Origin of the sequence: Bradyrhizobium septentrionale (assembly GCF_011516645.4) — a bacterium.
Classification (GTDB): Bacteria; Pseudomonadota; Alphaproteobacteria; order Rhizobiales; family Xanthobacteraceae; genus Bradyrhizobium; species Bradyrhizobium septentrionale.
In genome coordinates this window covers 1,806,314-1,919,755 of the sequence record NZ_CP088285.1, presented here as the reverse complement: position 1 = coordinate 1,919,755, position 113,442 = coordinate 1,806,314, and the positions used below count along the sequence as shown (strand labels likewise).

102 protein-coding genes, 11 pseudogenes and 2 riboswitches (1 of these 115 running past the window's edge) are annotated in these 113,442 nt (G+C 62.1%); of the genes and pseudogenes, 65 read left to right on the top strand and 48 right to left on the bottom strand.

Annotation, left to right across the window (positions count from 1 at the left end; all coding sequences use genetic code 11):
* Positions 1 to 53 precede the first annotated feature (53 nt).
* Positions 54 to 267, bottom strand: a riboswitch (cobalamin riboswitch).
* A gap of 681 nt (positions 268 to 948) precedes the next feature.
* A complete protein-coding gene (locus tag HAP48_RS11015) occupies positions 949 to 1,146 on the top strand; it encodes a hypothetical protein (protein WP_166071913.1) in 198 nt (65 codons plus the stop codon).
* A 200-nt stretch (positions 1,147 to 1,346) separates the two neighbouring features.
* Here HAP48_RS11015 and HAP48_RS51060 read toward each other — a convergent pair.
* The 3 genes and pseudogenes from HAP48_RS51060 to HAP48_RS11005 all read right to left on the bottom strand — a co-directional run.
* Positions 1,347 to 1,789, bottom strand: a pseudogene (locus tag HAP48_RS51060) (transposase); the annotation flags it as partial.
* Positions 1,790 to 1,849: 60 nt separating this feature from the next.
* Positions 1,850 to 2,008 (bottom strand): annotated as a pseudogene (locus HAP48_RS51055) (transposase); the annotation flags it as partial.
* 249 nt (positions 2,009 to 2,257) lie between these two features.
* Positions 2,258 to 3,592, bottom strand: coding sequence for an IS1182 family transposase (locus HAP48_RS11005; RefSeq protein WP_166213762.1), 1,335 nt, complete (start codon positions 3,590 to 3,592; stop codon positions 2,258 to 2,260).
* Positions 3,593 to 3,649: 57 nt separating this feature from the next.
* Between HAP48_RS11005 and HAP48_RS11000 the strand changes: the two are divergent.
* The 5 genes and pseudogenes from HAP48_RS11000 to HAP48_RS10980 form a co-directional block, all read left to right on the top strand.
* Positions 3,650 to 4,222 (top strand): annotated as a pseudogene (locus HAP48_RS11000) (cation diffusion facilitator family transporter); the annotation flags it as partial.
* 251 nt (positions 4,223 to 4,473) lie between these two features.
* Positions 4,474 to 4,797: a hypothetical protein gene (locus tag HAP48_RS10995; RefSeq protein WP_029079118.1), complete on the top strand. Its 324-nt coding sequence runs from the start codon at positions 4,474 to 4,476 to the stop codon at positions 4,795 to 4,797.
* A gap of 54 nt (positions 4,798 to 4,851) precedes the next feature.
* A complete protein-coding gene (gene ihpA, locus HAP48_RS10990; RefSeq protein ID WP_166213764.1) occupies positions 4,852 to 6,126 on the top strand; it encodes a divalent metal ion exporter subunit IhpA in 1,275 nt (424 codons plus the stop codon).
* Positions 6,123 to 7,100 (top strand): divalent metal ion exporter adaptor subunit IhpB, encoded by a 978-nt coding sequence (ihpB, locus tag HAP48_RS10985; protein WP_029079116.1) that lies wholly within the window; start codon positions 6,123 to 6,125, stop codon positions 7,098 to 7,100. The genes ihpA and ihpB overlap by 4 nt, the downstream gene beginning before the upstream one ends.
* A 30-nt stretch (positions 7,101 to 7,130) precedes the next feature.
* Entirely contained in the window at positions 7,131 to 10,310 is a 3,180-nt protein-coding gene (locus HAP48_RS10980) for an efflux RND transporter permease subunit (protein ID WP_166213765.1), read from the top strand.
* Positions 10,311 to 10,366: 56 nt separating this feature from the next.
* Here HAP48_RS10980 and HAP48_RS10975 read toward each other — a convergent pair whose 3' ends face one another.
* Together HAP48_RS10975 and HAP48_RS10970 are read right to left on the bottom strand one after the other, a co-directional pair.
* Positions 10,367 to 10,909, bottom strand: a complete 543-nt coding sequence (locus tag HAP48_RS10975; protein ID WP_166213766.1) for a hypothetical protein — start codon at positions 10,907 to 10,909, stop codon at positions 10,367 to 10,369.
* A gap of 3 nt (positions 10,910 to 10,912) precedes the next feature.
* Positions 10,913 to 11,914, bottom strand: coding sequence for an AAA family ATPase (locus HAP48_RS10970; RefSeq protein ID WP_029079114.1), 1,002 nt, complete (start codon positions 11,912 to 11,914; stop codon positions 10,913 to 10,915).
* A gap of 318 nt (positions 11,915 to 12,232) precedes the next feature.
* On the opposite strand from HAP48_RS10970, the gene HAP48_RS10965 reads away from it, so the two are divergent.
* The 5 genes from HAP48_RS10965 (at position 12,233) to HAP48_RS10945 (ending at position 19,099) form a co-directional block, all read left to right on the top strand.
* On the top strand, positions 12,233 to 14,662 hold the full coding sequence (locus HAP48_RS10965) for a type IA DNA topoisomerase (RefSeq protein ID WP_166213767.1): 2,430 nt from the start codon (positions 12,233 to 12,235) through the stop codon (positions 14,660 to 14,662).
* A 338-nt stretch (positions 14,663 to 15,000) separates the two neighbouring features.
* Positions 15,001 to 16,020: a tyrosine-type recombinase/integrase gene (locus HAP48_RS10960; protein ID WP_234622358.1), complete on the top strand. Its 1,020-nt coding sequence runs from the start codon at positions 15,001 to 15,003 to the stop codon at positions 16,018 to 16,020.
* Positions 16,017 to 16,916: a hypothetical protein gene (locus HAP48_RS10955; RefSeq protein ID WP_166213769.1), complete on the top strand. Its 900-nt coding sequence runs from the start codon at positions 16,017 to 16,019 to the stop codon at positions 16,914 to 16,916. Before HAP48_RS10960 ends, HAP48_RS10955 begins: the two co-directional genes overlap by 4 nt.
* A 140-nt stretch (positions 16,917 to 17,056) precedes the next feature.
* Entirely contained in the window at positions 17,057 to 17,287 is a 231-nt protein-coding gene (locus tag HAP48_RS10950; protein ID WP_166213770.1) for a hypothetical protein, read from the top strand.
* 111 nt (positions 17,288 to 17,398) lie between these two features.
* Positions 17,399 to 19,099 carry an ATP-binding protein gene (locus HAP48_RS10945; RefSeq protein WP_166213771.1) on the top strand — a complete coding sequence of 567 codons (1,701 nt, stop codon included), beginning with the start codon at positions 17,399 to 17,401 and terminating at the stop codon, positions 19,097 to 19,099.
* A gap of 541 nt (positions 19,100 to 19,640) precedes the next feature.
* On the opposite strand, the gene HAP48_RS10940 is transcribed toward HAP48_RS10945, so the two are convergent.
* Positions 19,641 to 20,120: a hypothetical protein gene (locus HAP48_RS10940; protein WP_166213772.1), complete on the bottom strand. Its 480-nt coding sequence runs from the start codon at positions 20,118 to 20,120 to the stop codon at positions 19,641 to 19,643.
* A 239-nt stretch (positions 20,121 to 20,359) separates the two neighbouring features.
* On the opposite strand from HAP48_RS10940, the gene HAP48_RS10935 reads away from it, so the two are divergent.
* Together HAP48_RS10935 and HAP48_RS10930 are read left to right on the top strand one after the other, a co-directional pair.
* Positions 20,360 to 20,809, top strand: coding sequence for a c-type cytochrome (locus tag HAP48_RS10935; protein ID WP_166213773.1), 450 nt, complete (start codon positions 20,360 to 20,362; stop codon positions 20,807 to 20,809).
* A 179-nt stretch (positions 20,810 to 20,988) separates the two neighbouring features.
* Positions 20,989 to 21,393, top strand: a complete 405-nt coding sequence (locus HAP48_RS10930; protein WP_224497013.1) for a hypothetical protein — start codon at positions 20,989 to 20,991, stop codon at positions 21,391 to 21,393.
* Positions 21,394 to 21,478: 85 nt separating this feature from the next.
* Here the strand turns inward: HAP48_RS10930 and HAP48_RS10925 are convergent, their stop codons facing one another.
* Positions 21,479 to 22,165 (bottom strand): CBS domain-containing protein, encoded by a 687-nt coding sequence (locus HAP48_RS10925; protein WP_224497012.1) that lies wholly within the window; start codon positions 22,163 to 22,165, stop codon positions 21,479 to 21,481.
* A 128-nt stretch (positions 22,166 to 22,293) separates the two neighbouring features.
* Here HAP48_RS10925 and HAP48_RS10920 point away from each other — a divergent pair, with 128 nt between their 5' ends.
* Both HAP48_RS10920 and HAP48_RS10915 read left to right on the top strand, forming a co-directional pair.
* Positions 22,294 to 22,758: a host attachment protein gene (locus tag HAP48_RS10920; protein WP_166213774.1), complete on the top strand. Its 465-nt coding sequence runs from the start codon at positions 22,294 to 22,296 to the stop codon at positions 22,756 to 22,758.
* Positions 22,759 to 22,993: 235 nt separating this feature from the next.
* Complete coding sequence (locus HAP48_RS10915) at positions 22,994 to 23,455, top strand: CBS domain-containing protein (RefSeq protein WP_166213775.1); 462 nt, start codon at positions 22,994 to 22,996, stop codon at positions 23,453 to 23,455.
* Positions 23,456 to 23,635: 180 nt separating this feature from the next.
* On the opposite strand, the gene HAP48_RS10910 is transcribed toward HAP48_RS10915, so the two are convergent.
* A complete protein-coding gene (locus HAP48_RS10910) occupies positions 23,636 to 24,472 on the bottom strand; it encodes a universal stress protein (protein WP_166213776.1) in 837 nt (278 codons plus the stop codon).
* A 250-nt stretch (positions 24,473 to 24,722) separates the two neighbouring features.
* Between HAP48_RS10910 and HAP48_RS10905 the strand changes: the two genes are divergently transcribed.
* Genes HAP48_RS10905 through HAP48_RS10895 form a run of 3 tightly spaced genes read left to right on the top strand, consistent with a single transcriptional unit; the run spans position 24,723 to position 27,308 of the window.
* A complete protein-coding gene (locus HAP48_RS10905) occupies positions 24,723 to 24,911 on the top strand; it encodes a hypothetical protein (RefSeq protein ID WP_166213777.1) in 189 nt (62 codons plus the stop codon).
* The gene (locus HAP48_RS10900; protein WP_166213778.1) at positions 24,904 to 25,923 is read left to right on the top strand and encodes an LOG family protein; all 1,020 of its coding nucleotides are present in this window, start codon (positions 24,904 to 24,906) and stop codon (positions 25,921 to 25,923) included. The genes HAP48_RS10905 and HAP48_RS10900 overlap by 8 nt, the downstream gene beginning before the upstream one ends.
* Complete coding sequence (locus HAP48_RS10895; RefSeq protein WP_166213779.1) at positions 25,920 to 27,308, top strand: MBL fold metallo-hydrolase RNA specificity domain-containing protein; 1,389 nt, start codon at positions 25,920 to 25,922, stop codon at positions 27,306 to 27,308. Before HAP48_RS10900 ends, HAP48_RS10895 begins: the two co-directional genes overlap by 4 nt.
* Positions 27,309 to 27,436: 128 nt before the next feature.
* Here the strand turns inward: HAP48_RS10895 and HAP48_RS10890 are convergent, their stop codons facing one another.
* The 3 genes and pseudogenes from HAP48_RS10890 to HAP48_RS10880 form a co-directional block, all read right to left on the bottom strand.
* Positions 27,437 to 28,642: a calcium-binding protein gene (locus HAP48_RS10890; RefSeq protein ID WP_166213780.1), complete on the bottom strand. Its 1,206-nt coding sequence runs from the start codon at positions 28,640 to 28,642 to the stop codon at positions 27,437 to 27,439.
* A 716-nt stretch (positions 28,643 to 29,358) separates the two neighbouring features.
* A pseudogene (locus tag HAP48_RS10885) lies at positions 29,359 to 29,832 on the bottom strand (CBS domain-containing protein); the annotation flags it as partial.
* Positions 29,833 to 29,845: 13 nt separating this feature from the next.
* A pseudogene (locus HAP48_RS10880) lies at positions 29,846 to 30,055 on the bottom strand (cation-transporting P-type ATPase); the annotation flags it as partial.
* 252 nt (positions 30,056 to 30,307) lie between these two features.
* On the opposite strand from HAP48_RS10880, the gene HAP48_RS10875 reads away from it, so the two are divergent.
* Entirely contained in the window at positions 30,308 to 30,472 is a 165-nt protein-coding gene (locus HAP48_RS10875; RefSeq protein ID WP_166213781.1) for a hypothetical protein, read from the top strand.
* Positions 30,473 to 30,665: 193 nt separating this feature from the next.
* On the top strand, positions 30,666 to 30,833 hold the full coding sequence (locus HAP48_RS10870) for a hypothetical protein (RefSeq protein WP_338028988.1): 168 nt from the start codon (positions 30,666 to 30,668) through the stop codon (positions 30,831 to 30,833).
* 48 nt (positions 30,834 to 30,881) lie between these two features.
* Here HAP48_RS10870 and HAP48_RS10865 read toward each other — a convergent pair whose 3' ends face one another.
* The gene (locus tag HAP48_RS10865; protein ID WP_166213782.1) at positions 30,882 to 31,640 is read right to left on the bottom strand and encodes a CBS domain-containing protein; all 759 of its coding nucleotides are present in this window, start codon (positions 31,638 to 31,640) and stop codon (positions 30,882 to 30,884) included.
* Positions 31,641 to 31,817: 177 nt separating this feature from the next.
* Here HAP48_RS10865 and opgC point away from each other — a divergent pair, with 177 nt between their 5' ends.
* A complete protein-coding gene (opgC, locus tag HAP48_RS49985) occupies positions 31,818 to 32,108 on the top strand; it encodes an OpgC domain-containing protein (protein ID WP_275949199.1) in 291 nt (96 codons plus the stop codon).
* Positions 32,023 to 33,012 (top strand): annotated as a pseudogene (locus HAP48_RS10860) (OpgC domain-containing protein). The gene opgC and the pseudogene HAP48_RS10860 overlap by 86 nt, the downstream one beginning before the upstream one ends.
* A 25-nt stretch (positions 33,013 to 33,037) precedes the next feature.
* Here HAP48_RS10860 and hemN read toward each other — a convergent pair.
* The 6 genes from hemN to HAP48_RS10830 all read right to left on the bottom strand — a co-directional run bounded on the left by hemN (position 33,038) and on the right by HAP48_RS10830 (position 37,461).
* Complete coding sequence (hemN, locus tag HAP48_RS10855) at positions 33,038 to 34,390, bottom strand: oxygen-independent coproporphyrinogen III oxidase (RefSeq protein WP_166213783.1); 1,353 nt, start codon at positions 34,388 to 34,390, stop codon at positions 33,038 to 33,040.
* 55 nt (positions 34,391 to 34,445) lie between these two features.
* Positions 34,446 to 35,123 (bottom strand): helix-turn-helix domain-containing protein, encoded by a 678-nt coding sequence (locus tag HAP48_RS10850; RefSeq protein WP_175612338.1) that lies wholly within the window; start codon positions 35,121 to 35,123, stop codon positions 34,446 to 34,448.
* A gap of 167 nt (positions 35,124 to 35,290) precedes the next feature.
* Complete coding sequence (locus tag HAP48_RS10845) at positions 35,291 to 35,449, bottom strand: hypothetical protein (RefSeq protein ID WP_166213784.1); 159 nt, start codon at positions 35,447 to 35,449, stop codon at positions 35,291 to 35,293.
* A 19-nt stretch (positions 35,450 to 35,468) separates the two neighbouring features.
* Complete coding sequence (locus HAP48_RS10840; RefSeq protein WP_166213785.1) at positions 35,469 to 36,191, bottom strand: CBS domain-containing protein; 723 nt, start codon at positions 36,189 to 36,191, stop codon at positions 35,469 to 35,471.
* A gap of 62 nt (positions 36,192 to 36,253) precedes the next feature.
* Positions 36,254 to 36,610 carry a c-type cytochrome gene (locus HAP48_RS10835; protein WP_420869861.1) on the bottom strand — a complete coding sequence of 119 codons (357 nt, stop codon included), beginning with the start codon at positions 36,608 to 36,610 and terminating at the stop codon, positions 36,254 to 36,256.
* A 14-nt stretch (positions 36,611 to 36,624) separates the two neighbouring features.
* The gene (locus HAP48_RS10830) at positions 36,625 to 37,461 is read right to left on the bottom strand and encodes a universal stress protein (RefSeq protein ID WP_166213786.1); all 837 of its coding nucleotides are present in this window, start codon (positions 37,459 to 37,461) and stop codon (positions 36,625 to 36,627) included.
* A gap of 163 nt (positions 37,462 to 37,624) precedes the next feature.
* Between HAP48_RS10830 and phbB the strand changes: the two are divergent.
* The 6 genes and pseudogenes from phbB to HAP48_RS10800 all read left to right on the top strand — a co-directional run.
* A pseudogene (phbB, locus tag HAP48_RS10825) lies at positions 37,625 to 38,340 on the top strand (acetoacetyl-CoA reductase); the annotation flags it as partial.
* 16 nt (positions 38,341 to 38,356) lie between these two features.
* The gene (locus HAP48_RS10820; protein WP_224497011.1) at positions 38,357 to 38,836 is read left to right on the top strand and encodes a CBS domain-containing protein; all 480 of its coding nucleotides are present in this window, start codon (positions 38,357 to 38,359) and stop codon (positions 38,834 to 38,836) included.
* Positions 38,833 to 39,309, top strand: a complete 477-nt coding sequence (locus HAP48_RS10815; RefSeq protein WP_175612339.1) for a hypothetical protein — start codon at positions 38,833 to 38,835, stop codon at positions 39,307 to 39,309. Before HAP48_RS10820 ends, HAP48_RS10815 begins: the two co-directional genes overlap by 4 nt.
* The gene (locus tag HAP48_RS10810; RefSeq protein ID WP_166213788.1) at positions 39,306 to 41,120 is read left to right on the top strand and encodes a PHA/PHB synthase family protein; all 1,815 of its coding nucleotides are present in this window, start codon (positions 39,306 to 39,308) and stop codon (positions 41,118 to 41,120) included. Before HAP48_RS10815 ends, HAP48_RS10810 begins: the two co-directional genes overlap by 4 nt.
* Before the next feature lie 163 nt (positions 41,121 to 41,283).
* Positions 41,284 to 41,451 (top strand): hypothetical protein, encoded by a 168-nt coding sequence (locus tag HAP48_RS10805; protein ID WP_166213789.1) that lies wholly within the window; start codon positions 41,284 to 41,286, stop codon positions 41,449 to 41,451.
* A complete protein-coding gene (locus HAP48_RS10800) occupies positions 41,448 to 43,991 on the top strand; it encodes a cation-translocating P-type ATPase (protein ID WP_234622357.1) in 2,544 nt (847 codons plus the stop codon). Before HAP48_RS10805 ends, HAP48_RS10800 begins: the two co-directional genes overlap by 4 nt.
* A gap of 151 nt (positions 43,992 to 44,142) precedes the next feature.
* Here the strand turns inward: HAP48_RS10800 and HAP48_RS10795 are convergent, their stop codons facing one another.
* The 5 genes and pseudogenes from HAP48_RS10795 to HAP48_RS10780 form a co-directional block, all read right to left on the bottom strand.
* Positions 44,143 to 44,388: a hypothetical protein gene (locus tag HAP48_RS10795; RefSeq protein ID WP_166216586.1), complete on the bottom strand. Its 246-nt coding sequence runs from the start codon at positions 44,386 to 44,388 to the stop codon at positions 44,143 to 44,145.
* A gap of 67 nt (positions 44,389 to 44,455) precedes the next feature.
* Complete coding sequence (locus HAP48_RS10790) at positions 44,456 to 44,779, bottom strand: P-loop nucleotide/nucleoside kinase family protein (protein WP_224497010.1); 324 nt, start codon at positions 44,777 to 44,779, stop codon at positions 44,456 to 44,458.
* A gap of 118 nt (positions 44,780 to 44,897) precedes the next feature.
* A pseudogene (locus HAP48_RS50455) lies at positions 44,898 to 44,948 on the bottom strand (hypothetical protein); the annotation flags it as partial.
* 70 nt (positions 44,949 to 45,018) lie between these two features.
* Entirely contained in the window at positions 45,019 to 46,026 is a 1,008-nt protein-coding gene (locus HAP48_RS10785) for a phosphotransferase (protein WP_224497009.1), read from the bottom strand.
* Positions 46,026 to 47,002: pseudogene (locus tag HAP48_RS10780) on the bottom strand (zinc-dependent alcohol dehydrogenase family protein). The gene HAP48_RS10785 and the pseudogene HAP48_RS10780 overlap by 1 nt, the downstream one beginning before the upstream one ends.
* A 157-nt stretch (positions 47,003 to 47,159) precedes the next feature.
* Here HAP48_RS10780 and HAP48_RS10775 point away from each other — a divergent pair.
* From HAP48_RS10775 to HAP48_RS10765, 3 genes are read left to right on the top strand one after another with little or no spacing between them, the layout of a single operon-like run.
* Positions 47,160 to 47,594, top strand: a complete 435-nt coding sequence (locus tag HAP48_RS10775) for an Hsp20/alpha crystallin family protein (protein WP_166213791.1) — start codon at positions 47,160 to 47,162, stop codon at positions 47,592 to 47,594.
* 59 nt (positions 47,595 to 47,653) lie between these two features.
* Positions 47,654 to 48,130 carry a CBS domain-containing protein gene (locus tag HAP48_RS10770; protein WP_166213792.1) on the top strand — a complete coding sequence of 159 codons (477 nt, stop codon included), beginning with the start codon at positions 47,654 to 47,656 and terminating at the stop codon, positions 48,128 to 48,130.
* Positions 48,112 to 50,865 (top strand): bifunctional acetate--CoA ligase family protein/GNAT family N-acetyltransferase, encoded by a 2,754-nt coding sequence (locus HAP48_RS10765; protein ID WP_166213793.1) that lies wholly within the window; start codon positions 48,112 to 48,114, stop codon positions 50,863 to 50,865. Before HAP48_RS10770 ends, HAP48_RS10765 begins: the two co-directional genes overlap by 19 nt.
* Here the strand turns inward: HAP48_RS10765 and HAP48_RS10760 are convergent.
* Positions 50,852 to 51,262 carry a hypothetical protein gene (locus HAP48_RS10760; RefSeq protein WP_166213794.1) on the bottom strand — a complete coding sequence of 137 codons (411 nt, stop codon included), beginning with the start codon at positions 51,260 to 51,262 and terminating at the stop codon, positions 50,852 to 50,854. The genes HAP48_RS10765 and HAP48_RS10760 overlap by 14 nt on opposite strands.
* Before the next feature lie 176 nt (positions 51,263 to 51,438).
* Between HAP48_RS10760 and HAP48_RS10755 the strand changes: the two genes are divergently transcribed.
* From HAP48_RS10755 to HAP48_RS10745, 3 genes are read left to right on the top strand one after another with little or no spacing between them, the layout of a single operon-like run.
* Positions 51,439 to 52,551: an MlaE family ABC transporter permease gene (locus HAP48_RS10755; protein WP_224497008.1), complete on the top strand. Its 1,113-nt coding sequence runs from the start codon at positions 51,439 to 51,441 to the stop codon at positions 52,549 to 52,551.
* 2 nt (positions 52,552 to 52,553) lie between these two features.
* Positions 52,554 to 53,291, top strand: a complete 738-nt coding sequence (locus HAP48_RS10750) for an ABC transporter ATP-binding protein (protein ID WP_166213795.1) — start codon at positions 52,554 to 52,556, stop codon at positions 53,289 to 53,291.
* A gap of 18 nt (positions 53,292 to 53,309) precedes the next feature.
* A complete protein-coding gene (locus tag HAP48_RS10745; RefSeq protein ID WP_166213796.1) occupies positions 53,310 to 54,419 on the top strand; it encodes an ABC-type transport auxiliary lipoprotein family protein in 1,110 nt (369 codons plus the stop codon).
* Between the two features lie 61 nt (positions 54,420 to 54,480).
* On the opposite strand, the pseudogene HAP48_RS10740 reads toward HAP48_RS10745, so the two are convergent.
* The 7 genes and pseudogenes from HAP48_RS10740 to HAP48_RS10710 all read right to left on the bottom strand — a co-directional run bounded on the left by HAP48_RS10740 (position 54,481) and on the right by HAP48_RS10710 (position 62,228).
* Positions 54,481 to 55,664 (bottom strand): annotated as a pseudogene (locus HAP48_RS10740) (acetate/propionate family kinase).
* Between the two features lie 28 nt (positions 55,665 to 55,692).
* Entirely contained in the window at positions 55,693 to 58,113 is a 2,421-nt protein-coding gene (locus tag HAP48_RS10735) for a phosphoketolase family protein (protein WP_166213797.1), read from the bottom strand.
* 499 nt (positions 58,114 to 58,612) lie between these two features.
* Positions 58,613 to 58,870 (bottom strand): hypothetical protein, encoded by a 258-nt coding sequence (locus HAP48_RS10730; RefSeq protein ID WP_166213798.1) that lies wholly within the window; start codon positions 58,868 to 58,870, stop codon positions 58,613 to 58,615.
* A gap of 102 nt (positions 58,871 to 58,972) precedes the next feature.
* The gene (gene fixJ, locus HAP48_RS10725) at positions 58,973 to 59,581 is read right to left on the bottom strand and encodes a response regulator FixJ (protein WP_166213799.1); all 609 of its coding nucleotides are present in this window, start codon (positions 59,579 to 59,581) and stop codon (positions 58,973 to 58,975) included.
* On the bottom strand, positions 59,578 to 61,008 hold the full coding sequence (locus HAP48_RS10720) for a PAS domain S-box protein (protein WP_166213800.1): 1,431 nt from the start codon (positions 61,006 to 61,008) through the stop codon (positions 59,578 to 59,580). The genes fixJ and HAP48_RS10720 overlap by 4 nt, the downstream gene beginning before the upstream one ends.
* 308 nt (positions 61,009 to 61,316) lie before the next feature.
* Complete coding sequence (locus HAP48_RS10715; RefSeq protein ID WP_166213801.1) at positions 61,317 to 61,673, bottom strand: hypothetical protein; 357 nt, start codon at positions 61,671 to 61,673, stop codon at positions 61,317 to 61,319.
* Between the two features lie 405 nt (positions 61,674 to 62,078).
* Entirely contained in the window at positions 62,079 to 62,228 is a 150-nt protein-coding gene (locus HAP48_RS10710; protein WP_166202914.1) for a hypothetical protein, read from the bottom strand.
* Between the two features lie 143 nt (positions 62,229 to 62,371).
* Between HAP48_RS10710 and HAP48_RS10705 the strand changes: the two genes are divergently transcribed.
* The 11 genes and pseudogenes from HAP48_RS10705 to ccoS all read left to right on the top strand — a co-directional run bounded on the left by HAP48_RS10705 (position 62,372) and on the right by ccoS (position 72,243).
* Complete coding sequence (locus HAP48_RS10705) at positions 62,372 to 63,121, top strand: CBS domain-containing protein (RefSeq protein ID WP_166213802.1); 750 nt, start codon at positions 62,372 to 62,374, stop codon at positions 63,119 to 63,121.
* Complete coding sequence (locus HAP48_RS10700; protein WP_166202916.1) at positions 63,118 to 63,327, top strand: hypothetical protein; 210 nt, start codon at positions 63,118 to 63,120, stop codon at positions 63,325 to 63,327. The genes HAP48_RS10705 and HAP48_RS10700 overlap by 4 nt, the downstream gene beginning before the upstream one ends.
* Positions 63,328 to 63,378: 51 nt before the next feature.
* Entirely contained in the window at positions 63,379 to 63,756 is a 378-nt protein-coding gene (locus HAP48_RS10695; protein WP_224497007.1) for a hypothetical protein, read from the top strand.
* 633 nt (positions 63,757 to 64,389) lie between these two features.
* Positions 64,390 to 66,008, top strand: a pseudogene (gene ccoN, locus HAP48_RS10690) (cytochrome-c oxidase, cbb3-type subunit I).
* An 8-nt stretch (positions 66,009 to 66,016) separates the two neighbouring features.
* Positions 66,017 to 66,751 (top strand): cytochrome-c oxidase, cbb3-type subunit II, encoded by a 735-nt coding sequence (ccoO, locus tag HAP48_RS10685; RefSeq protein ID WP_166213803.1) that lies wholly within the window; start codon positions 66,017 to 66,019, stop codon positions 66,749 to 66,751.
* A gap of 12 nt (positions 66,752 to 66,763) precedes the next feature.
* Positions 66,764 to 66,928, top strand: coding sequence for a cbb3-type cytochrome c oxidase subunit 3 (locus tag HAP48_RS10680; RefSeq protein WP_166213804.1), 165 nt, complete (start codon positions 66,764 to 66,766; stop codon positions 66,926 to 66,928).
* A gap of 5 nt (positions 66,929 to 66,933) precedes the next feature.
* Positions 66,934 to 67,806, top strand: coding sequence for a cytochrome-c oxidase, cbb3-type subunit III (gene ccoP, locus HAP48_RS10675; RefSeq protein ID WP_166213805.1), 873 nt, complete (start codon positions 66,934 to 66,936; stop codon positions 67,804 to 67,806).
* 98 nt (positions 67,807 to 67,904) lie between these two features.
* Positions 67,905 to 69,362, top strand: a complete 1,458-nt coding sequence (gene ccoG, locus HAP48_RS10670) for a cytochrome c oxidase accessory protein CcoG (RefSeq protein ID WP_166213806.1) — start codon at positions 67,905 to 67,907, stop codon at positions 69,360 to 69,362.
* Positions 69,363 to 69,377: 15 nt separating this feature from the next.
* Entirely contained in the window at positions 69,378 to 69,878 is a 501-nt protein-coding gene (locus HAP48_RS10665; protein WP_166213807.1) for a FixH family protein, read from the top strand.
* 11 nt (positions 69,879 to 69,889) lie between these two features.
* On the top strand, positions 69,890 to 72,076 hold the full coding sequence (locus tag HAP48_RS10660) for a heavy metal translocating P-type ATPase (RefSeq protein ID WP_166213808.1): 2,187 nt from the start codon (positions 69,890 to 69,892) through the stop codon (positions 72,074 to 72,076).
* Positions 72,076 to 72,243 carry a cbb3-type cytochrome oxidase assembly protein CcoS gene (ccoS, locus tag HAP48_RS10655; protein ID WP_166213809.1) on the top strand — a complete coding sequence of 56 codons (168 nt, stop codon included), beginning with the start codon at positions 72,076 to 72,078 and terminating at the stop codon, positions 72,241 to 72,243. Before HAP48_RS10660 ends, ccoS begins: the two co-directional genes overlap by 1 nt.
* A gap of 750 nt (positions 72,244 to 72,993) precedes the next feature.
* Here ccoS and HAP48_RS10650 read toward each other — a convergent pair.
* The 3 genes from HAP48_RS10650 to HAP48_RS10640 form a co-directional block, all read right to left on the bottom strand.
* Positions 72,994 to 73,347: a hypothetical protein gene (locus tag HAP48_RS10650; protein ID WP_166213810.1), complete on the bottom strand. Its 354-nt coding sequence runs from the start codon at positions 73,345 to 73,347 to the stop codon at positions 72,994 to 72,996.
* A 197-nt stretch (positions 73,348 to 73,544) separates the two neighbouring features.
* The gene (locus HAP48_RS10645; protein ID WP_166213811.1) at positions 73,545 to 74,708 is read right to left on the bottom strand and encodes a caspase family protein; all 1,164 of its coding nucleotides are present in this window, start codon (positions 74,706 to 74,708) and stop codon (positions 73,545 to 73,547) included.
* 76 nt (positions 74,709 to 74,784) lie between these two features.
* Positions 74,785 to 75,909, bottom strand: a complete 1,125-nt coding sequence (locus tag HAP48_RS10640) for a hypothetical protein (protein ID WP_166213812.1) — start codon at positions 75,907 to 75,909, stop codon at positions 74,785 to 74,787.
* A gap of 305 nt (positions 75,910 to 76,214) precedes the next feature.
* On the opposite strand from HAP48_RS10640, the gene glf reads away from it, so the two are divergent.
* From glf to HAP48_RS10620, 4 genes are all read left to right on the top strand, one after another.
* On the top strand, positions 76,215 to 77,423 hold the full coding sequence (gene glf, locus HAP48_RS10635) for a UDP-galactopyranose mutase (protein ID WP_166213813.1): 1,209 nt from the start codon (positions 76,215 to 76,217) through the stop codon (positions 77,421 to 77,423).
* 67 nt (positions 77,424 to 77,490) lie between these two features.
* Positions 77,491 to 78,759 carry a serine hydrolase domain-containing protein gene (locus tag HAP48_RS10630; protein WP_166213814.1) on the top strand — a complete coding sequence of 423 codons (1,269 nt, stop codon included), beginning with the start codon at positions 77,491 to 77,493 and terminating at the stop codon, positions 78,757 to 78,759.
* A 562-nt stretch (positions 78,760 to 79,321) separates the two neighbouring features.
* Positions 79,322 to 79,705: a hypothetical protein gene (locus tag HAP48_RS10625; protein ID WP_166213815.1), complete on the top strand. Its 384-nt coding sequence runs from the start codon at positions 79,322 to 79,324 to the stop codon at positions 79,703 to 79,705.
* Positions 79,706 to 79,912: 207 nt separating this feature from the next.
* Positions 79,913 to 80,590: a Crp/Fnr family transcriptional regulator gene (locus HAP48_RS10620; protein WP_029079813.1), complete on the top strand. Its 678-nt coding sequence runs from the start codon at positions 79,913 to 79,915 to the stop codon at positions 80,588 to 80,590.
* A 147-nt stretch (positions 80,591 to 80,737) separates the two neighbouring features.
* Here the strand turns inward: HAP48_RS10620 and HAP48_RS10615 are convergent, their stop codons facing one another.
* Complete coding sequence (locus HAP48_RS10615) at positions 80,738 to 81,025, bottom strand: hypothetical protein (protein ID WP_166213816.1); 288 nt, start codon at positions 81,023 to 81,025, stop codon at positions 80,738 to 80,740.
* Positions 81,026 to 81,482: 457 nt separating this feature from the next.
* Between HAP48_RS10615 and HAP48_RS10610 the strand changes: the two genes are divergently transcribed.
* Entirely contained in the window at positions 81,483 to 82,784 is a 1,302-nt protein-coding gene (locus tag HAP48_RS10610; RefSeq protein WP_166213817.1) for a PQQ-dependent sugar dehydrogenase, read from the top strand.
* 6 nt (positions 82,785 to 82,790) lie between these two features.
* On the opposite strand, the gene HAP48_RS10605 is transcribed toward HAP48_RS10610, so the two are convergent.
* The 4 genes from HAP48_RS10605 to HAP48_RS10590 all read right to left on the bottom strand — a co-directional run bounded on the left by HAP48_RS10605 (position 82,791) and on the right by HAP48_RS10590 (position 85,886).
* Complete coding sequence (locus tag HAP48_RS10605) at positions 82,791 to 83,240, bottom strand: tautomerase family protein (RefSeq protein WP_166213818.1); 450 nt, start codon at positions 83,238 to 83,240, stop codon at positions 82,791 to 82,793.
* A 247-nt stretch (positions 83,241 to 83,487) separates the two neighbouring features.
* Entirely contained in the window at positions 83,488 to 84,258 is a 771-nt protein-coding gene (locus tag HAP48_RS10600; RefSeq protein WP_166213819.1) for an SDR family oxidoreductase, read from the bottom strand.
* Positions 84,259 to 84,291: 33 nt separating this feature from the next.
* Positions 84,292 to 85,146: an alpha/beta fold hydrolase gene (locus HAP48_RS10595; RefSeq protein WP_166213820.1), complete on the bottom strand. Its 855-nt coding sequence runs from the start codon at positions 85,144 to 85,146 to the stop codon at positions 84,292 to 84,294.
* Between the two features lie 35 nt (positions 85,147 to 85,181).
* Positions 85,182 to 85,886, bottom strand: coding sequence for an alpha/beta fold hydrolase (locus HAP48_RS10590; RefSeq protein ID WP_166213821.1), 705 nt, complete (start codon positions 85,884 to 85,886; stop codon positions 85,182 to 85,184).
* Between the two features lie 163 nt (positions 85,887 to 86,049).
* On the opposite strand from HAP48_RS10590, the gene HAP48_RS10585 reads away from it, so the two are divergent.
* The 3 genes from HAP48_RS10585 (at position 86,050) to HAP48_RS10575 (ending at position 87,964) form a co-directional block, all read left to right on the top strand.
* Positions 86,050 to 86,652: a CGNR zinc finger domain-containing protein gene (locus tag HAP48_RS10585; protein ID WP_166216595.1), complete on the top strand. Its 603-nt coding sequence runs from the start codon at positions 86,050 to 86,052 to the stop codon at positions 86,650 to 86,652.
* A 90-nt stretch (positions 86,653 to 86,742) separates the two neighbouring features.
* Positions 86,743 to 87,426 carry a haloacid dehalogenase type II gene (locus HAP48_RS10580; RefSeq protein WP_166213822.1) on the top strand — a complete coding sequence of 228 codons (684 nt, stop codon included), beginning with the start codon at positions 86,743 to 86,745 and terminating at the stop codon, positions 87,424 to 87,426.
* A gap of 178 nt (positions 87,427 to 87,604) precedes the next feature.
* Positions 87,605 to 87,964 carry a hypothetical protein gene (locus tag HAP48_RS10575; protein WP_166213823.1) on the top strand — a complete coding sequence of 120 codons (360 nt, stop codon included), beginning with the start codon at positions 87,605 to 87,607 and terminating at the stop codon, positions 87,962 to 87,964.
* A gap of 781 nt (positions 87,965 to 88,745) precedes the next feature.
* Here the strand turns inward: HAP48_RS10575 and HAP48_RS10570 are convergent.
* The gene (locus HAP48_RS10570) at positions 88,746 to 90,239 is read right to left on the bottom strand and encodes a sensor domain-containing diguanylate cyclase (RefSeq protein WP_166213824.1); all 1,494 of its coding nucleotides are present in this window, start codon (positions 90,237 to 90,239) and stop codon (positions 88,746 to 88,748) included.
* 122 nt (positions 90,240 to 90,361) lie between these two features.
* On the opposite strand from HAP48_RS10570, the gene HAP48_RS10565 reads away from it, so the two are divergent.
* Positions 90,362 to 90,619: a DUF7662 domain-containing protein gene (locus HAP48_RS10565; RefSeq protein WP_166213825.1), complete on the top strand. Its 258-nt coding sequence runs from the start codon at positions 90,362 to 90,364 to the stop codon at positions 90,617 to 90,619.
* 215 nt (positions 90,620 to 90,834) lie between these two features.
* Here the strand turns inward: HAP48_RS10565 and HAP48_RS10560 are convergent, their stop codons facing one another.
* The 3 genes from HAP48_RS10560 to metG all read right to left on the bottom strand — a co-directional run bounded on the left by HAP48_RS10560 (position 90,835) and on the right by metG (position 96,579).
* Positions 90,835 to 93,711: an EAL domain-containing protein gene (locus HAP48_RS10560; RefSeq protein ID WP_166213826.1), complete on the bottom strand. Its 2,877-nt coding sequence runs from the start codon at positions 93,709 to 93,711 to the stop codon at positions 90,835 to 90,837.
* Positions 93,712 to 93,831: 120 nt separating this feature from the next.
* A complete protein-coding gene (locus tag HAP48_RS10555) occupies positions 93,832 to 94,830 on the bottom strand; it encodes an NAD(P)H-quinone oxidoreductase (RefSeq protein ID WP_166213827.1) in 999 nt (332 codons plus the stop codon).
* Between the two features lie 69 nt (positions 94,831 to 94,899).
* Positions 94,900 to 96,579, bottom strand: a complete 1,680-nt coding sequence (gene metG, locus HAP48_RS10550; protein WP_166213828.1) for a methionine--tRNA ligase — start codon at positions 96,577 to 96,579, stop codon at positions 94,900 to 94,902.
* Between the two features lie 271 nt (positions 96,580 to 96,850).
* On the opposite strand from metG, the gene HAP48_RS10545 reads away from it, so the two are divergent.
* Entirely contained in the window at positions 96,851 to 97,042 is a 192-nt protein-coding gene (locus tag HAP48_RS10545) for a DUF1192 domain-containing protein (RefSeq protein ID WP_166213829.1), read from the top strand.
* 512 nt (positions 97,043 to 97,554) lie between these two features.
* The gene (gene rcdA, locus HAP48_RS10540) at positions 97,555 to 98,067 is read left to right on the top strand and encodes a protease adaptor protein RcdA (protein WP_028333674.1); all 513 of its coding nucleotides are present in this window, start codon (positions 97,555 to 97,557) and stop codon (positions 98,065 to 98,067) included.
* 39 nt (positions 98,068 to 98,106) lie between these two features.
* On the opposite strand, the gene plsY is transcribed toward rcdA, so the two are convergent.
* Positions 98,107 to 98,778, bottom strand: a complete 672-nt coding sequence (gene plsY, locus HAP48_RS10535) for a glycerol-3-phosphate 1-O-acyltransferase PlsY (protein WP_166213830.1) — start codon at positions 98,776 to 98,778, stop codon at positions 98,107 to 98,109.
* 19 nt (positions 98,779 to 98,797) lie between these two features.
* Complete coding sequence (pdxR, locus tag HAP48_RS10530) at positions 98,798 to 100,306, bottom strand: MocR-like pyridoxine biosynthesis transcription factor PdxR (protein ID WP_166213831.1); 1,509 nt, start codon at positions 100,304 to 100,306, stop codon at positions 98,798 to 98,800.
* Positions 100,307 to 100,403: 97 nt separating this feature from the next.
* Between pdxR and HAP48_RS10525 the strand changes: the two genes are divergently transcribed.
* Together HAP48_RS10525 and HAP48_RS10520 are read left to right on the top strand one after the other, a co-directional pair.
* Entirely contained in the window at positions 100,404 to 101,030 is a 627-nt protein-coding gene (locus tag HAP48_RS10525; RefSeq protein ID WP_166213832.1) for an FMN-binding negative transcriptional regulator, read from the top strand.
* 110 nt (positions 101,031 to 101,140) lie between these two features.
* Positions 101,141 to 101,758: a LysE family translocator gene (locus tag HAP48_RS10520; protein ID WP_166213833.1), complete on the top strand. Its 618-nt coding sequence runs from the start codon at positions 101,141 to 101,143 to the stop codon at positions 101,756 to 101,758.
* An 8-nt stretch (positions 101,759 to 101,766) separates the two neighbouring features.
* Here HAP48_RS10520 and HAP48_RS10515 read toward each other — a convergent pair whose 3' ends face one another.
* Positions 101,767 to 102,087, bottom strand: a complete 321-nt coding sequence (locus HAP48_RS10515) for a DoxX family protein (protein ID WP_166213834.1) — start codon at positions 102,085 to 102,087, stop codon at positions 101,767 to 101,769.
* Position 102,088: 1 nt separating this feature from the next.
* On the bottom strand, positions 102,089 to 102,469 hold the full coding sequence (locus tag HAP48_RS10510) for a DUF4267 domain-containing protein (protein ID WP_166213835.1): 381 nt from the start codon (positions 102,467 to 102,469) through the stop codon (positions 102,089 to 102,091).
* Between the two features lie 128 nt (positions 102,470 to 102,597).
* On the opposite strand from HAP48_RS10510, the gene HAP48_RS10505 reads away from it, so the two are divergent.
* Positions 102,598 to 103,218, top strand: a complete 621-nt coding sequence (locus HAP48_RS10505; RefSeq protein ID WP_166213836.1) for a TetR/AcrR family transcriptional regulator — start codon at positions 102,598 to 102,600, stop codon at positions 103,216 to 103,218.
* Positions 103,219 to 104,282: 1,064 nt separating this feature from the next.
* On the opposite strand, the gene rpmE is transcribed toward HAP48_RS10505, so the two are convergent.
* Complete coding sequence (gene rpmE, locus HAP48_RS10500) at positions 104,283 to 104,510, bottom strand: 50S ribosomal protein L31 (RefSeq protein WP_016845230.1); 228 nt, start codon at positions 104,508 to 104,510, stop codon at positions 104,283 to 104,285.
* A gap of 197 nt (positions 104,511 to 104,707) precedes the next feature.
* Between rpmE and HAP48_RS10495 the strand changes: the two genes are divergently transcribed.
* From HAP48_RS10495 to HAP48_RS10470, 6 genes are all read left to right on the top strand, one after another.
* Positions 104,708 to 106,564, top strand: coding sequence for an ABC transporter ATP-binding protein/permease (locus HAP48_RS10495; RefSeq protein WP_420869860.1), 1,857 nt, complete (start codon positions 104,708 to 104,710; stop codon positions 106,562 to 106,564).
* 137 nt (positions 106,565 to 106,701) lie between these two features.
* Positions 106,702 to 107,097: a hypothetical protein gene (locus tag HAP48_RS10490; RefSeq protein WP_224497006.1), complete on the top strand. Its 396-nt coding sequence runs from the start codon at positions 106,702 to 106,704 to the stop codon at positions 107,095 to 107,097.
* Between the two features lie 209 nt (positions 107,098 to 107,306).
* Positions 107,307 to 108,797 (top strand): amidohydrolase family protein, encoded by a 1,491-nt coding sequence (locus HAP48_RS10485; protein ID WP_166213838.1) that lies wholly within the window; start codon positions 107,307 to 107,309, stop codon positions 108,795 to 108,797.
* A 1-nt stretch (position 108,798) separates the two neighbouring features.
* Positions 108,799 to 109,728: a CobW family GTP-binding protein gene (locus HAP48_RS10480; protein WP_175612340.1), complete on the top strand. Its 930-nt coding sequence runs from the start codon at positions 108,799 to 108,801 to the stop codon at positions 109,726 to 109,728.
* 229 nt (positions 109,729 to 109,957) lie between these two features.
* Positions 109,958 to 110,153: riboswitch (cobalamin riboswitch) on the top strand.
* Positions 110,154 to 110,259: 106 nt separating this feature from the next.
* A complete protein-coding gene (locus tag HAP48_RS10475; RefSeq protein ID WP_166213840.1) occupies positions 110,260 to 112,539 on the top strand; it encodes a TonB-dependent receptor in 2,280 nt (759 codons plus the stop codon).
* Between the two features lie 2 nt (positions 112,540 to 112,541).
* A protein-coding gene (locus HAP48_RS10470; RefSeq protein WP_166213841.1) for a cytochrome b family protein crosses the window boundary here: on the top strand, positions 112,542 to 113,442 show its 5' portion. Its footprint extends 605 nt past the window's final position; the window shows 901 of its 1,506 coding nt (coding positions 1-901); the start codon lies at positions 112,542 to 112,544; the stop codon falls past the right edge of the window.

Here is a 113,442-nt window from a genome sequence, read left to right as displayed (position 1 = left end):
GACGGGTCAAACGTCCCAGGCTGCAAGCGACGCACGGGGCACCCCGCCCGAGGACGTTCTATTCTGTCGCGGCAGGTCTCCTGGCTCGCGGGTCGCTGCGGCTGTCGGCCTTCCCGGTGCTGTCGCGGCCAGTGACCATTATGACAACCGCTCGCCGCTTACAGTTGCGGGGGCAGCCCCGGAATAGCCGTTACCGGCGCACCGGGTTCCCTCTTAGCTTCCATCCTACTAGATGCAGAATGGAAGACCGTGGCAGATCTACATACAGACGCCGCGCGTCGAGATTCGTCAAGGCTTGTGCCAGGGGAGTCGAGACGCAGGACGCCACGTCCGCTCCGGGTCCGGGCCCGCAACGCTCTGTTCGAGCAAATGCCCCCCCCTGCTTCGGCCCATTCCGTGAAAAGAGTGGCAGCATTTTGATTTCGATGCTCCGTCGCGATGACGGGTGCCTATGCGAGCCCGCGTTGGATAGGAATCCGTTCGGCGAAGGTTCTGGGCGATGCTGGCGAGGGATAATCTCATGACGCGCAACGTTTGGCTTGCAATTCAAAGCGGTCGAGAATGCGATCGAGCTGCGCCAGCAAGGTGTTGCTCTTCTTGTGGAACTGGCGTGAGGTGCGTCCCTGCCATGATCGTGCGATCTCGGTGGCTTGCCGCGCGCGCCAGATCGAGCACGATAGCTCCACAAATGCTTGTGGTACCACTGAGCCTTCAACGCGCAACAGTCGCCGTCGCGCTTGCTGACGTGGCCAAGTGTTTTGGCGCCATGATTTACCAGAGCTCCGATCGCAGTAATGACCTTGCCGGCACAGCGGTTGTCCTCACTTGCGTGGTCATGGATGAAGCCGCCAAGGGGGCTCGATCTTAGTCAGCTTTTCGCAAGCTGCCCCTGCTAGCATGAAGCGGATAGGTCATCTCGCGGCGACGCCGCTATCCGGGTGTTACGACATGAACGCAGCCGATATTAATGCAACAGCGCCGCAGGTTGGCGCCCCCTCCGATACCGCCGAGAGCGGCGGCGATGACACGCGTGCAGCGCTACTGCGCCGAGCATTCGAAAAGGCTCTCGTTTCCGTCGCCACGCAAGTCATAAGCGATTCCCAGTCGGATATGGATGAGGCCATGAGCGAGCTTGATGATGGGTGAGCCGATGCTCGGCGCCACATAGAGATACAGCCCGCGTGGTGATCGAATCGAAGACGTGCCAAGTGAGACTTGGCACATGCCACCAGTTAGATGCGCATTCAATGATCTCAGATCCGAGCTGCGAGCGGGTCCGCGAATCCGAATGCACCTGGATCTTTTTGGCAGCGGGCTGCTGCGATTTCCTTTTAACGTCCCTAGTCCTACTGCGTCACAAACGATGATCTGTCTAGTGGTCGAACTTGATCGCACAACAAGGACATCTCGACAGCGTTCGGACGAGCCCATGTTCGAGGCGCCGTCGCATCGTCGCGATCGAATTTGGAATGTGACGTTGGGTCCGCAGCGCCAAATCCGCGGGGTCTGTAATCTGCGGGAATGCGATCGAGCAGGATCGGCCGGGCGTGCCGAGTGCCTGAGGGGGAATCGTCTCCCGCTCGGAGATCACGAATCCGTAGGCTGCGATGCACATTGTTGCGTGATGATGAAAGCCGCGCCAGCCGCGTCCCTCGAAGTGGCCGAGCCCGACCTCCTGCTTGAGTTCCTGATAGTCGCGTTCGATGCGCCAGCGCAATTTAGCCGTCTCAACGAGAGTCCGGAATGCCACATCCTCCGGCAATGTCGAGAGCCAGTATTTGGTAGGCTGGTCCTCTGGAAATCCGGTATCGTCGATGATCCAGGCTTCGATGGGGCCCTGGCGTTCAATCGCCGGCAGGACCATCTCACGTACCTTGCCCAGCACCTTCTCATCCGACCAGGCGCCGCTGCCGACGAAATGCAGCAGCGATTGATGCTGGGCGGCCGTCCGTTCCGGAGCTGTCACCGCCGCCATCGGCTCCACGCTCTTGCGACCGCCACAGGCCATCAGGCCGACCCAATAGTCGCGCAGCGGCGCCTTCCGATCAGCATGACCGATGACACTGGCAAGCCCTTCCAAATACGTCGCAAATCGCTTCTCGCTCGTCTTGGTGCCACGCCCGCTCATGTCGGCCTCTCGACTGATGGTCCGTGCTTCATCCATCGCTGATTCTGGCCGGCGGTTTTGTGACTCAGTCAGACTAGGAGCCCGTCCAGATATGTTTTCGTGACGGGCATTTGTTGTAGAGTAGCAGGCTCAGGCTGCGTTTGCGAGGTTGAACAGCTTGAGGAGGTTATGGACGGTGCAGATCATTGTCCACTCGGCGCGCACTTTCTCGATGCCCCGCAACAGGAACTGGCGGAAGCCTCTTGCCTGTTTGATCTGTCCGAACACCGGCTCCGCCACTTGCTTTCGCAATCGGTAGGGTGTTTCGAAGCCGCCATCGTCGATCTTCTTTCGCATGGCCTGTGTCAGCGGGCCGCCGACTTTTCCGTTCGCTACTGTCGGGTGCTTGGCGCGTCCGGGCGCGACATAGCCATCGATGCTGCGTGTGTCGAGCGCTTCGAGATTGGCTTCGCTGCAGTAGCCGGAATCCGCTGAGGCCTGCCGCGGCTTGCGGCCAAGATTGCTCTCGATGGCCTCGATCAGGGGCACCAACTGGCCCTGATCGCTGCCGTGCTGGGTCAGTTCTTGCGCGACAATGATCTGGGCATGTGCATCGACGGCCGCCTGGGCATTATAGGCCTGAACGAAGCCATCCTTCGACTTCATGATGCGGCTTTCCGGATCGGTGAAGTTGCGTTGCGCCTTGGGATTGGGTTCCTCCGATGGCAGCGCCGCCGGTTTGCCCGGCTTCTTGCGGCCTTCGGCCTGGCGCTGCTGTTCCTTTTCGGCCTCGATGCGGCGCTCTTCCTCCGCCGCCAGTTTGGCGTCCGCTTCCAGCGCCGCCATCGCTTGCTGGATCTTCGCCAGCCGTTTCTGCTTGTCGACGGTCCAGTCCGGCAGTTCGTCGCTGTTGCCGAAAGTCTCATCCTCCGAGGCATCCGCCGCCTCGGCGGCCGCCAGCATGCGAGCGACCTCGGCCTTCAATTCCGCCTCGCGCTTCTTCATGCGCTCATAACTCATCGCCTTGTGTTTCGACGCGTTCGCCTTGATCTTCGTACCATCCAGCGCGACATGACCGAGCTTGACCAGCCCGGCCGTCTCGCACAACTTCAGAACCTGCACGAATAGCGCGCCGAGCGCCTTCAAATGTCGCTTGCGAAAGTCGCTGATCGTCCGAAAATCCGGCGCATCCAGCGCCACGATCATCACAAAATCGTTCCGCTCCCGGCAGGCCTTGGCAATCCGACGCGACGAATACAGCCCACTCGCATAGCTATGCAGCAGCAGCGCCACCATCATCCGCGGATCAAACGGCGGCTGCCCAAGCCCGCTCACATAGCTGCCCATGATCTCCCTGAGATCGAGGCTCTCCCGCACCAGATCAACCATAAACCGCGAGACATGGCCTTTCGGCACGAAGTCCTGCACATTCGGCGGCAGAAGCAGCGTCTGATCGATGTTCCAAGGCCGAAAATACTCGCTCATCGCCCAATGTTGAATCAGACCCGACCAGATTTGAACAGCGACTATCCAGACAAGCTCCTAGAGGCGCCTTGGGTGGGCCTTGCGGTGAACGGCGTGGCGGGTTTCATCAACGCTGGATGGTCATGGCTTTTGATCCGTCGAGGGCGGCAGCTTAGATCACCGGCTCTCGTCGCCGATGGGCGCCATCTTTTCACGGACGTGCTTTCTTCGGTTGGGGTGCTGGGTGGAGTAGGGATTGCGGCGATTTCCGGTTGGGCCGTTCTTGATCCTGCGCTGGCAGCGGCGGTTGCCTTGAATATTTTGTGGTCCGGCTGGGGTCTCATGTGGGAGTCGGTCAGCGGGTTAATGGATGAAGCAGTCGCACCCGAGACATTGGTACGAATTAGAGAGATCATTTTGGCCGAGGCGAAGGGCGCGATTGAAGCACATGATCTACGGACCCGACATGCCGGCCGCATGACGTTTGTTGACTTCCATCTTGTCGTCGACGGCAGCACCACTGTTTCAACCGCGCATGACATTTGCGATCGGCTTGAAAAGGCGATTAAGGAGGAAATTGGCGAATCGCTGATAACCATTCACGTTGAACCCGGCAACAAGGCTGAGCATTCTGGCGTCATGACCTTTTGAAGGTCCTCGCAAATGAAAATCGTTCGCACGTTCGAGTGAAATAATTCATATTGGAGTGTGGTCTCGCTTCGAAAGGGATGGCGTTGGTGTGGGATCGCTGCTAATCGTCGGCGTCCTCGTTATGCTGCAGCGCGGTCGACGCCATCGATTGCGCATGTTACTCTTAGACACCGACTTCGTGAGTCCCCCGCAAAGTGAAATCCAGATCGAGCCAGTTCAGAAATCTGCATCCGCGCAGCTCTGGCGCTGTCGTGGCATTTCTTATTGCGCTCGTCTGTCTTCTGGCGGGGGCGTTGCATCAGTTGCGCGATCTCCAAGTGAATGAGGCAATGGTTCGGCCGACCGCTGTGGAATCGTTGATCACAAACATCGGCTCCTCGGGAAAGATCGAGATATCCCGAGCAAACGTCGTCGCGGAGCATGACAAAGACGATAGTTTCTCCGTGAAAACGCTTGAGCAGATGTTTGTGTTGGCTCTCGTCAAGCCTCCATCGATTTTGCTTAGGGAGCCGCGGACTTCTCACCCGGACTCGCTGGCTGCGATCGAAACCCCTCCGCCAAGATACCTGACCTGACCACACTTCGCCGGGCTTTCGGGCCCGTATGTTGTCGTTCATCAGGTTGTCTCCATGTTGTTGATTCGTGCCGCCACGCGGTTCGCGTGCGCGTCGGTATTGCTTGTTGGCCCCTGGCTGACGGGCATGTCCCATTCCCAGTCGTTATCCCTTCAGACGGCGCTGCAGCGCGCGTTGGCCGCGAACCCTCGGCTGACCGCGGCGGAGCGCGACGTCGGCATCGCATCCGGCCAGAGTATCCAGGCCGGCGCGCTCATCAATCCGGAACTGTCGTACGAACAGGACAATTCCTTTGGTTCAGGTCGTTACCGCGGTACGCGATCGGCGGAGACGACACTGCAGATCAGTCAGCTCTTCGAACTGTTCGGCAAGCGTGATGCGCGCATCGCCGCTGGCAGAGCGGCGCTTGACACGGCCACCATCCAGCGCAAGGCGGTGCGGCTGGAAGTTCTCTCCGAAACGGCCATCGCATTCCTGGGCGTGCTCGGTATTCAACGTCGCATCCAAATCCTCGACGAGCACGTCACCGCTATCGACCGGCTGACGCCGTTGCTGCAGCGACGGGTCGACGCCGGCGCATCCTCGCCGGCCGAGACCGGCCGGGCTCAGGTCGCTTCCGATTTGGTGAAAGCCGACCGGGAGCGGGTCCGCGCAGTGCTCGCGAGTGCGCGCCGCGAACTCGCGGTGATCATGGGCGACACATCGCCCAAATACTCCGCCGTATCCGGAAGGCTTGAGGCAGTGGGACGGCCGTCGTCGTTCCAGTCTGTCGTCGCCGCGATCGACGCCAACCCTCAATTGGTGCGATGGACCGCGGTGTACGCGCAACGCAACGCTGAACTTCTGATGGCGCGCCTCAGGCCCTATCCGGACGTGCGGCTGAGCGCCGGCTGGCGGCATTTCAACGACGCCGGCGACGACGCCGTGCGCTTGGGCGTTTCGATCCCCATCCCGGTGTTCGACCAAAACCAGGGCTACGTCATCTCCGCCGAACAGAGCCTGGAGAAGACCCGTGCAGAACGAGAAGCAAACCGCGCCGCATTGATCGTTCTTGCCGGCCGCGCCTACGATTCGCTGCAGGGTGCGCAGCGCGAACTTGCGATCCTGCGCGATTCCACGATCCCGAAATCGCGCCAGGCGGCGGATGCAATCTTCGAAGGATATGCGCAAGGACGCTTCAGCCTGCTGGAGGTCCTCGACGCGCAGGCCAGCGTAGCGCAGGCGCGACTGCGAGAGCAGGAAGCGCAGCAAAACTTCCACATCGCCGTCGCCACTATTGAGGGGCTTGTCGGCAATCCATTCGCACTCGCGCGGGAGAGCGCACGATGAAAAAGACTTTTAGAATTTTGACCGTCGGCCTGTCGGTCGCCGTCTTCGGTTTTGTCGGATTCAAGGTGCTTTCGCCAGCCGCCAAGACTGGCTTGGCGAAGACGCCGGACCAAAGGACGAGGATGGCAGAGGGTCGTGCGGAGCCGGATGAGCACGGCGCGGACCGCGTCTTCATCAGTGACGCCAAATTGGCCGCGGGCGGCGTAGCCTTGGGCGCCGCGGGAAGTGCCGTGCTCAGCGAGACGCTGCACCTCAACGGCATGCTGCGGGCGAACCAGGAATCCGTCGTGCAGGTCACACCTCGGTTTCCTGGCGTCGTGCGCGACATCCGCAAGCGAATCGGCGACGCCGTGGTCAAGGGCGACCAACTCGCCTCGATCGAGAGCAACCAGAGTCTTACCGCATATGATCTCAAGGCGCCCATCAGCGGCACGATCATTGAGAGGCAAATATCGCTCGGCGAGTACGCATCCGAGCAGAAGCCGGCTTTCGTGGTCGCGGACCTGTCGACGATCTGGGTGGATCTTTCGGTGTACCGTCACGATTTCAAGCGCGTCCGTATCGGCGATGAAGTCCTGATTGATCCGGATGATGGTGGGGAGAATATAAAGGCGACGATCTCTTACGTCTCACCGGTCGGCGCGAGTGACACACAGACCGCCCTCGCGCGCGCCGTCCTCACCAATCCGGACGGCCGGCTCCGGCCGGGGCTGTTCGTGACGGCGCGACTCGTCTTGGCGAAACGCAATGCACCGGTAGCCGTCCGCGTCGGCGCGATCCAAACGCTCGAGAGCAAGACAATCGTGTTCGTGCGCGAAGGTGACAAGATCGAAGCCCGGCCGGTGCTGATCGGCGAGTCCGATGCTCAACATGCCGAGGTGAAATCAGGACTTTCCGAGGGCGAACGATACGTGGCCGAGAACAGCTTCGTCGCGAAGGCCGAAATGTACAAGGGTGGAGCTGCCGGTGAGTAAGTGTATCGTCATGCAACGAGGTGACCTGAGATGAACTTGGTTCTATCGTTCTCCCTCAGACATCGTTGGCTCGTGATGCTCTTTGTCTTCGGGCTGGTCGCGCTCGGAGTCTGGAAGTTCACGAACCTCCCGATCGATGCGGTCCCGGACATCACCAACGTCCAGGTCCAGATCAACACGAGTGCTCCCGGGTATTCGCCGCTGGAGACCGAGCAACGCATCACGTTTCCAGTGGAGACGGCGATGGGCGGCCTGCCCAAGCTCGAGTATACGCGCTCAACGTCGCGCTATGGGCTCAGTCAGGTGATCGTGGTCTTCAACGAGGGCACCGACATCTACTTCGCGCGACAGCTTGTCAATGAACGCATACAGCAGGTGAAGGACCAGCTTCCGGCGGGCGTCGATACGACGATGGGGCCGATTTCCACCGGCTTAGGCGAGATCTACAGCTACACCGTGGAGGCGAAACCGGGCGCCCGCGCGCCGGATGGGCGAGAATACACCGCGACCGAATTGCGGACGGTTCAGGACTGGGTCATCAAACCGCAGATGCGGACGGTGCCGGGCGTCATCGAGGTCAACTCGGTCGGCGGTTTCGACCGTCAGTTTCACGTGCTTCCGGATCCGGGGCGGCTGATCGCCTATAAGCTCGGCTTCAGGGATGTGATGAGAGCGCTGGCGGAAAACAACGCCAACGTCGGTGCCGGTTACATCGAGCGGAACGGCGAGCAGTATCTCGTCCGCACGCCGGGTCAGGTCGCCAACAAGGAGGAGATCCGCGACATCGTGATCGGCTCCCGCGGAGGCATTCCCGTCCGCATCCGAGACGTCGCGGAAGTGAAGGAAGGCCCCAACCTCCGCACGGGTGCGGCTACGGTCGACGGCGAGGAAACGGTGCTCGGCACGACGCTGCTTCTGGCCGGGGAAAACAGCCAGACCGTCGCGCAGCGCGTCGCGGCGAAACTGGCCGAAGTGTCGAAACTGCTTCCCGAGGGGATCATTGCGCGGACAGTCTACGACCGGACCAAGCTCGTCGAGGCGACGGTCGCAACCGTCGAGAAAAATCTCATCGAAGGGGCGACTCTGGTCGTCGTCGTACTCTTCCTGATCCTGGGCAATCTCCGCGCTGCGATCGTCACCGCGTGTGTCATCCCGCTCGCGATGCTGATGACGATCACCGGCATGGTCGAGGCGAAAATCAGCGCGAATCTGATGAGTCTCGGCGCCATTGACTTCGGCATCATCATTGATGGAGCGGTCATCATCGTGGAGAACTGCCTGCGGCTTCTCGCCGAGGAACAGCACAGGCGCGGACGACTGCTGTCCCTCCCGGAGAGGTTGACGGCGATCAGGGAAGGCTCGCACGAAGTCATCAAACCCAGTCTGTTCGGCACCATGATCATCGCGGTCGTCTACCTGCCGGTCCTGACGCTGACCGGCGTGGAGGGCAAGATGTTCACGCCCATGGCGCTGACCGTGTTGATGGCGCTTGCGGGAGCGGCGTTGCTTTCGGTCACGTTTGTCCCGGCAGCAGTCGCCCTGGTGGTGACCGGAAAGGTCTCTGAGCATGAAAACGCCTTCATGCGCATAGCAAAGCGGATCTACCTGCCGCTGCTGGCCGGGGCAATCCGGTTCCGCCGGACGGTTGCGCTCGTTGCCGTTGTCATCGTTATCGCGAGCGGGGCTGCGGCGACGCGGATGGGATTCGAATTCATTCCAAGCCTCGACGAGGGCGACCTCGCCATCACCGCTACCCGGATTCCCGGAACGAGCCTGACGCAGTCGCTGGACATGCAGGCAGCGCTCGAGCGCCGCGTGAAGCAGATACCGGAAGTGGAAACCTTCTTCACGCGCACCGGCACCGCCGAGGTCGCGACCGACCCGATGCCCCCTTCGACATCGGATGGTTTTGTGATGCTGAAGCCGCGCGCGGAGTGGCCTGATCCGTCCAAGCCGAAGTCCAAATTGGTCGACGAGATCGAGCGCGCCGCACAGGAGATACCCGGCAGCAACTACGAGTTTTCGCAGCCGATCCAGATGCGGTTCAACGAGCTGATCTCGGGCGTGAGAAGCGACGTCGGCATCAAGATCTTTGGAGACGATCTGGAGACCCTGCTGCAGTCGGCCCGCCAGGTGCAGGCCGCGGTCCAGAACATTCCCGGCGCCACCGACGTGAAGACCGAGCAGAGCGGCGGACTGCCGGTGCTGACCGTCAAGCTCGACCGGCAGGCGCTGTCGCGCTACGGGCTCAGCGTCGGCGACGTCCAAAACCTCGTGGAGATCGCCATCGGAGGAAAAAGCGTCGGGAAGCTGTTCGAGGGAGACCGCCGCTTCAACATCATGGTGCGTCTGCCCGAACACCTGCGTGGCAATCTCGAGGCCATCCGGACGATACCGATTCCACTCCCTCCCGTGGAAGACGCACTCCAAGGCGCAATTCGAACGTCCTTGATGAGTCCTGCCGCCGGTCAAATGCGGTACGTGCCGCTTTCATCGGTGGCCACAATCGATGCAGCTCCGGGGCCGAACCAGATCAGCCGGGAAAACGGAAAGCGAAGGATTGTCGTGACGGCGAACGTTCGCGACCGCGATCTGGGGGCGTTCGTTTCGGAGTCGCAGCAGGCGGTTACCGAGAAGGTCAAGCTGCCGTCCGGCTACTGGATCGTATGGGGAGGACAGTTCGAACAGCTCGTCTCCGCGACCAAGCGGCTGACGATCGTCGTACCCATTGCGCTTCTGCTTGTTTTCCTGCTGCTGTTCATGAGCATGGGATCGGTGGCAGATGCGCTGCTCGTGTTCAGCGGCGTACCGCTCGCCTTGACCGGCGGTATCGCCGCGCTGTTGCTGCGTGGAATCCCACTGTCGATTAGCGCCGGCGTCGGATTCATCGCCTTGTCAGGGGTGGCTGTACTCAACGGCCTTGTGATCATCGCGTTCATTGATCGTCTCCGCTCCGAAGGCAGATCGCTGCTCGAGGCGGTAGAGCATGGCGCCGCCGCGCGGTTGAGACCCGTCCTCATGACCGCGCTCGTCGCGTCGCTCGGCTTCGTGCCGATGGCTATTGCGACGGGCGCCGGCGCAGAAGTTCAGCGGCCGCTGGCAACCGTAGTGATTGGCGGCATCATTTCGTCGACGATACTCACCCTTCTGGTTCTACCAGCGCTGTACGCTCTCTTCCGGAGAGAAGCGGCGAGCAAGGAAAGCTTGTAATGACACGCTTCGTTCTTTTCTGCGCGGCCTTGCTGTTCGCTGCGCTCGCCATCGGCTCAACGCAGGCGGTAGCACTCGCTTCGATGTCCGCCGATCGCGAGGTATGGAGCCCGGCCCGAATCGACGCCCTTCCTCCGGAATTGCGCTGTGCGAATAGCCTCGATAGACTCCACCTTCTTTTTGTTCGGAGGATTGTTTCCTACTTTGCTCAGCGGCCCGCTTAGATAGTCGTTGAGAATTTCTTCAAGAACCGGACGTGCATGATCAGGAATATACAGCGCGATCACGCGGTCATTTGCTTCGGTCGTTTTGACCGCGCCGGTGCGTATATCTTGCGTTTTCATGTCGAGCACGTCAGGCGGCGTGCCCCGCTTCAATTCAACTTCGACGAATGTGCCGGTGGGCGGCTCTAGGCGCGTATCCGTCGGTTTGACGGCGTCAGCTGCCGCGAGTGCAACACGCAGTTCATTTTGAACACGTTGACCATGCGCGGCACGTTCACGAACAGCACCTGAACCGCCTCCTTGCTCGCCGACATAGCCTTGCGAAGTCGCAAATGCGATTATGTCAATGTGGGGTAGGTTGAAACGCGACGGCATACATTACGAACCTTCTGTGTCCATAAAGGCCGTTCGCATGGCGTGACGCTCTTGGAGACGGTCAACAAGGTCTTCCGTGGTGAGCTGCTTTCGCTCATCCAATATCGCCGTCTTCACAGCATCGTCTGCCGCTCTGACAATTTCTGATTGGCTTAAGCCCTCAGCCGCATGAATGATATGTTTCCACGCCGGACGGACCACTTTCATCGGAATGACGTTGGCCGTGATGAGCGTTTTGATCTGTGCTGAGGTCGGCGCGTCAAACTCCAGAACTTGGTCGTAACGGCGCAACAAGGCCCGGTCGAGGAGTGACGGATGATTGGTCGAGCAAATGATAACGCTATCGGTCGAGTTACCTTCCTCCATAAACTGAAGGAAAGAATTCAGAACGCGTCGCATTTCGGCTACGTCATTCGTGGCCGTTCGTTGACCGCCGACCGCATCAAACTCGTCGAACAGGTAAACACCGCGGCGCTTGGCGGTCTCATCAAAAATAAAGCGCAGCTTCGCGGCCGTCTCACCCATATAACGCGTTATCATCCCTTCAAGGCGGATAATGAACAGCGGAAGGTGAAGCTCACCCGCCAAAGCCTCGGCAGACATCGTCTTCCCTGAGCCGGGTGGCCCCACAAACAGGACGCGCCGATTAGGAGTTTTGCCATGTTCGCGCAACCAGTCACGTTTGCGCTGCTGACGTAAAACATCGCTAAAGCGGCCCAGCAAGCGGTCGCCTAAAACAACATCCTTCAGCTTGTAACGTGGGTCGCGCATTTCAAGCAGCCCCTCTAGACTGCCACGCGGACTTGCAAACGGAATCGCGACCGACGCCCCCCGCGAATTGCGCGAGCGCGCTTTGTCGATTTCAGTTCGCATCTCTTGTGCGGTGTCGCGCCGGCCTTGCCGAGCTTCTGAAGCTGCGATCTGAAGCGCGATGGAAAAGAACCCATCTTCATCACCCTCAGCACGGCTTCTCAACATAGCTAGAATCTGCTTGGCGCTCGACACGATAGATCCTCTCTACACGAATCGTACTACAGCCGCGCCCATCCGCGAACGCTTTTTTGATGCGTCATCCTCCGTTGTGTATGACCTGCGGTTAAGGGCGTTATACAGACGGCGATGCTGGACCGCTTCATCGCCGTTGTCTTCGCGTTCGGTTGTGAAGAACGAGCGCAAGCAGTCCCCCTGGATGCCGTCCGCCGACACGCGCCGTAAATAACCTCCAAGCAGGGCACTATCAGGAGTTGGATTAATTGTAGCTTGCTCTTCTGTGTGTTCATGGTATGTTCCAGGCGTTAAATGCACCCTCCCAATTAGGCCGTCATGGCAGATCAGATCGTCATCACGGAGAAAACCAGCCAGGCCAAAGACGTCCGCGCCGCAATTGGTTCTCGCTACGGTGATGTTCTTCCAGCTGAGGGCCATTTGTTCGATCTCCTCGAACCGGAGGATGTTGTTCCGGCCTGGAAGCGATGGTCGCCGATACTTTTACGGCCTGAAGGTCTTTACGGTACCTGCCCGGCAGAGGGCGGTAACAAAGCGGCCAAGCTCAAGGCCATTCGCGAGGCGTTGCGCACTGCCAAGCGCGTTTGGCTTGCAACCGATTGCGACCGCGAGGGTCAGCTGATCGGTCAGGAAATTCTTGAGCATTACGATTATCGCGGCCAGGTGATGCGAGTGCTGTTCACCGCGCAGGATTCGCAGACCATCCGCGACGCATTCGGTCGCGCAAAACCCAATACCGAATACTCTCGCCTATACGCCGCCGCGGTTGCGCGCCGACAGGCCGATCAGATTTACAACCTGTCGCTCACTCGCACCGCAACCGTCATCCTTGGACAAGGCGCGCGAAGAGTGATTGGAGTTGGTCGTGTGAAGACGCCGACATTAGCCATTGTATGCAAGCGTGAATTGGAAATCCGAAACTTCGTGCCGCTGGCCTATTTTGAGATTGTCGCCACCGCGAAAGTTGCGGGCGGGCAATTCCAGATGCGGCACGCGCCGCAGGACCGAATTGTTAAGCGCGAGATCGCCCAGGACGTAGTCAAAGCGGCTGAAGGTTTCGAGGGCGCGCTTACCGTGCGCGTCGAGGATAAGCGGCAAGGGCCACCCAAGCTGCATGATTTGCCTTCGCTGCAGAAACTCTGCGGCTCGCGCTTCGGCTGGTCGGCCAGCAAAACGCTCGAAGTGGCGCAGGAGCTGTATGACGGCCAAGGCAAGAAGATCATCACCTATCCTCGTGCCGAAGTGCGCTACCTGCCGCAGAGCTTGATATCGGATGTGCCGCGTATCATCGCCGGACTGCGAGTGGGCCAATCGTTCGGAGCGATCCCTGTACCCGATCCGCCGGTGATTCGTAGAGGCGCGAGCGGCACCTTCTACGACAAGGGGCTGGAGGGTGCGAGCCATCATGCCGTCATTCCCAACGTCAACACCATCGACAAGCTGCCGGAGGTCTGGCCTCGCCTATCGTCTGACGAGAAGAAACTCTTTGACGTTATCGCAAGGGCATACCTGGCCGCCCTGATGCCCGACTTCCGTTACCGGCAGACAACCGCAACGCTCGATGTGCGCGGCTTCGAATTCCGCGCAGCCGGTCGTCAGCCCATTGATCTCGGCTGGCGAGCAGCATTCCCGGAGTGGCAACCCGCCGACGAAAAGGGCGATGAGGCGCAGATGCTGCCGCCGCTGCGCGACGGCGAGATGGCGCAACTGCAAGATCCAAAAATCGAGAACAAGGAGACCCGACCGCCGCCGCGCTACAACGAAGGCACTCTAATCGAGGCGATGCAGAATGCATGGCGTTTTGTTGACAACGAGGTTCTGCGAGATCGCTTGAAGGAAGCAAAGGGTATCGGTACGCCTGCAACCCGGGCCGAGATTATCGGAGGTCTGAAGAAGCAGGGTTTTCTGACTCCCCAGGGGAAGAATATCGTGCCGACCGAGACTGGTCTGTCGTTGTTCGGCGTTCTCAAACAAGCCGATCCGGCGCTAGTCGATCCTGGTGTGACCGCGCAACTTGAATGCCTGCTCGACGACGTCGTTGTAGGCAAACAGGAGATGGTCGGCGCGATTGACGCCGTATGCGATGTCGCCGAGCGCATTATCAGCAAGCTGAAGGAGGGGGCTACCGCGGTGGGACCTCCCTTGCTTGGCAGTGCAGGGGACAATGGCACAGGAACGTATCCACCGACGCCTGCGATGAAACGCTTTGCTGACAGCCTCGTCTGGCAAAAGGGCATCAAACCACCGCTCGGCTATAAGACGTCGATATCGATCTGCCGCAAATTCCTTAGCGAACACGCGTCTAAAAGGTCAGACGGCGAAACGGCCGGTAAGCTCGACCCCAAACCGGTAAGTCCTGCACAATTGTTGTACGCCAAGAAGCTGGCGCAGGGGAAAGGTCTCATTATCCCCGATGATGCGAGGTCCAACTCGGTCGCGATGTCCGCATGGATTGAAATGAATCGAGGCAAAAAACGCCGCAAGCCCAGTCGCAAGACCTTCAACAGAGCGGCAGGGTCGGTTGCATCCCAGGCTGCGCCGCTGAAGAGGTCTCGAAAGCAAAACGTTGACGCCGATGCCTATTCGACGGCTCCCGTGTCAGCAAACTCAAGCAGGACGCCGCTGCGGATTCCATATGGCAACAAGGAAATCGCTCTGAAGCTCGGTGCCCGCTACGGATCAGGGGGATGGTATGCCCCACCCGGGACTGATCTTTCTGCCTTCGACGAACGGGGGTGGCTGGTTTAGGTGGCGGGACCGAGATGACCGGACAAGGTTAGACGAATCTGGGATAACTCATTGATCCTCGTGGGCGGATTAGACAGCTAAAGATTCTCCATCACACTGAATCTATTGGTGAAAAATGAGCCTGAAAATCGCAGTGTCGGTGGTTCGATCCCGCCCCTGGGCACCATGACCGCTTCCGCGGCCTTCCATCTCTCTCCGTAGATCAACTATAATCCCTTCAATAATCTAGCGTTTTTGTCCGCAGTTATCCGCGGACGTCCGCGTCAAAGCGCGAGCTTTGTTGGTATCGACGTTGGTACTTGTGAAGCCGAGCTGTTGGTAGATTGGGGAGAATTAGCTTGCCAATATCGGACACGACTTGTCGCACGACTAAACTTCGCGAGAAGGCTTATAAGCTTGCCCGCTCAAACACCTTCAGCATCGTAAGTGCCGAGCTCTTGGAGAAATTCAAGCTTGAGGGCGATGATACAAAAACTCTTCATAAGAAGAAGTGGCTGTTGGATTTCATCGTCGCCGATCTGGGTGACAGGCCAATAGCTGAAATTAAGGCGCCGGAGCTGCTCGACGCTCTGCGCAAGATTGAACGTCGTGGCCGCCATGACACAGCTCGGCGCGCTCGAAGTCTTGCCGGCCGCGTATTCAAATATGCGATCGCCACTGGAAGGGCAGAACGAGATCCCTCTATCGACTTGGCTGGAGCCCTCGTGTCACCCAGGGTGCAACATCGGGCAGCAATTACAGACCCGAAAGCTGTCGGGGCGCTCCTGAGAGCTATCGATGAACTCGACGGTCAGATGACGACCAGAATGGCACTTAAGCTCATCTCGCTTACGTTCGTTCGTCCAGGCGAGCTACGATACGCTGAATGGTCGGAGTTCGACCTGCCCAATGCAGTGTGGAACATTCCCGCCGAGAAAATGAAGCTGCCTCGGCCGCATCGTGTGCCGCTAGCGCGCCAAGCTATCGCTCTAATATCAGACCTACGCGAACTAACGGGCAGCTCAAAGTATCTCTTCCCGCAAATTCGTTCTTGGCACCGCCCAATTTCTGACGGGACGTTGAATGCCGCGTTGCGCCGACTTGGTTACGACAAAACGCAGATGACCGCGCATGGCTTCCGGTCGACCGCATCCACACTCCTTAACGAGAGTGCTCGATGGCATGTTGATGCCATCGAACGGCAACTCGCACATCAAGAAGAGAATGAGACGCGAGCAGCCTACAATCATGCAGAGCTCTGGGCCGTCCGCGTTCAAATGATGAACTGGTGGGCAGATTTCTTAGACGAATTGCGTGACAAGGGACGCCTTCACGCTGTGGACGGGACCACAGCGAATATTGCGGGCCCGCTATCGTGAAGAAGACGAAACCTCACAATTCGCTCGGGCCGGGTCCATTCCCTCTGCATCGTGGCCCCTTCCTCTTTGCGCCAAGGTTTTTGTCAAAGGGAGATTGGTTCCGAGAGTTCAAAGCGCTGATCAAAGAGACGGCTAGGAATTTGCGTATTGAAGCCCGTGTCCACGATAAAGGTTATGCAGATCGGATGGCTTTGATCGAATTTGATTGTTGTGAAGTGGCAGTCGACGGAATCGGCGGGCTCTTCTACCTCTGCGAACGGGGCTACCACGACCAAGAGGATTTTGTGCCAAAAGTTTGGGGCGGCTTGCTTGCGCCTCCTGATCGATTCCTAGAAAAACTTACAGACCGACAGGTAGCTAGTTTTCTGAAGAGTGGTCACGAGGAAATTAATACTTTTTGTAACGCGCTAATCAGAAAAATGAAGATGAGCTTCCAGCGAGCACTGCAGGAGGGGATTGCGGTGGTCACCTGTCATCTGGGAGGCTTGAATTCCCCGCGAGAACCCTTGGACTATCGACTTCTCCGGCGCATGAAAATTAAGCCGATCAATCGTGAGTCGTACCTTGATGAAGATCTCGAGCTCGACGATGCGCTGACTGAAGACGGGCACCGTGTGTACGAACTTGGAGTTTCGCCGTCAACCATAAGCGGAACCAGTGCAGCAACGCAAAAAACAGGACCTTCCAAGGCAGGCCGGCGACGACAGTTCGATCGAGATGAAATAAAGCGCATCATGAACGAACTAATAAAACAGCGTGGGCATCCGCGCTCTGACCGTCCGAATTGGACGGTTGCCACCTTTCTCGAGGGGGTGAAGAGCCGAATGAGCGGCGATGTTCCTGCCTCCAGATGGCTTAGAAAATTATACAATGAACTAATCCTCAATCAAAAATGAGAAAATAATCAGATGGTTGTCCAAATGAATTAATTCCGAGATCGTCGCGAATTAGCGCAGCAGGGGACGACGAGTTCTCGATTACTGATTTAGACCTCGCGGATTGAACCGCACTTCTGCGGATCGAGACGGAGGTAATCTTGGATCAGCTTTCTTACGAAGAATTTGTGCGCGCACACAAACTTGGGCCGCTGGTCGACATCAAGACAGCGTGTCAGATCGCGAGCGTAGGTCACAGTCGCTTTTACGAACTCGCCAAAGAAGGGGCTTTCATTCTCATTCCAAATGGGAGCCGGCGCAATGTCACAGCTCAAAACCTTCACCAATACTACCTCGCTCTAATCGCGGCCGCTAGTATTGAGGTGGTCTAGATGGCGACCTACGGCGTCCATGGGACCGCCGAACTGCTGGACCAGAGACTTGCGCTTTCGTGGCTTGGGCCGAGAAGCGCGCCGCCACGCCAGCGGACTTTGCATGCCACGATGGATTGGAGCTACAACCTTCTGTCCGAAATCGAGCGTACCGCTCTACGCCGGTTAGCCGTGTTCGTTGGACACTTCACGCTCGATGCCGTAACTGCCGTCTGTGGACACGATGTCAGCCGGAACGATATCCTGAACACGATCGACAGCCTCATCGCCAAATCGATGGTCGCAACGCGCCCTGTCGGAACGGTGATGAGCTATCGTCTCCTGGATACCACGCGCGCCTACGCTCTCGACATCCAGATCGACGAAACCGAAGCCTTTGATCTTGCCGTAAGGCACGCGACCTATTGCGTCGGATGGCTTCGGCAATGGGGGCGCAACTGGTCGACGCTGTCAAGCGGGCAGGAACGGACGTACCATTTCGCGAAAATGAACAATGTGCGGGCGGCGCTCGAATGGTGCTTTGGCGAACACGGCAATGCCAGGCTTGGCATCCGGCTCGCCGCTGCTGCAGTCGAAGTCTTTCTGGCAATGTCCCTGCTTGCGGAGTGTCACCGCTGGTCTCAACGTGCGCTCATTGCACTCGATGCCGAGACCGTCGGAAGTCCGGACGAAATGCGCCTTCAGGCGGGCTTGGGCGTCTGGTCGTCCCAGATGTACGGCGAGAGCGATGCTGTCAATGACGCCCTGAACAGAAGCCTAGCCATTGCTGAATCGACCGGGGACATGGTCTACGAGGCCGGGCTGCTCAACATGCAGTACATCTTCCATGGTCGAAGCGGGCATTTCAGGATTTTACTTGAATACGCCGAGCGCTGCCGCGGTCTCGCCGAGCGGTCGGACGATCTTGCGATCAGGGCGCTGGCTCACTCCGCTCGCGGAATGGCGTTGCAGTTTTCGGGAGATCTCGGTGGTTCGCGTGGCGAGCTCGAAGCTGTGACTGAAATTATTCTGAATTCGCAGCAGAGCTCGGTGCTCCTCGGCTACGATCCACATTACCGATCGATCGTCGCCCTGGCGCGGACGCTGTGGCTGCAAGGCTACCCGGACCAGGCGTCTGCTCGCATCAAGCAAGCGATCGAGGTATCTGAAGCCACGGGTCATTCGGCTGCTCTGGCGTTGGTGCTGGCCGGCGCTACAACTGTTTCGCTCTGGCGCGGCGACCTCGACTCCGCGCAGCGCTACATCGATCGCTCCTATTCGCTGGCCGAAGCAAATGCCATGGGTCCTCTGATGGCAATCAGTCGGTGCCGCAAGGCCGAGCTTACAATCCGTCGTGGCAATGTAAGGCAAGGCGTCGATGATTTGCGAGCCGGCCTTAAGCCCATTCACGCGGCGCGGCACGAGCTTCTCACGACCGAGTTCAACATGGAGCTTGCCTTGGGTCTTCTTGCACTCGGTCAGGCGGAAACCGGCCTGAATATCGTCAATGAGACGATAGTTCGGGTGGAAGGAAGTGGCGAGTTGTTCCAGATGCCGGAGTTACTACGTATAAAGGGCGCGCTCCTTCGCTCGACGCAATCAATTCATGACGAAGCGGAGCGCTGCTTCCGAGAAGCGCTCAAGCTTGCGCGCATGCAGGGCTCTGGTTCTTTTGAGCTCCGCACGGCAACCGATCTTGCGGCACTGCTGGCCGATCGCAGACGTCGTAAGGAAGCGAAGGAGACGCTTCAGCCGGTCTACGGCCGCTTCACCGAAGGGTTTGAGACAGCGGATCTCCAGGCCGCGGCAGAATTGATGCGCTCGTTGGGCTGATATGGGCCAACCGAACAAGATAAAGAGCATGATTTGCCTTCGAAATCTGGGGTGTGATGGACGACGGGAATTCGAAGGGTAGCGGGGCGCCATCAAGGAAACTTAGTTTCCTCGATGAGCTTCGGATGGACCAAACCGGTAACAAAATTACCCATTAATCGGGCATGCTGTTTGTATGCCGCCGGAGCGGAAATACGGGTCTGCTGAGCTCCTCTATATCGTTTAAGGGGGCGCCCTCTCCTCCGACTGTATCTCAGGCGCGCCAGCTGAGCTGACGAGTTCCAAGGCTAGGTGACCCGCCGATGACTCTTATTCGTCGGTCCATGGGGCTGAGATAGCTTAGGCGCCATTTCGGCCAGATTATTCCACTTCGTTGCCGCGGGTCGGCGCCCCAATGATCGGATAAAAGCTTGATCTCAAATGACTTCGGACTCAACCGCTCTGCCAAATACCAGCAGAACTACCAACTACTAGAACGCTTTTCACTCGCTGCCCATCGCGGGCTGAAGCGCCGAGAGCCCATGCTTCAGTGGTTCTTCCGCTATTCATCATGAGGCGAATGCCTGAGCTTAGCGGTTGCCAACTTCGTGACCTCGATCGCTTTAGGCAGCGGACGCCCTGAATGGTCAAAGATCGACACGGAAAATCTCTTGCGCACTGGGTCGGCGTTTGGTGCCGGGGCCACCACTTGAACCGCGGCGAGCTTCGGTGATTGATACTGCGCGAGATCCTTCGCGGTCGCGACCGCCAGCCTGGCGTACTTTTCGAAATATGGCTCGCGACCATCAGCTTTCCAAAGCGTCAGTTCTCCGGGCGATGTGCCGGTTGGTTGATGTGCTGCCGCTAGCCCCGTAAAGAGTTCAACGAAATCCTGCAGCACCTCCTTCGCGAGCCTTCTCCCGTTCAAGGTCGCTTCGTTTACGATGCGCTCGGCGACCAAGGCGCGCTCGATCGTCGCTTTGTTTAAGCTTCCTTTGCCGCGGCCGCCGCGTCGTTCCCCTGGCCTCGCACCGCGCGACATTTCCTTTTCCCTAGCCTCGCATCATGCGACATTCTACCTTACTAATTTAGGAAAGATAGTAAGACGCCTCCTGCCGGACGGATTGTCGAGGAGTTGCAGGCTGAGCATCCGTGATCATGCAGCCGAGGCATCGACCGGCCGGCTGCCGCAAGCTGCAGAAATACGGTCCATTGACCTGCGTCAAGCTGACGGAAACCCAAGACCGCTAAATAGAATCCATCCGAAAGCCAGAGGGCGATATGATGACCCATTGCCTGAAGTTGCCGATGGTTCTCGGTCTGACCGCTGTTTTCGCTACGGCTGCTCACGCTGAAGACGGCGATGTCGGCAAGGCCGAATTCCAGGCGTCGTGCGCGAGCTGCCATGGGGCGGACGGAAAGGGCAAAGGACCGGTCAGCGAGCTACTGAAGATGCCACCTGCCGATTTGACGACCTTGGCCAGGAGCAACAACGGTGTCTTTCCGACTAGCGCGGTTTACGAAACCATAGATGGACGCAGGAAAATTCCCGCTCGCGGCACGCGTGAAATGCCCATTTGGGGAGAGCGATTCAACCTCATCATGAATGTCCCTCACATTCTCGATCCGGCCTACGATGCGCTCGATCCTTCGCGAGATTTGCGGGAAGTCGTCGTGCGAACGCGCATCCTCGCCGTGATCGATTATCTGAACCGAATTCAGCAGAAGTAGCGGCGGCGAAAGCGCTCGGGGCCGCTATGCCCGGCGTGGCTCGGCCGCGGCGACGCAATCTGCTGCAATAGATGAGCAGCACCCTGCGCGCGCGAAGGCCGCCACGCGCAACATTGATCCTGGTCAAGGGCGCTGTGAGTAAAGTCGCTAGTGGTCATATGGAAAGTGGAGGATCAACGATGACCAGCATACTGCTTGACGCTCAGAAAATTCAGAACATCCCGGCTCCCGTTCACCGCTGGTTCGAGCAGCAGATATCGGCGGTTCTCGGTCCAAGGTCGGCATCCGGAGGGTCGTCGCCTCGCTTGGTTGCTTGCACGGAAGCTCAGGCGGCCAACCTTCTCAATCGAATTAGACAGGCGCCATCTGCTGTCGAAGTGTTCTTCGGACTCGCTCATCCCGAGATCTCCTTCGGCGAGCCGCCAGTCGTGACGTTCCGACTCCTCAATCTTCAGCGCCGTGCTGGTTTGGAGAACATCACGGAACTCCTCGAGTGTCTCGACCTCATCAATCGGGCGTTTGCGGAAATGTGTCACGATCCGGCCTCGGATGCCATCGATCGCCTCTACATTAGAATGAATTAGGCGTTCCGCGGGATCGCGGGTTTTGAGGTGAGGCCGTTTGATCCGCAGACCGATTTGGTGGCCGCTTAATGACCGACCACCGAGATCAATAGGCCATTATAGGCGTTTCCAGAAGATGATCGTTCACTGCAACGACGCCCGGGATAGCCTCCGCGGCAATCCGGATCGCCGTGCGCTCGGCGGCGGATGGCGCATATCCCCACAGGTCGACGACGCCGTTCTGCACGGTCGCAGTCAGATTGAAAGGGTGTGCCCATGGTTGCTCGCAAAGCTCGCCGAGCAATTTCTTCCTGATGACAGAATCGGCAGGTGATATCTCCAGCTTCGGTTGGGCGCTTGTGACGGCTTGAAGCAGGTTGGCTCGACTGACAATGCCAATGAGCTGGCCGGTTTCATCGACGATGGGGACACGCTTGATACCGTGCTTCTCGAGCAGCATTGCAATTTCATGCAGAGGCGTCTCCGGCGTGGCGGTCACGACCTTACGGGTCATGATGTCGGCGATCTTGACAGCATGGGATTTCACGTAGTCGGACGCTATTTTCGCGTCTCCGACCAGAAGCCGCAGCCACCACGAATACGGGCGCTCGGTGCCCGCCTCAGTCCGATGCATCAGGTCGCTTTCCGTGACAATCCCGACGAGTTCGCTGTCCTTGCCCACAACGGGAACGGCACTGATGCGGTGCTGGAGCAGCAGGGAAGCAACTCGCCGCACCGTTGCATCGGAGGCCACCGTGACGACGGGTGACACCATGACGTCGCGTGCTTGCATGATCGGTGCTCTCTGTAGACGGGAAGATGTTACATTCTGCGGGATCGCGCGCATGCGTGATTTGACCCCGATCAATCGATCTGGAGTTCCCAGGCAGTATAGGAGTCGCTGAAGCGGAGGATGTCGATATGGCGGGAATTCCAAAGAACGCGCTCGTGTTTGCCGGAGACGGGCGCAAGGCGCTGTTTCTTCGCAACGAAGGTGACGATCGGCTCCCTAACCTGAAGGCGGAGGCTGTTTTCGAACATCAGAACCCGCCAACGCATCTGCAAGGTATGGACCGCCCGGGTCACTTCATAAAGGGGATCGTCTCTGGTCAGCGGGGAGCCGTCGCACCTACGAACTGGCACGAGCTCGAGGAGTATCCGTTTACGAGGCGAGTTGCGCGGGCCGCGGAGGACATTGTCCGGCGTGGAAAGGCGACGGCGTTTGTCATCGTCGCTCCGCCGCGTACTCTGGCACAGCTTCGGGCGACACTGGCTCCCGATGTCAAACGCCAAATCATTGCGGAGATACCCAGGGATCTGACCAGGCTTCCCGTCGGGGAAATCGAAAAGCACGTTGTGGAAGCGCTTGCGTCGCGCACACGATAGTGCCGTGCGGCCAGTCCTCTAATGCGCGGAGCCGCGCCTCAGGAGCGCGCTTCGAAAATTCGCGATTGCTCCCTGAGGACAGTTTTGGCGGAGCGGACAGCTCGCCGGATGGTCCTGCAGCCAAAACCAGCGGCTACATAAGCCGCACGGCTCTTATTGATCCAGGTCAGCCTAGCGCGCCGTTTTTGAACTATGCTGGCACATTATCGCGTACACGAAGCTCTAGGAGTTCGCCATGTTGGCTTTGGATGTTATGCGCACGTCTTTCGCGACGATCAAACCGGGCGCGCCATTGCTCGATGCCGTTCGTTTATTGTTGGAAACTGGCCAGCGCGGCTTGCCTGTGCTCGAGAGCTCGGGGGCGCTGGTCGGTGTTATCTCCGAAGGCGACTTCCTTCACCGTCGCGAACTGGGCGTGCATTGGCCAGAGGGCTTTTGGCTCGAATGGCTGCTGAGCAGAGAGGAGGGGTGGCTGATCCGCGAGCGGACCCGGGCCTTGAGCGTCGACGCTGTGATGAGCCGTAAGCCCGTCTGCGTCGATGAATGCGCGACGGTGGACGAGATCGTTGTCGAAATGGACAAGCATCAGATATCGCAAGTTATTGTTCTCCGGGATACGCGGGTCGTTGGCATCGTTGGACGCGTGCAGCTGATCATCGCGCTTGAGCGAATACTCGCGCGATCCGAGGGCGACTGACGCAGAAGCAGGCAATTGTGGAGCGTGCGATCTGATCCGAGCGCGCTTCCGGTCGAGCGCAAGAACAGCGACAAGCAGCCGGAATATCCCAGCTCGGCGGTCGGCAGTGTTCCAATGAAGAGCCGGCGGCGAGGGCGCCCCTAGCGCAGCGCCTTGTGCTTCTTGAACTCACCGCATTGATCAATGCGACATGAGCGTTGGGAGGGGCATGCATTGCAGCATTTCTCGCGTGACCCCTCCGAGGAGCCTCTCCTGGAAGCGTGAATGGCCGTAGCCGCCCATCACCAGAAGGTCCAGCCTCTGATCCGCCGCGACCGAGAGAAGCGTCGGCTGAATTTCTGAATGCTGTGCGCAAACCTTAACGATTTTTGCTGACAGGGCCGTTCGTGCCAGCTGCTGGACCAGCCGCTCCGGACTAGCCTCGTCGGATATGGTTGCCGAGTTATCGATCGTCGCGATCGTGATGGCTTCTGCATTCTTGAGCAACGGCATGGCGTCCCGCAAGGCACGGCTGGCGAGGCGGCTTCCATCCCAGCAGATTCCGATACGTCGTGGCGAGAGCGGCCCCCGGAACGTGTAGGGCATGAACAGCACGGGGCCGCCCGATTGGAATAGGATTTCCGTGGACAGATCGTTATCGAACGTTGATCGTTCGAAGTCGGGCTGGGATACGATGGTCAGATCATGGAGTCGTGCGGCCGCAGCCGCGAACGAGATGGCATTCGCGGGAATTGCGCTGATGGTACGGCAAGTGTAGGCAAGACCCGTCTTCGTGACCTCGCTCTCAAACGCGTTGATGGCGTTCTCCGCGCGCTCCATGGCACGAAGTCGCTCTTCCTCAAAAACCATCGGGGTCGTGGGAGATACGACTGCCGCGATCGGGATATTGGTTGACTCATAACCAATCGCCAACGCGGAAATATATGCGCTGCAAGCGGCGGCAAGGGAAATCGAGCCATCCACGACGGGTTGGACCGGCCGTTCAGACGGAATCAAAGCCAGCATATTCTTGAACATAAGGGAGCTCCTTTAGCCAGTGGTGACCGTCTCTCCTGACTTTTAATTGGCAGCCCGCTGTCGCGTATTGATCCATGTCAGAGAGCAGGCGATCGGTCCGCCGTCAGCTCACATCCTCTAGTTCCAAAGGCCGAGCAGGGCGAGAATGCCTATCGCTCCGGTGCCTATGAATTGACCTTGCTCAAGGCGCGGGTGCAGGCCGTCGCGGATGCTAGGCAACGTCATCGACTGCTGCTGACGAGGCGCTGCCATGACTGACGAAGTGAAGTTGCCCGTCGTCGAGCAACAAGAAAAGTACGGAGCAGATGTCGGATACGAAAAACCCGGTGATCGCCGCTGGCTTCTTGATCTGTTGGAAGACGACGACGTTCGTGAGGTTCTAAAGCATCAAGCGGCGCTCACCCCCCCCAAAGCAGACGGCAGAGCGGTGTATGATTGACGAGGGCGGTCTGCGATCAAACCGTCCGAGCTCGATCCCGAAGCCGGCCCACAGTGTCGACAGGACTGCGGCACTCACGGGCGAGGAGCCCGAGAGCGCCGAGAAGGACATCCGCGTGCCCGACACTCTGCGCGGAATCCTGCGATCGCCAAGCTATCAAGAGGCGGATCAGGACGAAAAGTTCCTGCAGAGCGAAGCCACGCGCGGCATTCGTCTCCAACTTGATTTCCTCAAGGCCGAAACTCTGCTCCGGGAGCATCAGGTCGCTCATACGATCGTCGTCTTTGGCAGCACTCGCATCCGCGAAGCACAGGCGGCGCGCTGGTCGGTCGCATCGCCAGTTGACGCGCTGTCGTTGAATCCCGACGATGACAGCTTGCAGCGCCGTCTCAAGACGGCACGGAGTATCGCGGCCAAGAGCAAGTACTACAGGATGGCGCGTGAGTTCGGCCAGATTGTCGGCGTCGCAAGCGAAAAGGCCATCGGCGGCCGCCTCATGATCATGACTGGTGGCGGCCCCGGCATCATGGAAGCCGCCAACAGGGGCGCGCACGATGTCGGGGCCCAGTCGATCGGACTGAACATCAGGCTTCCGAAGGAGCAGGACCCTAACCCATACGTCACGCCCGAGCTCTGCTTCAGGTTCCACTATTTTGCGATGCGCAAGTTGCATCTTTTGATGCGCGCCCGGGCGCTGGTGGCATTCCCGGGCGGCTTTGGCACGATGGACGAACTGTTCGAAGTGCTGTCGTTGGCACAAACCCGAAAGATCGCGCCGGTGCCGGTCGTTCTGGTTGGCGAATCGTATTGGCGTCGCGCGTTTGATCCGGACTTCCTCGCTGACGAGGGTGTCATCGATCCGGAAGACAGGGACTTGTTTTGGTTTGCAGAGTCCGCCGAGGAGGCCTGGCAGAGTATTCTGAGGTGGCACGAGGCGGCCGGCCGGCCGCTCCTTACGGTTGGAGACGACGCCTCACGGGACAAGCCGGTCAGTCAAGAGGTCAAATCGTGAAGTTATCCTTTCATGGCGCCGCTCGAGCGGTGACCGGGTCCTGTCATCTGGTCGAATGCCTGAATCAGCGCATTCTGATCGATTGCGGTCTTTTTCAGGGAAACCGCGATCTGGTGGAAGAGAACGTCGCCGCCTTCGGGTTCGATCCTGCAACCATCGACTATGTTCTGCTGACCCATGCCCACCTGGATCACTGCGGCAGGATTCCATTGCTCGCGAAGCGAGGTTTCAGGGGTGAGGTGATCACGACTGCGGCGACTCGCGAGCTGGCCCGTCTCGTGCTGGTCGATACCGCGCATCTTCAGGAGGAAGACGCACAGCGGAGAGCCCGCCAACGGCGCAGGCGCGGGGAAGAGGATGCGTCGCAGCCGCTCTACAACGTCGTCGATGCGCTCGATTGCTTCGATCGATTTGGAAGGACGGCTGAATATGGACAGCCATTACAGCTCGCAGAGGAACTCCGCGCGACCTTTTTCGATGCCGGCCATATCCTGGGCTCTGCGAGCATCCTGATCGAGGCTGCCGAGCGCGGGAGCACGCGTTCGGTTCTGTTCTCGGGTGATCTTGGTAACGCCGGTCGTCCGCTGCTGCGGCTCCCGAGTCCTCCCGCTCGTGCCGACATTGTCGTCATGGAATCGACGTATGGAGACAGGCGCCATCGGTCGCTGAAAGACTCCATCGAGGAGCTTTACGGCGCGATCAGCAGCACGTTGGCGCGAGGCGGCAACGTCATCATCCCGACCTTTGCGCTCGAGCGCGCCCAGGAGATCCTCTATGTCCTGAACCAAGGGGTGGAGCGGAGCAGGCTGCCGCCGACCATGCAAATCTTCCTGGACTCGCCGATGGCGATCTCGGCGACCGAGATATTCAAGCGGCATTCCGAATGTCTCAGCTCCGAGGCCGCCTCTATGTTTCGCGAAGGGCGGGACCCACTTCAGCCGGCAAATCTGCGCCTGGTCCGCGAGAGTGCCGATTCGGTCGCCATCAACAGGATAACCGGCGGTGCCGTCATCATGGCCGGGTCCGGGATGGGCACCGGCGGCAGAGTTCGCCATCATCTCCGGCACAATATCTGGCGCAACGAATCCGCGGTGGTGTTCGTCGGATACGCCGCCTCGGGAACGATTGCGCGGCAGATCATCGATGGGGCCAAGTCCGTTCGGCTGTTCGGCGAAGACATTGCGGTCCGCAGCGCGATCTACACAATCAACGGATTCTCAGCTCACGCGGACCAGCAGGAGCTGCTCGCATGGCGACGCGCGATCGAGGGATGCGAGGCAACGTTCCTGGTCCACGGCGAAGAGCTTGCAATGCAGGCGCTCGCTGCGCATTTGGAGGGACAGCGAGTTGAGCTGCCGCGTCTGGGCGACGGGTTTGATCTATAGATGGTCTGCGAAGGAAAGCCGAAGATTGCCGGCGCGCCACCGTCGCGGGAACACTATTGCGATTGAGGCCGCAGTACAGAAGGCGGGGCCTGGTTGAGTGTCTAAATTCGTTCCTACCGGCGTTCGGACTAGCTGGCAATCGCGAAGTTCGCCGCAGAAATCGTGCTGGCGGTTGCGCCGTTCAGCCAAACGCTGGTGTCAGCATCAACCTGTACCACGAAGTAGGCGCCGTTCTGGTAGGAATGCGAAAGAACGTCCGTGAAGGAGGAAAATTCCGAGCCGCTCAGTTGCACGACATCCAAGCTCGGTGTCCAGTCCTGCACGACCTGCACTCCGGGAACATCGTTGACGACGAATGTGTCGTTGCCCACGCCGGTGCCCGGACCGCCGCCGTCTCCGCCGAAATAATAGTTCACCCCGGCACCGCCGTCGAAATAGTCGTCGCCCGCACTCCCGATCAGAACGTCAACGCCATCTCCGCCGAACATGATATCGTTGCCAGAGCCGGCATAGACATAATCGTTGCCGCCGTACCCGTAGGCGTAATCGTCTCCTGCATCCATGTTCAGGACATCGATATTTTGCGAGCCGATGGCAATGTCATTCCCGTCGCCGCCATAGGCGGAGCCGCCGCTGCTTGCCAGATAGAGCCAGTCATTGCCGCCGCCGCCTTCAAGGAGATCGATGCCGGCGTCGCCAACGAGCGTGTCGTTTCCGGACTCGCCGTACAGGCTGTCATTGCCGAGGCCACCATAGATCAATCCGTCGCCGACGATCAGGTCGTTGCCTTCGCCGCCGAGGACAATGCCTCCTCCGCCATAGATTGAATCATTGCCGGCGCCGCCGTCGATATGGTCCTGGAACGCGCTGCCCCCGTAGACGATGTCGTCACCGTCACCGCCGTAGACGACGTTGGTTTGGCGGGTAACGACCTGCGTTGAAGTACCGATCAGGGTAACGACCTGAATCTCCTCACCCGTAAAAATGACGTCATTGCCGGCCCCGCCGTACAGTGAATCGGTGCCAAGGAAATGGCCCGGAGACGCATATACGACGGAGGGCCCGCCATAGATGGCGTCATTGCCTCCGCCGCCCTCGATGTAGTCGCTGTTGACGTCTCCGGAGAGGGCATCATTGCCCTCTCCGCCATAGAGAATGTCCGGCATGAGGCTGCCGGTCAGAAAATCGTTGCCGTCACCGCCATAGAAAATTGCGGCAGAACTGGGGTCTGTGGCGACCGTGTCATTACCATCCAGTGCGTAGACCGTAGCCGGAAAAAGAAACCCGCCGGTCAGGAATGTGTCATCCGCATTGGTGAGAATTGTACCCGCCATGGCCGATCCTTTCCTTTAAGGTAGCAAAGCACTCTGCATGGTTTGAGAATTGATCTGCGTCAACGCCTCATAAACCTAGGGCGAAAGGGGGCGAGCCGGGCGACCGCAGACATCACGGACTGCGAGTTTCTCGGCATCCAGGTTACGGGGTGTGTCAGACCCCCGCAATCCGCCAACTCGGCGCGCCGCAGGTGCTAGCAGCGGACAAGTCGCCGAAAAAATCCCTTCCGGCCGGGTATCGCGCCGAAATCAATTTGCTCGGTGATTCTTGATGCTTCAGACGGCATGTGACTGGTGATAAGGGCGAGCGCGAGGCGCGGTCCGATGCCGACCAAGATTATAAGAAGCTCCAAAAGGAGTGCAAACGCGACTTCAACAGCAAGGGCCAAACCCGCCGCGGGGAGGCGCACGAAGATCTCGATTTTGAGCCCGGCGAGGGTGAGCGCGGCGTAGCACCTGCAGCGCCAATGCTCTCAGCCGCTTCGTCGCGATACTTTCCGACAGGTGGATGGCGCTACAAAGCGACCCGAACAGGAAAATCATCAAAATAGCTTTTGCCATTTCAGTGGTCATACCAGAAACTCCGAATGCGCGTGGTCCGAAGGCGAGTGCATCGCAGCGGAATGTTGTTGCTCTGGGTCAACAGAGCGACATACGGTTTGGAGATTGTCCACGCCATCGACGTTTCACCTGAGATATTCCTCGCCAAGTCGCCGTCAGTGGGTCTGCTTCTCCTCCAGTTCCTGACCTTCGGAAGATTTCAAGTAGAATCCCGAGAAGCTATCACCCCAGCAGAGGTGATCGTGCACCTCGAGGACTCCGGGAACGTTCTCGGCCGCGACGATCGCGGCCTTAGCGAAATCTGCTTTCGGTAATCACGCCGCTCAAGTGGACAATGCCGTCCCGGACGATGACGCTGAGTCCCAACGGGCACCACGCGTTCCGTTCGATCTCGTCCAGAATGCGCCGCCGGATCTGGTCGTCGTTCACGGTCGGAGCAGGTACGTCGCGTGCAAGGCTCGCCACCGCTCGCAGCAAGTTCCTGCGGGTGATCATGCCGACAGGCTTGCCGCCGCGAACCACCGGCAGCCGCTTGACGTTGTTTTTTCCATTAGTTCGACGACCGTCGTCAACGGTGCATCTTCGGCCACGGTGACCGGCGCGCGTGTCATGATCTCCGAGACCTTTCGGGATGGCAATCAGCGGATTGACCAAACGATGCACGATCTTCTGCAGGATCGATCGCGTCCGCGACGGCCCTGCGAGGTTTGGGCCGATCCGGGCGAGCCGCTTCTCGGCCTGTTGCTGGCGCAGACCGCACCGTTGGGTGTCGAGACTGCGCAAGAGCGAATCGGTTGGCTCCCGCCAGAACACTTCAACGGCTGGCCCATACGTAGACGGCTTGAGCGGCATGAGAGTCTCGCGCTGCTGGAAAGAATTGGCATTAATCATAGGGCGGCTCGTGGGTGCGAGGTTGATGCGGCTCAAGCGACTCGGGGCGGTGGGCGACCCATGTCCCTGGGGAGGTAAGTCTTTGGCAAAGGGAGGAAATTCTTACTCCAAGTCAGGCGAGCTGGACCAGGCCACGCCCGCTGCTTGCTGGCCGGCGCGTGCGCGGCTACGATTAATTTTTCAAGCACGCGAATGGGTAGAGAAAGCTGTTCCATGGAGGGATTTATTCATCACGAGAACCTGGCCTTATTCAGGAAGAAGCTCGCAGATCCGCGGCTGACGGACGAGGAACGCAAGGTCGTGCTCAAGCTGTTGGCGGATGAAGAGGCGAGACAGGTTGGGTCTCAAGGCGCGACAGAAGATCGCAAGCCGGATTGATGCGGATCAAGTCCGACGCCGCAGCAATCCGCTTTGCGTGGGTCGCGCAGATTCCCCAACAGCGCACAGCAGCTCACGGAAGCTGCCGGCCGCCGCAAGCTGGCAGCTTCTTTGGGCGGGGCTTGTTTGGTCGGAGACCCTTAGATCTTGATGAGGACCTACTACTTCGACACGAAGGATGGCGTCCCGGTCCGTGATCGGACGACTTGAATTCGCGAGCGCCGCCGCCGCGATCACGCACAGCAAGCAAATGGCGAGCAGGATTCGCAGCGACTATCCATCGGGCGACGTCGATCGTCACGCTGTGGTCATCGACGAGTCTGGCAAGGAAATTCACCGGGAGGCGATCTATCCTGCCTAGGTACCTGAGGACTAATCTGTCGATGCAAGGTAGGCGCCATTGGCAAGTTTATCGGGGCCTCTCGCATGCGTACAAAGGCTGATCGTCTTCTGTCGAAGGCTCTACCTCCAACGAGACAAAGTCGCCGCCGCCATAATCCTCTTCCGGCGGTGGGTAGGTGATTTTCACCAATTGGTCTTCGACCCGCTTCACCCCGTCGATGTTTTCCGCTGCAACGATCGCTGCTTTGTGAGCATTGTCGCTCCGGATGCTCCCGCGCATGCTGACGATCCCGTCATGTACGCTGACGTTCAGCGCAGCGGGTCGCCAAGGCGCATGCGCAAGTGCCGCAATGACTGACGTACGGATCTGATCGTCATCGCCGGAAGAGGGTAACCCTTCGAGGCGAGGGTTCGCGATGGCGGTCATGAAATCCGTGCGCGTGACCATTCCGACCAGCTTTTTGTCGCGCATGACCGGGAATCGCGTGACGCCGTGCGATTCCATGAGCTGGACGACCTGTTCGAGCGGTATGTCCTCCTCAACGGTGATCGGCTTGGGCGACATGATCTGGCGGACCTTGCGGCCGTGTTGGCGGGCGAAGTCGAGTGCGACCTGGTTCGTGCCCGCGAGCATCGCAAGCCAGCGGCCGCGACGCTTCTCCGTTCCAACTTCCACGCGGCGGATGAAATCTCCGTCCGACAGGATCCCGACAAGCGTTCCATCCCGATCGACGACAGGAAGGCCACTGATGTGATGGGACAGCATCGTCTTAATGGCATCGATCACCGATGCATCGGCATCGATTGTGATGACGTTCCGTGACATGATCTCCCGTACGCGCACGGCGTAGATCCTCCGACATGAGTTGATAAAGGCCAGCTAACTCCTGAAGGAGCAACGTGTGTTGATCCTTATCAACCGAACGGTCGTGCAGTTGCGCTGATATGCCCGGATTGGGCAGGCAACCGAGTTAGGCAAGCGGCCGACAGCTGGTAACAGTTCATGCCTTCTGATTGTTCGACCGGCCGCCTGAACGGCCGGAATGTTCACTGGAACGCCGCGTCCCTGACGGTTCATCCGGGGAAGGATGACAGCGTGCCCTGGGACCGCGATCTCCGGCTCGACCTGTGCCGAGGTGTTCCTCTCTGGTGCATCTTCCTCGATCACATTCCCGATAATGTCTTCAGCTGGTTGACCCTGCGCCATTATGGCTTCAGCGATGCGACCCGAAGTCTTCATGTTCGTGTCCGGCGTGACCTGTGCGCTGAGCTACAGCGGTGTTCGCCGACGTGATGGGTGGGCTTCAGTCTTCGCGCATACCCTGCTGCGAGGCTGGGAGATCTATGCGGCCTTCCTCATCCTGACCGTAGCGCTTGCCGTGGTCGTGTATGGCTCGGGTAGCGACCGGCTGGCGGACCAGGCCAACGTGAATATCCTGCTGCAAAAGCCGGGCGCAGCGCTGGCCCATGCCGCCATCCTGATGTATCGCCCCGTGAACACGGATGTCCTGCCGACCTTCGTGGTGTTTCATCTATCGTTTGCGCCCGCCCTCTGGGGAGTGTTGAAGTTTCCCAACGCGTCCCTGCTGATCTCCGCGTTTATTTATGCGCTGGTGCAATTTTACGGCTGGAACCTGCCGGAGTGGCCGATCAATCAGTGGTACTTTAATCCGCTCGCGTAGCAGTTCCTGGTCGTTCTGGGGGCGTGGTGGACGATCTGGGGCCATCGAAGGTTCTGGCGGAGAATCGCTTCGTGGCCTGTCGTCGCACTTGCGACAGCGTACCTCGGTTTTAGTCTCTTGATCACATTGAGCTGGGAGATCGAGCCACTGGCGGCCGCGATCCCGGGCATCATTGCGCGGGTGATCTATCCAATCGACAAGACGGATCTGGACCCGCTGCGGCTCCTGAATTTCCTCGCAATCGCGGTCGTCGTGGCGAGGTTCGTGCCGCCGAATTGGCAGGGAGTTGAGAGGTGCGTCCTGAAGGGCGCTATTCGTTGCGGCGAGCGTTCGCTCGAAACCTATTGCGCGGACGTCGTGCTATCGCTGCTGGCGGATTTATATCTCACCGAAGTGTCCAACGGCATCGCGTCGCAGTTCGTGGTAAGCGCTGCAGGGATCTCGGTGCTCGTTCTGCTTGCGACATGCATGACCTGGATCAGCAAACGAAGCAGGCAACATCCAAAGCTGCTCTAAAGGGGGCGCACCGCCATGTCACAACCTAGACCGCTCGACTATGCCGGGCCGTGGCGCGGCCGAGGTGAGCGTCGAACGCCGAGGCGACGCTTCGGACCAGGAATTCCGCGTCATCATTAATCGAGAGGCGATCACCCATCATCGTCACGGCGCCGTCCGCGATCAGCCTGTCGAGCCGGGAACGATCGACGATGGCCGAACCAAGATCCCGGCGGTGCCGGCGGCACATTCCCGGCAGGTCGACGGCCATGTCGCACATGATGCGCTCGATGATATCGGCACGGAAACGGTCCTCCCCGGTCAGCTTGTAGCCCTTGACGGTGGAAAGCCGGTGCTCGGCGATGCGCGCAAGGTAGTCGCGTGTCGCGACTGCATTCTGCACGAAGCCCTGCGACATGCGGCCGATCGCGCTGGCGCCGAGACCAATCAGGGTCTCGGCAGAATCATCCGTGTAGCCCTGGAAGTTACGCCGCAGCCGGTTTTCGCGCTTTGCGATGGCCAGATTGTCGCCGGGGAGCGCGAAATGGTCGAGACCGATGCGGATGTATCCGGCATCGGTTAGCGCCTGCGCGATTGTTTCGGACTGACGATGCCGTTCGAGACTATCCGGCAGCGACGCTTCGTCGATCATGCGCTGGTGCTTCTTGAAGGAGGGAATATGGGCATATCCGAACACGGAAAACCGGTCGGGCCGCAACGCGACGCATTTGTCGACAGTATCCAGGCAGGAAGCCACAGTCTGAGATGGCAAGCCGTAGAGCAGGTCGAAGTTGACGCGACCGACGCCAGCACGGCGTAGCCGCTCGAGCGTTTCCGCGGTCTGCTCAAGGCTCTGCGAACGATTGATGGCGTGCTGAACGACAGGATCGAAGCTCTGGACGCCAAGGCTCGCGCGGTTGACGCCGCTGTAGCCCAATGCCTCCGCCATCGGCTCGGACAGGGTGCGCGGATCGATCTCGACGGCGATCTCGGCATCGGGCCGCACGAAGAACGAGTAGCGTAGCGCGCCGATGAGATCGGCGAAGGTTTCGGGCGTCATGATCGTCGGAGTGCCGCCCCCGAAGTGGATGTGGGAGACGGGCAATCGCTGACCGACCGCTTCCGCAACGAGGTGCGCTTCAGTTCGAAGGCCGGCGGCGTAAATGGCGACCGGTTCGTCGCGATTGGTGATGGAGGTGTGGCACCCGCAGTACCAGCACATCGACCGGCAAAACGGCACATGCAGGTAGATCGAGGCCGGTCGCCGGGCTGAAACCGACCTGAGCCATGTCCGGTAATCAGCCTCGCCGACCTCCGCAGAAAAATGCGGAGCCGTGGGATAGCTGGTGTAGCGCGGCAGCCTGTCCTGCCCATAGGTAATCGCCAGGTTCGACCGCATTCGATTCCTTGCCTCTCACTCGCGGCCGGTCATCGGAGCCTGGCGCACCCTTCGCTCATGCCGCCATGATTCGGTTCGACATCGCACGATTGCGCAGTTCTACCCGGCGCGAGGTCGGAAGCGAGATCACGCCGTTCTGCTCAAGCTGGGTAAAGGTGCGCGACACCGTTTCAATCGTCAGACCGAGATAGTCGGCGATATCCTGACGCGACATCGGAAGCTCGATGGCGGCATTCTTGACGGCGCGGCGCGCCATGTCATGGAGGAAGCCGACGACACGATCTTCGGCGCTGCAGATCAGGAGCATCAGATGCTCCTGGAAACGGCGCAGCTCCTGGGCCGTAGCATCCCACATTTGCCGTGCCAGATCCTTTTCGTGAGTCGCGCGAACCATGAGCGCGGAGCGCTTGACCACGATGACCCGCGTCTCGGAGACGGCTTCAGCCGAGGAGATATGGGTCTCGCCAGCCTCGAAGCCGAAGATGTCGCCAGGGAGATAGAAAGCGCCGATCTGACGACGTCCGTCTTCCAGAATTTTGTAGGTTCGGACAGCGCCGGAAACGACTTGGTAGAAGTATTCCGCGGCCTCGTCCTCGCCGTAAATTTCGCAGTTGCGTGCGAACCGCATCGGCATCCCGATCATGCCGAAGGGCCCTTCGACGCGTTCCTGCCGGCTGAAGATGCTGGTCGGGTGACGGCTGTTCTCGAGAGAAATGGCGTTCTGGGTCTGCATGGCGACGCTCCATGGATGGGAAGATCGATGGAGCCAGATTGATCGCATCTCCTAGATCGGGAAATTTGGATATTTTCCCTAAGTAGAAGCCACTTACGTATTTATACGTAGGTGCCGGACAAAGTAGCCTCGCGCCGAGACATCGGTCGCTTGGCGCGACAGCGAAGCTAGGTCCCGTTCTTGTCAGGATAGGCAGCGCGTGTGCTGGCTCGGTCCTGTTCTCGGCGCCAGCGCGTCGTGTTGCGATCGGTGACGGTGAGCACGAGCGCAAAGATCGCGAAGATGAGACAGACGGCTGTCACGACAAGCAGTGTACTTATTGCCATGTTGGAGCCCTCGATCTGATCAGCCGGCCGCCTTGACGTCTTCCGGCGATTCCACGTAGTAGCCCGAGTAACCGTCAATGAAGCAGAAATGATCGTGGACTTCTTTGACGCCCGAGGTGTTCTCGGCGAGCACGATTGCGGCCCGGCGAGCTCGTTCGTCGAAGATCAGGCCGTGCAGATGCACGGCGCCGTTGCGCACCCAGACCTGGAAGCCAGCGGGGCGCCAGCCGGTGGCGTTGATTTCACGCAAAATCCGTTCTCGGATATGGCTGTCATCGACGGTCGGATCGGGCACTTCGCGCGCCAACGATGCAACGGCCTGCAAGATGTCCGCCCGAGTGACGATCCCGACCATGATCTTGCCGCTTACGACCGGCACCCGCTTCACGCCATGCTTGTGCATCAGATGCACGATCTCGTCGAGCGGCGTCTGCTCGTCGACAGTAATCGGATTGGTGCTCATGACGTCCTCGACCTTGCGGCCCCGCTCATGCACGAAATCGGTCGCGGCGCGGCCGACGCCGGTGAACAGCTCCAGCCAAGCCGAACGCTTGTGTCCGGTTCCGATCTCGCCGCGCTCCAGGAAATCTCCCTCGGACACCATACCCCTGAGCGTGCCGTCTTCGTCCATCACCGGCAGACCGCTGAGCTGGCATCGCAGCATGATGTTGGCCGCATCCAGGATCTTTGTGTGCGGACTGACGGCAATGATCTGCTTGGTCATGATCTGATGCGCGCGCATGTCGACCTCCGGGTTGAGAAACGAAACAATAATGCTCCATGCGTTGCGCACATTGACCTGGCTCAACGGTCTGCTTGGCCGCGCTCCAGAGATTTCAAGAACAGCATGAAGTCGCCCACCTGGTCCGCCTCGAAGCTGAACTGGGGCATGGTTGGATGGCCGGTAATAATTCCTTCCGCCAGCGATTCTTGCAGCATCTCGACCGGATAGCGTTCGTGCAGTGTCCGGAACGGAGGCGCTATCCGCAGCGGACTCGGGCTTACTCGGTCGATTGCATGGCAGCGGGCGCAGTAGAGCTGCGCAAGGCGACGGCCTTGCTCCTGGTTCGCGGCGGCTGGAGTCAGCGTAGCGCAGATCGTACCGATGATGACGAAGCCACGAGCGACATGGCTCCGAAATGTCCTGGCGGGATGCTTCACAGTTCGGCTCGCGCTTAGTGAGACATCAGGACCGGGACGGTCATCGCGCGCAGCATGTCGCGCGTCACGCCGCCGAGCAGAGTTTCCTGCAGGCGGGAGTGGCCGTATCCGCCCATCACAAGCAGGTCGAGGCTTTCATCCGCCGCGATCGACAGCAGGATTGACTGAATTTCCGAACGGGACGCCGGCAACGACGTGATCTTGGCCGGAAGCCCTTCCTTTGCAAGATAGCGCACCAGATGATCGGTGGAGCTTTCTGAGGGGATCGGATCGGCGCCATCGATGGTGATGACAGCGAGAGAATCAGCGGCGCGCAGCAGCGGCATTGCGTCATGGAGGGCGCGGGCAGCAAGCCGGCTGCCGTCCCAGCAGATACCGATTCGCTTCGCCGAAAATGCACCGTGGAATGTATAGGGCATAAACAGGACGGGGCCGCCGGCCTGGAACAATAGCTCGCGCGGGATCACGTTGTCGTAGCTGTCGTATTCGCCCAGCGGCTGCACTACCACGGTCAGGTCATGCAGTCGCGCGCTCGCGCATATCATCTCGCGAGCTTCGATGGGGAGCGCACCCACGGCACGGGTCGCGTAGGATATCCCCGCATTCCGTGCCTCGACATCGAAGACGCGCAGCGCAGCCTCGGCGCGTTCGAGGGCCTGTGCGTGTTCTACCTCGATCACCGAGGCGACCGCCATGCCCCCTTCGACGACCAGCGGTACGCTGGCAGTCTCGTAGCCGATCGCCATTGCGTCGAGATGCGCGCCGGTGCCGAGCGCGAACGAAACCGATCCGTCGACCGCGGGACGTGGCGACAGCTCCGTAGGGATGTGGACCAGGATGTTCTTGAACATGAGCCGTTCTCCAAAGGGATGGAAGAGCAAGTGCCATCAAAGCACGGGTCGAGGCGGGCTAATTTGATCTGCCTCATGCGCATTCGTGAATTCTGATTGAGCGAGATCAATTCATCGAGCGTGTACTTCGCTCAAATATTGCGCGCAGCTTGGAGGAGCCGGCATGGCGCACGTCGCATTGGTTACGCTTGGTAGCAGAGGAATTGGCGCGGCGATTTCGCGTGCTCTCGCTACTGCCGGATGCAGGGTCGCGGCCTGCTTTGCCGGAAATGCGGGGGCCGCGTGGTCGTTTCAGGATCAGACCGGAACTCGCGTATTCCAGTGGGATGTCGCGAACTTCAGGGCCTGTGCAGCCGGCCTCCGCGAGGTAGAGGCGGCGCTGGGCCCAATCGACATCTTGGTCAACAACGCCGGTATCGTGCGCGACGCCACACTGCATCGAATGACCAAGCCGCAATGGGACGCAGTGATCCGGACCGATCTCGAGTCGCTGTTCAACACGTGCCGGCCCCTTATCGAGGGCATGCGGGCGCGCGCAAGTTCGGGCGGATCATCGACATCTCGTCGAGCAGTGGGCAGAAGGGCCAGGTCGGTCAGACGAACTATGCCGCGGCGAAGGCCGCCGAACTCGGCTTCACCCCCGCGCTTGAAAGTGCGCGGTTTGGGATCACGGTCAATGCGATCTGCCCGGGTTACATCAACACCGAGATGCTGGCCGCGGTGCCGGCAGATGTCATGCAGAACTCCATTCTGCCGCAGATCTCGGTCGGGCGGCCGGGGCAGCCGGAATAAATTGCCCGTGCCGTCGCATTCCTTGCGGCCGACCAAGCAGGGTTCATCACCGGATCGACGCTTTCGATCAATGGCGGCCAACTGCTGAAGAGGAGGGATGACCATGCTCGCGACCGACGTGATGCGCAGTTCATTCGCGACGATCAAGCCGACAGCCACGGTGCTCAATGCCGTCGAGCTGCTGCTTGAGACCGATCAGCGCGGCCTGCCAGTGATCGACGATGCCGGCGACCTCGTCGGCATAGTTTCGGAGGGCGATTTCCTTCACCGCGATGAGCTTGGCATCAGCCCGCCGTCCGGGAACTGGCTGGAGTCGCTGCTCGGCATTGCGGAGAATACACCTGAACGGGAGCGCATGCGCACGCTGCAGGTCGGCTCGCTCATGAGTGGCTCGCCGATCACCGTCGATGTCGAAGCCTCGATCGAGGACGTCGTCGCGCAGATGGATATCTACGATGTTGTCCAGGTTCCGGTGGTCTGCGCCGGAGCCGTCGTTGGCATTGTCAGTCGCAGGGAACTGCTTGCGGCATTGGCGCGACGATTGAGAGCGGCAGAACAAGCAAGCACCGGAGTGACTTCATGAGCGGGATGACTTCTCAGACGCATAGACACGCCGTCGTTTGGATCGATCACCTGGTCGCGAAGATATTCACGATTGGGCTGAAGGGCGTCAGCGCGGAAGCCGTGCGGGCTCAGCTGCCATCGCAACATCTTCATTACACGGCAAATGCAGTCGGCGATGGTCGTGTTCTGGAGGACTCAACGTTCCTCGTCCGGGTCGGCGCGGCCCTGCGTCAACGCACCGATCTTCTGATCATTGGGCCGGGCACTGTGAAGACCGAGTTGATGAATTATCTGAAGGCGGCGCGGCCCGATCTCAATCTTCATGTTGAGTCGAGCGACCATCCGACCGAACGGGAAATCGTGACGCTTGGTCGCAGGGCGTTTCCATTTCGACCTCGCACGCGCGCTCTTTCGTTGCAAGCGGAAAGCAAACGCGCGGCTGGAGATGAAGGCCGAGTTCTTGCAATCAGGAACAAGGAATGTGAGTCATGAAGACCTTGACGGCATCTGAAAGCGCCGCAGCTCCAGCCAATGACGACGCGGCCACGGCAAAGGCGCTTTCCCCTGTGCTACCCCGGAATGACGCCTCGACAGGCGCTGATGCTGTCGATTACCTCGTCCATGCCGCGACGGCGCAGTGGACCGGCGGGCTTTCACCGGAAAGTCTCGCGCTTGCCTTCGCCGATTGGCTGCAGCACCTGGCTGCATCACCCGGCAAGCGGTTTGAGCTTGCATCGAAGGCATTTGGCGACGGCTCGCGCTTCGTGCGGATGGTGTCGACGCCACATGCGACTTGGGAGCCGTGGTTCATGATCAAACCTCAACCGGGCGACAACCGGTTTTCCGGACCGGACTGGGCGTTGCCGGCCTTTAATGTCATGGCCCAGGCGTTCCTGCTCGGCGAGCAGTGGTGGCATTCCGCGGTGAGCGGATTGCATGGCGTCTCTAAGGGAAATGCCGCAATTGTGGATTTCGTTATTCGTCAGTACGTCGACACCGTGGCGCCGTCCAATTTTGCGGTCTGTAATCCCGAGGTGCTGCGACGGATGATGGAGACCGGTGGCGGCAACTTCGTGTCGGGTTGGCACAACTGTCTGGAAGACTGCAGGAATTTGTTCGGGGTTCAGCCATCCGAGCCAACGCATTTCATGGTCGGCAAAGATATTGCTGTAACAAGGGGAAAGGTCGTCTACCGCAACGAGCTGATCGAGCTCATTCAATACGCGCCCGTGACCACAGATGTTTGCCCGGATCCCGTGCTCATCGTGCCGGCGTGGATCATGAAGTACTACATTCTCGATCTGTCACCAGAGAATTCGCTGGTACGCTTCCTGGTCGAACGCGGCTTCACCGTATTCATGATCTCATGGCGCAACCCGGGACCGGCCGATCGCGATCTTGGCCTCGACGACTATCGCAAGCTCGGGGTCGACGCTGCAATTAACGTGATCAATCAGCTCGTACCTGAACGCCCGATCCATGCAACCGGTTATTGCCTCGGCGGGACACTGCTCGCGATTGCTGCAGCTCGGCTACAAAAGGAGCGCCCTGGCTGCCTCAGGTCTGTGACGCTCTTGGCCGCCCAGGTCGACTTCACGAAAGCAGGCGAGCTCACGCTGTTTATCAACGAGAGCCAGGTCGCGTTCCTCGAAGACATGATGTGGCAGCGCGGCGTGCTCGAGGCGGCGCAGATGGCCGGCGCATTCCGGCTGCTTCGGTCGAACGACATGATCTGGTCGCGTCTGGTGCGCGACTATCTCATCGGCGAACGCGCCGCCCCGAGCGACCTCATGTCGTGGAATGCCGACGCTACCCGCATGCCGTACCGCATGCATTCGGAGTATCTGCGCAAGCTCTTTCTTGAGAACGACCTCGCCGAAGGGCGCTATTTTGTAGACGGACAGCCGATCGCACTGTCGGACCTCCGCGCGCCGATGTTCGTGGTCGGCACATTGCGCGATCATGTCGCGCCGTGGCACTCGGTTCACAAGATCCATTTGCTCGCGGAGGCAGATATTGAATTCGTGCTGGCGAGCGGCGGCCACAATGCCGGCATAGTTGCACCGCCGTTGGAGGAAGGGCGTAGCTATCAGCTGCTGGATAAGAAGGCCGATGGACCTTATGTCGGTCCCGACGAGTGGCTGCAGAGGGCGGCTCATCGGGAGGGATCCTGGTGGCTGGAGTGGGTTCGCTTCCTCACGTCGCATTCGGATGCCTGGGTGCCGGCGCAGCCGTCGCTTCATGCGCCCCAAGGCGGGCCGCCGCTCGATGATGCGCCAGGCTTGTATGTCCTTCAGCGTTGATCCGCCGGCACAGGCACTCAGACAGTTTGATTTGCCGCAACTCCTTCCGCGGCGCGAGGCCCTACAGTAAGCGCTGCACCAGCAGAATTGAGGATTCAGCTACGCACCCCTTGCCTGGCGAGTTGCAAACCAACGTTGGGTTGGGCCTGTAGGAGAGAGAACTATGAGTGTCATCCTTCGCATCCTCTTCGTCCTTGTGGGATCTATCACCGCGTTATTCGTTGCACGGGATTCCCTGAACTTTGACATCATTCAGACATTTGTGGCCATTCTGCTCGTTACCGCGCTTTTGCTGGGCGGAAGCTTCTGGAGCTTGTGGCGGAAGACGTGAGTGCCACAGATCTCATAGGACTGAGCGAAGCCGAAGCCACGACCCGGCTTCGGGTCGAAGGGTACAACGAGCTTCCGAGCCCTGAGCGGCGCACTCCTATACGCATTGTGCTGGAGGTGCTACGCGAGCCTATGCTCGCGCTCCTTCTGTGCGGCGGACTGATCTACCTCCTGCTTGGTGATCTCCAGGAGGCGTTGCTGCTCCTTGCTTTCGGTGCCATGTCGATCGTGATCACAATCGTGCAGGAGACGCGAACCGAGCGCGTGTTGGAAGCCTTGCGCGACCTGACCAGTCCGCGGGCCCTCGTGATACGAGATGGTGTACGCCGGCGCATCGCCGGCAGGGAGGTCGTCCGAGGCGACCTCATTATCCTTGGCGACGGTGATCGCGTTCCGGCCGACGCCGTGCTCCTCGACGGCCACGATCTGCAGGTCGACGAGTCCCTGCTAACGGGCGAGTCGGTGCCCGTTCGCAAGGAGGTGGTCGAGACGGACGCCTTGGCTGAGCATCGGCCAGGCGGCGACGATCAGCCGTTCGTGTATTCCGGCTCGCTCGTCGTGCGGGGCGAAGGCTGCGCGCGGGTCACGGCCACTGGGCAGCGAAGCGAAATCGGAAAGATCGGAGTGTCTCTGCGTACGCTGCAAGCGGAGCCGCCGCGCCTTCAACGGCAGACCGCGAAGCTGGTGCAGCTTTGCTTTCTCGGCGGCGCTGCGGTCAGCATCGTTGCTGTGGTGCTTTACGGGATGCTCCGTGGAGACTGGCTACAGGCGTCGCTCGGCGGCGTCGCAATCGGCATGTCCATGCTGCCGGAAGAGTTTGGTGTGGTGTTCACCGTCGTCATGGCCATGGGCGCGTGGCGCATTTCGAAAGTCCGGGTGCTGACGCGCCGGGCGGCCGCAATCGAGACGCTGGGCTCAGCCACGGTTCTATGCACGGACAAGACCGGTACTCTCACGCTGAATGAAATGTCAGTTGTAGAACTGCGGCGGCTCGATGGTTCACGCACGCGCCTCACGTCCTTGAACCGGGATTGCGCGAAGCCGGAATTCTCGGACATAGCGCGCTACGGCGTCCTTGCCAGTTCGCCTCAGCCATTGGACCCAATGGAGCGGGCTTTGCACGCCCTTGCGGGCGACGTCTGGAAGGAAAACAGCGGACAGGATGCTCACTGGCAGCTGGTACGCACCTATGGACTCCGGCCCGAACTCCTGGCCATGACCCAGATCTGGCGTTCACCTCTTGCGGAGGAATACGTTGTCGCAGCCAAAGGAGCGCCTGAAGCGATTGCCGGTCTCTGCCGGTTGAGCGGGACAGACCAGGAATCGATGAGAGATGCCGTCGGCTTGATGGCGAAGCAAGGACTCCGTGTGCTCGGGGTTGCCGCGGCCGTGCATGAAGGCAGCCCGCTCCCTAGCTCGCAGCAAGCCTTCGCATTCCGCTTCCTGGGCTTGGTCGGACTGGCCGATCCGCTTCGCTCCAGCGTGCCCGCTGCGGTACGCGAATGCCGCTCAGCGGGAATTCGTGTCACCATGATCACAGGCGATTACCCGGTAACGGCGGCCGCAATTGCCAACCAGGCGGGCTTGGATGTCCATGACGTGATCACGGGAGAGCAGCTCAAGCTCATGGACGACCTGCAGCTTGCCGAGCGCGCTAGGCGCGTGAACGTGTTCGCGCGCGTATTGCCCGAGCAGAAGCTCCGCATTGTGCAAGCGATGAAGCAGAACAGCGAAATCGTTGCGATGACTGGTGACGGCGTCAACGACGCTCCGTCCCTGAAAGCGGCCCACATCGGCATCGCGATGGGCGGCCGCGGAACGGATGTTGCGCGTGAGGCATCGTCGATGGTGCTGCTTGACGACGATTTCGGCGCGATCATCTCCGCCATCCGCCTGGGTCGGCGCGTCTACGACAATCTGCGAAAGGCGATGGCCTTTATCTTCGCCGTCCATGTTCCAATCGCAGGGCTCGCCCTGCTTCCCCTGGTTTTCGGATTACCCTTGATCCTCAGTCCCGTTCACATCGCTTTTCTGGAGCTGATTATTGATCCCATATGCTCACTTGTGTTTGAGGCTGAGCGCGAGGAGCGCGACATCATGGCGCGCCCACCCAGGCGAGCTGATAGCCCTCTGTTCACTTGGGCGCTGGTTAGCTGGAGCGTTCTTCAAGGCGCCCTGATTTTTGCGCTTGTCGCAGTCCTGTTCATCTTCGCACTTTATGCCGGCATGCCTTCAGACGAGGCTAGGGCCCTGGCTTTCTTCGCCCTTGTCGGGTCTATTGTCGGTCTTGTCCTGGTCAATCGATCGTTCAGTTCTTCTTTCCTGTCGGCGTTCTTCCGGCCGAACCCGGCGCTGGCGGTGATCCTGGTTTCAATCGCGGGCGTTCTCGGGACTGCGCTGCTCTGGCCTCCGGCGTCCAGCCTGTTTCAGTTCGGACCCCTTCATTCGGATGATCTCATGATCGCGCTCGGACCGGGAGTGGCGATGCTGGTGGTACTTGAGCTGCTGAAGCCACTCTGGGGCCCGCGACTGAGATCTTAGTCGGCTGAGATAATGAACGGGGGAAGGTAACGGCTGGTGTGCTTACCTCACGAGGACCACGTCGGCAGGGACGTTCCAAGATGGCAAAGGTCGGCTCCGCAGAAGCGACCTTCGAGGCAGGGCAGGCAAGACCGGACGAGCAGCTCGCGTTCTAGCGAATTGTAGTGTCCCGGTTGGTGAAGGTTATCAGCAGCAATGACAGCATAGATGCCAGCGCCACAAATGCCGCAGTCCAAGAAACTGCGGTTACGACGAAGGCTGCCTCAAATCGCCAAATTGCTTGCGGCTCAGTGGAGGCGAGGGGCAAGATGTCGGGGAAAAGCCAGTTGTAGAGCAGAGAAAGCGCTGCCGCTGCGGCGGCGCTTCCGACAAATAGAATGGCCAGTGCGCGTTTCATAATGTCCTCCTGTTGGATTGGAGAATGCTGACTGGCTTCGACCAGCTCAACAATTCCGGATGATTCCTTAGGGAATCGCCCGCTCTTCTGGGGGGAATGATGTGTCTCGTAGATGGGATACGCTGCGTTGGAGCGTCGTCGCGGATGAGCCGGAGGCGTCGACGATCTGCCAATCGATATTGCCGGTACCGATACTGTCCTGGAAAAGGACCACATCAGCAGTCGCGTCCGAGACGTCGTGTCGCCGCGAGACTACGCGAATGGCTTGATCGGCACTCAGGAACAATCCGCTGAATTCCACCTTGGCATTGCAGGCAACGGCTCTTGCAGCATCGCGTTCCGCCTGCTTCAGGAATGCCGCGTCGAGAATAACGGAAATCCCCTGAGCCAAGGCGCGTCTGGTTCGGTCGAGCAATGGCTTGATAAACGCGGTCGGACGCTTCGGGAGTATAGCTCTCGGGCGGCAGTGTCGCGAGTTCGGCCGCGTCATACAGTTGCTTGCGAATGACATCCGATCGCAGAACCAGGGCGCCCGGCGGCGGCGCGATCAGATGTGCCATATCGCGTGCGAGCACGCTCTTGCCGGTACCGGACTTCCCGCCAATTGCGAGCAGACGGGGCGGTTCCGGTTCAACGAGCCGGCATGCAAGCTCGAAATAGCGGCTCGCTTGCATGCCGACCGTTTGATCGTTCTGGTGTTGCCGTCGGTTGGTGAAGAGCACGTTGGCCCGGATCGCTGCGCATTGATAGGAACACCGGCAGCAGAGACAACGCGTCCGATTGCGTGTCCCAGGCGGTCTGCATGTAGCTGTTGAATAACCTGTTGGCCGCGGCCTCCCGTCCGAAGTACAGCAGGTCCATCAGGGTAAATGCGATGTCGTGGAGGACATCGGTCGTCGCGATATCGCGGTCAAACTCGATTGCATCGAACAGAACGGGCTCGCTGTTGATCAGGACGATGTTGCCGAGGTGCGCATCGCCATGGCAACGCCGTACCTGCCCTGCTGCGACGCGAAGGCGCAGCAGTTCAAGGTTCCGAGCAAGCGATCGGTGGCTCAAGTTGTGCAGCTCATCGACGTCCTTGCAGGAAACAGTTGGCTCGCTGCGAAATTGCTCGGTGTTGCGATCGATGATGACGGAGAGTGACGTAAGCCAGTGCGATCCATCGCTGCCGCTCACTGCCCGATGAGATTTGAGCATGATGCCAGCCAGGCGCTCGCCAAGCTCTGGCCCGAAAGCATCTTGGGCAGCCAAGTGATCGAGCGTCTTAGTCTCGTCGAAGCGAGCCATTTCGACGGCCCATTCGATAACCGGTCCGATCCCTCCGATCGCAAGGCCGTCCCGCTCGCGCGTGATCGGCACCACCCCGCGATAGATCGCGGGGGCGTGGTGCCCATTGACAGCAATCTCGTCTTCACAAGCACGCTGCCGCTTCTCCAACGTCGAGAAGTCGAGATAGGGGAGCTTGACCGCTCGCTTTATCTTCAGGACGCGTGAAGGCTCGAGAAAAACGATTGAACAATGAGTATCGATTCGTTGAACCGCCACATTCGGCTGGCCAGTCCCGGCCAGGAACGCCAATACCGCGGCCTGGCCGGCCTCGGCTGTGGCCGCTTGGGTTGATGTTACCGGCCTCATCATGGCTTCAAGACGGCTGCGCCGACGAGCTTGCCGTCGCGCAGCTGCGCGAGCGCTTCGTTCGCCCGATTCAGTGGGAAAACGGTGAGATGTGTACGGATTCCGGCCTTTGCCGCCGCCTTGAGAAAGTCAACGCACGCGTCAGGTTGGCAACGGAAACGATCTGTCGTTCACCCCAAAGGATGCCGTACGGAAAACTCGGAATATCGGACATGTGGATACCGGCGCAGACCACGCGTCCGCCCTTACGTAGGGCGCGCAAGGCAAGCGGGACCAGGGGGCCCGCAGGTGCGTAGATGATTGCAGCGTCGAGCTCCTCCGGCGGCCGGTCTTCGGAGGCTCCAGCCCAGCATGCGCCGAGCGACAATGCCAGATGCTGGGCCTCGGTGTCGCTCGCACGGGTGAAAGCGTAGACCTCCCGTCCCTGCCAGCGCGCCACCTGCGCGACGATGTGTCCCGCCGCGCCAAACCCGTAGATGCCTAGTTTGTGGCCGTCGCCAGCCATCACCAGGGAGCGCCAGCCGATCAGGCCGGCGCACAGCAAGGGTGCAAGCTCCGCGTCCTCGCCGTCTTCATCGAGCGGTAAGCAGTAACGCGCGTCTGCCACCAGGTGCGTGGCAAACCCACCGTCCCGCGTATAACCGGTGAACAGGGGATCATCGCAGAGGTTTTCCTTGCCCTCCCGGCAGTACGGACAATGCCCGCAGGTCGAGCCGAGCCAGGGGACGCCGACGCGTGTGCCGAGATGCGCATGGTCGACGCCGTCACCGATCGCGTCGATACGGCCAACCACCTCATGGCCAGGAACGATCGGATAGGCGATATCGGGCAGTTCTCCGTCGACGACGTGCAGGTCGGTGCGGCATACGCCACACGCATCGATCTTGACGCGCACCTCGCCCAGGCCAGGTATCGGATCGGGCCGCTCGGTATATTGCAGCCGCGCGCCTCGCGCGGGCAGGATCATGGCGTGCATGACGAAACTCGCTTGGGTCTGTGTCTCTCCTTTGATCACATGACATTGGCCCGGTTTTGATCCTGGTCAACAGCCGGACGGCTGTTCCTGACTACCTTTGGTTTGCAAGCGACACTCAAACAGGAGGTACTGATGGCTAACGAGAACCGAGCGCGCCATGGCGCGGCGGGAAAATAACCCCTTCACGTTTCTGCAGCAGGAGATCGACCGGCTGTTCGACGGATTAGGCCGCAATTTCCCGACGTTCGCCGCGCAGCAGGCGATGATGCCGCGTATGGACGTCAGCGAGACCGACAAAACCATCGAGATATGTGCAGAACTGCCCGGCCTCGAGACCAAGGACGTTCAGCTCAACCTCGCCGACAACACGCTCACGATCCGGGGCGAGAAGAAGAGCGAGCGCGAGGAGAAGGACAAGGACTATCACCTGATCGAGCGCAGCTTCGGCGCGTTCTCGCGATCCGTTGCATTGCCCGAGGGCGTCAAGGCGGAGGACGTCAGCGCCGAAATCGCCAAGGGCGTGCTCAAGGTCACCGTCAAGAAGCCGGCTCCAAAGCAGAGCAGGCAGATCGACATCAAGACGGCGGCGTAGCGTCGCTCGTCAGGCAGCGACGCGTCCGCGAAATAATCATCCATCCAAGGAAATCAGCCATGTATGAGTTTCTTCAGGAAACGGTTGCGAGCAACATGACGAGGTCGGTACGAAGCGTCGCTCCCGAAATGACCGTCGGCGACCTGTACCGGTTGTTCGCGAAGGACGACTATGACGCCTATCCCGTACTCCGCGACGATGTCGTGGTCGGTTTCGTCACGAAACTCGACGCCCTGAAGGTGTTCGCCTGTCCGATAGATCACATGCTGCCACGTTACGACGATCGCATGGGAACGACGGTCGATGAGATCATGTCGTCCGATGTGATCGCGGTCGAGCCGGATACAAATCTGCAGCGTGTTCTGCAGCTGATGGTCGCCCATCGGCTCAAGAGCCTGCCCGTGATTGACAAGTATCGCCACCTGGTCGGGATCATTGCACGTGAGGATGTCATGCGAGCTCTGGCGCGCTGCACGAAGCGGCGGGCGCCTTCGCTCGTCCCCTGCGAGACTGCGCGATGTCTACGTTTGGTCTAGAGCGGGTTCTTTCGCCACGAACGGTCGCGCTTGTCGGTGGCAGTTCGCGTCCGTCTTCGCTGGGCCTGGCGGTGCTCATGAACCTCAAGGCGTGCGGTTTTTCCGGCCGCATCGCCGTGGTCAATCCAAACTACGCTGCGATCGACGGCGAGATTGCGTACCCGGATCTCAAGTCACTTCCGTTTGTTCCGGATCTCCTCGCGATCACGACGCCGGCGGCCGCGATCCCTGAACTCATCTCGGACGCCGCCGCGCTCGGTGTCGCCGGTGCGGTGATCCTGACCGCCGGCCTAGGGCACGGCGCCGGCTCGCTTGCGGAGACGGTCGCGCGGACGGCGCGCATGCGCGGCATGCGCCTGATCGGGCCGAACTGTCTCGGCGTCATGGTGCCGCGCGCAAAGCTCAATGCAAGCTTTGCCGCGCATCAGCCCGCCGATGGGCGTCTTGCCTTGATCTCGCAGTCCGGGGCCGTCGCTGCGGCGATGATCGAATGGGCGGCAGAGCGGCGGCTCGGCTTCTCCGGCATCGTATCGATCGGAGACCAACTCGACGTCGATGTCGCTGATTTGCTTGACTATTTCGCGCAGGACGATCACACCAACGCGATCCTGCTCTACATCGAGGCCGTCAAGGACGCGCGTAAGTTCATGTCGGCCGCGCGCGCGGCGGCGCGGCTCAAACCGCTGATTGTCGTGAAAGCGGGCCGGATGGCGCAGGGCGCCAAGGCCGCAGCCACCCATACCGGCGCGCTGGCCGGTTCGGACGCGGTCTATGACGCCGCGTTCCGCCGGGCCGGCATGCTGCGCGTGTACGACCTTCGGGAATTGTTCGACTGCGCCGAATTGCTTGGCCGCGGCTTCGTTCCGCGCAGCAACCGGCTGTCGATCCTGACCAATGGCGGTGGGCTCGGCATCCTCGCGATCGACCGGCTCGTTGAGCTCGGGGGCCTTCCGGCGAGCCTGTCGGCGGAGACGATTGCGGCACTCGATCGGGTTCTGCCACAAGGATGGTCTCGCGCCAACCCCGTCGATATCTCCGGCGACGCCGATGCTGCCCGCTACGTGTCTGCGCTCGACGCTTTGCTAGAGGACACGAACAGCGACGCCGTGCTGGTCATGAACGTGGAAACGGCGGTCGCGCCGACCGAAGAAATCGCAGAAGCGGTGGCACGATGTGTTCGCGACCGTCGGACCACGAAGAGTGACGGTGCCGCGCTGGTGCTTGCATCGTGGGATGGTGTCGACGCGCGCACCGCGGCAACCTTCGAAGATGCCCGCGTCCCGCATTTTCCAACCGAAGATGACGCGGTGCGCGCTTTCATGTACCTAGTGAGATATCGCGAGGCCTCCATCGCGCTGGCCGCAACTCCGCCCAGTATCGCCTCGACGTTTGCGCCGGAGACGGCCGAGGCGCAGCGCGTGATCGCGAAAGCGCTGTCCGAGGGGCGGGGATGGCTCGACCCAGTTGAGATCGTGGCCTTGTTCAAGGCGTACGATATTCCAATTGTTCCGACGGTCGCCGCTCGCGACGCCGACGATGCCGCAGACAAGGCTGCGCCGTTTCTGGCGCAGGGAATTGCGGTTGCGGTCAAGGTGTTCTCCCGCGACATCAGCCACAAGTCGGATGTCGGCGGCGTCGTCCTCGGCGCGCGGACGCGCGAACGTGTCGCCGACGCAGCGAGGGCAGTATTGTCGCGCGCGCGGGGCCTGCGGCCGGATGCCGTCCTGCAAGGCGTGACGATCCAGCCGATGATCGAGCGACGGTCGGCACGCGAATTGCTCCTCGGCATTGCCGACGATCCGACCTTCGGTCCCGTGATCGTGTTTGGTCGCGGCGGCACCGCCGTCGAAGTAATCAACGACAAGGCGCTGGCGCTGCCGCCGCTCGACATGAACCTCGCGCGCGACTTGGTCGGGCGTACCCGGGTCTCGCGGCTGCTTGCGGCGTACCGCGATGTGTCCGCCGTGCCGGTCGAAGCCGTGCCGCTTACCCTCGTCAAGCTGGCGCAGATGGCGGCTGATATTCCGGAGGTCGCCGAGCTCGACATCAATCCGCTGCTCGCGGACGAGACGGGTGTGCTGGCGCTCGACGCGCGCGTGGTGATCCGCAAGCCCGCGCGGCTGTTCGCCGGTCGGACGCCGTTCGCGGTGCGGCCCTACCCATCGCAATGGGAAGGAGAGCTTGCCCTGAGGGACGGCTCGCGCGTCGTGGTCCGGCCGCTTCGGCCGGAAGATGAGCAAATGGTGGAGAGCTTCTTCAGGCGAGTGACCGCCGAGGATCTCAGGCTGCGCTTCTTCCAGGCAATGAAAAACTTTTCGCACACGTTCATTGCGCGGCTGACACAGCTCGACTACGCGCGTGCGATAGCCTTTGCGGCGCTGGATCCGGGCACGGGCGCTATGGTGGGAGCAGTCCAGCTTTATTCAGATTCTCTCTACGAGAATGCCGAATACGCAATCCTCCTGCAGTCCGATCTCAAGGGCAAAGGATTTGGATGGGCGCTAATGCAGCTTCTCATTCACTATGCGAGGTCGGAAGGGCTGAAGCGGTTGTCAGGTGAAGTGCTGGCCGAGAACACCACCATGCTAAACATGTGCCGTGAGCTCGGGTTCACGGCTGCGGCAGAGCCGACCGACCACAGGGTCGTCAATGTTGTCCTCGACCTCTCCCTTCCGGCGGTGGATGCCCTGGGGACCGACATCCTGATCCGGGCCAGCGCAATCAAAGCGGCGTGACCGCGACAACCCGATAGGGATGCATGCCGTCGGTCTCATGAACGGAGACATACTCGTCGAGGCGAAAGTGCTCATTGCCGAAATGATACCCGGCTTCATCGGCGGCTGTGCCGGCCACGTCATAGTGAAAGCGCCAGCTGTCACCCGGTCCATGCACGAGATGGCCGAGCTGATCGTCCTCGTCCGGCCGTTGGCGGACGACACGGCAGGCGTCGCGATGGGCTTTCCAGGTCTCGACATCGATCCGCGATGCGGTGTCGAGCGGAGCAACGATAATATAGCCGATCGCGGACGCGCCCGCGGGGTGATCGTGCTCGCGCGCTCGCTCGAGCCGGACCTGCCTGAATGAGTGCGGTAACGCAGTGTTTTGCAGAGGCTTGAAAGCGGCACGGTTCATCGAAATCTCCCTGAGCGGGCCCGGTGCTGACGGGCCAAACATGTCAAATCGTAAGCCTTAGGCCCTGCAACTTCGTTGATTTGCGTCAAAGGACGACCCTGCGGACCAATTGCGTTGTGTCAAATACCGCCGCCGCCAGCCTCCTATGCTTGAAAAGCGAATTTGGAGTTGGTCCCTTGTTCAACGTACCAGCATTGACAGCGAACCCGGACGATCCGCGCGCGCTAACCGCATGCGGGGCTTGGAACGTTGCCAATGTCGAGCAGTTGGAACGGTTGTGCGAGGGGGCGGCGCGCACCGACATCGGGTCGATTGATCTGCGTCGCGTCACCGCGCTCGATACGGTCGGGGCTTGGCTGCTCGAAAGGCTGGCCCGCGGCGGTGCTACCAGGGCAGCGCTTACCGGCGCCGACGGTCCATATGGCGACCTGCTAGAAGAGGTACGAGGACTGAACCGTTCCGGCCCCGCCGAACGTAGGTCAGTCAACCCGTTGTTGCAGAGGCTGGATCAGCTCGGCCGCGGCAGCAGGCGGCTCATATCCGATTCGGCGGCATTCCTGCATATGCTCGGCGCCTTCAGCGCGGCGCTGCTCGGCATTTTCAGGCATCCGCGGTCGTTTCGGCTGACGTCGACCGTCTATCAGCTCGGTCGGGTGGGCTGGCAAGCGGTGCCGATCATGGCGCTGATCACGTTCCTGATCGGGGCCATCATCGCTCAGCAGGGCATTTTCCATTTCCGTCGTTTTGGCGCGGAGTCCTATGTCGTCGACATGGTCGGCATCCTCGTGCTGCGCGAGATTGGCGTGCTGATCGTGGCCATCATGGTCGCCGGACGCTCGGGCAGTGCCTATACCGCCGAGATCGGTGCGATGAAGATGCGCGAGGAGATCGATGCCCTCAGCACCATGGGGCTCGATCCCGTCGCAGTCCTGATCCTGCCGCGAATCCTGGCACTGGTGGTGGCGCTGCCGATCCTCGCCTTTCTCGGCTCGCTCGCGGCGCTCTATGGCGGCGGCCTCACCGCATGGCTCTATGGCGGCATGAGCCCCGCAATCTTCATCGCGCGCCTCCACGAGGCGGTCTCCGTCACTCATTTCGAGGTCGGCATCATCAAGGCGCCATTCATGGCGCTCGTGATCGGGCTTGTCGCGGCGGTGGAGGGATTGTGCGTCAAGGGCAGCGCGGAGTCGCTCGGACAGCAGACGACGGCGTCGGTCGTAAAATCGATCTTCCTGGTGATCGTGCTCGACGGGTTGTTCGCGGTCTTCTTTGCTTCGATTGGGATGTAGCCATGGTCGGCACGCCAGCGATCCATATCCGCGACCTCGTGGTCGGCTTCGGCGAGAAGATCATCCTCGATCATCTCGATCTCGACGTGAACGACGGCGAAATTCTCGGCCTCGTGGGCGCGTCCGGCGGCGGGAAGTCGGTGCTGATGCGGACATTGGTCGGCTTGCTTCCGAAGCGGAGCGGGCAGATTGATTTCGCGGGCAATAGCGATGACGAACGCCCCTGGGGTGTCCTGTTCCAGCAGGGGGCGCTGTTCTCGGCTTTGACGGCTCGCCAGAACATCCAGTTTCCGCTGCGCGAGCGCGCGCGGCTGTCGCCAGGACTGCTGGACGAAATTGCGGACGCGAAGCTCGAGATGGTCGGCCTTACGCGCGAAGACGGGGGCAAGTATCCGTCCGAACTCTCGGGTGGCATGACCAAGCGGGTTGCGCTCGCGCGGGCACTGGCGCTCGACCCCTCGCTCTTGTTTCTCGATGAGCCAACGTCTGGTCTCGATCCCATCGCTGCGGGTGAATTCGATACCTTGATCCGGACGCTGCATCGGACGCTGCGTTTCACCGTGTTCATGGTGACGCACGACTTGAACAGCCTGCAAGCCATCTGCGACCGGGTCGCCGCGCTTGCCGACGGCAGGATCGCAGCAATCGGGCGGCTGTCATCGGTACTCAAGTCCGATCATCCCTGGGTCCAGGCCTACTTTCACGGAGCCCGGGCGCAGAAGCTGGGCCTCGGCAACTAGGCAGAGAGAGAGACGCATATGGAAATCCGCGCGCCCTACATTGTCGTTGGTGCATTCGTATTGTCGGCAATCGTCGCCGTGTTCGGCTTCGTCTACTGGCTCAACAATTTCGGTGGAATCGGAAAGCAGGAGACATATCAGCTCATCTTTACCGACTCCGTGCCTGGTCTGCTCGTCGGGGCAGGCGTTCTCTTCAACGGTATCCGCGTCGGCGAAGTCACGGCCCTCGAACTGGTTCCGGAACGCCCACGCGAGGTTCGCGCCAGGATCGCAGTCGCCGACCGCACGCCGGTGCATACCGATACGCGTGTCGGCCTCGATTTCCAGGGATTGACCGGTGTTCCGGTGATCGCGCTGGAAGGCGGTGATGATCCCCAGGCGCCGCCGGCGCGCGAACCGCTGGTGGCCGAAAAGGGGGCCGGGCGGAGCATGACGCAGGCTGCCCGCGATGCGCTACGCCGGGTCGATGCAGTCCTGTCCGAGAACGCGGCGCCGCTGCACAGCACGATCGACAATCTCAGCACGTTCGCCGAAGGGCTCGCGCGCAACACGCCGAAGCTCGACGGCATCGTGACCGGGCTGGAACGCATGACCGGCGGGGCTGCGCCCGCGCCGCGCAAGGTGGCGTATGACCTTCACGCCGTGGACAGCTTCGGAGCGCAACGCCATGCGAATCTGCCTGTGCAGCTGGTGATGGCGGAGCCGACCGCGATCGCCCGCCTCCAGACCCAGCGCTTCTTGTTCACGCGGGATGAGGAAACTCAGGGATTCGAAGGTGCGCAGTGGAGCGACAGTCTCCCGGTGCTGGTACAGGCGCGGTTGCTGCAGAGCTTCGAGAATTACGACGTCCAGCATGCGCCACTGCGCGCTGACAGCGGCGTAGAGGGTGCGCCGCGTCTGCTGATCGACCTGCGCCGGTTCGAAATTGTGCAGGGGCCTCAACCGCGCGCGACGATCTCCTTGTCCGCGAGAATCGTGGATCGAAATGGTCAGGTAAAGGCCGCGAAGCTTCTCGCGGGATCCGAGGAAATTAACTCGCTGACGCCCTCCGAGGGGGCCGCCGCCTTCGATAAGGCTTTCGGCGCCCTCGCAAGGGAACTCGTGATGTGGGTTGCAGCGATGGACTGAATCAGATCGATGCAGCGTCTCACAAGCTCGGCGGCTGCCGCCAGGCCAAGGTCGTTGCGACCTAATGACCTGTGACCAGCAGGCTGCGGCAGTGCAGCGCAATACTGACTTCCTCATTGGTCGGAATGATCAGTACATTGACCGGGCTGCCCTTCGCGGCGATACGCTGCGCGCCTTGAGCATTCGCGGCTGCATCGATGCGGACCCCGGCCAGGAGAGGCGATCGCAGATGCGCTGCCGGATTTCCGGGGCGTGCTCGCCGATGCCGCCGGTGAACACCAGGCCATCGAGGCCGGCGAGGGTATTTGCCATCACGGCGACTTCTGCGGCGACACGAAATGTGAAGAGATCGACGGCTTCGCGAGCCGCAGGGTCGTGGCTCGCCAGCAGGGCGCGCATGTCTGCTGACACCCCGGAGACGCCGAGCAGGCCCGAGCCCTCGTACAGCAGGTGTTGCACGTCATCGACCGACATTTTCTCTTCCTGCATGAGATAAAGCAGCACGCCGGGATCGATCGTTCCACAGCGTGTCCCCATCACGAGACCGTCGAGTGGGGTCAATCCCATCGTGGTGTCGACGCTGCCGCCCTTTCGCAAGGCGCAGAGGCTCGCGCCATTGCCGAGATGCGCCACGACGACGCGCTTGTCGGCCCATCGCGGCGCGATCGCGGCGAGCCGGCTGGCGACGTATTCGAAGGAGAGGCCGTGGAAACCGTAGCGGCGGATGCCGCGCTGCTCAAACTGCCGCGGGATGGCAAAGCGGCTCACGGGCGGGGCCAGGCCGTGATGAAAGGCCGTGTCGAAGCAGGCGATCTGCGTCAGCTCCGGCTGCAGTGACTGCACGGCCCGGACCGGCGCCAGACAACGCTGCTGATGTAGCGGCGCAAGTGGGGTCAACGCCTCCAGCGCGGCGAGAGTCTGCCCTGCGATGACGACCGGCCCATAGAACGCGCGCCCGCCATGGACGATGCGATGGCCGACGGCGGCGAGCCTGCCGCCGGCGAGATAGTCCTCGATCCAGGCAAATACGTCGCTAAGCAGGCCGTTGTCGTCCGGCGTGCCGCTCGCGTGACGCTTCTCGAACAGCTGCTTGCCCGAGGCATCGCTCACGACGATGCGCGGGACCTTCTCCTGCTCGTCGAGCAAGCCCCTGCATCGCAGCTTTGGCTCGGCCGGCGCGATGTCGAACAGGCCGAATTTGACGCTGGATGAGCCGGCGTTGAGCACCAGGACGCTGTCGGACATCGGCGGTCTCTTTCGGGTTGGCGGCGTGTCAGTCCCCGGGCTCGCGCGATGTCGTCCCGGCGGCGCTGGTCGGCCAGACCCAGTCACGGATCTGCGGCATGTCCTCGCCATGCTCGCGCACGTAGCGCGTATGCTCGATCAGGGCGTCACGGAATTGCTGCTTGACGTGCGCGGCTGCGATGTCGAGTCCCGGCACACGCTCGATTGCTTCGATGGCGAGATGGAAGCGGTCGAGGCCGTTCAACACCACCATGTCGAACGGCGTCGTGGTGGTGCCTTCCTCCGCAAAGCCCCGCACGTGCATTCCATCGTGATTGGTGCGGCTGTAGGTCAGGCGATGGATCAGATAGGGATAGCCATGATAGGCGAAGATGACAGGTTTGTCGCGGGTGAACAGGCCGTCGAAGTCGCGGTCGGACAGGCCGTGCTGATGCTGCTCTGTCGGCTGCAGCGTCATCAGGTCGACCACGTTGACGACGCGGATCTTCAACTTTGGCAACGCCTTGCGGAGCAGATCGACGGCGGCGAGCGTCTCCAGCGTCGGAACGTCGCCGGCGCAGGCCATCACCACGTCCGGCTCGGCGTTGACTGCTTCGGTGCCGGCCCATTTCCAGATGCCGATGCCCGCCTCGCAATGAGTGATCGCATCGCGCATCGAAAGCCATTGCGGCGCGGGTTGCTTCCCGGCGACGATCACATTGATGCGGTCATAGGTGCGCAGGCAGTGGTCCGCGACCCAGAGCAGGGTGTTCGCATCAGGAGGGAAGTAGACGCGGACGATATCGGCCTTCTTGTTGGTGACGAGATCGACGAAGCCAGGATCCTGATGACTGAATCCATTGTGGTCCTGGCGCCAGACATGCGAGGTGAGGAGATAGTTCAGCGACGCGATCGGCCGTCGCCAGGGCAGCGCGCGCGAGACCTTCAGCCATTTGGCATGCTGGTTGAACATCGAATCCACGATGTGGATGAAGGCTTCGTAGCAGGAGAAGAAGCCGTGTCGGCCGGTAAGCAGGTAGCCCTCGAGCCAGCCCTGGCAGAGATGCTCGCTTAGGACTTCCATCACTCGTCCCTGATGAGCCAGATGGACGTCATAGGGCTCGATGCCCTCCATCCAGACTCGGTCGGTGGCCTCGAAGACCGCGTCGAGCCGGTTGGATGCGGTTTCGTCCGGACCCATGATGCGGAAATTGCGGGCCTCCGCATTCAGCTCCACGACTTTGCGCAGGAACTTGCCGAGTTCTCGCGTGGCTTCGGCGACGGCGCCACCCGGAGCGGTGACCTCGACCGCATGCGAACGGAAATCCGGCAGTTTCAATTCCCGCTTCAGGAGGCCCCCGTTGGCGTGCGGGTTCGACCCCATCCGACGGTCGCCTGCGGGCGCAAGGGCTTGCAATTCAGGTACGAGCCGGCCGTTCGAATCGAACAGCTTTTCGGGCTCGTACGTGCTCATCCAATGTTCGAGCAGTTTTAGATGCTCGGGGTTGCCGCGCGGGTTGGCGATCGGCACCTGATGTGCACGCCAGAAGCCTTCGACCTTCAGCCCGTCGACTTCCTTCGGTCCGGTCCAGCCCTTCGGACTGCGCAGCACGATCATCGGCCATCGCGGTCGCATAAGGCCGCCGGTCAGCTGGCGCGCGGCTTGCTGGATCGAGCGGATGCCGGCGAGCGCGGTGTCGAGCGTGTCGGCCATCAACCGATGCATGGCATGCGGATCGTCGCCCTCGACGAATAGCGGCTCGTAGCCATAGCCAGTGAAGAGGTTGCGGACTTCCTCGTCGTCCATCCGCCCCAGCACGGTAGGATTGGCGATCTTGTAGCCATTGAGGTGCAGGATTGGCAGCACGACGCCGTCCTGCACCGGGTTCAAGAACTTGTTGGAATGCCAGGACGCCGCGAGCGGGCCGGTTTCTGCCTCGCCGTCACCGACGACGCAAACGGCAATCAAGTCGGGGTTGTCGAATACTGCGCCATACGCGTGAACCAGTGCATAGCCGAGCTCACCGCCTTCGTGGATCGAGCCGGGCGTTTCCGGCGCCACGTGGCTTGGAATGCCGCCGGGGAAGGAAAACTGGCGGAACAGCTTGAGCAAGCCGTCCGCATCGCGCGTCACCTCCGGATAGATTTCGGTGTAGGTGCCTTCGAGATAGGTGTTCGCAACGATGCCGGGACCGCCGTGGCCGGGGCCGCAAATGTAGATGATGTTAAGGTCGGAAGCGCGGATTGCACGATTGAGGTGTGCATAGATAAAGTTGAGCCCAGGTGTGGTGCCCCAATGCCCGAGTAGGCGCGGCTTGATATGTTCCGGCTTCAGCGGCGCTTTCAGGAGTGGATTCGCAAGCAAATATATCTGTCCAACGGAGAGATAATTGGCGGCTCGCCAATAACGATCGAGCAGGTCAAGATCCTCCGCGCGTGCTTGCTCGTTTGGAGTGGTCGCAGATTGCATGTCGTTCTCCCAGGATTCAGGGATGACCTCGGACGCAGCTATCAGTTCCACGTTAGAAGGCGAATATGACGGGAATGGTTTGAGCCAGCTCAAAGATGCACGCCAATTCGAGCCGAAACGTCAGCGTTACTGCCAACGCCCACCAACACGGGACGTTCAAGCACGCAGAGCTGGATTGTTCGAAAGCGGAACCGGGCTCCTGCGAGGCGAGGTTTGCACGCGCGTCCCAAGAGTTCCGGCGGCCGTTGGCGTCAGGGTATACTCCGGCCTGGCGCTGATCTGGCGCGGCCCACGCGATCGTGGCAATACGCGTTGCCTATCAGCTGTCCTGCCGATTTTTTATCATGATAGGCGAGACAAGAGGATGCCCGGCAAAAGCCGCGCATTGAATACCGATTCAACCCCCAGGAAGGAGAGGTCGATCGTCCTAATAATTCTATTCAAGCATGCTATGGCGGGCGACGATTTGAGCTAGCGCAATAAATCGCAGATTGGGTCTTTACTCGAAGTCAGGAGAAGACCGTTTTTGCTGCAGGTCGTTCGGCACTGTGCCATACGTCCTCAGCACGGTAATTTGCGCCTCCGGATGGCCCGTACGGACGACTGCCACAGCACCAGCGTGGCCGAACGTCTTCCATAAGTGCTTGGCGTGCTCAATCGCCGCGGCTGGGCTGGCGCACTTTGCCAGCTGGCCCGGAACGAGTTCGCCATCGGTCCGGTCGTACGGCAGGGCAATGAAATGTGTGATCTTCTCCATCGATGCCCCTTTCAAGCTTGTCGGTCAGGCGGTGCCGTTTTGGATAGCGTGACAACTGAAACTACGTATAATAACTGAGACCTTGGGCGAGGCGGCCTATGGTTAGAGCCCGGCAGCGATCGCGATCCGCATTAGCTCCGACATGCTGCGCACATTGGTCTTGGCCATAAGGTTCGCCCGGTAGACCTCGACTGTTCGCGGGCTGATCCCAAGGTCGTGAGCGATCACCTTGTTGATCTTGCCAGCCACGAGCCCCCGCAGGACGTCGCGCTCGCGCGGCGAAAGGTCCACCAGGCGAACTTCGGCCTCACGCCTGGCCGTACCGTCGGCCGGCGCCGCCGACTGTGTCTGCAAGGCTTCGCCGATTGCGCGCAGCAACGCCTCGTCCTCAAATGGCTTTTCGATGAAGTCAACCGCACCGGCCTTCATCGCTTCAACGGCAAGTGCGACGTCACCATGGCCAGTCATCAGGATGACAGGACATGGTGCTGCGTCTGCCTTGAGTTTGCGAACCAGTTCGAGGCCGCTCATGCCGGGCATACGGATATCAGATACGATGCAGTCGACCGTTTTGCTTCCGAAATCATTGAGAAAATCGATTGCCGTCTCGTAAGTTGTTACAGCAAAGCCGTTGACCTCGAGGAGGAAAGCGAGCGAGTCCCGCATCGCGGGGTCATCGTCGATTACAAGAATTGTGCGCCGCGTACTCATGATTCTTCTCCGTCCTCCGCGAATGGGAGGGTGAACTGAAATACCGTTCCGCCCCCAGTGTTTGGAAGCGCTACGATGCGCCCACCGTGGGATTCTACGATGGTCCGGCATATCGAGAGACCGACGCCCATGCCTTGCTCCTTCGTCGTGACAAACGGCTGGAACAGGCGGTCGGCGATATCAGGGCTAATGCCCGGTCCGGAGTCGGCAACTGTGAATGTCGCAACTCCATCCGCTTTGCTCACTCCAACCGTCAGTTCACGGCGCGGACTGGAGGCCATCGCCTCGATCGCATTGCGAACCAAGTTTAGTACGACTTGCTGGATTTGGATCTTATCGACGATGATCGACGGTATATCCCGGTCGCTGCGGATCGCTACCCGAACTCCTTGTTCCTTGGCTCCGAGCAGCGCAAGTGCGACCGCCTCTTCGAGCAGAGTAACCGGGCTCTCCAGCGAGTGCTGCGTTTCGCCCTTGGCAACAAATTCACGCAGGCGCTTGATGATGTCGCCGGCCCGCAACGCTTGTTGCGCGGCCCGCTCGAGCGCGTCGCGAATTCGCGTAGGGTCCAGGGCCTCTGACGTCAGCAGTACCTTTGCGCCGCGCATGTAGTTTGTGATGGCTGACAGCGGCTGGTTGATCTCATGGGCGATAGAGGATGCCATTTCGCCCATTGCGGTCAACCGCGACACGTGGACCAGCTCGGATTGCAGCTCCTGAAGCCGTCGCTCTTGCGCGCGACGCTCGGTGAGGTCTCGTATAAAGCCGGTAAAAAAGCGCTCTCCGCGGACCTTGGCCTCGCCGACGGCAAGCTCCATCGGAAAGGTTGAGCCGTCACTCCGCTCTCCGACCACGATGCGGCCGATGCCGATGATACGGCGTTCGCCGGTCGTAAGGTAACGCTCAAGGTACCGGTCGTGCTCGCCGCGATACGGCTGGGGCATCAGGCTCGAAACGTTCTTTCCAACGACCTCGTCGGTTTTCCGGGCAAACAGGCGCTCGGCGGCCGCGCTGAAGGAGCGAATAATGCCATGATCATCGATCACGATCATGGCGTCGGGGACCGTGTCCAGGATGGATTGTAGATGGGCCTGGCGATTTCGCGCCTGATCGCTTTCCCTCAGTAGCCGGTCGCCCATGAAGCCAAGAATGGGGCCGAGGACCGCAAAACATGCAGTATCGATCAGATTCGCAGGTTCGGTGACCAGACTTTTGCCGAGGAACTTAGCGCTGACGGCGAGGCATAGTATGGTAGTGAGAATCGCCGGACCGCGGCCGCCGGCGAAGGCGGCGAACAGCACCGCTGGAACGTATATGATCGTGAAAGTCCGATCTTCGAAATAGTTATCGAGTCCCGCGCGCACTGCGAAAACGAGCGCGGCCGCTGCCGCGGCAGTGCCATAGCGGTACCAGATGCGGTCGGACATATTCCCCCGGGGCAATGCCCTCAGACGGTGCGATAATACACCGTTCGGACGCTTGAAGCCAATGGCTGCGGCTCGTGACCTACTTCATCCAGGCGCGCCAATGTGTCGGCTGCACCACGATGCGTTCGGCGCTCTCCGATTTCATCCAGCCGTCCAGGATGCGACGGCAGGGAAAGACGAGCCTGTGAATTGCGTTGCCCTCAATCACGGCGAGCTCAAGGTCTCGATCGAAGGGGGCGGTCGCGACCCCCTCCCATGTTTCGCTGACGCCGGCCTCCGGGCGCTCAGGGGCGTCGTGTGTTGGCACGTCAGGCGGCTTTCGGAGGTGCCCCGTCGGCACCGCCGGTCTGTCGAGCAAATAGGTTGAGCTCAATGGTGCCCAACGAACGCGCGGTCTCGATCGCGTACGTCGCGTCGTCTGCGCTGCGCGCGGTGACACCTTTGGTCCAGTCTTGCAAAGCCGTGATCTTTTCAGCCACGGTAGCAACGGAATTAAACTTGCGGAAGAGCTCCCAGGCTTCGGTCGATTCGATCTGGATCTGTTCGAACCAGTGCCGGTTTGCCTCAATCAGCTTTTCCGCGAAATTCGACTGAACGACCATCGCCCGCTTCGCGCAGCTCTGGATGGCGTCGGCAATGGGACGGGAATCGCTAAGATCTGTCATGTTCAACATCCTTCGTTGAGGGAAGTTGCTATTTCCCATGTCGCGGGTGCGGGTGTGTTGATATGTGTCAACCGGACAGCTTCTGGCCTGCACCGGAGCTAACGATCACTCAAACGGGCTTGGGACCGATGACTTTCCCGGTCCTCAGGTTGAAGAAATGGACGCCGTCGCACGCGGCGCAGGAGATTGAGTGCAGATCGTCAGCCGCTGGCTCGGACGTGTCGTCGGGAAGCAGGCCTTGAACCCGATCGCCGGTAGTTGGACACGAAAAGATAATGGGGCGCCAAGCCCTTCTGTCTGCCATTTGCACGATCCTGACGGACGGACAATCTCAAGCGGCGGCACTCGCTCCGCATTGATGCAGGTCAAATTTCGGACAGGTGGGTTAGGACAGGTGAGAGCGCTCTAGAACGGCCGCCGGCGACGAAGCGTTTGCAGCGTCTTTGACCTGGCCAGCTGCTCTTGCGGGGGGCGCCTTGCCTGGAAGGTCATCCGGGCAAAAGTCACGATAATGATCGCGAGTACTCCGATTGAGGCAAGCAGGTTCTGCAGCATGATCCTCTTCTCCTGACAACGTGACATGTACGTCCGATTAACGTCGCTACGCCTTGATCCCCCTCAAACGAGGCCGTTGAGGGAGATCAACACCGACAAGCCGATTTGATGCGAACGTGCCTGGCGAGAAAGGGAAACTGGCAATGCGCGCACATCAGATCATGGCAAGACATGTCGTCACCGTCGGAACCGACACATCGATTATGGACGCCGCCAAACTGATGATGGATCACCGAGTCAGCGGCCTCCCGGTGGTCGATGCGGCCGGACGATTAGTTGGCATCATGTCGGAAGGCGACTTTCTGCGGCGGAGCGAGATCGGGACGCGGCGCCGGCGCGCCCGCTGGCTTCAGTTCCTTCTCGGCTCCGGCCATGCGGCCACGGACTTTGTCCATGAACGCGGTCGTAAGGTCGGAGAGATCATGTCCTATGATCCGGTCACCGTCACTGAAGAAACGTCTCTGCCGGAGCTGGTCGAGCTCATGGAGAAAAAGGGCGTCAAACGGCTGCCGGTGATGCGCGACGGGCGCCTCGTCGGCATCGTCACGCGTGCCGACCTGCTGCGGGCAGTTGCGTCCGTCGCCCGCGAGATTCCGGACCCCACGGCGGATGACAAGCACATTCATGATCGAATCGTGCGCGCACTCGACGCAGCAAACTGGTGTCCGCTGGGCCTGCAGGTTTCGGTACGCAATGGCGTGGTACACCTGCGCGGGATCATCATGGACGAGCGGGCAAGGCAAGCGGCTATCGTTGCCGCGGAAAATACATCCGGCGTCAGGGAAGTGCACGACCATCTCTGCTATGTCGACACCTATTCCGGCTTCTATATTCAATCCGCGGAAGACGAACGGGCGGCTGCCGCGAAAGCTGCGCAGGAGATGGCAGGATGATCGCTCGCCCCGCAATCCTGCTGATCGCGTTGATCGTGACGGCGGTGGTCAGCGCAGATGTCCTGGGATTCGCCGCAACGCTGCTTACGATCTGCGCGATCGTTGGTCTTGCGATCGCTGCCTCTGGATGGACCGTAAGCAGCAGGACGACGTCTATCCCTGCAGTCCGGCCGTCATCCGCAGACTGGAAATCTCATCACGAATAGTACCTCGTTCGGCCGTAGTCGCGATCATGTGAGCCGCACGTCGCGAAAACCGTGCCGCTCGTGGTCTGCTCTCTGCTCGGTTTCGATATCCTCCGCGACACGACGGCTGCACCCCAGAGCATTCAGTTGCGACAGATCAATACGGGCCTCTTGCATCAATGGCAGCGTGGATATCAAGGAATCAGCCCACGAGAGGGTGCCATGCCATCATTTGACGTCCGTTTCATCAAGACCGTTTGCGACGACACCGGCCATGAACATCGCGCCTGTCAGGCTGCATTCAAGGTCGATGCCGCTTCGCTTTCCGTGGCCGCGCAGCTCGCGGAAGCCGACTTCTGCAGACAGAAGGGCATCCGCGATTGGACGATCTTTGCCGATTCGATGGAGCTTCGAATGCCGTCGGCATTGCCGTCCGCATGGGGTGGCTAGCGGCCTGAAGTGGAGGTTGCGTTCGACTGCCGCGACATCACGTGATTGACCAAGGTCAAATCGGCAATTTCAGTCATCCGCTACGGGAGAGCAATAAGGGGTTTGAAAAATGGCCGATAGATCGGAAAGCAATAGCTCGCCGCAATTCGAGAATCTTGTCGCCCGTTTGCGAGCATTTCTTGCTCGCCGGCACGAGTTCGATCTGATGACTACTCGGGAGGTCGATGAGATCGCCCACGAGCTCAATCTTTCCACATCGGATCTTCGAGCGCTCGCTCGCGGCCGGGCGGCGCCTGAATTGCTGAGTAAGCGTCTCAAACATGTAGGTTTGTCAGAGGAGGCGCTCGCTACGTCTCATAGTGACGTGCTGCGTGATCTGCAGCGGGTGTGTGGCCTATGCCACGAGAAGAGGCGCTGCGCTACCGACCTCGCGCGAGAAATGCGAGCCAGTCCGGCCAGGTACTGTCCGAACGAATTGACACTCACCGCGCTGAGCCGCGGTGCCAATGGCGCGCGACCTAGCTCAGGAATTAATGCCGATCTAGCGGCTGCCAGCGAGATCGTGGTTTCGATGACGTCACCGCATCCAGGGAAAGCTTCCACATGACAAGTCCATCCTCCGTTTCAAAGTCGATGACGATGGGCGAGGCCGGCCTGATGTCGGCACTCGCGGTGTTTGCTTGCGCTAGCTTCCTTGGGGCCGCGGTGGGGCGCGATACGGCATTTTCGTTTCATGCATTCCTAGCCTGCGCCGCCAGCCTGATCTCTGTGGTTGTGATCGGCAATCGCTACCTTGACCGTCCCGCAGCATTGCCGCCGGCGGAGATCGGTGGGCGTCCCAACTACAACTTCGGACCGATCAAGTTCGCCTCCGCCGCAGCGATGTTCTGGGGCATTGCCGGCTTCACCGTGGGTCTGATCATCGCAATGCAACTGGCGTGGCCCGCGCTCAATTTTGACTTGCCCTGGACAACATTCGGCCGGTTGCGGCCGCTGCATACATCGGCTGTTATCTTCGCGTTCGGTGGCAACGTCCTGATCGCAACTTCGTTCTACGTCGTGCAGAAGACCTGCCGCACGCGCCTTGCTGGTGACCTCGCGCCCTGGTTCGTCGTGGTCAGCTACAACTTCTTCATCCTGATCGCCGGCACCGGCTATCTGTTGGGAGCCACCCAGTCGAAGGAATACGCCGAACCGGAGTGGCCGACTTCTGGCTGACGATCGTCTGGGTGACGTATTTGCTCGTGTTCCTGATGACGTTGGTGAAGCGCAAGGAGCCGCACATCTTCGTCGCCAACTGGTTCTATCTGGCGTTCATCGTCACGATCGCGGTGCTCCATCTCGGCAATAACGCCGCGCTTCCGGTCTCCTTCCTCGGCTCGAAGTCCTACATTGCCTGGGGCGGCGTGCAGGATGCCATGTTCCAGTGGTGGTATGGCCACAACGCTGTCGGCTTCTTCCTGACTGCCGGCTTCCTGGCGATCATGTACTACTTCATTCCGAAGCGGGCGGAGCGTCCGGTCTATTCCTACCGGCTTTCGATCATCCATTTCTGGGCGCTGATCTTCCTCTACATCTGGGCTGGCCCGCATCACTTGCACTACACGGCGCTGCCGGACTGGGCGCAAACCCTTGGTATGACATTCTCGATCATGCTCTGGATGCCTTCCTGGGGAGGCATGATCAACGGCCTGATGACGTTGTCGGGAGCCTGGGACAAGCTGCGCACCGATCCCGTGCTGCGCATGATGGTGGTGTCGGTCGCCTTCTACGGCATGTCGACCTTCGAAGGCCCGATGATGTCGATCAAGGTGGTCAATTCGCTGAGCCATTACACCGACTGGACCATCGGTCACGTGCATTCCGGCGCGCTGGGATGGGTCGGCTTCGTCTCCTTCGGCGCACTTTACTGCCTCGTCCCGTGGCTCTGGAATCGCCAGCTTTATAGCCTGAAGCTCGTCAACTGGCACTTCTGGATCTCGACCATCGGCGTCGTGCTCTACATTTCCGCGATGTGGGTGTCGGGGATCCTGCAAGGCTTGATGTGGCGTGCCTACACGTCGCTCGGCTTCCTCGAATACTCCTTCATCGAGTCCGTCGAAGCCATGCATCCGTTCTACATCATCCGTGCGGCCGGAGGCGCGCTGTTCTTGGCCGGTGCCCTGATCATGGCCTTCAATCTCTGGATGACGGTCAATGCCGGCCAAGCCAGCGAATCTGAGGGCGCCGTTGTCCTCCAGCCTGCCGAATAGGTCACGATATGTCTCTCTGGAATCGACACAAGATATTTGAGAAGAACTCGATCATCCTGATCGCCGGCATTCTCGTCGTCATTGCCATCGGTGGACTCGTCGAGATCACCCCGCTGTTCTATCTGAAGAGCACGATCGAAGCGGTCGACGGCGTCCGGCCCTATACGCCGCTCGAACTCGCCGGTCGCAACATCTATGTCCGCGAGGGCTGCTACCTCTGCCATTCGCAGATGATCCGACCGCTGCGCGACGAGGTCGAACGCTACGGCCACTATTCGCTTGCCGCGGAGAGCATGTACGACCATCCGTTCCAGTGGGGTTCCAAGCGCACCGGGCCAGATCTCGCGCGCGTCGGTGGCAAGTACTCCGACGATTGGCACGTCACGCACCTGATCAACCCGCGATCGATCGTCCCGCAATCCGTGATGCCCGGATATCCGGCTCTTGCGAAGACGGAACTCGACCCGTCGGACGCTGCGGCCCACCTCCGAACGAATCGTGCGGTCGGTGTGCCCTATACCGACGAGCAGATTGCCAACGCGGCCGCCGATCTCAAGGCGCAGGTCGACCCCGACAGCCCCGGCTCCGATGCGTTCCAGAAGCGCTACCCGAAGGCGTTGGTACGCAACTTTGATGGCAAGGCCGGCAATCCAACCGAGCTCGACGCCCTGATCGCCTATTTGCAGATGCTCGGCACGCTCGTCGACTTCAAGCTCTACAACGAAAAAGCCAATCTGCGCTGACGAGGCATGAAGATGAAAGCGATCATTCAAATCGAGAGTTTCGCGTCGAGCCTGGTCGGTACCCTCTGGACCCCGATCTTCGTCGGGATCTTCGTCGCCATCGTCGCCTACGCGCTTTGGCCGCGCAACAAATCTTTCTTTGATGCCGCAGCGCGTATGCCGCTGCGTGAGGACTGATGGACATGAGCGAGCACAACGATATCGACGGTGTATCCGGCCGCAGCACGACCGGTCATGAGTGGGACGGCATCAAGGAGCTGAACACGCCATTGCCGCGATGGTGGGTCCTGACGTTCTATGCAACGATCATCTGGGCGATCGGCTACTGGGTCGTCTACCCGGCCTGGCCGCTGGTCTCGGGCTACACGACGGGTCTGTTCCAATATTCGACCCGGGCGAGCGTCGCGACCGACCTTGCCGATCTGGAAAAGCTGCGCGGCGAGAAGATGGCCGTGCTAGGCAACGCGTCGCTTGCCGACATCGAGAAGGATCCGGCTCTACTGGCGCTGGCGCGTGCCCGCGGCAAGACCGTGTTCGCCGACAATTGCGCGCCCTGCCATGGCAGCGGTGGCGCGGGTGCGAAGGGCTACCCGAACCTGAACGACGACGACTGGCTGTGGGGCGGGTCGCTTGACCAGATCATGCAGACGATCCAGTTCGGCGCACGCTCAGGGCACGCGAAGACCCACGAAGGGCAGATGCTCGCGTTCGGTCGCGACGGGGTTCTCAAGCAGGACGAGATCGTCACCGTCGCCAATTACGTGCGCTCGCTTTCAGGCCTTTCCACCGCACCGAAGTTCGACGCCGCCGCAGGGAAGAAGGTCTTTGCCGAGAATTGCGCTAGCTGTCACGGCGACAACGGCAAGGGCAACCCGGAGCTCGGTGCGCCGAACCTGACCGACCAGATATGGCTTTACGGTTACGACGAGGAGACGCTGGTCGAGACCATCACCAACGGCCGTGCCGGCGTCATGCCGGCCTGGGTCGGCCGGCTCGACCCGGTCACAGTCAAGGCGTTGGCGGTCTATGTGCACTCGCTAGGCGGCGGCAAGTAGCCGCCGTCGCGGGCTGAGCCTCGGATCGTTGACCAAGGTCAAATCCGAGCCCTGCGCGGGGCTGTAGGCTTGAACAGGAGCCTCATTCGAGCAGACCCATGAACAAGCCCGTGTCGCCTGATGAATTCATAACCGACGAAGACGGGCCGCTCTACGCGGCGCGCAAGAAGGTGTATCCGCAGAGCGTCTCGGGTCGGTTCCGTTCGATCAAATGGCGGCTGATGGCCGTCTGTCTCGGCGTCTACTACCTGCTGCCCTTCGTACGCTGGCATCGGGGCCTCGGTGCGCCCAACCAGGCGGTGCTGATCGACTTTCCAAACCGCCGCTTCTATCTTCTCTTCATCGAGCTGTGGCCGCAGGAAGTCTACTACTTCACCGGCCTTCTGGTGCTCGCAGCGTTGATCTTGTTCCTGATGAATGCGCTCGGCGGCCGGATCTGGTGCGGTTATCTCTGCCCGCAGACGGTCTGGACCGATCTGTTCTACGCCGTCGAGCGCCTGGTTGAAGGCGACCGCCGCGCACAAATGAAGGCCGACGCCGGGCCGATGACCGTAAAGCGCGCCGGTCGCCGTGTGTTAAAGCACGCGATCTGGCTGATGATCGCGTGGTGGACCGGCGGAGCCTGGGTGCTCTACTTCGCTGATGCGCCGACCCTGGTACGCGATCTGGCGACCTTTCAGGCCCCGGCGATCGCCTATATCTGGATCGCGAGCCTGACCGCGTCGACCTATTTTCTGGCCGGCTACATGCGCGAGCAGGTCTGCGTCTATATGTGCCCGTGGCCGCGGATCCAGGCCGCGTTGACCGACGAATGGGCGCTCAACGTCACCTATAAATATGATCGCGGCGATCCGCGTTGCTCAGTGAAGAAGGCGGTTGACATCCGCGCGCTTGGCGAGAAGGCGGGCGATTGCATCGATTGCAACCAGTGCGTGGCGGTTTGTCCGACCGGTATCGACATCCGCGATGGTGCCCAGCTCGACTGTATCCAGTGCGGCCTCTGCATCGATGCCTGTGACGCAGTCATGACAAAGGTCGGCCGCAAGGCCGGCCTGATCGGATACGACAACGACATCAATATCCAGCACCGTCTCGCCGGCAAGAAAGAGATCTTCAAGCCCGTTCGTGCACGGACGGTCGTCTATGCCAGCCTGATCACCGTGGTCTGCGCGGTGATGCTCTACGCTCTGATGTCGCGGACCCTGCTCGACGTCAACGTGCTGCACGACCGCAATCCGGTCGCGGTCCGTCTCAGCGACGGAGGAATCCGCAACGGCTACACGTTGCGCCTCCTCAACAAGCGTGGCTTTGACCGTGTGATCGCAATCGATGTCGACGGTCCGCCCGATGCAAAGCTGCACGTCATCGGCGCGGACTCTGTAACACCGGATCGGCCGATGATCGTCCTTGCGCGCGACACTACCACCGAGTTGCGAGTGCTGGTGACGGCGCCGATCGATGAAAAGGCAGAGAAGTCCGTGCCGATCATATTCCGTATCACTGACATTGGTCTCGGAGAAGTCGCCTCCGCGACCGACCATTTTGTTCTTCCATAACGACGGATTGTCACCATGGCAGCCTCAAGTACAGCCGCTCGCCCCATCACCGGACGTTTCGTCCTGGTCACGACGATCGCGTTCTTTGCGGTCGTGATCAGCGTGAACATGGTCATGATGCGCTTTGCCATCACGACGCTGTCGGGAACCGAGGTCGACAGCGCTTATAGCGCCAGCCTCGCCTATCAGCGCGAGATCGTGGCGGCGAGGCAGCAGAACGAGCGCGACTGGCAGGTACAGGCGCACATTGATCGACGGCCTGATGGCGCCGCCGCAATCGTCCTCGAGGCACATGACCACGCCGGCGCACCTCTGATGGGGATGAAGTTTCTGGCTCGGCTCGAGCGGCCGACCGATCGTCGCGCCGATCGATCAATCGAGGTCAGTGAGGCCGGCTTTGGAAGCTATCGTGGTCGCGTCGACGGCGTCGCGGCAGGACAGTGGGATCTTGTGATCGAAGGCGATGCCGACGGCCACCGCATGTTCCTGTCCAGAAATCGTGTTCTGCTGAACTGAGGGCGACCCGCATGCAAGCCGATATCGATTTTTCCCATTATCTGAAGAACGCGGGCACCGGGATCGTCCATCTCGATCTCGCGGTCGAGGGCATCAATTGTGCGGGCTGCATGGCCAAGATCGAGCGCAGTCTGACCACCATACCGGACGTCACCTTGGCCCGCGTGAATCTGACCGACAGCCGCCTTGCGCTGGAATGGAAGGCTGGCGCGCTCGATCCGGCGCTATTTGTGAATCGGCTCGCGGAGCTCGGCTACAAGGCCTATCCATTCGAACGGGACGATGCCGAAACACGGGAAGGGCAGCGGGCGCAGGGCTTGTTGCGCAGGTTGGGCGTCGCCGCTTTTGCCGCGATGAACGTGATGATGCTGTCGATTCCCGTGTGGTCTGGCAATGTTTCCGACATGCTGCCGGAGCAGCGCGACTTCTTCCACTGGCTGTCGGCCCTGATCGTGCTGCCGGCGGCGGCCTATTCGGCGCAGCCGTTCTTCTCGTCGGCGCTGTCAGCCCTGCGGGCGCGGGGCGTCAACATGGATGTGCCGATCAGTATCGGTATCGTGCTCGTGCTGGCAACCTCGGTGATCGAGACCGTCAATAACGCCGAGCATGCCTATTTCGATGCCGCGATCATGTTGATCGCATTCCTACTTGCCGGCCGGTACCTCGATCAGAACATGCGGCGGCGTACCCGCGCGTTTGCCGGGAACCTCGCGGCCTTAAAGGCGGAAACCGCGACGAAGTTCATCAGCCCGACGGAGATCAGAACCGTTCCGGCGGCCGCGATCCGGCCTGGCGATATCGTGTTGCTGCGACCCGGCGAGCGCTGCGCGGTGGACGGCAACGTGATCGAGGGCCGCTCCGAGGTCGATCAGAGCCTCATCACTGGCGAAACGATGCCGGCGATGGTCGCGCCCGGCAGCGCCGTATTCGCCGGCACGTTGGTGCGTTCCGGCACGTTGCGCGTCCGCGCGTCTGCAGTCTCGGGCGGCACGCTGCTGGACGAGATTTCCGGGCTGCTTGAGCACGCGCTGCAAGCGCGCTCGCGCTATCTGCGTCTGGCCGAGCGCGCATCAAGGCTTTACGCTCCGGTCGTGCACGCGACCGCGCTCCTGACGGTGCTGGGTTGGCTAGCTTATGGCGCGAGTTTTCATGATTCGATTGTGACGGCGATAGCGGTCCTGATCATCACTTGCCCCTGTGCACTGGGTCTTGCCATTCCTGCGGTGCAGACCGTCGCGTCTGGCGCGCTGTTCGGTTCGGGCGTGCTGCTCAACGCCGGCGATGCGATCGAGCGGATCGCCGAGATCGACCGGGTGATCTTCGACAAGACGGGAACCTTGACCTTGCCGGAGCTCGATGTGGCCAACCTCTCCGACATCCCCGACGATGTCGTGCGGCTCGCGGGCCGGCTGGCGCTTTCGAGCCGGCACCCGGTTGCTGTCGCTGTGGCGCGCAAGGCGGGAGCGGCCTCTCCATTGCCTGATATCCAGGAAGAGCCGGGCCAGGGCGTCCACGGCTTTTACGACGGACGTCCGATCCGGTTGGGACGCCCATCGTTCTGCGGCGCCGACGACCTCGCCAACGAGATTCTTTGCCACGATCCGGAGGCCTCCGTCGTTGCATTTAGTCATGGCGAGGGCAAATACGCGTTCGCGGTCCGGCAACTGTTGCGGCCGGACGCGGCTGATGTGGTGGCTGGGTTGGTGCGCATGGGTGTCGTCGTCGAGATCGTGTCGGGGGATCGCGAGCCCGCGGTTCGGCTGGCGGCCATGATGCTTGGCGTACATGAATGGCGCGCCGAGGTCTCTCCGGTCGACAAGATCTCCCGAATCGAGGAATTGGCGCGCCGGGGCGGCAAGGTGCTGATGGTCGGCGACGGCCTGAACGATGCACCGGCGCTGGCCGCGGCGCACGCCTCGATGTCGCCCGTCACGGCCACGCATTTGAGCCAGGCGGTCGCGGACGCGGTCTTCCTTGGTGAACCCCTCGCGCCGGTGCTGGCAGCGGTCAAGGTATCGCGCAAGGCGCTACGGCTGATGCGGCAGAATCTCTGGCTCGCCGTGATCTACAATGTGCTGGCGGTGCCGATCGCGATTGCAGGCCTGGTCACCCCGCTGATCGCAGCGGCCGCCATGTCGGGTTCGTCGGTGATCGTGATGCTCAACGCGCTGAGGGCGCGAGCGAGGGAGACGGTCTGATGGAAATTCTGGTCATTCTGGTGCCGCTGGCCATCGCGCTCGGCTTTGTCGGCCTGCTCGGCTTCCTTTGGTCACTCAAAAGCGGTCAGTACGACGATCTCGACGGCGCAGCCTGGCGCGCCATCGCCGACGATGAGCCCGCCAGCAGTCAGGGCCGATCCAAGTAGTGAAAATAAAACAGTGAAATCACCGAGCGATGATCAGCGGCGTGCGGGCGAGAGCCAGCACGAGTGTCCAGTCCGTCCGCCGCGATTGCGGCACCCGTGACCGCAGGAGCAGGACCGAGACCAGCCGGTTGATGGCAAGAAAGCCGCGCCATTATCAGCAGCAGCACATCGGAAGCATGTCAGGCCGCCAGTAGCGCCAGTGCGTCGCCGACACGGTAATAGGTTGCATCGTGGCAGCGTCCAGCCAACCCTCCGTCTGGCGGACGCAGGGGACGCCGAGCGGCTGGCGTTCGCTATCAATCACTACAAGTTCGATCACGTAGCCGAAGGGCGCCGACGCGATATCGCGCCATCCCAGAAGAGCGAACCGGCGAAGCCGTGATCTGAATATGTGGTGCATGGCGGCATTGATTGTTCAACGAGCGATAGCTTGATCGTCCGACATTGGGAGGCCTGCACGTTGGCCAGAGCAGATCTCTGGTGCCATGGTGAGCGCGCCAAGCCCGCTCAGGAAGGCAACTGCATATAGCCAAACCTCTGCCGAGCGGCCGGCAAAGCAGCCGCCAAGTTCGGCACTTTCTTCGACCAAGTGAAATCAGCCGCCACTACCGCACGGTGCCGCGTACAAAAGTTGGTATTGAGGTTGGTACGGCGTTTCGATGATGTCGAATTTATATAACGTTTTCAGTGGCTTGACTTATTTATTAGGCGCCGCCCCTGGGCACCATTCTCCCTCAGCGCCACATTTGATCAGCTGATGCGCGCGGTTTGCCGCGACCGCAGGTAGCCGCCGAGCGCGCCGAGTGCGGGGCTCAGCGGCAGGTAGAGCAAATGCAGCCAAAGGTGGCCGGTGCCGTTGACCAGAGCATAGATGCCGAAGCCGACGCAGAGGATCGACGAGAGCGCCCCGTTTAGAGTTTCATCGTGCTTTGCAATATGCGCGGAAACGTAGCCGCCAAGGATCGAACAAAGCCCGCCAAGGATGCTCGACGCTGCAAGAAAGCCATTGCCTGTCTTGAGGGCCTCCACGGCAGACGCGGCGCCTTGATCGGTCGGTGACCCCGTCTTTGCAGAGGCCAGCAGGTAGAACACGACAGGCAGCATCACAACATTCGAGGCGACGATGTCGACGACGTTGCCGATTGCAACGCCCTTGAAAGATATCCGCGTCATGTATGTTCTTCGAACAACCTCTGCTTGGATGATCGGATGTTGTGTCTAAATCCGTGTGCGTTGCCATTCCCTTAATCTGTTGGTCGCCGGTGTGGGGCAGTCGCCCTTCCCCTCACAGTAGCGCCGCCTCACCCCCCACTCCGTTTCCAGTACCCGGTCCCGAGCTTGCCCGTGATCACTGCCGTCGTGTCGTGGGTCTCGTAGGAGCCGCCGTCGCTGTAATTCTTCAGGCCCCGCAGCGCATGCAGCGCCCAGCGGCCGTTGGCGAAGCTGACGGTGCCCTCATGCGGACGCGCCGAGCGGGCGGGCTCGGCGTGGAATTTGTAAGCACCGTCGGCCATGATCTGCCAGATCCAGCGCGACCGGCCGTGGCCGCCAGGCACCATGATCTCCCAGGTGCCGACCAGCGCCGGATCGATCGCGCCGGCTGACGTTGCTGATGGCGCCGACAATGCCGGAGCCGCAGCGGCCGGTATCGCGTTCGCCTGTTTCGCGGCCACGCTCTCGGCCGGCGGTGCGCCCGCCAGATAGATCGCCTTGCGCGACAGCGAGCCGTAGACGAAGGGCTGCTGCTCGTTGCGCGTCGCCTCCATCACGTCGTCGCGGACGTTGCGGAACATGAAGGTGACCTCGACGCCCGGCGCCTCGATGTTGCGCAACAGCGCCGCGGCGAACGGGCTGTTGCGTCCGTCGCCGTCGAGCGCGGTGGTGCCGTCGCGCGCGGCATAGGCGACCAGCACGTTGCCGACCGGCTCGATGCGGCCGAGCCCGCTGCTCGCTGTGGCGCGGGTCGCGAGCGAGCGGCTCATCTTAGCTGCGAACGGATTGTTGCGGCAGGCATCGAGGATGACGAGGCCGAGGCTTGTGGTGTTTGCGACCTGCAGCATCACGCTCTGCAGGCTGATCGCTTCATTGGCGGCGTCGGTATCGCGCTTCAGCTCGGCATCGACAGGGATCAGCCAGTTGTCGCCGTTGATCTCCATGCCGTGGCCGGCGAAATACACCGCCGCCATGTCGGCGCCGGCGGCCGCGCGCCCGAACGCGATCAGGCCGCGCCGCATCTCGTCGAAGCGTCCGTTCGTGATCAGGGTGACCGTGAAGCCGAGCCGCTTCAACGCCGCCGCGACATCGCCGGCGTCGCCAGGCGGATTGGACAGCGCCGGCACGCTCGTATAGGCGCCGTTGCCGATCACCAGCGCCACCCGCTTGCCGTCGGCCAGAGCCGGCGCTGACGCCAGGCCCGCCAGCACAGCGGTGACGGCCAGTCCCGAAACAAACGCGCGGCGGTTCATGCTGGACCCGATCGGAGGTAACGGGTCCATGGTATCGCAGGGCGCGCGAGCCAGCCACGGAAATGGCGGCTTGCGATCAGGCCGCCTGCTTCGGCGTCCAGACGCCGGCCGGCACCGGCTCGGCCGGCAGCAGATTGGCGCCGGCGGCGCCCGCAATCGACCGCGTGATCTCGTGGATCTCCTGCACCGACCGCTGCATCGAGAAGCGCGGATAGAGCTCGCGCATGGTGGTGGCGGTCGCCGCCTGCGCCGCGGCAGGATCTGCCAGCACTGCCTCGACGGCGGCGGCGACGCTTGCCGTGTCCTGGCCGAAGGTGAAGCCGGCGAGATGCGGCATCTCGGCGGCCGAGAAGCGGTTGGCATCGAACACCGGCACGGTGCCGGCACCGAGCGCGAAGAACACCCGGTCATGCACCGACAGGTCGATATTCGGATTGAGCGAGACCGCAGCGAGATAGCTGCCGAGGCCTTCGCGCATCGCATCGAAGGTCATCGCGCCGAGCACGCGGGCCGGACGTCCGGTGACGTCGAGATCGCTCCAGCCACCGCCGATGAAATCGACCGGATAGTCGGCGAGCACGGCGCCCACCTCGCGGGTGCGCACCCCTCTCGTGTAATTGTCGAGCCGGGTCAGGATCACGTTGAACAGGTCGCCGCCCGGCTTCAGATAGACGAGGTGCCGCTCGGCCACGTCGACGATGATTTTGGGAAACGCGCCGCAGGTCTTGCCGCGCGCCTCGGCGATCGCATCGAACAGCAGGCCGAACAGTTTTGGCGGCATCGTCTTGCGCCAGCCGCGTTCGAGCGCCAGCGGATTCCAGCCCGACTTGGCGAAGATCAGCCGGCCGTTGCGCTGCTCGGGCGGCAGGCCGCCGAAGAAGCCGGGATCGGGGATGCCCATATGGGTCGCGAAGACAGCGCCATTGGCTCCCAGATGATCGCGGTTGAAGGCGGCGTGGTCGGGAAACACGTAGCCGTGCGCGGCATAGCGGCTCTCGAGCCCGTGCCGCTTGGCAAAATAGCAGGGGTGGTCGCAAAACCAGGTGAAGACGGGGATCTGCGCGACGTCCCAGAACAGCTTGCCGTCCTTGGTGTGGATGTCGAGCCCGATGCCGGAGAAGCCGAGCGCCATCGTCTCGGCCCGCCGCGGCAGCAGGGCGTTGAGCCGGGCCGAGAAATCCGGCGCCAGCAGGTCGAGCATCATGACCTCGTGCCGAGCCGGTCGAGCTCGGCGGCGGCCATCGCGAGGATGCCGCGCAGCGAATCATAGGTCGTGTTGCTGGAGTAGAGAACGCAGATCACGGACATGAGGCCCCCGCGTATGATGTTGTTGCTGCGCGCGGACTTATCGATCGCCTCGCATGCTCCTCGTTGAACGGCCGAGCCGGCCGTTCCGGGCTCGGAATTATCCTGACGCCGCGATTTATTTCGCCGGAATGGCCGTGCCGCAGCGTTGAAGCTCCGTCGGGGCGCCGTCGCCATCCGACGGGCAGGGGCGGGGATCACATGCAGCTTGATGGCTTCGATGTCGTCGTGGTGGGCGCGGGCTTCTTCGGCGCCGTGATCGCCGAGCAGGTGGCGAGCAGGCTCGGCCGCTCCGTCTGCGTGCTCGACCGCCGTCCGCATATCGGCGGCAATGCCTATTCGGAGGTCGACCCGGATAGCGGCATCGAGGTGCATCGCTACGGCACCCATATCTTTCACACCAATTCGGAGACCGTCTGGCGCTATCTGCAGCGCTTCACCGGGTTCACCGACTATCGCCACCGCGTCTTCACGGTGGCGAACGGCCGCGTCTATTCGATGCCGATCAACCTTGCCACCGTGTGTGCCGCGTTCGGCCGGATCATGACGCCCGGCGAGGCGCGCGCCGCGATCGCGGCGGAGGCCGCAGCGCACGGCGCCTCCGGGATCGGCAATCTCGAGGACAAGGCGATCGCCTCGGTCGGCCGCACGCTCTACGACCTCCTGATCCGCGGCTATACGCAGAAGCAATGGCAGACCGATCCGCGCGAGCTGTCGGCCGACATCATCGGCCGGCTGCCGGTCCGCTTCACCTTCGATGACCGCTACTTTGCCGACCGTTGCGAGGGCATGCCGGTGGACGGCTATACCGCGATCTTCCGCCGGATGCTCGATCATCCCAAGGTCGCGGTCCGGCTCGGTGTCGACTATTTCGACGTCGCCGACCGCATCAATCCGCGGCAGCTCGTGGTCTATACCGGACCGATCGACCGCTTCTTCGGCTATGCCTGCGGCCATCTCGGCTGGCGCACTGTCGACTTCGCGCGCGAGGTGCACGACGTCGCCGATTTCCAGGGCGCCGCCGTCATCAACTATGCCGACGCCGAGGTGCCATTCACCCGCATTCACGAGTTCAGGCATCTGCATCCGGAGCGCGCGCATCCGCAAGCGCGGACGACGATCTACCGCGAATATTCCCGCTTCGCCGGCCGCAACGACGAGCCCTATTACCCGATCAACACCGCCGCCGATCGCGCGATGCTCGCCTCCTACCACGGCATGACGGCATCGCATCCGAACGTCATCTTCGGCGGCCGGCTCGGCTCCTACAAATATCTCGACATGCACCAGGCGATCGGCGCCGCGCTGAAGACGTTCGAGCACGAGGTCGAGCCGCGCCTCGGCAACGGAGGCATGCAACCCGGCGACGCGGCCGCGCGTCGGCACGCCTTGTCGCCCTTGCCGGCGTAATCTAAGCCCTCCGGGTGCGGGCAGCGAACACCATAAACAATCGCCCGCAGTCCCCGGTGAGGAAACAATGAGAAAAACCGTTATTGCCGCGGCTGTCGCCGCGACTGGCCTTGCTTTCAACATCGCTCACGCCGCGCCGCTGCCCGAGATAAAGCCCGACCAGGCCGGGTTTTCGAAAGCTGGGCTGGCGCGGCTCGACGATTTCTTCGCGCGCGAGATCACGGCCAAGCGGGTGCCCGGCGCTGTGGTGGCGATCGCGCGCGACGGCAAGCTCGTGCATTACAAGGCCTATGGCCAGCTCGATCCTGTGAAGGGCACGCCGATGCCGATCGATGCGGTGTTCGCGCTGGCGTCGATGACCAAGCCGATGGCGGCGGTTGCCGGGCTGACGCTCATGGAGCAGGGTAGGCTGCCGCTGCAGTCCAAGGTCGCCGAGTACTATCCTGCATTTGCCGACATGAAGGTCGGCGTGCCCCAGGAGGACGGCTCGCTGAAGATGGAGCCGCAGGCCCGGCCGATTCTGATCCATGATCTCTATCGCCACACCTCAGGCCTGATGTATGGCGGTCGGCCCGACAGTTCGAGCGCGCTGGCCCGGCTCTATCCCGAAGGCACGGCGCCGGCGGTCGAGGGCGACACTCAGGCCTTTATCGACCGCATGACCAAGCTGCCTCTGGTGCATCAGCCTGGCACCGAGTTCGAATACGGCTTCTCGATCGACGTGCTCGGCGCCGTGGTCGAGAAGGTCTCGGGCGAGCGGCTCGGCGACTATCTCAAGGCCAATGTGTGGACACCGCTCGGCATGAAGGATGCGACGTTCCACCTGACCGACGCCCAGCGCGCGCGGCTGGCGCGGCCGTTCGCCAACGACCCGCTGACCGGCAAGCCGCAATCGATCAGGGTGCTCGACGCACCGATCAAGTTCGACTGCGGCGGCGCCTGCTCGTTCGCCACCGTCGGCGACTATCTCCGCTTCGGACAGATGCTGCTCAACGGCGGCGAGCTCGACGGCCAGCGCATCCTCAGCCCCAAGACGGTGCATCACATGACCTCGAACCATCTCGGGCCCGAGATCAAGAACAACGTCGCCGCCGTCGAGCCGCATCGCGGCGGTTTCGGCTTCGGGCTGTCGGTCGCGGTGCGGACCAGCGAGGGCCTGTCGTCGGTGCCGGGCAATCCCGGCGAGTTCACCTGGAACGGTGCCAACGGCACGCAGTTCTTCTGCGATCCGAAGGAACGCCTCGTCGTGGTGGTGGGAACCGCAGCGCCCGGCGAGCTGCGCAAATATTATCGTGAGAACGTGCAGGACATCGTCTACGGCGCGATGGTGAAGTGAACCGTGACCGCAGTGTGAGATCTCTTTCAGCAAGGCATCGAGGCCCATCGCTCGGACTGAGCGATGGGCCTCGATTGGCGGTTCTGATTGAATCCCAGGCGGTTTTTTGGTTTGACGTGTTTTCTTCACGCGAACCGGGCACCTCTGCGCTCGAAACCGCCGTAGGAAGGCTCTCTCGCTTTGCCGGGACGCCGGTGTCATTCCGCCGTTTGATCGGAACGGGCGATCTGAAGCGAAAAGCCCGGCCGCGAGGGCCGGGCTGATCGGTAATATATTTCAAGTCGTGCAATGTACGGAATAGATCGGCGAGGGCCCTCCCTGTCTGTCCAAAAAGGAACACGGAACCGACTATTTGGGCACACCGCTCGTACCCAACTGCGCGGTGGAGGAATCGCGACAGCGACCGCGCAGCTCAGGAGCATCGCGGGCACAAACAAGCGGTACACCAGGCCATCCCCGAAGGTCCATCCGCGCCCGAATGAGCAATTTGGTACAGACACCGATCAATCGACGTGTCTTGGTCTCACGAACTGTCCCAAACCTCTAGGTCAGGATGAAGATCATGGAAATCTCCAAGGAAACAAAAGCTGCCATGCGGCCCGCGTTATGGGGCGCTGCAGGCGGAGCAATTGCTCTGGCGATCGTGGGGTTCAGCTGGGGGGGCTGGGTGACGGGCGGGTCGGCCGAGACCCTCGCGAGCAACCGTGCTGCGACGGCCGTCGTCGCAGCTCTCACACCCATCTGCGTTGACAGGTTCCGACAAGCCGCCGATGCCTCGACGAACCTGGCCGAAATGAAGAAGGCGACTTATTCATTCGACCAGAGCAGGTTTGTCGAAAAAGGCGGTTGGGCCACGATGCCGGGAAGCACTGAGCCAAACTCGGCGGTTGCGAAGGCCTGTGCCGAATCGCTCGGCAGCGGCAAGGCCGCGGAGCGCCGCGGCTAATCAGGCAACCCGCGACAGGGTGAAATCCGCGCAAAGACGCGCAACTTCTCGACATGCCCGCATCTCGCGCAGTGGCTCTTGCAACGGTGGTCAAGCGCGTCGTTTTGACGCCAATTTCCCGCTGCGCGCGCCGTTCAACGGATGAACATCCTGCAGAATCTTGGTAGCATGACAGCATGCTAACGCCCAGCGAACGAGAGTGCCGTTTTGGTTAAGCCCGCGAAGGACTTGTTTGATCCCAAAACCTTCCTGGCCAAGGTTGGGGCCGGAAAATCGATTTCTAGCTTTGGCAAAGGCCAGAACGTATTCGCGCAGGGAGATGTCGCGGACGCGGTATTCTACATTCAAGAAGGAAAGGTCAAACTCACAGTCGTTTCTGACCAAGGTAAGGAAGCCGTGGTCGGGATCCTGGAGCCGGGACAATTCTTTGGTGAGGGCTGCCTCAACGGTCATCCATTGCGGATTGCCACGACCACGGCAATGGAGGACTGCGTCATCACGCGAATATCGAAGACGGCGATGATTTCAACGCTCGAAGCCAAGCCGATGTTCTCTCAGTTGTTCATGACCTATCTGCTCGCGCGCAATAGCCGAATGGAAGAAGACCTGATCGACCAACTTTTCAATTCCAGCGAGAAGCGCTTGGCGCGCCTGCTGCTCCTGCTGGCAAATTTCGGCAAGGAAACCAGCGCGCAGCCCATTGACGTCGAGATCAGCCAGGAAACGCTGGCCGAAATGATCGGTGCGACCCGTTCAAGGGTTAGCTTCTTCATGAACAAGTTCCGCAAGCTCGGCTTCATCAGCTACAACGGAAAGATCGAAGTTCACAGCTCGCTTCTGAACGCTGTTCTGCGCGACAAGCCCGAGATAGACCGGAAAGACTGACCGCCGCGCGGCCTTGAACGGCGCCTGCAGCACGCAGTTCTTCCGCGCTGGAGGCGGAGACGCCCGTGCATGTCCAGGCGGCCGGGTGAGGAACAGCAAAAAGGCCCATCGCTCAGGCCGAGCGATGGGCCTTTTATTTTGCGTGGACTACCACTGTCGGTAGACGCCGGTCAGCGTGCCGTTGTTGTTCCCTTCAGGACCAACGTCGCCCTGGGTCGAACTCGGCGCCGGATGGTTGCTGCCGTTCATCGCGCCGTACCGGCCCGGTTGCGCCGGTTGGTACATCACGTGCGGTTGAACGGTCTCGTAGCGCGGACCGCCGTAGTATCTCGCATCGGGGCTCCTATACGGATAATAGCCCTGCGCGAACGCACCTGCTGTCGTTGCAATCAGGGACGCCACGGCCAGGGTCAGTATCTTGGTCTTCCGTTGCATTCAGACTCTCCGTGCTGGTGTCCCGACCAGCGACCGGCATGGAGCAGCGTTCCTGATCTGCCATGCACCCCATGAAGGTGAAGCTGCACGAGGGTGGGATCAGATTTTGGTGAGGGGGCTTGGACCCTGAAGGACCGGTACGCACGTCTCTGCGCAGCAGTATGCATCCCGCGCTGGTCCGCTATGCCCTCCTGGCTATAACGGTCCACGGCCGGGCCGCGCAGCCGTGCTTCGAAAAAGCGGGGCGTTCCGCAAAAGGAAGCCCGCCACTGCGGCGGGCAAGGTCTCAGGGAGGAAAACGCTCTGACAAGGGAGCGTGTGCACAGTTTCCTCGATTCGAGGGCGGCTGCGAAGATCGTATAACTACTGTCATCAGGGCCGGCATTATGCCAATGCTCTTGCCGGTCGCAGCCGGCCAGCAAGGCGAAATAACACGGCACAAGTACAGGGGAAGTTCATGAGCACGTCTGGAGTTTTTGCCCGCGTCGTTGCGGCGATCGGTGCGGGCGCCGTGGCGTGGCGGCGGATGCAGGGCGTAGCGCCGGCGCCCGCCTGGGGCAGCGCGCCGCAGATTCCGGCGGCAAAGTCGCAGGGCGCGATCCCGACGCTGAAGATGCCGACGGCACGCGGCTGGGACAAGGGCCAGCTTCCGGCCGCCGCGCCCGGGCTCAAGGTTAACGCCTTTGCAGCCGGGCTCGATCATCCGCGCTGGATCAACGTGCTGCCCAATGGCGATGTGCTGATCGCCGAGGCGACGCAGATCGCCGGCACCCCGCGCAGCGTGTTCCACTATGCGATGCAGGCGACGATGCGCCGCGCCGCCGCGCTCGGCGTCAGCGCCAACCGCGTCACGTTGCTGCGCGACCGTGACGGCGACGGTGTTGCCGAAAGCAGCAGTGCCTTCATGGAGGGCCTGCGCCAACCGTTCGGCATGGCGCTGGTCGGCGACACCTTCTATGTCGGCAACACCGACGGCGTGGTCGCCTTTCCCTACACCGCGGGCGCGGACCGCATCACGGCAGAGGGACGCAAGCTCGTCACCTTCAAGCCCGACGGGCATTGGACGCGCAGCCTGTTGCCGAGCGCCGACGGCAAGAAGCTCTATGCCGGCGTCGGCTCGCTCAGCAACATCGCCGAGAACGGCATGAAGGTTGAAGAAGGCCGGGCCGCGATCTACGAGCTCGATCTCGTCGCCGGCACCAGCCGGATCTTCGCCGGCGGCCTGCGCAATCCGGTTGGGATCGCGTGGGAGCCGACGACGAATGTGCTGTGGACCGTCGTCAACGAGCGCGACGGCATCGGCGACGAGACGCCGCCGGACTATCTGACCTCGGTGCGCGACGGCGGCTTCTACGGCTGGCCCTATTGCTACTGGGGGCAGACGGTGGACGATCGCGTGCCGCAGGATCCGGCGCTGGTCGCCAAGGCGATCCAGCCGGACTACGCGCTCGGCGGCCACACCGCTTCGCTCGGCCTGTGCTGGATGCCCGCGGGCACGCTGCCGGGCTTCTCCGACGGCATGGTGATCGGCCAGCACGGCTCGTGGAATCGCTCGACGCTGTCGGGCTACAAGGTGGTGTTCGTGCCGTTCAGCAACGGCCGTCCCTCGGGGCCCGCGCGCGACATCCTGTCGGGCTTCCTCGCGCCCGACGAGAAGGTGTCGTACGGCCGCCCGGTCGGCGTCGCACTCGGTCCCGACGGCTCGCTGCTGGTGGCCGACGATGTCGGCAACGTGATCTGGCGCGTCACCGGGGCGTAGGCGCTCTCAGCGCCGCTTGCCGATCGACTGCATGAAATTGCGGTCCGCCTCCGGCAGCGCGTCGGTCCAGGCCGGCTCGTCGCCGGGCTCGGGCAGCACATGGCCGAATTCGATCATCTGCCGCGGCTGCAATTCGTTGAGATAGACCCAGACCGCGCGCTTGCTGTCGACATCGGCGGCCTGCGCGACGGAGTCGGCCATCAGCCTGATCATCCGCGTCTTGTCGACCGCGGCGCGGCCGGAGCGGATGTGGCCGTAGACGAAGATATGATCATGCGCGACCGGGACGCCACCCATGAACCAGTTGCCCGCGGCGACCTCGCTGAAGATCACCTGGGCAAAATAGCTCGGCGCGCCCGTCACTTCGGCATGGATCCGGGTGATCTCGCCCGCGATCCGGCTCTTTTGCTCCGCGCTGAGGCGGCCCTGCGCGCTGGTGCAGTAATAGGTTGGCATCTGCGTGACCTCGCTGGGATGTCGATCTGTTCAGATTCCGCACGGGCAGCCGCGCCGTCAAGCAGACCTTCATTCGGGCCATGCGTACTCCAAACCTCCCCTTGAAAAGGGGAGGTCGCTTTGCTCGCCAGAGCAAAGCGGGTGGGGATCTCTCTCCGCATACAGCGGCGTCTGCTGCTGACCCCCATCCCGGCCTTTCCCCGTCAGGAGGAAGGGGAAGACAGGGGATCACGCAGATGGCGCGGTCTCACACGGTCCTGATCTCGCCGCCATCCATGCGCAGCACAGTGCCGGTCATCCAGTGCGCCGGCGGCGACACGGCGAACGCGATGAGATCGGCGATCTCTTCCGCCGAGCCGAACCGCTTGATGCCGGCCTGCCTGAGGAAGCCTGCCTTCGCAGTCTCGACGTCGACCTGCCTGGCCGCCGCGGCCTTCTCCAGCATCGCAAGGCGCCGTCCGGTCATGATGGCGCCCGGCGATACGCAGTTCACCTGCACGCCGTCGTCGATGCCGCGCTCGGCGAATGCTTTTGCCAGCGCCTCGATCGCTGCGTTGATCGTGCCCACCGCGGCTGCGCCGGCGCGCGGCAGCACGGCGGCATTGCCTGACGTGAAGACCACCGCGCCTTGCGAGGTCTTCAGCGCATCCCAGGCGCGGATCGTCAGCCGCCTGGCGCCGTGGAATTTGAGCGCGAGGCCGGCATCCCATTGCTGGTCGGTCATCTCCAGCAAATCGATCCCGGGCACAGCGCCTGCGACATTGACCAACGCATCGATGCGGCCGAAGCGATCCAGCGTGGCCTTCACGACACCGTCGGCGGCATCAGGCGCGGCGAGATCGAGGTCGAGCGCCAGCGGCGTGGTGCCGCCGGCATCGATCTCCCGGCCTGCCTCGCGCAGCTTCTCGCCGCTGCGCGCGACGAGGACGATTGTCGTAAAATCCCGGGCGAGCCGCAGCGCGGTGGCCCGTCCGATGCCGGAGCTTGCGCCGGTCACGATGGCGACGGATTCGGTCATGTGCATATTCCCTGGTGATCGGCGCGGGTGACGTCAGCGGCTCAGGAATTCGCGGATGGCTTGCGCGATCTCGGCAGCATGCGTCTCCAGCGCGAAATGGCCGGTATCGAAGAAGCGCACCACCGCGCGCGGATTGTCGCGCTTGAAGGCTTCGGCGCCCGGCGGCAGGAAGAACGGATCGTTCTTGCCCCACACCGCGAGGAACGGCGGCTGATGGGCGCGGAAGTAATTCTGGAAGGCCGGGTAGAGCGCGACGTTGCTCTTGTAGTCGCCGAACAGGTCGAGCTGCACGTCATGGGCGCCGGGCCGCGCCATGTAGTAATTGTCGAGGTTCTGGCCATCGGGCGACACCGCCTCGGCATTTGTCGTGCCGTGGGTGTACTGCCAGCGCGTGGTGTCCGGCGTCAGGAACGCGCGCAGCGCGTCACGGTTCGCCGGCGAGGGATCCTGCCAATAGGCCTTGATCGGCGTCCAGCCGTCGCTCAGGCCCTCCTCATAGGCGTTGCCGTTCTGCGAGATGATCGCGGTGATCCGCTCCGGATGCTTGAGCGCGAGGCGGAAGCCGGTCGGCGCGCCGTAGTCGAACACATAGACCGCGTATCGGTCGAAGCCGATCACCTCGGTGAAGCGGTCGATCACGCTGGCGATGTTGTCGAAGGTGTAGGCGAACTTGTCGCGCGCCGGCATGTCGGACTGGCCGAAGCCGGGCAGATCAGGCGCCACGATGTGGAATTTGTCCGCGAGAAGCGGAAACAGATCGCGGAACATATGGCCCGCGCTCGGGAAGCCGTGCAGCAGCAAAAGCTTTGGCGCGCCGGGCGATCCGGCCTCGCGATAGAACACCTTGAAGCCATCGACATCGGCGGTGCGATATTTGAGCTGGGACATCTGTCACTCCTTGTGGTCGTGATGTGGTGGTGGGGTCAGGATTTGATTTGCGTCACAAGCCCGCTGATCGCCTCTCGGATGATGTCCGCGACCTGCGCTGGCGCTGTGACGATCGGCGTGTGATCGACGGGGTGTGAACGCACCACAGCCTTCATTCGCGCCGCCATGCTACGCTGGGTCTCCGGCGCGATCATCCGGTCGTCCTCGGCAACCAGGAACCAGCTCGGGATGTCCTTCCACCGCGGACGGCCGACCGGAACGGTGATGCAGGCCGGCGAGATCGGGCGCTGCACCGCCGCGAGCACTGCAAGTTCCTCGGCGCGCGCGCCTTGCGCGAAGGCCGATGCGAAGGCGGACTCCGGCAGCCAGATCAGGCCATTGGCGTCGGGTGCGAGTTTTGGCGCGAACGGATGTGGCGGTGCGCGATAGAACACGTCGGCGACGGTCTCGCCCTCGTCAGGCGCCAGCGCCGCGACATAGACCAGCGCCTTGACGCGCGGCGAACGGGTCTCGGCAATGACGGCGCCGGCATAGGCGTGGCCGGCCAGCACGATCGGTCCCTCGACGCGGTCCAGCGTGCGGTTCAGCGCGGCGACATCGTCCGCGAGCGAAGTCAGGGGCAGCGGCGCCGCCACCGCGGTGATGCCCTCGGCATCGAGCGCCGTGATCACCCGCGCCCAGCTCGAACCGTCGGCCCACGCGCCATGGGCGAGCACCACGCTGACATCCTTATTCGACATCTTCAGCTCCCTTGCTTTCACTGTAACCTGTCAAATGTTATTTGACAGGTTACACCGCTTATGATCCAATGCTCGTAACTTGTCAACAGGCTTTAATCAGGTTATTTGCGGCGAAGTCGAAAAGCCGCCAGGAGCCGTCACCGTGCAATCCCATCCGCCCGCGATGTTCATCGCCGACAGCCTGGGGCTCGATTTCATCAATTCGATCGCGACCCCGGTCGATACGCCGGTGGACTGGATCGCCGATGGCGACGGCCTGTTGCGCTGGCTGGCGCAGGCCAAGCTGGTGCCGTCAGATGTGCTCGATGAGCTCGGCGCACGGGCGACCGCGGGTGAGCTCGACGACGTCGCCGGTCAGGCCCGAGATCTGCGCGAATGGTTCCGCGGCTTCGTCCGCAAGCATATGGGCCGGCCGCTGACGCCGCGGGCGCTGAAAGAGCTCGAGCCGCTGAACCGGCTGCTCGAAAGCGATCAGGCGTTCAGCCGGATCGTGCCGCATCGTCACGACGAGCATGACGGCTTCGCGCTGGAGCGGATTCGGCGCTGGCGCTCGGCCACGTCGTTGCTGCTGCCGATCGGCGAGGCGATGGCCAGGGTCGTCTGCGAGGAGAGCTTTACCGACATCAAGGCCTGCGAGGGCCCGGCCTGCACGCTGATGTTCGCCGATCACACAAGGGCGCGTGCGCGCCGCTGGTGCAGTATGGCGATCTGCGGCAATCGCGCCAAGCAGGCCGCGCATCGCAGCCGGATCAAGGATAGGGGCTGAGAACCAGAGCATGATCCGGAAAAAGTACGTAGCGGTTTTCCGAAAAGATCATGCTCAAAAAAGAAGACCAACCAACAGGAGACCAGGAAAATGGCGCTTCCCTTGATTGTATTCGACGTCAACGAGACCCTGCTCGACCTCGAGACCATGGAGCCGGTGTTCGCGCGCATCTTCAACGACAAGAGCGCGATGCGACTGTGGTTCGCGAACTTCATCATGTATTCCGCCTCGCTCACGGTGGCAGGCTGCTACGTGCCCTTCACCGACATCGGCGCCGCGGTCATGAAGATGCTGGCGGATACGCGCGGCATCAGGATCGACGAGTCTGACAAGAAGGAACTGACGGAGAAATTCTCCACTATGCCGCCGCATGCCGAAGTGCCGGCGGCGCTGCGCAAACTGCGCGCCGCAGGCTTCCGCCTGTTCACGCTGACCGACAATCTGCTGGAGGTGCAGACCCGGCAGCTGACGCATGGCGGCATCGTCGATTTGTTCGAGCGGCGCTTTTCCGCTGATGGCGTCAAGCATCACAAGCCGTCGCGGCAGGCCTATGGCTATGTCGAGAGGGAGCTTGGGGCAAAACCTTCGGAGTTCTGCCTGATCGCATGCCACACCTGGGACACGCTCGGCGCGGTGGCCGCCGGCTGGGAGGCCGCGCTGATCAAGCGCCCCGGCAATGCTGTGCTCGGCGTCGGCCCGCAGCCGCAGGTCGTGGGTGACGATCTCAACGATGTCGCCGACCAGCTGATCCGCCGTTACGGCGCGAAAGGGTAACGGCCCCTGACGGATCGAGCGCTGGAGGGACGGTCAAAAGCCCCTCCAGGCCGATCGCTCGGAAGCGCATAAAACCGGAATGAAATCCATAGCGCTTTTCAACCATGCCCCTTGAGCCTTCCTCAACTTCCGCGGCCGATGCTTGCCGCGCCAAAGGGATCGACAAGGAGCTCAGAACATGCCGGCCAAGGCACGAACAACCGGACGAGCGACCGCGGCCAACGCCACCGCGCAATCGCGCGAGGATATCCTTAACGCGCGGGCCATCAGCACGCTGGGCGCCGGCGTCGTCAACGCGATGAGCGCGGTCGGCGCCGCCGTCATCAAGAAGCACAGGCCGGCGCTCGGCAAGAGCCCGGACTGGTTCTGGCACATGTTCGCGAAATGCGAGGCCAAGGCCGCCCGCATCGCCGAGCAGGCCGCGCGCGATCCGGAGGCCTGCGGCGATGCCACCTTCATCGAAATCTACGCCGCGCAATTGCCCAAGCTAATGGCCGCGGCGCTTGAGAGCCACGAGAAGGCGCTCAAGGGGAAGTAACGGAGCGTCGAGAAGAAGCTGACAACGGCGATCGTCCCGTTGTCGTTCCCATCTGCGTTGCCGCGCAGGGCAGCCATGCACGCTGAAACCATATCCCGCCACCGTTCGTATCCGAACGGTGGCGGAGGTCCGCGGCCGCGGGCTTCCGGATTTTTTCAATCCGGGGCGTTGGATGGTGAAGCACCTTGTTTCCGATGAAGAGAAGTGTGACGCGTGTAACGGGACGGGCTTTCCCGACGTGAAACAGCCGCGCGAGCCGGGACGGAAGATCTATCCGGAGCCGTGCAAGAAATGCGGCGGCAAGGGGCGGATCAGGAAGGCTGCGTGGGGCAAGTAGCCGGCCTCTCGAGGCATCGGTGCGATCGGCACCAGGCTTTCCCTGCGCCCTCTGTCCAAGGGAGGGTGGAACGAGATGCAAAGCTCGGACGATTCATTTCGCGAGAATGCGAATGTGTGACTCACAAGCCGCACCGCAAATTCACCGTCGTCCCGGCGAAGGCCGGGACCCATAACCACAAATGCTGCTTGTTGCGTGACGTTGGAACGACGACTCCCGTCCACAACACCGGCCGCGGCGTATGGGTCCCGGCCTTCGCCGGGACGACGCGTGGGGGCAGTCGCGTTCGCTACCCCATTTCCCTGAGGTGCGAGCGGAGCGAGCCTCGAAGGATCGACGGCCACCAGCCGGGCCGTGCATCCTTCGAGACGCGCTACGCGCTCCTCAGGATGACGGGTTTGGTAGTTATGCAGGAACGACGACGTTGCGAGAGCTGTGATCGCCCTACGCGACCAACGCGATCTTCGGCGCGGTTGCCAGCACCGACTGGTTGCGGCCGTTGGCTTTGGCGGCGTAGAGCGCCTTGTCGGCGGCTTCGATCAGGTCGGACCATTGCTGGCCTGTATTCGGGCGCATGCTGGCGACGCCGATGCTCACCGTCGTGATGACCTCGCCCTCGCACCATTGCTGCACCTTGGCGCGGATGGTTTCGGCCAGATTGAAGGCCTCGAGCGGGGTGGTGCTGGGCAGCAGCACGGCAAATTCCTCGCCGCCGAAGCGCGCCGGGCAATCGCCGGCGCGGCGCACCGCATCCGAGATGCAGATCGCAATCCCGACCAGCACCTGGTCGCCGGCCTGGTGTCCGTAGGTGTCGTTATAGGCCTTGAAATGATCGGCATCGATCATCAACAACGCGACCGGCTGGCCGTGCCGGCTCGCCCGGCGCCACTCGCGCTCGATCTCGGTGTCGAACTTGCGCCGGTTCTTCAACCCGGTGAGGGCGTCGGTCGTCGCCAGCTCCTCGAGCTTGTCCTCGGCGTCGGCGCGGCGGACGATCTCGCGGGCGAGGACCAGCGTCGCGCTGAGCACGAACAGGACCAGAAACGCCATGATCGCGCCGATCCGGATCGCCTCGGTCCGCCAGAGGTTGAAGACGGCTTCGAGCGGCTTGCCGACCACGACGTAGAGCGGGCCCGAGCTGCTGCGCCTGACGTAGAGCCGCGGCGTGTCGTCGACCGGACCCTTGCCGGAGTAGGCGCCGCCCGCCTTCAGATTCTCGGCCTTCCAGTCCAGTTGCTCGGCGAGGTTCTTGCCGATCACGTCGAGATCGAACGGCGTCCGCATGATGATGGTGCGGTCGTTGCGCAGCACGGTGATGGTGTCGCCCGGCGCGAGGTTGAGCCGGCCGAACATATCGTGGAAATAGCTGAAGCGGATCGAGCCGACCACGACGCCGAGAAAGCGGCCGTCCTCGCCGACGATGCGCCGGCTCAGCACGATGGCGTAGGCGCCGCGATGCAGCATCGGCCGGCTGATATACAGCCCGGCATCGGGATGGTCGCGCTGGACCGTGAAGTATTCCTCGTCGCTGCGGTTCTCCGGCCGCGGGTCGAGGCTCGCGGCGTCGATGGTCAGGTCGCCCTTGCTGTCGAACACCTGGATCGCGCCGAAATGCTTGGCGGTCGCGGCATGATCGAACAGGATCAGCTGGCGCAGTTCCTTGCTGACATTGCGGATCTCCGGCATCTCGAGATTGCCGGCGACCGCGCGCAGCGACAGGTCGTAGAGCTCGATGTTGCGGCTGATGTCGGCCTCGATGCCTGACGCGAAATTCTCCAGGGTCTGGCGGGCCAGTTGCTCCTCGCCGCGGCGCATGTCGAACATCACGCCGGCGCAGACCGCGGAGAAGCCGAGGACGGTCGCGACCGACGCGGCGATCAGCAGCTTGGCCGATAGCCGCCAGCGCCGCCTTGCGTCGTTTCCCCGTCGAAATGACATTTCCCGCTCCAAAGCTTGGTCATGCAACGGGAAATCTTGTTGTCGCCTTAAATGGCGACAGCGGCCGCCGAATGGGTTAACGGGTGGTTGCCGAAACCTGGTTTTTTGTCATCGAGGACGTTGTGAACGACTACGACGCGCTGCGGGATTATCTGAAGAAGCAGCATCTGCCCGAATTCGTCCTGACCTTCGAGGAGATCGAGGCGATCATCGATGCGGCGCTGCCGCGCGCCGCGCACCGGGCGTCATGGTGGGAAACCCTGCGCAGCCCGCAGGAGAAGATGCCGCAGCGCGAAGCCTGTCTCGACGCCGGCTACATCGCCACGCGCCAGGCCGACGGCAAGAGCGTCAGGTTCAAGAAAATGCCGAAGCCGCGGTAGAGCATGATGCGACCAGGTCGGACAGCAACCTCGCAGAAGGTGCGCTCCCTCTCCCGCTTGCGGGGGAGGGCTGGGGTGGGGGCTCTCTCCGCGAGTCGCATTGCGGAGAAAGCCCCCACCCGCACCGCATCTTCGATGCGCTGCGACCTCCCCCGCAAGCGGGAGAGGTGCAGCGAGTCCGCTGCGAGACTGATGCTGACTTACTTGATTGCGCGCTAGCTCGCGGCTTCCAGCCGTTCCTCGGTGAGCAGGCGGGTGGCGGCATCCGCATCCATCGGCTCGCCGAAGGCGAAGCCCTGGGCGTATTCGCAGCCGAGCTGGTAGAGCTCGACGGCATCCGAATCCGTCTCGGCGCCTTCCGCGACCACCTCCATGCCGAGATCGTGCGCCAGCGCGATGATCGATTTCAGGATCACCGGGCGGGTGCCGCGGCTCGTGGTGCGGACGAAAGACTGGTCGATCTTGATGGTGTCGAACGGGAAGCGCTGCAGATAGGACAGCGAGGAGTGGCCGGTGCCGAAATCGTCGAGCGACAGGCCGGTGCCGAGCTCGCGGATCCGCGCCAGCATCTGGGCGGCGTGCTCCGGATTCTCCATCACCAGCGATTCCGTCAGTTCCAGCTTCAGCGTGCCGCGCGCCACCGAGGAGCGCGACAGCACGGTACGGATATCGTGGATCAGGTCGTGGCGCAGCAATTGCCGCGACGACACGTTGACCGAAGCGAAGATCGGCTCGCGCGCCCGCATCGCGCGCTGCCACACCGCGAGCTGGCGTGCGGTCTGGTCCATCACGAACATGCCGAGATCGACGATCAGGCCGGTCTCCTCGGCGACGTTGATGAATTCCGACGGCGACATCCGGCCGAGCTTGGGATGGTCCCAGCGTACCAGCGCCTCGAAGCCCGCGATCGCGCGATCCTCGAGCCGCACGATCGGCTGGTACAGGATCGTGAGCTCCTGGCGCTCGATGGCGCGGCGCAGGTCGCTCTCCAAGGTCAGGCGGTCGGTCTTCCGCGCCCGCATCGCCGGCTTGTAGACGTCGATGCGGTCGCCGCCGATCCGCTTGGAGTGATACATCGCAAGCTCGGCGTCCTTGATGATCTCGTCCGAGAGCGGCGCGGCCGGATCGGACAGCGCCAGTCCGATCGAGGCGGTCAGGAAAATCTCGCGGTCGTTGAACGCGATCGGCGCGCGGATGGTCTTGCGGATGGTCTCGGCAAAATTGGTGATCCGCGCCGGGTCCTGCTCGGACAGCAGGATCAGGCCGAACTGGTCGCCCGCCATGCGCGCCAGCGTGTCCTGCGGCTTGAGGATGCGCGTGAGACGTCGCGCCAGCGTCAGCAGGATGGAATCGCCGACCGCGATCCCGACGGAATCGTTGACTTGCTTGAAGCGGTCGAGATCGATCACCATCAAGGTCGGCCGCAGGTTCGGCATGGTCTTGGCGAGGTTCGCCACCGCGCCGAGCCGGTCCATGAACAGCCTGCGGTTCGGCAGGCCGGTCAGATTGTCATGCACGGAGTCATGCAGCATCCGCTCTTCGGAGTTCTTGAACTCGGTGACGTCGGTGAGCGTACCGACCACGCGCGAGACCTCGCCGTCGGAGCCGACCACCGGCCGCGCCTTCAGCGCGAACCACATGAAGTGGCCGTCGGGCGTGCGCAGCCGGAAATCCTGCACCAGGCGGCCGCGGCGCTGGTCGAGCACGCTGTCGAGCGCGGCGCGGAAGCGGTCCTGGTCGAGCGGGTGCAGCACTTCGAGCCATTTCGCGGCCGGGCCTTCCAGCGTGCCGCGCTTCAGGCCGAGCAGCGCCTCGGTCTCGGGGCTCGTGAACACCTTGTCGGCGGAGACGTCCCAGTCCCAGATCAGATCGCCGGAGCCGGTCAGCGCCAAAGCGCGGCGCTCGACATCGGAGACCACGCCGGTGGTGGCGCCGCCGCCGGCGAAGGCGTGCTGCATCACGGTGAAGCCGATCAGCATCACGATCAGCACCAGGCCGCCGAGCAGCGCGGGGCCGACGATGTCGTTGGTGACGGAGCCCGCGACCGTCATGCCGGCCGCGACCACCCAGACGACCAGCAGGAACCAGGTCGGGATCAAGAGCACCGCGCGGTCGAAGCCGTGGGTCGAGAGATAGACGATCAGCGCGAAGCCGGCGAAGGCGATCATCACCAACGACATCCGCGCGATGCCGGAGGCGACCGCGGGATCGAACAGCGCCAGCGCCACCAGCGAGCCGAGGAAGAGCAGCCAGCCGATCGTGATGTGCGAGTAGCGCACATGCCATCGACTGAGATTGAGATATGCGAACAGGAACACCAGCAAGGTCGCCGCGAGGATCGCCTCGCCCGCCGCGCGCCAGACGCGCTCGGCGTTGTTCGACATGTCGAGCACCTTGCCCCAGAAGCCGAAATCGACGCCGATATAAACCAGCACCGCCCAGGCCAGCGCCGCGGCGGCCGGGAACATGATGCTGCCCTTGACCACAAACAAGATCGTGAGCACAAGCGCGAGCAGGCCCGAGATGCCGATCACGATGCCCTGGTACAACGTGAACGAGTTGACCTTGTCCTTGTAGGCGTCGGGTTCCCACAGATAGAGCTGCGGCAGCTTGTCGGTGCGCAGTTCCGCGACAAAGGTGACGACAGCGCCGGGATCGAGCGTAATGCGGAACACGTCGGCGGTCGGGCTCTCCTGCCGCTCGGGGCGATCGCCGACCGACGGCGTGATGGTGGCGATGCGCGACAGGCCGAGGTCGGGCCACAACAGGCCTGATGACACGATGCGGTAGTGCGGCGCAACGATCAGACGGTCGAGCTGGTCGTCGGTGTTGTTGGCGAGTGCGAACACCACCCAGTTCTGTCCGCCTTCGCGGGCGCGGACTTCGATGCGGCGCACGATGCCGTCGGTTCCAGGTGCGGTGGAGACCTGGATGCGGTCGGTTTCGCTGCGTTGATGGTCGAGAACAGCGGTGAGGTCGATCGCCGGCGCATCGCTGCGCACGCTGACCGCATCGATCGCATACGCGTCAGGCGCAGCAGCAAACATCATGAGGCCCAGCGCGAGCAGCGCAAGGCACCTGATCAGACGCAATGTCAGTACTCCGCGATCGACAAACTGACCGGGCCCGGCGACCGGCCCGGCGGTGGCGCGATAAATGACACGAAAGCGAAGGGAATCAAAGGGTTTCCGCCCCTGCTTCCGTCGCGAGAGTTAAACGACCAACACAATTTTGCCAATATGTTCGCTGGTCTCCATGCGCCGGTGCGCGTCGGCGGCCTTTTCCAGCGGGAATGTGCTGTCCATCAGCGGCTTGACGCGGCCTTCGCGCAACAAGGGCAGCACCTTTGCCTCGATTGCCGCGACCATCGCCGCCTTGTCCGCATTACTACGGGGGCGCAGGGTCGAGCCGGTGTGGTGCAGCCGCTTGACCATCAGCTTGGCAAAATTGGCTGACGCCTTCGGTGTTCCCGACAGGAACGCGATCTGGACGATGCGGCCCTCAACCGCGGCGGCGTCGTAGTTGCGGTCGATATAGTCGCCGCCCACCATGTCGAGGATGACATTTGCCCCGGCGCCGCCGGTGGCCGTCTTCACGGCTTCGACGAAGTCGTCAATCTTGTAATTGACCGCGTGATCGGCGCCGAGCTTGAGGCAGGCATCGGCCTTGTCCTGCGAGCCGACGGTGACGATCACCTTGGCGCCGAACGCCTTGGCAAGCTGGATCGCCATCGTGCCGATGCCCGACGAGCCGCCGTGAATCAGCAGCGTCTCGCCGGCCTTCAGCGCGCCGCGCTCGAACACATTGTGCCAGACCGTCATCAGCGTTTCCGGGATGGCGCCGGCCTCCTGCATCGTGAGCTGCGGCGGCACGGTCATCGCCTGCGCGTCCTGCGCGATGCAATATTGCGCGTAGCCGCCACCGGCGACCAGCGACATCACCTTGTCGCCGATCTTGTGCGTCGCGCCTTCACCGAGCGCCACCACTTCGCCTGTGATCTCGAGGCCGGGCAGGTCGCTTGCGCCGGGCGGCGGCGGATAGGAGCCGGAGCGCTGCGCGACGTCGGGGCGATTGACGCCGGCGGCCGCGACCTTGACCAGGATTTCGCCGGCCTTCGGCACCGGCAGCGCGCGGGTTTCCGGCACCAGAACTTCGGGGCCACCGGGCTTGCTGATGGCAACGACGGTCATTTGCGCGGGCAGGTTTGTCATGATTCGTCCCTGGTCGGTGAAGAGGATTGGCTTGTGGCATACCGCCTTTTGCTACGAAGCGAAACGCCCTTAAGCCCCGAACCGCGCCGTCAGATGGCCTGCTTTCTCGGGGGTGATTTTCTCGACCAGCGGGCCGAGCTTTGCAACCGGCGTGCCGGCGCCTTGATCCAGCAGCGGGGTGAGTGGGCCATTGGGCCAGCACGGCACGGCGTCGTCGTGGCCGAAGGCGCGGAGCACGCGTTCCGACAGAGTTGGCACGATGCTCCACGCCAGCGTGGCGCAGAGCGCGACGAGATTGAGTCCCGTGCGGGTGATGACCGCCGCGCGGACTGGATTAGACTTGATGGCGGTCCATGGTGCTGCGTGCTGCAGGTACGCGTTCGCGGTGTCCCAGATCGCGCGCGTCGTTGCGGCCGCGGCACGAAACTCCAGTGCGGTGTGATGGCGGTGGAGCGCTGCGATGCGCTGCTCCAGATCATGCGCAAGCTCTCGCTCGGCCTCACCGGGCACGCCACCTTCGGGGATGCGGCCGTCGAAGGCGCGATGGGCAAAGCTGATGATACGGTTGGCGAGGTTGCCGAAGATGTCGGCGAGATCCTTGTTCACGTCGGCAACGAATCTCGCGACGCCAAAATCGGTGTCGGCGCTTTCGGGCGCGTTGGCGATCAGCCACCAGCGCCAGAGATCGGCCGGCAGTTCATCCAGCGCCGCATCGGTGAAGATGCCGCGCTTCCTGCTGGTCGAGAACTTGCCGCCCTCGTAATTGAGCCAGTGGAATCCCTTGATGACATCTGCGGTCTTCCAAGGCTCGCCGGAGCCGATCAATGTCGCCGGAAAACTCACGGTGTGGAACGGGATGTTGTCCTTGCCGAGAAACTGGATGTAGCTGACGTCGTCGGCCTGCCACCACCATTGTCGCCAGTCGCGATCAGGCGCGGCAGCGGCCCATTCCTGTGTCGCCGCGATGTAGCCGATCGGCGCATCGAACCAGACATAGAACACCTTGCCGTCGAAGCCGTCGCGCGGGACGGGGATGCCCCAGGCGAGGTCGCGCGTGATGCAGCGGTCGCGCAGATCTGCATTGAGCCAGCTCTTTGCGGTCGAGACCACGAAAGGCGGCCATCCGGTGCGGCTGTCGATCCATGCGCCGATTGTCTCGACCAGCTGCGACTGGCGCAGGAACAGATGATTGCTGTCGCGGATCTCGAGCGCACGGTCGCCTGATAGCGCCGAGTGCGGATCAATGAGTTCCGGCGGATCAAGCAGCGTGCCGCAAAGGTCGCATTGATCGCCGCGCGCGGAGGGATCGCCGCAATGCGGGCAGGTGCCGAGCACGTAGCGGTCGGGCAGGAAGCGCCGGTCGGCTGGCGACCATACCTGTTGCGAGGTGCGCGCCTCGATCAACCCGGCTGCGTCGAGCCGGCGATGGAAGTGCTGCGTCAGCGCATGGTTATGCGGCGCGCTGGTGCGGCCGAAATGATCGAAGGACAGACCGAAGCGCCGATAGATGTCGGCCTGGACGGCGTGCTGCGCATCGCAGAACTCCCTGACATCCTGTCCGGCCTCGATGGCGCCGAGTTCGGCGGGGGTGCCGTGCTCGTCGGTGGCGCAGATGAACAGCACGTCGCAGCCGGTCTGCCGCCGGAACCGGGCATGGACATCGGCGGGCAGCAGCGAGCCGATCAGATTGCCGAGATGCTTGACGCCGTTCACGTAAGGAAGCGCGCTGGTGATGAGAATTCTGGTCATGGGTTAAGGTCTTTCGCGTTTGCTGATGCCGACCCCCGAAAGATCAAATCGGAAAATCAAAAAGCCCTCCCGCATGATCGGAAGGGCTTGGGGTCGGCTCATGCCTGGCGCGTCGACGCGCGCTATCCCGTCCGGTCAGACTCCTTGCGGTCGGGCCGGGGCATTCGCGTCAGATGTTGCGCGCGCACGAAAGTCACTGCAAAATTCTCCTCACCCAAAATCTATCATCTCTGGACGCGAGGCGCCAGATCATCATTGCCGGGAGGGCAACATGCCGATTGAGGAAGACGACCGGCCGAAGAAAAAGATCAGCCACGAGATCGGCCAAGATCTCTACCTGCTCTCGGTCGAGGATTTGACCGAGCGGATCGCGCTGCTCACTGCGGAAGTCGATCGGTTGAAAGAGGCGATGACGAAGAAGCGCGCGTCAAAGGACGCCGCTGACGCGTTCTTCAAGTCCTAGCTCTTCGACATCACATCACGTCGTCCCGGACAAGCGAGCAAAGCGAGCGCGATCCGGGACCCATAGCCACGGCTGTTCCTTGTCGCCTACGGTTGGGCCGCACCTGCGCGCAACGCGGGCATTGGTGGTTATGGGTCCCGGCCCCCGTGCGCGCACTAGGCCGGGACGACTCATGGGGATCAACTTGGACCTGTCCCAAACTAGGTCAATGGCCGACATGGCAAACAAAGCCTGAAGAAATCCGCTCATTTACGGTCGGTTAAGCTTTCTCGATTATGACTGCATTGTCCTCGTTTGGACACCGAGTGGCTCCTGTCCACTCTGTTTGACGCCTCCCTGTTATCAACTTCAAAAGCCGCCGGAAACGGCGGCTCTTTTTTGTGCGTCCTATCGGCCGGAAACCATAAATCGGGTTGCGGCTGGACTCTTCGGCGCGCCCGCGCAATGATTTGTTCATCATAAGCTGGCGCGTCAGATGCCAGCGGGCGTTACGTGGTGTGAGGGCGTTAACCATGGCCGATCGTTCCCAGAGCGAAGCCGGGCTTGTACTGTTCAGCGAACGGCTGACCAATTCAGCGGCATTTGGCGTGCTGTTCCGGGAAGGCATGGACCTGGTCGAGCAGACCGCCGCCTATCTCGACGGCGACGGACGTGCCGAGGCCAAAGCGCTGGAACGTTCCGTCAGCCTGACTTATGCCACCGAAAGCATGCGCCTGACCACGCGGCTGATGCAGCTCGCGTCGTGGCTGTTGCTGCACCGCGCGGTCAAGGAAGGCGAGATGACGCTGACCCAGGCCAATCGCGAGAAGACCAAGGTGAAGCTGTCGGCCGCCGATCCCGGCCCCGCCGACATGGTCACCAAGCTGCCGGAGCAATTGCAGCAACTGATCGCCCGCTCGATGGATCTGCAGGCGCGGGTGCGCCGGCTCGACACCACGATCCACGCGCCGGCGCCGGATCGTTCGACCATCGGCAACCCGCTGGTGCCGCAGCTCAACCGTCTCAAGGCCGCCTTCGAGCAGTAAGATCGGCGCGCGGCGCGGTTCGGACCGCGTCTTCATGATTTAGGTCGGGCGCGCACCTTGTCCCAGCCGTGGCTCGGTCCCGGCGAGCAGCCGCTGAATGTTGGCCCGGTGGCGCGCAATCACGTAAAGGCTGCCTGCGATCACCAGCAACCGATAGGGCAACGGTTGCTCCAGCGCGCAGACGAGGGCGACCGCCGTCAACGCTGCCAGCATCGAGCTGAGTGAAACGATCCGAGAGATGGCCAGCACGGCGAGAAAGACCGTCGCGGCTCCCAGACCGACCGGCCATGACAGCGCCAGCAACACGCCGAGCCCGGTCGCCGCGGATTTGCCGCCCGTAAAATTCAACCAGATCGAACGGCCGTGTCCGAGCAACACAGCAAGTCCGGCCAGGCAAACAACCCAAGGCACGGCCCAAGCCGTCCAGCTCTCAAGATCAAGCGCGGCCGGCGGCGTGACGGTCGCGAGCCAGGGATAGAACCAGCGGGCAAACACGATCGCTGCCGCACCCTTCAGCACATCGACCAGCAGAACCACCAGCGCAGGCCATGGCCCCAGGGTGCGCAACACGTTCGTTGCTCCCGTGGATTTCGAGCCATGCTCTCGAATGTCGATGCCCTTGAGCAGCTTCCCTGCCAGATAGCCTGATGGCGTCGCCCCGAACAGATAGGCGATCGCCAGTCCAGCTACGCTCGCACTCCAGAACATCATGGCAGTCACCTCGAGGCTTTCATTTCAAGCGAACCTGATCTGGTTGTCTACGTCTTCCGCGATCCATGATTCCGCGCAGACGGACCGCGGCGGCCTCCAGTTCCTCCGGCGCAAATCCGCCGAAGCCGAGCATCAGGCCGGCCCGTGCTTTCAGCGCGTACATCAGCGAGATCGGCCGCACGACGATCCCCTCGGCAAGTGCGGCCTTCGCCAATTGCACATCGTCGATGCCTTTCGGCAACCACAGCAGCAGGTGCATGCCCTGATCGCTCGGCTGCAGCGTGACGTCATCAGGCATGTGGCGTTCGAGCGCCGCGATCAGTGTCGCGCGCCGCGCGGCGTAGACACCGCGAATGCGCCTGATATGCGCTTCGAACAGGCCCTCGCGCATGTAGGCGGCCAGCACATGCTGGTCGGCGGTCGGCGAATGCCGGTCGAGCAGCGCCCGTGCGCCGGCGAAGGCGTCGATCAGCGGCAGAGGCGCCACGACATAGCCGAGCCGCAGCGAAGGAAACAGCACCTTGCTCAGCGTGCCCAGATAAATCACGCGCGACGGGGCGAGGCCCTGCATCGAGGGGAAAGGATGACCCGCATAGCGCAGCTCGCTATCGTAATCGTCCTCGACGATCCAGGCGTCGCGGCACGCGGCCCACGCCACCAGCGCGTTGCGGCGGGCCATGCTCATCGGCATGCCGAGCGGATATTGATGCGAAGGCGTCACGAAAGCCGCGCGCGCATTCGGACACGCGGCGATCGCGGCATCGACGTCGATGCCTTGCGCATCGACCGCGACGCGCGTGGTGACGAAATCGAGATCGTCGAGCACCGCCGTCATGCCGGGATAGGCGGGATCCTCGGCCCACACGCGATCACCCGACGACAGCAGCACGCGGCCGGCGAGATAGAGGCCCTGCTGGGTGCCGGCCGTGATCACGACCTGCTCGGGCGTGCAATGCACCGCGCGCGATTTGCGCACATAGTCGGCGATCGCCTGCCGTAACTCCATCAGCCCGCGCGGATCGCCGTAGCTTGCCGGCGCTGCCGCGCGCGATGCACGGACGCGGTTGCCGAGGCGCCGCCAGTTCTGGTCCGGGGCGACGGCGCCGCCCGGGACCGGGATCGCGAACGGCGCCTCCGGCATCGGTGTGAAGGTTGCAGCGACCTTGGCAAGCCGCATCGCGCGCGGCGGCAACTGGATCGGCGCGGTCTTGTTCGAACTGCGGTTGACGGGCGGGCGGACGGGCCGCGCTTGTTCGGCAAGCGTCGGCGCGACGCTTGTGCCGGCTCCGACATGCGACACCAGATAGCCCTCGGCCTGCAATTGCTCGAAGGCTTCCATGACCGTGCCGCGGGCAACGCCGAGCGAGGCCGCCAGCGCGCGGGTCGACGGCAGGAATTCACCGGCCTTCAATTCGCCGTTGGCGATGGCGGCGCGCAAGGCTTGCGCGATCTGGCGTCCGACCTGTCCGGCGGTGCGGTCGATCGCCCGGAGCGGAGGGATGCTGATCGTGGTACGCAGGCGGGGCATAGTGGACCAGTCAATATGATCGAAAGTGGCTCTTATCATAGGCCACTTCGGCGCTATTGTGCGAGCAACAATTGATGAGGTCTGCCAGAGGTCTGCCATGTACTTGCCGCCGCACTTCAAGATGGATGAGCTCGGCCCGATCCACGCCGCGATGCGGGCGTCGCGGCTTGCGACGCTGGTCACCGCGACCGCCGACGGGCTGATCGGAACGCCGCTGCCGTTGATCCTCGATGCAGACGAGGGCGACTACGGCACGCTGTACGGCCATGTCGCGCGGCCCAATCCGCAGTGGAAGCTGCCGGCGGTCGGCGAGGCGATGGCGATCTTCACCGGGCCCGATGCCTATGTGACGCCGTCCTGGTATGTGACCAAGGCCGAGCACGGCAAGGTGGTGCCGACCTGGAATTACGTCGCAGTGCACGCCTACGGCGCGGCCGAATTCTTCGAGGATGCCGACCGCCTGCTCGATGTCGTCACGCGGCTGACCCGATTGCACGAGAGCACGCGCAAGGAGGCCTGGCAGGTCAGCGATGCGCCTGATGATTTCATCAAGGCTCAGCTGCGCGGCATCGTCGGCTTCCGGATGCCGATCACACGGATCGACGCCAAGAAGAAGATGAGTCAGAACCGCAAGCTCGAGGATCGCGCCGGTGTCATCGCGGGCCTCGGCGCCAGCGACAATCCTGTCGACCGCGAGGTCGCGGCGATGATCCCGGCGAGCTAAAGCGTTTTCAAGCGAAGTGGATACCGGTTCGCGTGAAGAAAACGCGTCAAAACAAGAATCTGGAGCTCTGTTCCGATTCCATCGGAACGGAGCTCTAGACGAAAGCCCCGATGGAATTGTACCTTGCCTTTGCGATCACGACTGCGACCTTCGCGCTGATCCCCGGTCCCGCCATGCTCTACGCCGCAGCCCGCACCCTGGCGGGCGGCCGGCGCGCCGGGCTATTGGCTTCGCTCGGCCTGCATCTTGGCGGCTACGTCCATGTCATCGCCGCGGCCGCCGGCCTCGCGCTGCTATTTCACGCGGTGCCGCCGCTATTCACAGCGATGAAGCTGGCCGGTGCGGCCTATCTGGTCTGGCTCGGACTGTCGCTGTTCCGCGATCGCGACAACACCAAACGCCCCGAGCTTGCACCGCTCTCCGCCGAGCGCGCCTTCGCGCAAAGCATCGTCGTCGAGGTTTTGAATCCGAAGACCGCGATCTTCTTCCTGGCGTTCCTGCCGCAGTTCGTCGATGCGTCGGCGAGCCTGCCGGTCTGGGCCCAGCTGTTTCTGCTCGGCACCATCGTCAACCTGACCTTCTCGGCGGTCGATATTGTCTGCGTGTTCTTCGCCAGCGCCGTGATGTCGAAGCTGCAGCGCTCGCAGAGGTCGCAGCGGGTCATGCAGCGGATCGGCGGCAGCATCCTGGTCGGGCTCGGGGCGCGGCTCGCCTTCCAGGACCGCTAGGTCAGCCCTCAGGACAAGGTCGCTGCAAGAGCAATCAAGGCGCCAAAGACACCGAGTGGCGCAAGGTGCGAAAGATCGCGGTGGTGCAGAACGGTCATAACCGCAGCCGCAATGATGACCGCCCCAAGCGCCAGGCCAACACTGCGACTGGCAGGAAGCGCAATCAGAACGGCGCTCATGATCTCCAGTCCACCAGTAAAACGGCTCCACCAGCGCGGGTAGCCCCACCGCGCGAAATCACTTTGCGTCCCGGGCGTGCCGATCGCGTTGAAGAGGCCTGCGCCAAAGAATCCGGCAACGAGTAGCCAAATTGGAAGAGCATGGACCATCTCAGGCCGCACCAATCATCATGGGGATGGCTGCCAGGATCATGAGCACCGCCGTGAGGCCGTGCATGCCGAAGGCGCTCTTGGTGGAGCCTTTCGCCGCGAGAATGAGCAGCATGTCGCCCACGGGGATGATTGCTTCAACAAGCAGGATGATGCCGACCCCGCGCGGGGCGCCCCACGCCATGAACGCCAGTACGGCCAATCCCGATGCAATGTCGCGCACCCCCTTGAGGCGAAGCCACCAAACGGTGTTGGCGCCGCTTTCAGGCAGCGGCAGGCCGAAACTGCGCGTCGCGGTCGTTGGGCTCACGACATACAGGGTGCCGATCGCGATAATCGCGACAGCCACGAGCAATGCCATTCCGAGCGCAAGCCAATGCATCACACTGTCCTAATTCTAGCCAAAGAAGCTAACCTAGCGTTGCTAGATTGATAATCTAGCATTGCTAGGTTATCAAGCATCGGTATGATCACGAATATGTGGGCCTTCCGGATCTGGGAGATCGAGGATTGGGTATCGCCGAGCGGAAAGGGAGGGGCCGGGCTGAGCGCGAGCAGCGCATTGTCGCGGCAGCGCGCGTGATTGCAGAGCGCGAAGGATGGGATGCCGTTACAGTCCGCCGCCTGGCCGAAGAGATCGAATATAGTCAGCCAGTCCTCTATTCACATTTCGAGAACAGGGACGCGATTGTTGCGGCAGTTGCAGTCGAGGGCTTTAGGGAGATCACAGTCGCTCTTCGGGAAGCGGCAAGCGGATCGACCAGAGGACGAAATGCGCTCAAGAATGTCGCGATCGCCTATCTCGCCTTTGCACTACGTCATCCTGCACTCTACGAGGCCATGTTCATCCTTCCGACGAATTTGCGGTTCGCCGAAGCTGGAACCAGACCGGAACTAAGGGCCGGTTTCGAAGCCCTCGCGGCAGTCGTGACGCCGTTTTGCGTCGATGTAGCTGTCGTGACCGAGACTTTTTGGGCAGCGCTTCATGGGCTCGCTGAGCTCGAACGTTCAGGCCGAATTAGGCCCAGCGCGCGCGGCGAACGCATCGCACTTGTTGTTCGGGCGATCGTAGCTTCCCGAAATAGCTCGCCTGGTAGGTTTGGCGCATCGACCTCCAACGCCCGGAGCTGAGTTTCAGCTTTCTCCTATCGAATATCTCGACCGGCGCGCCTCTCGCATGCACTGCGCTCGCCGGAACATTTTGAGCGCGCTGCTGTCGGTCTCGCATGCGTCATGCGATCTGCTCGCAACGGCAAGCTTGACGCGGCGGGTGCGACAAAACACCCCGACGGGCAACTCAGCAAAACGCGTCAAGTCCCCGCTGCAAAAATATTTCGCTTTATCAGAAATGCAACTCAGTGCTATAGAGGTGCCCGTCTCACCCGATCGAGGGGCGGGTCGCGATCGTCACGAACGCGGTGTGAGATGCGGTGGACGCCGATTGCGCGACTGACGAGAGCGCACGAAGCGGACGGTGAAGTCGTGTGGTCCTGACGCCCTAGTGGTAGGTGTCTTTTCACAATGCGCTAACGCGTCTTGTGAAGGCGGTGACAAGCAAGCCCAGTCTCGCCGGGGAGAGCACGAAGTAAGCCGTAACCCATCGCGCAGGGAAAGCCGGGTTGTTTCCGGTTACACCTGTGGTCCTACCCCCGAGCTTTCTACCCTTTGCTCGGGGCCCATGGGTGCGATCGGCACCCGGCTTTCCCTGCGCCCTCTGCGAGAGGAGGGCGGAACGAAGAGCAAAGCTCGGACAAATCATGTCGCGAGAATGCGCAGTTGCGTCCCCACCCTCACTGTCATCGTCCGGCTCGACCGGGCGATCCAGTACGCCGCGGCCTCTCGGTTCAAGCACCGCTGCCTCTGGAATACTGGATCACCCGCTTTCGCGGGTGATGACACCGCGATGTTTGACAGTGAATCGTGAACCATCGCCACCGTCGGCGCCACACACTCGGTGTCGTCCCGGCGCAGGCCGGGACCCATCACCACAGATGCTGATCGTTATGCACCGCTGGAACGACGAGTCCCGTCAGCCACATCTGCCGCGGAGTGGGTCCCGGCCTTCGCCGGGACGACGGGATGGAGAGAGTGGCGCGCTCGTCCGTCCGACCGATCTGGCGCAGTTCCAAAACAAAAACGCCCCCGAATCGGAGGCGTTTTGCATTGGGGCGTCGATAGCGATCCCGAAGCGGACTTTAGTCCTTCTTGAGGAAGCCCGAAAACTTCTTCTGGAAGCGCGACACACGGCCGCCGCGGTCCATCAACTGCTGGGTGCCGCCGGTCCAGGCCGGGTGCGACTTGGGGTCGATGTCGAGGTTCAGCGTGTCGCCTTCCTTGCCCCAGGTCGAGCGGGTCAGGTACTCGGTGCCGTCGGTCATGACGACCTTAATCGTATGATAATTCGGATGAATATCGGCTTTCATGGCAGTTCCTTCGGCGCGCCGGCGCCCGTCTCAAGATGTCTGGGGTACGGGATTTGGGCGGCTCTATAACGCATGGAGCCCCCCAAAACAAGCCAAGAAAGGGGCTTAAGCCCATCACCGGATTGGGACTTTACCGGATTTGCCAGCCGGGGGTCAGCGGGCCTATGTGGAGGCGATAGAACCGGTCTAGAAACATAATGAGCGTAGCCGAACAGCTTGAGACCCCTCCCGGCATGCCGCAGCCTCCGCGCGATGCGTTGCTCGACGAGGAAGCCTTCATCGAGAGCCAGATCACGGAGCCGGCGAAGAGTCGTGCCCGCCTGCGGCCCCTGCTTGCGCTCGCGCCCTATGTGGCGCGCTACAAGGGGCGCGCGATCCTTGCGCTGATCTCGCTGACGATCGCGGCGATCACCACGCTGGTCGTGCCGGTCGCGGTGCGGCGGATGATCGACATGGGCTTCACGCCCGAAGGCATCGCGATGATCAACAGCTATTTCAGCGTGATGATCGCGGTGGTCGCGGTGCTCGCCTGTGCCAGCGCCTCGCGCTACTACCTCGTGATGACGATCGGCGAGCGCATCGTCGCCGATCTCCGGCGCGACGTGTTCGCGCATCTGATTTCGCTGTCGCCGTCATTCTTCGATTCCGCACGAAGCGGCGAGCTGGTGTCCCGGCTCACCGCCGACACCACGCAGATCAAGTCCGCAGTCGGCGCCTCGGTGTCGATCGCGCTGCGCAATCTGATGCTGTTCTTCGGCGCCGCGGCGATGATGGTGATCACGAGCCCGCGGCTCTCCGGCTTCGTGCTGGCCGCGATCCCGCTGATCGTGATTCCGCTGGTCGCGTTCGGTCGCTGGGTGCGGCGGCTGTCGCGCAACGCCCAGGACACGCTGGCCGATGCCAGCGCCTATGCGAGCGAGCTGGTCAACGCGATCCGCACCGTGCAGGCCTATACCGGCGAGCGGCTGGCCAGGACGCGCTTCAGCCGCGAGGTCGAGCAGGCCTATGACGCCGCGCGCAGCTCGACCAAGGCGCGCGCGATGCTGACGCTGATCGTCATCTTCATCGTGTTCGCCAGCGTCGTCGTGATCCTTTGGGTCGGCTCGCATGACGTGCTGGTCGGAACCATCAGCCCCGGCCGGCTCGGCCAGTTCATTCTCTATACGGCGTTCGCTGCGAGCGGCCTCGGCCAACTCAGCGAGGTCTGGGGCGAAGTCTCGGCCGCATCGGGCGCCGCCGAGCGGCTGTTCGAGATCCTGCGCGTCAGGCCGGAGATCGCGGCTCCCGCCGCGCCGCGCGCGCTGCCGCAGCCGGCACGCGGCGATGTCGGCTTCGACAATGTCAGCTTCGCCTATCCGACCCGGCCCAACGCGCTCGCGGTCGACGGCGTGTCGCTGAAGGTGTGCTCCGGCGAGAAGGTCGCGATCGTCGGCCCCTCCGGCGCCGGCAAGAGCACGCTGTTCCATCTGCTGCTGCGCTTCTACGATCCGAAATCGGGCACCATCTCGCTCGACGGCGTGCCGATCCGGCAGGCCGATCCCGCCGAGGTGCGCGCGCGGATCGCGCTGGTGCCGCAGGATTCCGTGGTGTTCGCCGCCTCGGCCCGCGAGAACATCCGGTTCGGCAGGCCGGATGCCACCGACGCCGAGGTCGAGCGTGCCGCCGATCTCGCCCATGCCACCGAATTCCTGCGTCGGCTGCCCGGCGGCTTCGACGCCCAGCTCGGCGAGCGCGGCGTGACGCTGTCCGGCGGCCAGCGCCAGCGCATCGCGATCGCGCGCGCCATCCTGCGCGATGCGCCGCTGCTGCTGCTCGACGAGGCGACCTCGGCGCTCGACGCCGAGAGCGAGACGCTGGTGCAGACCGCGCTCGAGGAATTGATGCGCCACCGCACCACGCTGGTGATCGCGCATCGTCTGGCGACCGTGCTGTCCTGCGACCGCATCCTTGTCATGGACCAGGGCAGGATCGTCGAGCAGGGCACCCACGCCGAGCTGGTCGCCGCCAACGGCCTCTATGCACGGCTGGCGCGGCTGCAGTTCGAGGGGATCTGAGCCCGCGATCTTGCTAGGCATTGCCGGGCCGCTTATGCGGCGCTTATGAGATCGCCCGCGCGCTCCCCTCGAAAACCTATTGCCGCGCAAGGATAGTCGCGCCGCGCCCCGGATCGGGCGCGCGGGGTGTTCGATCGATGCGCACTGAGGGAGTGAGCGAACCGCAGGGCAAGCTGCTCTGCGCCTGGCAACTCGCCGTGCTGCGCTTCTCGGTGACGCTCGACGACGCCGACCGGATGCTTGTGCTCGCCGTGGCCGGCGAGCTCGATCGATTGGATGGTGCGGCCGCTGGCTCGTTCCACTTCTTCCGCAGGACGACAGCGGAGCTGTGCCATGCCATCACCGGTCACGATGCCCATGCGGACGCCGTTGTCCGGCGCTTTCAGATGCAGATCGACAATCCGCGATTGCGCCGGGCCTTCGAGGCAGCGATCGCCAGGGATCGGACGCCGCCGAAGCTCGTCGCGAGCCGGACTAGGCCCAGCGACGATCTCTGGAGAGGCCTCGCCCCGCGACGCGCGACCGGAACGTAACGGACCTCGCCGCCACTCGCATCGTTGACGCGGCCTTCTCGCATCGCGCGAAGGACGATTGCGTTACACCATGTCGCAACAATCCTGATCGGGGCGTTGCGATAGATGCGATGCATTTTTGTGTCTTGGCCCCGCTTGGGTCCGGTCGTAAGCCTTAATGAAGGCGGCCGGCCGGGACCGCGGTTTTGGACAATGCGGGGAGTGGCGAGATGGGTGGTTTGGTGATCAGCGGCGGCCGGGTGGTGGATCCGGCCAGCGGGATGGATGCGATCGGCGACGTCGCTGTTGTCGACGGCCGGATCGCCGCTGTCGGCACCGGCCTCGGCGGCGCCGAGCGGCAGATCGACGCCACCGGCCTTGTGGTCGCGCCCGGCTTCATCGATCTGCACGCGCACGGCCAGACCATTCCGGCCGATCGCATGCAGGCCTTCGACGGCGTGACGACATCGCTCGACCTCGAGGCCGGCGTGCTGCCGGTTGCGTCCTGGTACAAGCGCCAGGCCGAGAAGGGCCGGGTGCTGAACTACGGCGCGGCCGCTAATTGGGCCTTCGCGCGGATCGGCGCGATGACCGGCTCGAATTCGGAGAGCTCGCTGGAATCGTTCGGCGCCGCGATGCGCGATCGCCGCTGGATCGAGAACGTGGCGACCGAGGGCGAGGTCGGCGGCATCCTCGAGCGCCTTGCCAACGGACTGAACGAAGGCGGCATCGGCATCGGCATTCTCAACGCCTATGCGCCGGGCGCCGGCGTGCAGGAACTGACCGCGGTGTGCCAGCTCGCCGCTGATCACGCGGTGCCGACCTTCACCCACGTCGCCTACATGTCCCGCATCGATCCCGAGAGCGCGGCCGAGGCCTATATCCGCCTGATCGGCTATGCCGGCGCCACCGGCGCGCATATGCACATCTGCCATTTCAACTCCTCGAGCAAGACGGATATCGAACGCTGTGTTGCGCTGATCGCAAAAGCGCAGGCGCAGGGCCTGCCGATCACGGTGGAGGCCTATCCCTATGGCACCGGGTCGACCGTGCTGGCGGCGACCTTCTTCAGCGATCCCAAATTCGAGGAGCGCAACGGCCTCGGCTACGATTCGGTGCAGCGCGTGACCGACGGTCATCGCTTCGGCAGCCGCGAGGAGCTGCTGGCGGCGCAAGCCGAAGAACCCTCCACGCTGGTGCTGTGGCATGTGCTCGATATCGAGAACAACCAGCATCATCGCGACCTGCTCGACATGGCGGTGCTGTATCCGGGCGGTGCGATCGCGTCCGACGCGATGCCGTGGACGCTGTCGGACGGCCGGCCCTACACCGGCGACGCCTGGCCGCTGCCCGATGATGCCACCTCGCATCCGCGTTCGGCCGGCTGCTTCACCCGTTTCATCCGCGAATGGGTGCGCGAGCGCCAAAAAGTGTCGCTGCTCGAGGGCATCCGCAAATGCGCGCTGATCCCGGCCGAGATTCTGTCGGCGAGCACGCCGGCGATGCGCGCCAAGGGCAGGTTGCAGGCCGGCGCTGACGCCGATGTCGTGGTGTTCGACTTCGAGACCTTGAGCGATCGCGCGACCTTCTCCGCGATGAACCGCCCGGCGGAGGGCGTGCGGCACCTCGTGGTCAGCGGTCAGCCGCTGATCAACGACGGCGTGCTCGATGTCGCGGCGCGGCCGGGCCGGCCGGTGCGCCGGCCCGTCGCCGGAGGCTGACGTGCCGGTCCCGATCCTGCTGGTCGCGGGCTTTCTCGGGGCGGGCAAGACCACCGTCGTGAACCATCTGCTGGCGCATGCGGAAGGGCGGCGCATCGCGGCGGTGGTGAATGATTTCGGCGCGATCAATATCGACGCGGAGCTGATCGCCGGCGCCAGCGATGGCGTGGTCAGCCTGAGCAATGGCTGCATCTGTTGCACGCTGGAGGGCGATCTGCTGCGCACGCTTGCAAGCTTGCTGCGGCGTGATCCCCGTCCCGAGTTCATCGTGATAGAGACCAGCGGGATCGCCGATCCCTCCGACATCGTCCGCAACCTGATGGATCCCGTGATCTGGAAGGAAGCGCCGCTGGAGACCGTGCTGTGCGTGGTCGACGCGACGCAGCCTGCGACGGCGCTGGACGATGCGCTGCTGCGGTCGCAACTGCGGGCGGCCGATGTGGTGGCGCTGAGCAAGGTCGATCTGGCTGATGCCACCGCGCGCGCCGCGATCCGCGACGCCGTACGCGCGGTGCGTCCGGCGGCGGTGGTGGTCGATGCGCTGCATGGCGAGGTGCCGGCAGAATTACTGTTTCCGGCCGATCTCGATCATGTGCCGGCGCCGCGCGAGACCTTGCCGCGACGGCCGGTGTCTGACCGGTTCGAAACGCTGAGCTGGACGTCGGAGCGGCCGGTGCGGTTGCCGCGCTTGCAGCGGGCGATCGGCAGGCTGGCGCCGAAGCTCGCGCGAGCGAAGGGATTGTTCGAGACGGTGGAGCAGCCCGGACGGCTGACGGTGTTTCAACTCGCCGGCGGACGCGCGACCTTGGCTGCGGGCGGCGTGCCGGCACCCGGCGTGCCGCGAACGCGAATCGTGTTCATCGCCGAGATGGGTGCGCTGTCGTGGGCGGAGATCGATGAGGTGATGCAGGGATGCGTCGAAGCCGAGTGATGCGAACTTACGTTTCCCGTCAATCTGAGGTGCGAGCGGAGCGAGCCTCGAAGGATGCACGGCCCGGCTGTTGGCCGTCGATCCTTCGAGACGCCGCTTCGCGGCTCTTCAGGATGACGGGTCAGGAAGTCTCCGCGTCAGCGATACAGGCCGTGTGTCATCGCCGCAGCACCATCCCGCAAAGCACGTGCGCGACAATCGCGCCGAATTGACAGCCCATCCCGCACCACCTATCGTTTCCGCCGACGGTTCCCTTCGGGGATCAAAAGGGAATGCGGTGCGAGGGTAACCCCAATGCCGCAGCTGTCCCCGCAACTGTAAACGGCGAGCCTTTCGTCAATTTGCCACTGGGCCATTCGGTCCGGGAAGGCGTCGACAGGCGACGACCCGTGAGCCAGGAGACCTGCCGTCAGTCGTGGTCACACGCGAGCACATCGGGCGGGGGCGTCCTGGTGGGATCGGAGCACTGCCTTTTGGGCAATGCGCCAGTCCGCGTTCGCGGTGACGTGCCACGTTACCGCGAGTCCTTTCATGTCTCCGTCTTTTCCCGTTGCGCGCCGCTGGCGCCTCGGTCTCGTTTGCTCCCTGTCATCGCTGCTGCTGCCGGCTGAAGGTGAAGCACAAACACCGCCACCAACCAGGCTCGATCCGATCGAGGTCTCGCCCTCGGCATCCGCAAAGCCCAAGCCCGCGGCGCGAAGCAACGACTCGGCGTCGTCGTCGCGGTCACGCTCCAGACCCGCACCGGCCGCCGCAGCCGGCAACACGCCGCGCGCCGCAGCGTCGGGCGCTTCGGGGTCGGCATCGCCGACGCTCAACGCCACCACGCCGGGTAGCACCGGCAGCCGTCTGAATCTAACGCCGCTGCAAACGCCGGCGAGCGTCGAGATCATCACGTCGCAGACCATCGCCGAACGCGGCCAGCATAATGTGACCGATGCCGTCACCCAGGACGCCGCCGGCTTCACCGCATTGTCGGCGCCCGGCAATGGCGGTCTGTCATTCAGCACCCGCGGCTTCGCCGGCAGCAATTCAGTGATGACGCTGTATGACGGCACGCGCTTCTACATCGGCTCGGGGACCCTGACGTTCCCGTACGATACCTGGTCGACGCAACGCATCGAGGTGCTGCGCGGCCCGGCCTCGGTGCTGTACGGCGAAGGCGCGATCGGCGGCGTCATCAACGTGATCCCGAAGAAGCCGCAGGGCACGCCCTACAACGAGGCTGAGGTCTCGCTCGACAGCAACATGACGCGGCGGCTCTCGGTCGACAGCACGGGGCCAATTAATCCCAATGTGTCCTACCGGATCAATGCCACCGGCAACATGTCGGACGGTTGGGTCGATCGCGACAAGACCTCGAATGCGGCGGTCTCGGCCGCGGTGCACGTGCAAGCGTCGGAGAATCTTGCCTTCACGCTCTCCGAGGACTATGGCGACCGCAGCCCGTCGCGCTATTTCGGCACGCCGCTGATCAACGGCGCGATCCAGGACGCGCTGCGCTTCAAGAACTACAACGCGTCGGACAGCACCATCCGCTATCAGGACAGCTGGACCCAGTTCAAGACCGAATGGGACGTCGCCGACGGCATCAAGATCAACAACACGCTGTATTACCTGACCAGCGAGCGGCATTGGCGCGACATCGAGAGCTATACCTGGAATCCGAAGACCAACTTGATCGATCGCGGCAACTATATCGAGATCTTCCACGACCAGAAGCAGGCCGGCAACCGGATGGACGCGACCTTCAGCGGCCACATCTTCGGCCTCGAGAACCGCTTCGTTGCGGGATTCGACGTCAACCACATCGACTTCACCCACACCAACAACTCGCCGTTTGGCGGCGCGTCGTCGGTCAACCCCTACGTCTTCGATCCCGGATCGTTCTTCGCGACGACGACCGCGACATCGCCCGGCTTCAATGCGATCGTCAATCAATACGCGCTGTTTGCGGAGGATCGTCTGTCGCTGACCGATCAATTGTCTGTTGTCACCGGCGTCAGGTACGATCGCCCCGAGGTCGACCGCACCGACTATCGGACGCCGTCGAACAGTTTCGACGTCGCGCTCTCGGGCACCAGCTGGCGCACCGGGGTGGTCTATGAACCGATCAGGAACCTCGCGTTCTATGGTCAGTATGCGGTCGGCGTCGATCCGGTTGGCAATCTGATCTCGCTGTCGGCCACGCAAAAGACCTTCCAGCTTGCCACCGGCAGGCAGACCGAGATCGGAGTCAAGCAGTCGTTCCTGGGCGGGCGCGGCGAGTGGACGCTGGCGGGCTATCAGATCGTCAAGAACAATTTGCTCGTTGCCGATCCGAACAACCCCGCAGGCCTCGCATTGCAGGTCGGCCAGCAATCATCGCGCGGCGTCGAGGCATCGGTCGGACTGGCGTTGGATTATGGCTGGCGTATCGACGCCAATGTCGCGCTGCTGCAGGCGAAGTACGACAACAACAGCCAGCTGGTGAGTGGAAAGCTCGTCAGCTATGCCGGCAACGTTCCGATCAACGTACCGCAGCAGGTGTCGAACATCTGGTTGACCTGGGACTTCGCATCCAACTGGTCGGTCTATGGCGGCGTCCAGATCGTCGGCCAGATGTACTCCGACCTTGCCAACACCCAGTTGCGGCCGGGCTACAATGTGGTCAATGGCGGCGTCAGGTGGAAGCCGGATGACCGCACCACCGTTGCGTTCCGCGTCTACAATCTGTTCGACAAGGTCTACGCGGTGACGTCGCCCTATGCCGGGCAGTGGCTGCTGGGCATGCCGCGCACCGCGGAACTCTCCGTCAACGTGAAGTTCTGATCATGCGCAACGCTCTGATCCGGCGAGGGCGGCGATGGCTGTATGTCGTCCATCGCTGGATCGGCATCGCGACCTGCCTCTTGTTCGCGATGTGGTTCATCTCGGGCCTCGTCATGATGTACGTGGTCTTTCCGCGCCTCACCGACGGCGAGCGCCTGGCCGCGCTCCCGGTCATTTCGTGGGGCAAGGTGCAGATCGCGCCTGATCGCGCGATGGCGATCGCAGGCATGGAGCATTATCCGCGCGATCTGCGGTTGTCGATGATGGACGATGTTCCGGTCTATCGCGTGGCCGGCTGGAATGGAGCCGCCGTCATCACGATTTCGGCGATCGACGGCCGCGTCATCGACCGGATCGCGCCGGATCAGGCGCTGGCCATCGCCGGCCATCACCCCAAAGCGGTGCGTCCGCAATTGCTCGACACGGTGACGCGCGATCAATGGTCGGTCACGGCGCGCTTCGATCCGCTACGGCCGCTCTATCTGATCGGCCTCGGCGACGCTGACGGCACCGAACTCTACGTCTCCGCGCGCAGCGGCGAGATCGCGCTCGACACCACGCGGCAGGAGCGCGTCTGGAACTGGCTCGGCTCGATCCCGCACTGGATCTATCCGACCGTGCTGCGCAAGGACGGCCCGCTGTGGCGGGATGTCGTGCTGTGGATTTCCGGCGTGTGCCTCGTGGTCGCGGTCACCGGCTTCTGGATCGGCATTCTCCGGTTGCGATTGATGCGTCGCTACGCAAGCGGCGCCATCTCGCCCTACCGCGGCTGGATGGCCTGGCATCATATTGCCGGGCTGATCGGCGGCATCTGCGTTTTCACCTGGATGTTCAGCGGCTGGCTGTCGCTCAATCCCGGCGGCGCGTTCTCCGGCCGCGGCGTCACCAGGGACATCGCAATCG

Coding starts and splice junctions, on each gene's coding strand:
- HAP48_RS10795 (WP_166216586.1), bottom strand. CDS start 44,388: ATGAAACGCGCACTGGCCATTCTATTTGTCGGAAGCGCCGCCGCAGCG.
- HAP48_RS10570 (WP_166213824.1), bottom strand. CDS start 90,239: ATGTCATTTCGACGGGGAAACGACGCAAGGCGGCGCTGGCGGCTATCG.
- HAP48_RS10595 (WP_166213820.1), bottom strand. CDS start 85,146: ATGTCCCAGCTCAAATATCGCACCGCCGATGTCGATGGCTTCAAGGTG.
- HAP48_RS10520 (WP_166213833.1), top strand. CDS start 101,141: ATGGAATTGTACCTTGCCTTTGCGATCACGACTGCGACCTTCGCGCTG.
- HAP48_RS10640 (WP_166213812.1), bottom strand. CDS start 75,909: ATGCTCGACCTGCTGGCGCCGGATTTCTCGGCCCGGCTCAACGCCCTG.
- HAP48_RS10930 (WP_224497013.1), top strand. CDS start 20,989: ATGACCAGCATACTGCTTGACGCTCAGAAAATTCAGAACATCCCGGCT.
- HAP48_RS10810 (WP_166213788.1), top strand. CDS start 39,306: ATGAAGACCTTGACGGCATCTGAAAGCGCCGCAGCTCCAGCCAATGAC.
- plsY (WP_166213830.1), bottom strand. CDS start 98,778: ATGATGTTCTGGAGTGCGAGCGTAGCTGGACTGGCGATCGCCTATCTG.
- HAP48_RS10905 (WP_166213777.1), top strand. CDS start 24,723: ATGACTGACGAAGTGAAGTTGCCCGTCGTCGAGCAACAAGAAAAGTAC.
- HAP48_RS10820 (WP_224497011.1), top strand. CDS start 38,357: ATGCTCGCGACCGACGTGATGCGCAGTTCATTCGCGACGATCAAGCCG.
- HAP48_RS10845 (WP_166213784.1), bottom strand. CDS start 35,449: ATGGCAATAAGTACACTGCTTGTCGTGACAGCCGTCTGTCTCATCTTC.
- HAP48_RS10935 (WP_166213773.1), top strand. CDS start 20,360: ATGATGACCCATTGCCTGAAGTTGCCGATGGTTCTCGGTCTGACCGCT.
- HAP48_RS11015 (WP_166071913.1), top strand. CDS start 949: ATGAACGCAGCCGATATTAATGCAACAGCGCCGCAGGTTGGCGCCCCC.
- HAP48_RS10575 (WP_166213823.1), top strand. CDS start 87,605: ATGCCGGCCAAGGCACGAACAACCGGACGAGCGACCGCGGCCAACGCC.
- fixJ (WP_166213799.1), bottom strand. CDS start 59,581: ATGAGTACGCGGCGCACAATTCTTGTAATCGACGATGACCCCGCGATG.
- hemN (WP_166213783.1), bottom strand. CDS start 34,390: ATGCGGTCGAACCTGGCGATTACCTATGGGCAGGACAGGCTGCCGCGC.
- HAP48_RS10805 (WP_166213789.1), top strand. CDS start 41,284: ATGAGTGTCATCCTTCGCATCCTCTTCGTCCTTGTGGGATCTATCACC.
- HAP48_RS10525 (WP_166213832.1), top strand. CDS start 100,404: ATGTACTTGCCGCCGCACTTCAAGATGGATGAGCTCGGCCCGATCCAC.
- HAP48_RS10815 (WP_175612339.1), top strand. CDS start 38,833: ATGAGCGGGATGACTTCTCAGACGCATAGACACGCCGTCGTTTGGATC.
- HAP48_RS10760 (WP_166213794.1), bottom strand. CDS start 51,262: ATGAACCGTGCCGCTTTCAAGCCTCTGCAAAACACTGCGTTACCGCAC.
- HAP48_RS10715 (WP_166213801.1), bottom strand. CDS start 61,673: ATGACAGATCTTAGCGATTCCCGTCCCATTGCCGACGCCATCCAGAGC.
- HAP48_RS10615 (WP_166213816.1), bottom strand. CDS start 81,025: ATGCAACGGAAGACCAAGATACTGACCCTGGCCGTGGCGTCCCTGATT.
- glf (WP_166213813.1), top strand. CDS start 76,215: ATGCAGCTTGATGGCTTCGATGTCGTCGTGGTGGGCGCGGGCTTCTTC.
- HAP48_RS10920 (WP_166213774.1), top strand. CDS start 22,294: ATGGCGGGAATTCCAAAGAACGCGCTCGTGTTTGCCGGAGACGGGCGC.
- HAP48_RS10890 (WP_166213780.1), bottom strand. CDS start 28,642: ATGGCGGGTACAATTCTCACCAATGCGGATGACACATTCCTGACCGGC.
- HAP48_RS10910 (WP_166213776.1), bottom strand. CDS start 24,472: ATGTTCAAGAATATGCTGGCTTTGATTCCGTCTGAACGGCCGGTCCAA.
- HAP48_RS10730 (WP_166213798.1), bottom strand. CDS start 58,870: ATGGAGAAGATCACACATTTCATTGCCCTGCCGTACGACCGGACCGAT.
- metG (WP_166213828.1), bottom strand. CDS start 96,579: ATGACCAGAATTCTCATCACCAGCGCGCTTCCTTACGTGAACGGCGTC.
- HAP48_RS10710 (WP_166202914.1), bottom strand. CDS start 62,228: ATGCTGCAGAACCTGCTTGCCTCAATCGGAGTACTCGCGATCATTATC.
- HAP48_RS10660 (WP_166213808.1), top strand. CDS start 69,890: ATGCAAGCCGATATCGATTTTTCCCATTATCTGAAGAACGCGGGCACC.
- HAP48_RS10915 (WP_166213775.1), top strand. CDS start 22,994: ATGTTGGCTTTGGATGTTATGCGCACGTCTTTCGCGACGATCAAACCG.
- HAP48_RS10610 (WP_166213817.1), top strand. CDS start 81,483: ATGAGCACGTCTGGAGTTTTTGCCCGCGTCGTTGCGGCGATCGGTGCG.
- HAP48_RS10545 (WP_166213829.1), top strand. CDS start 96,851: ATGCCGATTGAGGAAGACGACCGGCCGAAGAAAAAGATCAGCCACGAG.
- rcdA (WP_028333674.1), top strand. CDS start 97,555: ATGGCCGATCGTTCCCAGAGCGAAGCCGGGCTTGTACTGTTCAGCGAA.
- HAP48_RS10925 (WP_224497012.1), bottom strand. CDS start 22,165: ATGCAAGCACGCGACGTCATGGTGTCACCCGTCGTCACGGTGGCCTCC.
- HAP48_RS10700 (WP_166202916.1), top strand. CDS start 63,118: ATGATCGCTCGCCCCGCAATCCTGCTGATCGCGTTGATCGTGACGGCG.
- ccoS (WP_166213809.1), top strand. CDS start 72,076: ATGGAAATTCTGGTCATTCTGGTGCCGCTGGCCATCGCGCTCGGCTTT.
- HAP48_RS10940 (WP_166213772.1), bottom strand. CDS start 20,120: ATGTCGCGCGGTGCGAGGCCAGGGGAACGACGCGGCGGCCGCGGCAAA.
- HAP48_RS10625 (WP_166213815.1), top strand. CDS start 79,322: ATGGAAATCTCCAAGGAAACAAAAGCTGCCATGCGGCCCGCGTTATGG.
- HAP48_RS10850 (WP_175612338.1), bottom strand. CDS start 35,123: ATGCAGACCCAGAACGCCATTTCTCTCGAGAACAGCCGTCACCCGACC.
- ccoG (WP_166213806.1), top strand. CDS start 67,905: ATGAACAAGCCCGTGTCGCCTGATGAATTCATAACCGACGAAGACGGG.
- HAP48_RS10510 (WP_166213835.1), bottom strand. CDS start 102,469: ATGCATTGGCTTGCGCTCGGAATGGCATTGCTCGTGGCTGTCGCGATT.
- ccoO (WP_166213803.1), top strand. CDS start 66,017: ATGTCTCTCTGGAATCGACACAAGATATTTGAGAAGAACTCGATCATC.
- HAP48_RS10785 (WP_224497009.1), bottom strand. CDS start 46,026: ATGAGGCCGGTAACATCAACCCAAGCGGCCACAGCCGAGGCCGGCCAG.
- rpmE (WP_016845230.1), bottom strand. CDS start 104,510: ATGAAAGCCGATATTCATCCGAATTATCATACGATTAAGGTCGTCATG.
- HAP48_RS10555 (WP_166213827.1), bottom strand. CDS start 94,830: ATGACAAACCTGCCCGCGCAAATGACCGTCGTTGCCATCAGCAAGCCC.
- HAP48_RS10495 (WP_420869860.1), top strand. CDS start 104,708: ATGAGCGTAGCCGAACAGCTTGAGACCCCTCCCGGCATGCCGCAGCCT.
- HAP48_RS10980 (WP_166213765.1), top strand. CDS start 7,131: ATGAACTTGGTTCTATCGTTCTCCCTCAGACATCGTTGGCTCGTGATG.
- HAP48_RS10630 (WP_166213814.1), top strand. CDS start 77,491: ATGAGAAAAACCGTTATTGCCGCGGCTGTCGCCGCGACTGGCCTTGCT.
- HAP48_RS11005 (WP_166213762.1), bottom strand. CDS start 3,592: ATGAGCGAGTATTTTCGGCCTTGGAACATCGATCAGACGCTGCTTCTG.
- opgC (WP_275949199.1), top strand. CDS start 31,818: ATGCCTTCTGATTGTTCGACCGGCCGCCTGAACGGCCGGAATGTTCAC.
- HAP48_RS10735 (WP_166213797.1), bottom strand. CDS start 58,113: ATGCAATCTGCGACCACTCCAAACGAGCAAGCACGCGCGGAGGATCTT.
- HAP48_RS10945 (WP_166213771.1), top strand. CDS start 17,399: ATGGATTGGAGCTACAACCTTCTGTCCGAAATCGAGCGTACCGCTCTA.
- HAP48_RS10585 (WP_166216595.1), top strand. CDS start 86,050: ATGTTCATCGCCGACAGCCTGGGGCTCGATTTCATCAATTCGATCGCG.
- ccoP (WP_166213805.1), top strand. CDS start 66,934: ATGAGCGAGCACAACGATATCGACGGTGTATCCGGCCGCAGCACGACC.
- ihpB (WP_029079116.1), top strand. CDS start 6,123: ATGAAAAAGACTTTTAGAATTTTGACCGTCGGCCTGTCGGTCGCCGTC.
- HAP48_RS10605 (WP_166213818.1), bottom strand. CDS start 83,240: ATGCCAACCTATTACTGCACCAGCGCGCAGGGCCGCCTCAGCGCGGAG.
- HAP48_RS10770 (WP_166213792.1), top strand. CDS start 47,654: ATGTATGAGTTTCTTCAGGAAACGGTTGCGAGCAACATGACGAGGTCG.
- HAP48_RS10830 (WP_166213786.1), bottom strand. CDS start 37,461: ATGTTCAAGAACATCCTGGTCCACATCCCTACGGAGCTGTCGCCACGT.
- HAP48_RS10475 (WP_166213840.1), top strand. CDS start 110,260: ATGTCTCCGTCTTTTCCCGTTGCGCGCCGCTGGCGCCTCGGTCTCGTT.
- HAP48_RS10840 (WP_166213785.1), bottom strand. CDS start 36,191: ATGCGCGCGCATCAGATCATGACCAAGCAGATCATTGCCGTCAGTCCG.
- HAP48_RS10705 (WP_166213802.1), top strand. CDS start 62,372: ATGCGCGCACATCAGATCATGGCAAGACATGTCGTCACCGTCGGAACC.
- HAP48_RS10590 (WP_166213821.1), bottom strand. CDS start 85,886: ATGTCGAATAAGGATGTCAGCGTGGTGCTCGCCCATGGCGCGTGGGCC.
- pdxR (WP_166213831.1), bottom strand. CDS start 100,306: ATGCCCCGCCTGCGTACCACGATCAGCATCCCTCCGCTCCGGGCGATC.
- HAP48_RS10650 (WP_166213810.1), bottom strand. CDS start 73,347: ATGCTGCCTGTCGTGTTCTACCTGCTGGCCTCTGCAAAGACGGGGTCA.
- HAP48_RS10515 (WP_166213834.1), bottom strand. CDS start 102,087: ATGGTCCATGCTCTTCCAATTTGGCTACTCGTTGCCGGATTCTTTGGC.
- HAP48_RS10765 (WP_166213793.1), top strand. CDS start 48,112: ATGTCTACGTTTGGTCTAGAGCGGGTTCTTTCGCCACGAACGGTCGCG.
- HAP48_RS10900 (WP_166213778.1), top strand. CDS start 24,904: ATGATTGACGAGGGCGGTCTGCGATCAAACCGTCCGAGCTCGATCCCG.
- HAP48_RS10750 (WP_166213795.1), top strand. CDS start 52,554: ATGGTCGGCACGCCAGCGATCCATATCCGCGACCTCGTGGTCGGCTTC.
- HAP48_RS10875 (WP_166213781.1), top strand. CDS start 30,308: ATGGAGGGATTTATTCATCACGAGAACCTGGCCTTATTCAGGAAGAAG.
- HAP48_RS10720 (WP_166213800.1), bottom strand. CDS start 61,008: ATGTCCGACCGCATCTGGTACCGCTATGGCACTGCCGCGGCAGCGGCC.
- HAP48_RS10775 (WP_166213791.1), top strand. CDS start 47,160: ATGGCGCGGCGGGAAAATAACCCCTTCACGTTTCTGCAGCAGGAGATC.
- HAP48_RS10490 (WP_224497006.1), top strand. CDS start 106,702: ATGCGCACTGAGGGAGTGAGCGAACCGCAGGGCAAGCTGCTCTGCGCC.
- HAP48_RS10965 (WP_166213767.1), top strand. CDS start 12,233: ATGGCAGATCAGATCGTCATCACGGAGAAAACCAGCCAGGCCAAAGAC.
- HAP48_RS10975 (WP_166213766.1), bottom strand. CDS start 10,909: ATGCCGTCGCGTTTCAACCTACCCCACATTGACATAATCGCATTTGCG.
- HAP48_RS10645 (WP_166213811.1), bottom strand. CDS start 74,708: ATGAACCGCCGCGCGTTTGTTTCGGGACTGGCCGTCACCGCTGTGCTG.
- HAP48_RS10580 (WP_166213822.1), top strand. CDS start 86,743: ATGGCGCTTCCCTTGATTGTATTCGACGTCAACGAGACCCTGCTCGAC.
- HAP48_RS10745 (WP_166213796.1), top strand. CDS start 53,310: ATGGAAATCCGCGCGCCCTACATTGTCGTTGGTGCATTCGTATTGTCG.
- HAP48_RS10600 (WP_166213819.1), bottom strand. CDS start 84,258: ATGACCGAATCCGTCGCCATCGTGACCGGCGCAAGCTCCGGCATCGGA.
- HAP48_RS10865 (WP_166213782.1), bottom strand. CDS start 31,640: ATGTCACGGAACGTCATCACAATCGATGCCGATGCATCGGTGATCGAT.
- HAP48_RS10680 (WP_166213804.1), top strand. CDS start 66,764: ATGAAAGCGATCATTCAAATCGAGAGTTTCGCGTCGAGCCTGGTCGGT.
- ihpA (WP_166213764.1), top strand. CDS start 4,852: ATGTTGTTGATTCGTGCCGCCACGCGGTTCGCGTGCGCGTCGGTATTG.
- HAP48_RS10485 (WP_166213838.1), top strand. CDS start 107,307: ATGGGTGGTTTGGTGATCAGCGGCGGCCGGGTGGTGGATCCGGCCAGC.
- HAP48_RS10665 (WP_166213807.1), top strand. CDS start 69,378: ATGGCAGCCTCAAGTACAGCCGCTCGCCCCATCACCGGACGTTTCGTC.